This is a genomic window from Pseudomonadota bacterium (assembly GCA_039033415.1).
Lineage (GTDB): Bacteria > Pseudomonadota > Gammaproteobacteria > Xanthomonadales > SZUA-38 > JANQOZ01.
This window is the reverse complement of sequence record JBCCCR010000032.1, coordinates 1-84386: the sequence shown is the minus strand read 5'-3', so window position 1 is coordinate 84386 and position 84386 is coordinate 1. Positions and strand designations below refer to the sequence as shown.

70 protein-coding genes and 1 tRNA gene are annotated in these 84386 nt (G+C 62.2%); 42 read left to right on the top strand and 29 right to left on the bottom strand.

All coding sequences use genetic code 11. The annotated features are described in order from the left end of the window. Positions 1 to 654 precede the first annotated feature (654 nt). Positions 655 to 1260, bottom strand: coding sequence for an N-acetylmuramoyl-L-alanine amidase (locus AAF358_22170; GenBank protein MEM7708276.1), 606 nt, complete (start codon positions 1258 to 1260; stop codon positions 655 to 657). Positions 1261 to 1338: 78 nt separating this feature from the next. Between AAF358_22170 and AAF358_22165 the strand changes: the two genes are divergently transcribed. The 5 genes from AAF358_22165 (at position 1339) to AAF358_22145 (ending at position 6008) form a co-directional block, all read left to right on the top strand. Beyond that, entirely contained in the window at positions 1339 to 2376 is a 1038-nt protein-coding gene (locus AAF358_22165) for a rhodanese-related sulfurtransferase (GenBank protein ID MEM7708275.1), read from the top strand. Beyond that, positions 2373 to 2882: a YqiA/YcfP family alpha/beta fold hydrolase gene (locus AAF358_22160; GenBank protein MEM7708274.1), complete on the top strand. Its 510-nt coding sequence runs from the start codon at positions 2373 to 2375 to the stop codon at positions 2880 to 2882. The genes AAF358_22165 and AAF358_22160 overlap by 4 nt, the downstream gene beginning before the upstream one ends. Then, the gene (locus AAF358_22155) at positions 2879 to 3502 is read left to right on the top strand and encodes a DJ-1/PfpI family protein (GenBank protein MEM7708273.1); all 624 of its coding nucleotides are present in this window, start codon (positions 2879 to 2881) and stop codon (positions 3500 to 3502) included. The genes AAF358_22160 and AAF358_22155 overlap by 4 nt, the downstream gene beginning before the upstream one ends. After that, a complete protein-coding gene (locus AAF358_22150; GenBank protein ID MEM7708272.1) occupies positions 3499 to 5016 on the top strand; it encodes a BCCT family transporter in 1518 nt (505 codons plus the stop codon). Before AAF358_22155 ends, AAF358_22150 begins: the two co-directional genes overlap by 4 nt. A 299-nt stretch (positions 5017 to 5315) precedes the next feature. Then, positions 5316 to 6008, top strand: coding sequence for a hypothetical protein (locus AAF358_22145; GenBank protein MEM7708271.1), 693 nt, complete (start codon positions 5316 to 5318; stop codon positions 6006 to 6008). Positions 6009 to 6050: 42 nt separating this feature from the next. On the opposite strand, the gene AAF358_22140 is transcribed toward AAF358_22145, so the two are convergent. The 6 genes from AAF358_22140 to AAF358_22115 form a co-directional block, all read right to left on the bottom strand. Then, positions 6051 to 7493: a DNA polymerase Y family protein gene (locus AAF358_22140; protein ID MEM7708270.1), complete on the bottom strand. Its 1443-nt coding sequence runs from the start codon at positions 7491 to 7493 to the stop codon at positions 6051 to 6053. Between the two features lie 4 nt (positions 7494 to 7497). Next, positions 7498 to 8121, bottom strand: a complete 624-nt coding sequence (gene imuA, locus AAF358_22135) for a translesion DNA synthesis-associated protein ImuA (GenBank protein ID MEM7708269.1) — start codon at positions 8119 to 8121, stop codon at positions 7498 to 7500. 164 nt (positions 8122 to 8285) lie between these two features. Further along, positions 8286 to 8909, bottom strand: coding sequence for a transcriptional repressor LexA (gene lexA, locus AAF358_22130; GenBank protein ID MEM7708268.1), 624 nt, complete (start codon positions 8907 to 8909; stop codon positions 8286 to 8288). Between the two features lie 174 nt (positions 8910 to 9083). Next, a complete protein-coding gene (locus tag AAF358_22125) occupies positions 9084 to 11144 on the bottom strand; it encodes a DUF3488 and transglutaminase-like domain-containing protein (GenBank protein ID MEM7708267.1) in 2061 nt (686 codons plus the stop codon). After that, entirely contained in the window at positions 11111 to 12085 is a 975-nt protein-coding gene (locus AAF358_22120; GenBank protein ID MEM7708266.1) for a DUF58 domain-containing protein, read from the bottom strand. Before AAF358_22120 ends, AAF358_22125 begins: the two co-directional genes overlap by 34 nt. After that, positions 12085 to 13056, bottom strand: a complete 972-nt coding sequence (locus AAF358_22115; protein MEM7708265.1) for a MoxR family ATPase — start codon at positions 13054 to 13056, stop codon at positions 12085 to 12087. Before AAF358_22115 ends, AAF358_22120 begins: the two co-directional genes overlap by 1 nt. Before the next feature lie 115 nt (positions 13057 to 13171). On the opposite strand from AAF358_22115, the gene AAF358_22110 reads away from it, so the two are divergent. From AAF358_22110 to AAF358_22040, 15 genes are all read left to right on the top strand, one after another. After that, positions 13172 to 15088 carry a glycosyltransferase family 39 protein gene (locus AAF358_22110; protein ID MEM7708264.1) on the top strand — a complete coding sequence of 639 codons (1917 nt, stop codon included), beginning with the start codon at positions 13172 to 13174 and terminating at the stop codon, positions 15086 to 15088. A gap of 24 nt (positions 15089 to 15112) precedes the next feature. Then, positions 15113 to 15616, top strand: a complete 504-nt coding sequence (locus AAF358_22105) for a YceD family protein (protein MEM7708263.1) — start codon at positions 15113 to 15115, stop codon at positions 15614 to 15616. 20 nt (positions 15617 to 15636) lie between these two features. Beyond that, positions 15637 to 15837 carry a 50S ribosomal protein L32 gene (gene rpmF / locus AAF358_22100; GenBank protein ID MEM7708262.1) on the top strand — a complete coding sequence of 67 codons (201 nt, stop codon included), beginning with the start codon at positions 15637 to 15639 and terminating at the stop codon, positions 15835 to 15837. Positions 15838 to 15914: 77 nt separating this feature from the next. After that, positions 15915 to 16922, top strand: a complete 1008-nt coding sequence (gene plsX, locus AAF358_22095; GenBank protein ID MEM7708261.1) for a phosphate acyltransferase PlsX — start codon at positions 15915 to 15917, stop codon at positions 16920 to 16922. A gap of 104 nt (positions 16923 to 17026) precedes the next feature. After that, positions 17027 to 18016 carry a beta-ketoacyl-ACP synthase III gene (locus tag AAF358_22090; GenBank protein MEM7708260.1) on the top strand — a complete coding sequence of 330 codons (990 nt, stop codon included), beginning with the start codon at positions 17027 to 17029 and terminating at the stop codon, positions 18014 to 18016. 108 nt (positions 18017 to 18124) lie between these two features. Further along, entirely contained in the window at positions 18125 to 19066 is a 942-nt protein-coding gene (gene fabD, locus AAF358_22085; protein ID MEM7708259.1) for an ACP S-malonyltransferase, read from the top strand. A gap of 2 nt (positions 19067 to 19068) precedes the next feature. Further along, positions 19069 to 19815 carry a 3-oxoacyl-ACP reductase FabG gene (gene fabG / locus AAF358_22080; protein ID MEM7708258.1) on the top strand — a complete coding sequence of 249 codons (747 nt, stop codon included), beginning with the start codon at positions 19069 to 19071 and terminating at the stop codon, positions 19813 to 19815. A 131-nt stretch (positions 19816 to 19946) separates the two neighbouring features. Then, positions 19947 to 20183, top strand: a complete 237-nt coding sequence (acpP, locus tag AAF358_22075; GenBank protein MEM7708257.1) for an acyl carrier protein — start codon at positions 19947 to 19949, stop codon at positions 20181 to 20183. A gap of 130 nt (positions 20184 to 20313) precedes the next feature. After that, entirely contained in the window at positions 20314 to 21552 is a 1239-nt protein-coding gene (fabF, locus tag AAF358_22070; GenBank protein MEM7708256.1) for a beta-ketoacyl-ACP synthase II, read from the top strand. After that, on the top strand, positions 21546 to 22916 hold the full coding sequence (locus AAF358_22065) for an aminodeoxychorismate synthase component I (protein MEM7708255.1): 1371 nt from the start codon (positions 21546 to 21548) through the stop codon (positions 22914 to 22916). Before fabF ends, AAF358_22065 begins: the two co-directional genes overlap by 7 nt. Positions 22917 to 22918: 2 nt before the next feature. Then, positions 22919 to 23761 carry an aminotransferase class IV gene (locus tag AAF358_22060; GenBank protein MEM7708254.1) on the top strand — a complete coding sequence of 281 codons (843 nt, stop codon included), beginning with the start codon at positions 22919 to 22921 and terminating at the stop codon, positions 23759 to 23761. Beyond that, the gene (gene mltG / locus AAF358_22055; GenBank protein MEM7708253.1) at positions 23761 to 24786 is read left to right on the top strand and encodes an endolytic transglycosylase MltG; all 1026 of its coding nucleotides are present in this window, start codon (positions 23761 to 23763) and stop codon (positions 24784 to 24786) included. The genes AAF358_22060 and mltG overlap by 1 nt, the downstream gene beginning before the upstream one ends. Before the next feature lie 123 nt (positions 24787 to 24909). Next, the gene (gene tmk, locus AAF358_22050) at positions 24910 to 25554 is read left to right on the top strand and encodes a dTMP kinase (protein ID MEM7708252.1); all 645 of its coding nucleotides are present in this window, start codon (positions 24910 to 24912) and stop codon (positions 25552 to 25554) included. After that, the gene (locus AAF358_22045; GenBank protein ID MEM7708251.1) at positions 25551 to 26501 is read left to right on the top strand and encodes a hypothetical protein; all 951 of its coding nucleotides are present in this window, start codon (positions 25551 to 25553) and stop codon (positions 26499 to 26501) included. Before tmk ends, AAF358_22045 begins: the two co-directional genes overlap by 4 nt. 23 nt (positions 26502 to 26524) lie before the next feature. Next, positions 26525 to 26866, top strand: coding sequence for a PilZ domain-containing protein (locus AAF358_22040; GenBank protein ID MEM7708250.1), 342 nt, complete (start codon positions 26525 to 26527; stop codon positions 26864 to 26866). A 26-nt stretch (positions 26867 to 26892) separates the two neighbouring features. On the opposite strand, the gene AAF358_22035 is transcribed toward AAF358_22040, so the two are convergent. Continuing rightward, positions 26893 to 28923: a 3-hydroxyacyl-CoA dehydrogenase NAD-binding domain-containing protein gene (locus tag AAF358_22035; protein MEM7708249.1), complete on the bottom strand. Its 2031-nt coding sequence runs from the start codon at positions 28921 to 28923 to the stop codon at positions 26893 to 26895. Between the two features lie 211 nt (positions 28924 to 29134). On the opposite strand from AAF358_22035, the gene AAF358_22030 reads away from it, so the two are divergent. From AAF358_22030 to AAF358_22020, 3 genes are all read left to right on the top strand, one after another. Next, complete coding sequence (locus tag AAF358_22030) at positions 29135 to 29602, top strand: hypothetical protein (protein ID MEM7708248.1); 468 nt, start codon at positions 29135 to 29137, stop codon at positions 29600 to 29602. Between the two features lie 37 nt (positions 29603 to 29639). After that, positions 29640 to 32213: an EAL domain-containing protein gene (locus AAF358_22025; GenBank protein MEM7708247.1), complete on the top strand. Its 2574-nt coding sequence runs from the start codon at positions 29640 to 29642 to the stop codon at positions 32211 to 32213. 149 nt (positions 32214 to 32362) lie between these two features. Continuing rightward, positions 32363 to 32890: an SRPBCC family protein gene (locus tag AAF358_22020; protein MEM7708246.1), complete on the top strand. Its 528-nt coding sequence runs from the start codon at positions 32363 to 32365 to the stop codon at positions 32888 to 32890. A 75-nt stretch (positions 32891 to 32965) separates the two neighbouring features. On the opposite strand, the gene acnA is transcribed toward AAF358_22020, so the two are convergent. The 5 genes from acnA to AAF358_21995 all read right to left on the bottom strand — a co-directional run bounded on the left by acnA (position 32966) and on the right by AAF358_21995 (position 38918). Continuing rightward, positions 32966 to 35656, bottom strand: a complete 2691-nt coding sequence (acnA, locus tag AAF358_22015; GenBank protein ID MEM7708245.1) for an aconitate hydratase AcnA — start codon at positions 35654 to 35656, stop codon at positions 32966 to 32968. 156 nt (positions 35657 to 35812) lie between these two features. Beyond that, positions 35813 to 36430, bottom strand: coding sequence for a DUF489 family protein (locus AAF358_22010; protein ID MEM7708244.1), 618 nt, complete (start codon positions 36428 to 36430; stop codon positions 35813 to 35815). A gap of 1 nt (position 36431) precedes the next feature. Beyond that, positions 36432 to 37550: a tRNA 2-thiouridine(34) synthase MnmA gene (gene mnmA / locus AAF358_22005; GenBank protein MEM7708243.1), complete on the bottom strand. Its 1119-nt coding sequence runs from the start codon at positions 37548 to 37550 to the stop codon at positions 36432 to 36434. Continuing rightward, positions 37547 to 37996, bottom strand: a complete 450-nt coding sequence (locus AAF358_22000) for an NUDIX hydrolase (protein ID MEM7708242.1) — start codon at positions 37994 to 37996, stop codon at positions 37547 to 37549. Before AAF358_22000 ends, mnmA begins: the two co-directional genes overlap by 4 nt. Before the next feature lie 25 nt (positions 37997 to 38021). Beyond that, positions 38022 to 38918, bottom strand: coding sequence for a LysR family transcriptional regulator (locus AAF358_21995; protein MEM7708241.1), 897 nt, complete (start codon positions 38916 to 38918; stop codon positions 38022 to 38024). 187 nt (positions 38919 to 39105) lie between these two features. Between AAF358_21995 and aceA the strand changes: the two genes are divergently transcribed. The 3 genes from aceA (at position 39106) to clpA (ending at position 43335) form a co-directional block, all read left to right on the top strand. After that, a complete protein-coding gene (aceA, locus tag AAF358_21990) occupies positions 39106 to 40407 on the top strand; it encodes an isocitrate lyase (protein ID MEM7708240.1) in 1302 nt (433 codons plus the stop codon). 317 nt (positions 40408 to 40724) lie between these two features. Further along, positions 40725 to 41045 carry an ATP-dependent Clp protease adapter ClpS gene (gene clpS, locus AAF358_21985; GenBank protein MEM7708239.1) on the top strand — a complete coding sequence of 107 codons (321 nt, stop codon included), beginning with the start codon at positions 40725 to 40727 and terminating at the stop codon, positions 41043 to 41045. Position 41046: 1 nt separating this feature from the next. Next, positions 41047 to 43335: an ATP-dependent Clp protease ATP-binding subunit ClpA gene (gene clpA, locus AAF358_21980; protein MEM7708238.1), complete on the top strand. Its 2289-nt coding sequence runs from the start codon at positions 41047 to 41049 to the stop codon at positions 43333 to 43335. 72 nt (positions 43336 to 43407) lie between these two features. Here the strand turns inward: clpA and infA are convergent, their stop codons facing one another. The 3 genes from infA to AAF358_21965 are packed head-to-tail and all read right to left on the bottom strand — an operon-like array spanning position 43408 to position 45516. Further along, the gene (infA, locus tag AAF358_21975) at positions 43408 to 43626 is read right to left on the bottom strand and encodes a translation initiation factor IF-1 (protein MEM7708237.1); all 219 of its coding nucleotides are present in this window, start codon (positions 43624 to 43626) and stop codon (positions 43408 to 43410) included. Between the two features lie 11 nt (positions 43627 to 43637). Beyond that, positions 43638 to 44351: a leucyl/phenylalanyl-tRNA--protein transferase gene (gene aat, locus AAF358_21970; protein ID MEM7708236.1), complete on the bottom strand. Its 714-nt coding sequence runs from the start codon at positions 44349 to 44351 to the stop codon at positions 43638 to 43640. 7 nt (positions 44352 to 44358) lie between these two features. Next, the gene (locus AAF358_21965) at positions 44359 to 45516 is read right to left on the bottom strand and encodes a GNAT family N-acetyltransferase (GenBank protein MEM7708235.1); all 1158 of its coding nucleotides are present in this window, start codon (positions 45514 to 45516) and stop codon (positions 44359 to 44361) included. Positions 45517 to 45705: 189 nt separating this feature from the next. Between AAF358_21965 and AAF358_21960 the strand changes: the two genes are divergently transcribed. The 3 genes from AAF358_21960 to serS all read left to right on the top strand — a co-directional run bounded on the left by AAF358_21960 (position 45706) and on the right by serS (position 50090). Then, entirely contained in the window at positions 45706 to 47970 is a 2265-nt protein-coding gene (locus AAF358_21960) for a DNA translocase FtsK 4TM domain-containing protein (GenBank protein MEM7708234.1), read from the top strand. A 4-nt stretch (positions 47971 to 47974) separates the two neighbouring features. Next, the gene (lolA, locus tag AAF358_21955; protein ID MEM7708233.1) at positions 47975 to 48685 is read left to right on the top strand and encodes an outer membrane lipoprotein chaperone LolA; all 711 of its coding nucleotides are present in this window, start codon (positions 47975 to 47977) and stop codon (positions 48683 to 48685) included. A 124-nt stretch (positions 48686 to 48809) separates the two neighbouring features. Beyond that, positions 48810 to 50090: a serine--tRNA ligase gene (gene serS / locus AAF358_21950; GenBank protein ID MEM7708232.1), complete on the top strand. Its 1281-nt coding sequence runs from the start codon at positions 48810 to 48812 to the stop codon at positions 50088 to 50090. Positions 50091 to 50192: 102 nt separating this feature from the next. Here the strand turns inward: serS and AAF358_21945 are convergent, their stop codons facing one another. Further along, on the bottom strand, positions 50193 to 50861 hold the full coding sequence (locus AAF358_21945) for a Bax inhibitor-1/YccA family protein (protein MEM7708231.1): 669 nt from the start codon (positions 50859 to 50861) through the stop codon (positions 50193 to 50195). A 129-nt stretch (positions 50862 to 50990) separates the two neighbouring features. Further along, positions 50991 to 51899, bottom strand: coding sequence for a LysR substrate-binding domain-containing protein (locus AAF358_21940; GenBank protein ID MEM7708230.1), 909 nt, complete (start codon positions 51897 to 51899; stop codon positions 50991 to 50993). A gap of 139 nt (positions 51900 to 52038) precedes the next feature. On the opposite strand from AAF358_21940, the gene AAF358_21935 reads away from it, so the two are divergent. Both AAF358_21935 and AAF358_21930 read left to right on the top strand, forming a co-directional pair. Continuing rightward, positions 52039 to 52941: a pirin family protein gene (locus AAF358_21935; protein MEM7708229.1), complete on the top strand. Its 903-nt coding sequence runs from the start codon at positions 52039 to 52041 to the stop codon at positions 52939 to 52941. 35 nt (positions 52942 to 52976) lie between these two features. Further along, positions 52977 to 55259 carry a serine/threonine-protein kinase gene (locus AAF358_21930; protein MEM7708228.1) on the top strand — a complete coding sequence of 761 codons (2283 nt, stop codon included), beginning with the start codon at positions 52977 to 52979 and terminating at the stop codon, positions 55257 to 55259. Between the two features lie 10 nt (positions 55260 to 55269). Here the strand turns inward: AAF358_21930 and AAF358_21925 are convergent. Further along, positions 55270 to 55359 (bottom strand) — tRNA-Ser (locus tag AAF358_21925). 531 nt (positions 55360 to 55890) lie between these two features. Here AAF358_21925 and uvrY point away from each other — a divergent pair. Further along, positions 55891 to 56535 (top strand): UvrY/SirA/GacA family response regulator transcription factor, encoded by a 645-nt coding sequence (uvrY, locus tag AAF358_21920; protein MEM7708227.1) that lies wholly within the window; start codon positions 55891 to 55893, stop codon positions 56533 to 56535. 61 nt (positions 56536 to 56596) lie between these two features. Here uvrY and AAF358_21915 read toward each other — a convergent pair whose 3' ends face one another. After that, positions 56597 to 59338, bottom strand: a complete 2742-nt coding sequence (locus AAF358_21915; protein MEM7708226.1) for an Rne/Rng family ribonuclease — start codon at positions 59336 to 59338, stop codon at positions 56597 to 56599. A gap of 286 nt (positions 59339 to 59624) precedes the next feature. On the opposite strand from AAF358_21915, the gene AAF358_21910 reads away from it, so the two are divergent. Next, the gene (locus tag AAF358_21910) at positions 59625 to 60572 is read left to right on the top strand and encodes an RluA family pseudouridine synthase (GenBank protein MEM7708225.1); all 948 of its coding nucleotides are present in this window, start codon (positions 59625 to 59627) and stop codon (positions 60570 to 60572) included. A gap of 25 nt (positions 60573 to 60597) precedes the next feature. Here AAF358_21910 and AAF358_21905 read toward each other — a convergent pair whose 3' ends face one another. Both AAF358_21905 and AAF358_21900 read right to left on the bottom strand, forming a co-directional pair. Beyond that, the gene (locus tag AAF358_21905) at positions 60598 to 62028 is read right to left on the bottom strand and encodes a CPBP family glutamic-type intramembrane protease (protein ID MEM7708224.1); all 1431 of its coding nucleotides are present in this window, start codon (positions 62026 to 62028) and stop codon (positions 60598 to 60600) included. Then, complete coding sequence (locus AAF358_21900; GenBank protein ID MEM7708223.1) at positions 62025 to 62363, bottom strand: 4a-hydroxytetrahydrobiopterin dehydratase; 339 nt, start codon at positions 62361 to 62363, stop codon at positions 62025 to 62027. Before AAF358_21900 ends, AAF358_21905 begins: the two co-directional genes overlap by 4 nt. Before the next feature lie 7 nt (positions 62364 to 62370). On the opposite strand from AAF358_21900, the gene AAF358_21895 reads away from it, so the two are divergent. Together AAF358_21895 and AAF358_21890 are read left to right on the top strand one after the other, a co-directional pair. After that, positions 62371 to 63495 carry an alpha/beta hydrolase-fold protein gene (locus AAF358_21895; GenBank protein MEM7708222.1) on the top strand — a complete coding sequence of 375 codons (1125 nt, stop codon included), beginning with the start codon at positions 62371 to 62373 and terminating at the stop codon, positions 63493 to 63495. After that, positions 63492 to 64070: a NifU family protein gene (locus tag AAF358_21890; GenBank protein ID MEM7708221.1), complete on the top strand. Its 579-nt coding sequence runs from the start codon at positions 63492 to 63494 to the stop codon at positions 64068 to 64070. The genes AAF358_21895 and AAF358_21890 overlap by 4 nt, the downstream gene beginning before the upstream one ends. Before the next feature lie 39 nt (positions 64071 to 64109). Here the strand turns inward: AAF358_21890 and AAF358_21885 are convergent, their stop codons facing one another. Then, positions 64110 to 64745, bottom strand: a complete 636-nt coding sequence (locus AAF358_21885; GenBank protein ID MEM7708220.1) for a c-type cytochrome — start codon at positions 64743 to 64745, stop codon at positions 64110 to 64112. A gap of 387 nt (positions 64746 to 65132) precedes the next feature. Here AAF358_21885 and AAF358_21880 point away from each other — a divergent pair, with 387 nt between their 5' ends. The 3 genes from AAF358_21880 to AAF358_21870 are packed head-to-tail and all read left to right on the top strand — an operon-like array spanning position 65133 to position 72593. Beyond that, the gene (locus AAF358_21880; protein ID MEM7708219.1) at positions 65133 to 66254 is read left to right on the top strand and encodes an efflux RND transporter periplasmic adaptor subunit; all 1122 of its coding nucleotides are present in this window, start codon (positions 65133 to 65135) and stop codon (positions 66252 to 66254) included. Positions 66255 to 66258: 4 nt separating this feature from the next. Beyond that, positions 66259 to 69510 carry an efflux RND transporter permease subunit gene (locus AAF358_21875; protein MEM7708218.1) on the top strand — a complete coding sequence of 1084 codons (3252 nt, stop codon included), beginning with the start codon at positions 66259 to 66261 and terminating at the stop codon, positions 69508 to 69510. A 41-nt stretch (positions 69511 to 69551) separates the two neighbouring features. Next, a complete protein-coding gene (locus AAF358_21870; GenBank protein ID MEM7708217.1) occupies positions 69552 to 72593 on the top strand; it encodes an efflux RND transporter permease subunit in 3042 nt (1013 codons plus the stop codon). A 45-nt stretch (positions 72594 to 72638) separates the two neighbouring features. Here the strand turns inward: AAF358_21870 and AAF358_21865 are convergent, their stop codons facing one another. The 6 genes from AAF358_21865 to AAF358_21840 are packed head-to-tail and all read right to left on the bottom strand — an operon-like array spanning position 72639 to position 79987. Next, positions 72639 to 75431: a DUF349 domain-containing protein gene (locus tag AAF358_21865; protein MEM7708216.1), complete on the bottom strand. Its 2793-nt coding sequence runs from the start codon at positions 75429 to 75431 to the stop codon at positions 72639 to 72641. Positions 75432 to 75439: 8 nt separating this feature from the next. Further along, entirely contained in the window at positions 75440 to 76441 is a 1002-nt protein-coding gene (gene dusB / locus AAF358_21860; GenBank protein ID MEM7708215.1) for a tRNA dihydrouridine synthase DusB, read from the bottom strand. Position 76442: 1 nt separating this feature from the next. Continuing rightward, complete coding sequence (locus tag AAF358_21855) at positions 76443 to 77666, bottom strand: TraB/GumN family protein (protein MEM7708214.1); 1224 nt, start codon at positions 77664 to 77666, stop codon at positions 76443 to 76445. Next, the gene (locus tag AAF358_21850; GenBank protein ID MEM7708213.1) at positions 77663 to 78520 is read right to left on the bottom strand and encodes a nitrilase-related carbon-nitrogen hydrolase; all 858 of its coding nucleotides are present in this window, start codon (positions 78518 to 78520) and stop codon (positions 77663 to 77665) included. Before AAF358_21850 ends, AAF358_21855 begins: the two co-directional genes overlap by 4 nt. Before the next feature lie 26 nt (positions 78521 to 78546). Next, positions 78547 to 79596: an agmatine deiminase family protein gene (locus AAF358_21845; GenBank protein MEM7708212.1), complete on the bottom strand. Its 1050-nt coding sequence runs from the start codon at positions 79594 to 79596 to the stop codon at positions 78547 to 78549. A 46-nt stretch (positions 79597 to 79642) separates the two neighbouring features. Beyond that, positions 79643 to 79987: a hypothetical protein gene (locus tag AAF358_21840; protein ID MEM7708211.1), complete on the bottom strand. Its 345-nt coding sequence runs from the start codon at positions 79985 to 79987 to the stop codon at positions 79643 to 79645. Between the two features lie 256 nt (positions 79988 to 80243). Here AAF358_21840 and AAF358_21835 point away from each other — a divergent pair, with 256 nt between their 5' ends. The 4 genes from AAF358_21835 to AAF358_21820 are packed head-to-tail and all read left to right on the top strand — an operon-like array spanning position 80244 to position 84239. Next, the gene (locus AAF358_21835) at positions 80244 to 80681 is read left to right on the top strand and encodes a hypothetical protein (GenBank protein ID MEM7708210.1); all 438 of its coding nucleotides are present in this window, start codon (positions 80244 to 80246) and stop codon (positions 80679 to 80681) included. After that, the gene (locus AAF358_21830) at positions 80678 to 81406 is read left to right on the top strand and encodes a hypothetical protein (GenBank protein MEM7708209.1); all 729 of its coding nucleotides are present in this window, start codon (positions 80678 to 80680) and stop codon (positions 81404 to 81406) included. Before AAF358_21835 ends, AAF358_21830 begins: the two co-directional genes overlap by 4 nt. After that, on the top strand, positions 81403 to 83007 hold the full coding sequence (locus tag AAF358_21825; GenBank protein ID MEM7708208.1) for a DUF1800 domain-containing protein: 1605 nt from the start codon (positions 81403 to 81405) through the stop codon (positions 83005 to 83007). Before AAF358_21830 ends, AAF358_21825 begins: the two co-directional genes overlap by 4 nt. A gap of 11 nt (positions 83008 to 83018) precedes the next feature. Next, a complete protein-coding gene (locus AAF358_21820; GenBank protein MEM7708207.1) occupies positions 83019 to 84239 on the top strand; it encodes a DUF1501 domain-containing protein in 1221 nt (406 codons plus the stop codon). The last annotated feature ends 147 nt before the right edge of the window (positions 84240 to 84386 follow it).

The following is an 84386-nucleotide window of genomic DNA, read 5'->3' as shown; positions in this document are numbered from 1 at the left end:
TCAGATCTGAATTTATGAACCAATTTCCGATCGAAAAGGTGGGTGGATCAGAGCACACGGAGTGGTGGGTGCCGGCGGAGCGATTGGAAGAGCTGAATCAAAACATCGTTGGAAAAATTGAGGTTATTCATGAGTTCGGCAGCTGACAAAAGGCTGCGGCTGCTCGGCCGCGCCCGCGGCTGAGCCTAGTCGTTAGATTTTCTGCTGAGTGAACTCGCCGCCGGATCTATCCTCCTACCTGCGTATACCAGTGTTGTTCTGGCCATCGTCATGTATTGCCGCAACAGCAGGATACTTTTTGGGATTTCTTGGAACTCCTTTCCGGTTGGCTTTTTTGCTGTATATCGTCAGCTTTTTCTGGTTGATTGCTGCACTATTGCCGACAACACGTCTGCTGGTAACGGGCCTCCAGAAACGACTCAAACGTGACTCTCATGCAAAGTACTATTTGATAGCGTCTTTAATCGGTCTAGTTTGCTATTTCATAGTCTTTGTGGCGATGTTGAACGGTTATGCCGTTTCAGTCTGACCGCCGATATCGGGCAAATAAGCCGAAATGGCCCTAGTGGGAGCAATAACTGCTGCCGGTATGGATTGTCCGCAATCGCTGTTCCGCAGCTAGCTGACTGACCAAGAGGGTCCCTCTCGGGGGGACTACAAGCGGGTTTCCGTCTCCGGTGTTGCCGCCTCGTCGCCGGTGTCGTCGGGATTCAATCGCTGAAGCCCGATGGCACTTAGCAGCTCCAGCCACGGAAACAGCGGACCGGGATCGCGCTTTCGATGCACCTGTCGCTGCGGTTGGTCGCTGGCACTGACCAGCCGTCGGTCGAGATCTTCATGGCCCGCAATCTGTTTGAGTGTGGGAACCTCATCCTCGAGCCAGCGAATCAGAGCCGCCAGCGCATCAACCTGCGGGCGCGGGTAGGGCTCATTCATCTTTTGCTGCTGGCTATGTAGCCAGTTCGGGTAGCGTCCGAGGTTGACCAGCTCCACGCCAATCGAATGTCGGTTGAGCCCGACCACGTGGTGAGCGACCCGATCAAGGGGAACGTACTGGGTCACGGCCCCGTCCCGATCGATATAAAAGTGGCCGGCGTTGCCCGTGCCGGATTTCGGATAGTGAATTCGTTCGGCAAACTGGCGAGCCGTCGCCAGATCGGGTAGCTCGGTGCAGTGCACCACGAGCAGCGTGATCTCAGCAGTTTCCCGGGCCTCCAGGCCGTCGATGTAGGGCAACCAGCGTTTGCGGATACGGTCCATCAGATGATCATACCGCGGCCCGGCGATGCTGGCCGGCCGTGGTAATATTTGCGCTCCTCGATTGTTCCTCTGTACCTCATGGCCGCCGTTACCGACGTCACCCAGGACACCGTCAGCGATACTGTCTGGCACGTTGCCGCGTTCTATCAGTTCCGGGCCGTTCCCGATCCCGAGAGCCTGGTGGAAAACCTGAAGGGGGTCACTGCCCGGTTGTCGCAGCAGGCCGCCGGTGTGGACGCCAGCACGCCAACGCTGGTCGGGACCATCCTGGTTGCCGGGGAGGGGGTCAATGGGACCATCGCCGGCAATCCTGATGCCCTGAGGGAAGTGTTCAGCACTCTGAGCAAGGCCGGCTTTGACGACCTGATTCGGCGCAATACCCGCGCAGACACCGCGCCGTTTCACCGAATGAAGGTGCGGCTGAAGAACGAGATTGTCTCCATGGGCCAACCAGGGCTGGACCTCGATCAGCGCGGGGAGTACGTCGAACCTGAACAGTGGGACGCGCTGATCGCTGACCCCACGGTGACGGTGATTGATACGCGCAACGACTACGAGACGTGTCTAGGCACCTTCGCCGGCGCGCAGGCCCCTGAGACCGGCTCCTTTCGCGATTTTCCCGCCTGGGTTGATGCGAATCTCGATTCGGGCAAGCAGTCCCGCGTCGCCATGTTCTGCACCGGCGGGATTCGCTGCGAAAAAGCCACGGCCTATCTCAAGGCGCAGGGTTTCGATGAGGTGTTTCACCTGCGGGGTGGCATTCTCAACTATCTCGAGCAAACGCCCCGCGACAGCAGCAGCTGGCAAGGCGAGTGTTTTGTCTTTGACGATCGGGTGACGGTGGACCACAACCTGGCGGCCGGGGGGCACACCCAGTGCTTCAATTGCCGTATGCCGTTGACGCCTGAGCAGCTGCAAGATCCCCGCTATGAGGAACATGTTTCCTGTCCCTATTGCTACGACCGGGTGGACGCCAGGCGGCGAGAAAGTCTGCTGGAACGAGCCCGCCAGATGTCGCTGGCCGAGCAGCGCGGCGAGCGTCATCTGGGGGCAGCGATGGGCGAAAATGCCGACACCAGCCAGGCGGCAAGCTGCTCGCCGGAGAACGACGCTTGAGCGACTCTTTGCTGGTGATGTCCCACGGCCTGGACAGCTCACCGCTGGCGCGCAAGATTCAGTGGCTGAAGCCGCTGGCCGAAGCCGCCGGCTGGCAGGTGCTGGCGCCGGACTATGGCGACGATGACCCGGCGGCTCGAATCGATCAGCTGGTGGCGGCGGTGCAGGAGGCTAAACCAAAGCGCTGTGTCTTGAGCGGCTCGAGTATGGGTGGGGTCGTGTCGGTGTTGGCATCGCAGCGCCTGTCGATCAGCGGTCTGTTTCTCATGGTGCCAGCGGTTCACTGGCCCGGCTACGAGACGCTGGACTATTCGGTCGAGGTACCGGTCATCGAGGTAGTACATGCCTGGCATGACGATGTGGTCCCGCTTGAACGGGTTCAGCGTTGGGCCGAGGCGCATCAGGCTCCGCTCCATATCCTCAACGACGGCCACCGGCTGGAAAACAGCCGCGCCAACCTGGAGCTGTTGTTTGGCCACTTCCTCGAGCGGCTGAAACAGTCATGACGCTGCCGGTGCTGGCCATTGCGGTTTTCGACGGTGTTGAGCTCCTTGATTTTGCGGGGCCGCTGGAGGTCTTCAGCGCCGCCACGGAGCTGGCAGGCGAGGCTCCCTGGCGGGTCCTCACCGTTTCACTGGGCGATCGGGAGGTGCGCTCGGCCCACGGACTGACGTTCCGGGCTGACTTGACCGCTGACGAGGCACCGGTGCTGCACGGCCTGCTGATCCCCGGTGGTGTCGGCGTTCGCCAGGTGATGAAAACCCCTGCGCAGATGAACTGGTTGATCGAGCGCGGTGAGCAGGCTGACATTTTGATGTCCGTTTGTACGGGCGCCTTTGCGCTTGGTGCCGCCGGTTTCCTGCAGGGTATTCGGGCCACAACCCACCAGCAGTACCTGGACGAGCTGAGGCAGCTGGCGCCTGCCTGCGACGTGGTAACCGGAGCGCGGCTGGTTCGATCGGGGCGAGTGCTGACCTCCGCCGGGGTCAGTGCGGGTTTGGATCTGGCCCTCGCCGTGGTGCGCGACCAGCTGGGTGATGAGCTGGCGGCCCGCGTGAGTGCTTACGTGGAATATCCTCCGACCGATGCGGTAGATCCCTCGGTTCAACCCGCGCCACCATCATGACCAGCGATTCCCGGGGAGCATCGCTGCAGCCGGTGCTCGCGGCCCTCACGGTGCTATCGATCGTTGCCGTGGGTTTTCTGCTGCTTGCCTATCCAACCCAGGTCGCGGACGCAATTGCGAACATGACCCAGCGCGTTGTCAGCCGCGCCGGTACCGGAGTGCTCTGGCTGTGCAGCGCCGCGCTATTGCTGTCTCTGGTCCTGATGGTGGGCCCCTGGGGTCGCCGTCGTCTTCCCGCCAACGGCTCCGGGCCCGAGTTCAGCTTGCCGGCATGGCTCTCCATGCTGTTTGCGGCGGGCATGGGCTCCGGTCTGGTGTTCTGGGGCCTGGCGGAGCCGCTCAGCCACTTCCAGTCGCCGCCGGTGCCTGGCGATAGTAATGGCAGTGCTGACGCCGGTCGTGCGCTGGCGCTCACCTACCTGCACTGGGGTTTTCACGCGTGGGCGGTTTACGCCGTTGCCGGGCTGGCTTTTGCCTGGCTGGCCGCCGCCGGCCCAGACGAGAACGATAAAACCAGCGCGGGCCTCAACCTGCTGCAGGGGTTGACGGGGTCATCGCGGGAGGGCGCGGCGGCGCAAATGGCTGGCGGAAGCTTTGACCTGATCGCGCTGGTGGCGGTGCTTTTCGGCGTAGCCGGCTCGTTGGCGAATGGGGTCGACCTGATGCAGGTGGGGCTGTCAGCGCAGGGCGTCCTCGCCCTGCCGGGATGGCTGCTGCTGGCGGTGCTCGGCATCGTGTCGCTGCTCTCCGCAGCCAGCGGGCTGCGCCGAGGCATTCGGCTGTTGAGCATGCTCAATATGGGGCTGGCGGTGGTGCTGCTTTGCTGGCTGTGGGTGGTCATCGACTGGTCGAGCGCGGGTTCCCTGTGGCTGGGGAGTATCGTGACCTACCTGCTCGAGCTGCCCGCATGGTCGATCAGGCTGATCTCGGCTGACGGTGACACGAGCTGGGCTGAGGGCTGGACGGTTGTGTATCTGCTTTGGTGGATCGCCTGGACCCCCTTTGTCGGGCTGTTTTTGGCCGGTATCAGCCGTGGCCGAACGGTGGCCGGCTATCTGGTTGGCGTGACGATGGTGCCGGTGCTGGTGTCTTTTGTCTGGTTCGGCGCTTTCGGGGCCGGGGGGCTGGTCGCCGAGCTTGCTGATCCCGGTGAGCTGACCGCGGGACTGGCCACACACTACACCGCCCCTCTGTTCCTTTGGTACGAGAAGCTGCCGGGCGGTGGCCTGCTGGCCTGGGGAAGCCTGCTGCTGCTGCTGATTTTTCTGGTCACCAGCGCCGACTCAGCCGCGTGGGTGATGAACCGATTAGGCAGCCAGCTCCTGCCGGGGCTGCGAGGGGTCTGGGGCGTACTCATGCTGTTGGTTGCCGCGGCGTTGGTGGTTCGTGGAGACGTGGACATCAACAAACAGGTGGCAATCGCCGGCGCGATCCCGTTTGCGCTGGTGCTGGCGCTGCAGATGGTTGCCCTCGTCCGGACGCTCATGTTTGGGCGGTCGAGCGCCCGCGACTGAGCCTCAATTGAGGCTTCGTGTATGATCTACGTCAGTTTTCGTGCATATGTGCACCTTACTTCCTGCCGCGGTTTGGTAGGCTGAAGAAAACCAAGTACAGTTGGAGTTGTGAGGCTGTTGTTCTAAATGTCATCGCGCGCCTATCCAATCATGCTCGGCGCCTCCCGCCGACCACGATGCCATAAGAGTTCGTGCACGAACCCCACCGTAGCGCCCGCAGGCATACTTCTCGGCCAGCCCCCTGGGGCTGCAGACCGCCAGCCAAAACCCTTGGATCGAGTAAACGGGGATACAGGGATATGACCTCTCAAAACACACCTATTGCTGCTGACCGTCGGTTCGGCGTTCCTTTGACCCATCTGCTGATGCTGGTGCTGGGCTTGCTCCTGCTGCCCCTCGCTGAGGCCCGGCCGCCGATCTTTGCCACGCCCGATCAGGCAGACCTGATCCGCGCTGCGCGATCTTTGCAGGACGGCTTCGAGCGCGACGCGATGCAGAAATTTAAGAAGGCGGCACGCTACGGCAACAAGCAGGCTCAGAAGAACGTGGCCCTCATGTACATCAAAGGTCTGGGGGTCGAGCAGGACTGGGCGCGAGCCTACGCCTGGCTGAAGCTTGCCTCGACCCATGGTGATGGGCGGATCGTGAGCGCCCGCGACGAGGTGCTGGGTGCCCTGCGGGAAGACGAGCAGGCGCTGGCCAACAGCTACTATGAAGAGCTCAACGAAGAGTTTGGGGACCTCCAGGCGCTGGAACGGCGAGAGCTTTGGGTTCGCCGGCAGAAGCGGGAGGTTACCGGATCGAGGTTGGGCAAGGTCGGCGCGCTCCGGGTACAGGTGACCGATGCCACCGGCTATAACTGGGAGCTCTCCGGCCCCGAGTATTTTGGGGTGCTCGAAGATTATCTGGTGACTTTCCGCCAGAACATGGGCGAAGTGGAGCTGAAAGACTTCAAGGTGCTGGAAGAGGACGTCGCGGCTGACACCAACTGATTGATCGGTCGTCGCGTTATTGGAGAGTGCCGGCCTGGGCGATTAGCTAAACAGCCCGTGCTTGAACCAGGCTTTGGAGCGGCAGTCCTGATAGACCCAGAGCTGCTGCCCCAGACGCTGTTCCACCACATAGTAATCGCGCCGGATATCCGCGCCGTCCCACCATCCCGATTCGATCCGTTCAGGCCCCTCCAGGATTTCGCCCGGGCAGCCCGTCAGGGGCTGCGGCTGCTCCAAGATCCACACCGGTCGTGCGTTCAGGGGGCAGATGCCAGCAGCGCCGGCTTCGTTGACCGGCCAGGGTCGGCTGGCTTTTTCGGGTCGGTAATCGGCCCACTGGCTCAGGCCATGAACGGACTCCTCCCCCAGCCGGCTTCGAAGCCGCTCGAGCAGCCGGGACAATTCGTTGAGGGGTTGGGTCTGATCAAAGAGATCGCTGGCTGCCGGCGCGTGATCAAAAAGCTTAGGGACGCGCAGCGTGAGCTGGCGCACCGGGGCTTTTAGCTGAAGCTGATGGAGCCGCTCCTGGCTCAGCGACAGCAGCCGCTGGGCATCTCGCTCAAGCTCCAGTAGACCAAACGATAGCCAGCGGGTTTCACCGTGACTGTGCTGAAGCCCCAGCTCAAAGGCGGCCAGCGCCTGGTCGCGGGCACGCAGAAAAGTCTCCAGCTCGGACAGCAGTCGGCGCAGCGCAAACACCAGCGCGCCCGCGTCGTGTACTTCGCTGGCGAGTTCCAGTGTCGATTCAAACTGCTGCGGTGGCTGGTAGGCGGTTAAACGCTCCGCCGCTCTGCCCTGAATCTGATCCAGGTGGTCCAGGAGCGGCTGCCCGTAACGCCGCAGTAGCCCGTCGCGTGGCATGGCCAGCAGTTCACCCAGCTCGCTGACCCCCAGGCTTGCCAGCCCGGACTGGACGTCGTCGGTGAGCTCCAGGTAGGGGAGGGGTAACCGCCGCAGGACGCCCGGCATCGGGTCGAGGCTCTGGACCAGCCGGTAGCTCCCGGCCCGGGCCAGTATCCGGCTGGCCACAGGGGTTGGGGCGGCGGCCAGGCCCGCGGCGAAGCCGGTTTCCCGCACGCCCTGCTTGATCACCTGCCGCCAGTCTTCGCCGAGCAGCCGCAGGCTGCCGCTGAGTTCCAGCAGCACCATGTCGGGCGCCTGCAGGCAGACCCGGCTGCTCAGCTGGCAGGCCCAGCTAGCCACCTGCAGCAGGCTTTGGCGCTCGGCTGGCAGCTGTCGGGGGAGGGCGCGGAGCTGCGGCAGCAGGGCGTAAGCGGCGGCCAGCGCCTGACCCTGATGGATGCCTTTTTCCGCGAGCATGGCCGGGAAGCCACAGATCCAGCGCTGGCTGCCGCGCTGATCGACCACCGCAATCAGGTCATGCTGGTGAACGAGCTCCTCGGGGGGCAGGCTGCGCAGCACGGCGTCCAGCGCCAGCTGCTTCAGATGGATACACAGCCACAGGCCTGGGTTGCCATCCGTCATGATCTCAGGGGGCGGTCAGCGTGCATTGAGGCTGCCCGCGGCTGCCCCGCTGCTTGATCACCGTGCTGCGCAGGCGCCGTCGCCCCAGCGGCTGCAGGCAAAGCCGCAGCGCGGCGGGTGAACGCTGTTGACGGGTATTCAGCGGTCGAAACAGGATGCCGGCACTGGCGCCGTGTTCTGCGGCCAGCTGCAGGCGACGCAGCTGGCGATCGCTGGGCTGCGCCACCCAGCCGATGACGGCGCCACAAACGCCGGCCCGCAGACACTGCTCCATGGCCCAGAGCGTGTCGTTTTCGCCGGCACACTGGATCACCAGCACCTGCTGCAGCTTCCAGCGCCACCGGTTCAGCGCAGCGGCCTGCAGGGAGTAGGGTGGATTGACCAGCGCCAGCCATTCGTTGTTTTGGGTCAAGGCGGCCAGCGAAGGCGCCAGCAGGCTGAATTCGCCGATGCCAAGGCAGGGCGCGAGAATCTCGGTCAGCTCTCCCCGGGGCCAGCCCTGGGGGAGCTGCTCAGCCAGCCGGGGGTGCTGACAGGGCAGGCTGCGGCGGGGGTGTCCGCCGGGGCGGGTCAAGCTGCGGAGTTTTTTTTTAAGCGCCGCCAGCTCCTCGGCGGTGTTCTTAGCCATGAGCTGGCGCCGTCCTTGGCTTCTTTCTAAAGGAGGTGCAGCGAGCCGGATTATGAGCTCGCCTGCTGGGTCTGTATCTGGGTCTGGGTGGGTTCGCGGCCCGAACTGCGGAGGGCAGAGGGTTCTGGCGGGCCACCATCGTCAACGTCAGCTTCGCGGTGCGCTCAGGAAGTAGCGCGAATCACGCCAACACTCAGGCCCTCAATAGCCAGCTCGTGTTTGCGTAGATCAATTTCGATGGGATCAAAGTCCGGGTTTTCCGCTTTCAGGACAACCTTCAGGCCACGCCGATAAAAGCGTTTGACCGTTACCTCGTCGTCAATCCGGGCCACCACAATCTGGCCGTTGCTGGCCTCCGGTGTGCGGTGTACGGCCAGCAGGTCGCCGTCGAGGATGCCGGCGTCGCGCATGCTCAACCCTTGGACCCGCAGCAGATAGTCCGGCGAGGGACGAAACAGCTGAGGATCAACAGCAAAGTGTTGCTCGATATTCTGGGCCGCCAGCACGGGCTGACCGGCGGCGACCCGGCCCACCAGCGGCAGCTTGAGCCCGCTGCTGGTCAGGCTGGACTGCATCTCCGCCAGCTGGATGCCTCGCGATACGCCGCTTTTGAGCTGGATAACATTCTTTCTTTCCAGCGCCCGGAGATGGGCTTCAGCAGCGTTGGGCGATTTGAAACCAAAATGCCGGGCAATTTCCGCTCGGGTCGGCGGATAGCCTTTACGCTGCTGAACGGCAGCGATAAAGTCCAGGATCTCCTGCTGGCGTTTTGTCAGTTTCTGAGCCACTGTTTATTTATACAGTATCCCAGCTGGCAACGCAAAAACTTCTCTTCTTCTGGCCCGACACTCTCATCGCTGCCCGGCAACGGCGCTCAGCGTCCGCCCCAGCAGCGGTCTACACAAAAAACCAATGCTCGAAACTTGGGCTCGAAACTTGGCCCGATACCAGGCCTGGGAATCTCAGGCGGCGGAGCTGCTCCGGCGACCGCGAACGCGGAAACTGCGCACGGCGCGCCGCAGCAGGGTGAGGCCCGCATCGTCGCCCGCTCGGGTGTAGCGCTGCTGGATATAAAGGCGCGTAATCCGACGGATATCTTCGGCAACTTCCCCGTAAACCGCGGCCGCCCGTTCCGCAAAATCTTCCGGCCCTTCCGCAGCGGAGCGCGGGACCCCACGACGCGACAGCTTGCGGCAGAAGCGGGCGTAAGCGCGCGAAGCGGGGTCGAGCCCGCCGATCCATTGCACCCGAAGCAGCAGCCACATAACCACGGTTGTCACCGTGATGATGATCCCGGTCAGCAGCAGGATGGCCGTGCTGCTGGACAGCTCGTCGATACCCACCGGCTGCAGCAGCGCTTTCTGTCTCGCTTGATCAAACTTCAGCACCCAGTCGGTCCACACCCTATGCACGGTGTCGAGCTGATTGCGTAGCTCCCGCACCCAGGGATAGTCCCAGACGCCACGCCGCTGCCCGGCCAGCGCCGCCAGCGCGCCGCGATCCACTCGCTCGGGCGCCACCGCGGCGGTCGGATCTACCCGCACCCAGCCTTCACCCTCCAGCCAAACCTCGGACCAGGCGTGTGCGTCCGATTGGCGAACCAGGAGGTACTCCGGGTCGCCCATGTATTCGCCCCCCTGATAGCCGGTCACGACCCGGGCCGGGATACCCGCGGCGCGCATCAGGAACGTAAAGGCAGACGAGTAGTACTCGCAGTAACCTTCTCGGGTTTCGAAAAGAAAATCGTCGACGGTATGAAAGCCCAGCGGCGGCGGCGTAAAGGAGTAGCGGTAGTTTTCCTGCCGAAAAGTCTGCAGCACGTGGGTCACCAGCGCGCGGCTGTCTTCTCCGAATTGCGCTCTTAGATCCTCGGCCAGCGCGCGGGTCCGCGGGTTGCGATCGTCGGGCAGCTGCAGTCCCCGGTCCGTTAGCCTGCCGTCGGTGCGGGTATTCTTTTGGTAGCCCGTATCGCTGGTCATGTCGTACTGAAAAGTGCGCGTGACCGGCCGGGTTCGATGCAGCGTGTAGTCCACCTCCAGCCCCATAAAGCCGCGTGGCGGGCTGACCGGGGTGTCCAGCGCAAACAGCCACAGCTGCTGCGTCGGTTCCAGCGTGACCGAGTAGCGAAGCGGCTGATCGACTTCACCCAGAATCTTGCCGATGCGGCGGGGCTGGGGATCTTTGCCATCATCCTGGATACAGGGCGCTTCGCGGCACCAGGCGGCGCCGTCGAAGTGCCACAGCACCGGGCCGCGCCAGTAAAGACGCCCCTGGCTAGGCCTCGCGTCCCCGGCAAAGTCCACCCGAAACGCCGGCGAATCGTCGATAAACAGGTCCCGGATACTGCCAGGCTCCATGTGGTCGGAAATGCCCGTCTTGCCGTACAGCGCATCTTCCGGCACACCCCAGAGCGGTGTCCCCAGGCGGGGGAACAGCGCAAACAGCGCGAGCATGAGCGGTAGACCCTGCAGGAGCATCCAGCCGGCGCGCCGCAGCACGTCGGGTGCGCCGTGCCAGTCTCGAACGGGTGTGCGCACATCCCGGGCCGGCTGCGCTTCGTTCACAATCAGCGTGGCGGTGATGATGACCGCAACGGCCAGCAGATAGACCGCCAGATAGATCGACTGATCAAACAGAAACTGCGTGATGACAATAAAGTAGGCCAGCGAGATCAGCAGGAACACATCGCGGCTGCGAAAAGTCTCCGACAGCTTCAGCGCCAGCATGGTGCACAGCAGGGCCACGCCGGCCTGACGACCGAGAATCGTGCCATAGCTGCTCCACACCCCGGCGATGCACAGCAGCGTCAGGACCAGCCTGAGCCAGCTTGGCAGGGGGCGGCGCTTCCAGCGGAAGTGTGATGCACGCTCCATGACTGCCAGCAAAAACAGCAGCGGCATCCACAGCGGCAGCCGCGGCAGATGCGGCAGCACCGCCAGCGCCATCGAGCCCACCAGCCAGCAGAAGGTGAGCCAATCGGGCGCCGGCCTTAAGCGGGATACTCGGCCAAAGCTCGCAGACATTGGTGTCGGTGGCTGGCGCCACGATCAGGGCCCAGCCGCTGGCCAGGCAGGATGAGTTCATAGGCGAGCTGCTGGGCTTCCGCTACCACAATCCAGCGCGCCAGCCGGGACAGGCGCTGCTCGGTGCTGAGGCCGTGGAGCTCGTTGAAGTCTAGATGCAGCTGCTCGCTGCGGTGGTCGCTAAAGGTTTTCGTGACCATTTGGTTGGAACGGGCGACCACCTTCCAGGCGATGCTGCGGGAGGGGTCGCCGGCCTGGTAGTCGCGCAAGCCCGACCACTCCTCGTCGCCGCTGCGTTCGGGTTGTCCGGTGCCGCGATTGCTGCCCAACGGCAGCTCTGGTGCGTCGACCTCCAAGGCCGGGTAGACAAGGCAGCGAGCCCTGGGGTTCAGGTAGGTCCAGGCGTAGAACAGGCCGACGGGAAAGGTGGTGTAGAGCCGGGAGCGAGGCATGTCGAGCCAGCCGCGCTCGGGAGCCGGCGCGGTGATGCCCAGGTCCGCTCGCCCCTGTGGGGCAACCTGGTTAAAGGTGGCTTCCTCGTCAGCGCGGGCCCAGATCATGGGTCTCGGGGTGCTGCTCGGGTTCATGACGGTGACCACAAACTCGGCCGTTTCGCCGGCGAACACCGGTGCCGCGTGAACTTTTAGCACCTCCATGCCCGACAGGTTTCGAACCGTGTATAGCGGTGTCAGGAGCCCGAGGGCCGACAGCAGGAACGTAAACAGCAGCGCCATGTTGTTGTTGTAGTTCAGCGCACCGAGCAGCAGCACCAGCAGCACCAGACCAAAAAACAGCCCGAAGCGGGTCGGCACGATGTAAATCTGGCGCCGATTGATTTCCCACGGCAGCTTTTGTTCGGCGGGTCGCCCTCCGAACTTCTGCATAAACCGGTAAACAACGTCGAAAAAATCGCGGCGCCTTTTGCTGTCGGCAGCAGACATCAGGGAATAGGCACCTGCACGAGCACCTGCTGCGCCAGCGCCTCCTGGTCCGCGGAAGCCTCCGCGCCCAGCCTCAGGCGATGCGCGGCGACCGCCACAAAAACCGCCTGGACGTCTTCGGGAATCAGATGATCACGCTGCTCCAGCAGCGCCCAGGCCCGCGCGGACGCGAGGATCGCCAGCGCGCCCCGCGGCGACAGGCCGGTTTGCACCCCGGGAAACGCTCGGGTGGCGCCGACCAGCGCCTGCAGATAGTCCAGCAATGCCGGCGAGCTGTGAATCTCCTTGGCCTGCTTCTGCAGTATCTGGAGGTCTTTTAGCGGCAGGCACACCTGGGCATCTCGCAGCAGCAGCTGGCGATCCTTTTCCTCCAGGAGTCGACGCTCCGCCTCGGGGGCTGGGTAGCCCATATGGAGCCGCATCAGAAATCGATCGAGCTGCGAATCGGGGAGGGCGAAGGTGCCCGCCAGGTCCACCGGGTTTTGGGTGGCGATGACAAAAAACGGCGCCGGCAGATCGCGGGTTTCCCCCTCGATCGTAACCTGGCGTTCCGCCATGGCCTCAAGTAGTGCGCTTTGAGTTTTGGGCGTGGCGCGATTGATTTCGTCCGCCAGGACCAGCTGCGAAAAGATCGGCCCAGGGTGAAAGTCGAAGGCTTCACGCTCGCGGCTATAAACCGTAATGCCGAGAATATCCGCCGGCAGCATGTCGCTGGTGAACTGAATGCGCTGATAGTCGAGGCCGGTGGAAGCGGCGAGCGCCTGCGCCAGCGTCGTTTTGCCCATGCCGGGTACATCTTCCAGCAGGAGATGGCCGTTGGCGATCAAGCAGGTAAACGCCAGCTTGATCACCGGTTCTTTGCCGACCACAATGGCGCCGACCTGGTCGAGGGCGGTCGCCAGTTCGCCGTGCGACTGGGTCAGGCTGACGACGCGGGCCGAGCCGCTGGATTCTTGAACCTGTTCAGGCATGCCGTTTCCTCCTTGCTGACATGAGTTTCGTGGACGCGATGTACGTTGACATAAAAAGAGTGCGCCAAACGTGATTATCGGCCCAACCCCGATCTTTCCTTAAATGAGCGCTGCCATGCCACCCGCGGCAGCCCCGCAGGCGACGACGGGCCGCTTTCACGAGGGTGCTGGATCCTGGTTCTGGTGGGCGCTGCTGGGCCTTTTGGCATTGTCGTTGGCCCGAATCCACGTGTCTAGCGCCCTACCGCTGTTTGGCGACGAGGCGTTCTATTGGCTGGAAGGCCGGTACCTTGCGTGGGCCTACAGCGATCTGCCGCCGCTCACCGCGTGGCTGACCCGGGCCGGCAGCGAGCTTTTTGGCATGAGCTATCTGGGCGTTCGGGGCCTGTCTCTATTGTGCTGGCTGGCCGTGCCGGTCCTGGTGACCGCACTGGCCCGTACTGGCGGCGCCAGCGCGCCAGCCGCACTCGTTGCCGGCTGCCTGTCCTGCGCGCTGCCGGTTCACGGCCTGGTGGCGCCGTTTGCGCTCCCCGAAGCGCCGCTGAATCTGGTGTGGCTGCTGTCCGCCTGGCTGGCGTCCCGCATCGTCACCGGAGCCAACCGCCCCGGCTGGTGGCTGTGCCTCGGGCTGTGTCTGGCGCTCGGCGTGCTGACCCACTACCGCATCGCGCCGCTGCTGCTCGGCATGGCTGGCCTGTTTCTGCTGCATCGCGAGGCTCGCAGCCGGTTGCGCAGCCCTTGGCCTTGGCTCGCCGCGATGCTGCCGCTGGCGGCGCTGTGGCCGCAGTGGGACTTCAATCGCACCCAGGATTTTGCGGCTCTCAGCTTCCAGCTGGTGGAGCGCCACCCGTGGGCGCCGCAGCTGGCAGGCCTCAAGCTGCCGCTGATCGACCTTCTGCTTCTGACGCCCGTCTTAGGCTGGCTGCTGCTGAGCGCCACCGCGCGGCAATGGGGAGCGCGAAGCGGCGGCTTTGCCGCCGTGCTGCTGTGGCTCGGGGCGTTTCCGATCGTCTTCTACTGGCTGGCCTCTCCGCTGGTCGACACCGAGCGCGTCAGCTTTCACTGGTCGCTGGCCGGCTGGCTGACCCTCTGCGCTGGCCTGCCGGCGGTGCTTGAGCCCCTGTTTCGGCGAGGGCGTCCAGGTGTCTCGGTGGCGGTGATCCTGCTGGCGGTGGTGCCCGGGCTGGCGTTGTCCAGCGGGATGCTCAGCTACTGGCGGTCCGCGGCCCAGCGCACGGATCAACGTCCCGTCTCCGCGGACGTGTTGCCTGACAATCTAATCGGGTGGCCTCAGTTTGCCGAGCGTCTGGGTGAGCTTCGCCGCGATCGTGGCGTCCGGCGACTTCTCGCCGATAACTTCATGCTCGCGGCCGAGCTGACCTACGAGCTTGGCGAACCGATTGAGAGCCTGGATCATCCGCTCAACCACAAACATGGCCGTGCGGTGCAGCTGGCGATTTGGGGTCTCGACCATCGCGAACCCATCTCGGAACCGGCTCTCGTTGCGGTTGAGGTCACCGCGCTGGACCTGGTAGAGCGGACGCGATGGGTAAAAGCACTCTGCGAACAGCTCGGCAGTGCACGTATCGTTGATGAGATCGTCTTGTTTGGCGGACGCAAGCGGGTGCTGGTCTGGCAGACAACGCCGGGTGTAGAAGCGGCCATGGCGTCGTCAGCCGGCTGCGACCAGCCGGCGTTCTGGTACATCGACGCTCCGACACCCGATTCTCGCCACATCGGCGTGGTTCAGGTGCAGGGCTGGGCGCTGGAAACGTCGCAGGGCGTGCGCGCGGTGGACCTGTTGCTCGACGGCGAGCGGGTGTCGACGACGGAGTTTGGCCTGCCTCGGCCGGGCGTCGGGGAGTTTTTTGACGCGACCGACGCCCCGGATCACCCGCTGACCGGATTTACCGGGACGATCGCCATCACGCCCGAAAATGCGGGCCGTCGGCAGCTTCAGCTGCAAATTCACGAACGGGATGGCGGCGTGCGGGTATCGGACCCTCGCTGGCTGGAGCTTGCGACACGCTAAGCTTGCCGATATCATTCGCCGGTTATGTCGCGCGATTTTCCAAGCCACGTCGATCCCTGGCGATTGGTCAGCAGCGGACAGGGTTTCAGCGGCACGTGGCCCCTCAATCGATTCGAGCGGCTCGCGCCCATGCTGGCACCACCGCTGGACGGTGAGGTGAGCTTCACGTTGAAGTTCGGACGCGACACCAACGGACTGCCGGTGGTGGACGTTGCGGCTTCCGCAACGTTGCCGCTGCGATGTCAGCGGACGCTTGAGCGTTTTTTGCATCCGCTGGAGCAGCGCAGCCGCCTGGGGCTGGTGCGCGATGAGGCGGATGACGTCACGCTGCCGGAGGACTATGAGCCCCTGGTGGTCAGTGAGGGACAGGTGGCGCTCACGGACATTGTGGAAGATGAGTTGATCCTGGCCGTGCCGCTGATCCCGGCGTCAGCCGGAGAGAGTGTTGACGCGGGTTTTGGCCCCGCGGTGGAAGAATCGGAAAACCCGTTTGCCAAGCTGGGTGAGCTTGGCCTTGGCAAGCGCTAAAAAAAGCTGGAGAAAAAGCAATGGCTGTTCAAAAAAGCAGACGGACCCCCTCGACGCGAGGCGCACGCCGCGGGCACGACAAGCTGTCGGCGCCGGCGCTGTCGATCGACCCGACCACGGGTGAGACTCACCTGCGGCATCACATCACCGCCGACGGCTACTATCGCGGCCGCAAGGTGGTGGACACCGCGCCGGAAATCGACGAAGACGAGCTGGACTAAGCGGGCATCTAGCTGCCTAGTTGAGCGCCGCGGCCACCCTGGATCATGACGATGAGCAGGCCAGGGATCCCGAGCTTGTGAACCGCGCGGTGGTCGCCGTTGACGCCGCTGGCGGCGATCACGGCAGCGAAGTCACTCTCGGCGCCTGTGCCGAGGCGCTGGCGTCCGACAGTCTGCTGTACCTGCAGGTGGTCGGCGACCAGGACACGCTTGACCCGTGGCATCAGGCGCTGCCCGAGGCTGACGCAGAGCGCGTGGCCGTTGTGGTGGCCGCTGAATCCGTCGCCATGGACGAATCTGTTGGCGACGCCCTGCGGCGCAAAACCCGTTCCACCATGGGCCGTGCCCTCGAGCTGGTATTCGAAGGGAGTGCTGACGCCTGCGTCAGTGCCGGCAATACCGGCGCGCTCATGGCGCTGGCCCGTTCGATTCTCAAGACTTTGCCTGGCGTCGAGCGTCCGGCTATCTGCGCTTCACTGCCATCCCGGCGCGGGCTCACCACGGTGCTCGATCTCGGCGCCAACGCGTCGGTCAGCGCAGATCATCTCTACCAATTTGCGCACATGGGGACCGCAGTGTCTCGGGCCACCGGCGATCAGGAAACGCCTCGCGTCGGGCTGCTGAACATCGGCACCGAATCCATCAAAGGCAACGATACCGTTCGACGCGCCCACCAGCTGCTAAGCGACTCAGCGCTTGAATATTGTGGTTTTGCTGAAGGCCACGACATTTTCCTGGGGGAGCTGGACGTGGTGGTCTGTGACGGCTTCACGGGCAACGTGGCGCTGAAGTGCAGCGAGGGTATCTCGCAGCTTTTGATGGAAGAGCTGCGGACGCTGGGTCGCGGCGGTGTCGCCGGCAAAGCCGCTGCCACGGCCGCGCGGCCGGCTTTCGCCATGATGCGCAAAAAGTTTGACCCCCGACACTACAACGGGGCCTCGCTGCTCGGCCTGACGGGCGTGGTCGTGAAAAGTCACGGTGCCGCGGATGTCGTGGGTTTTGGCAATGCGATTGCCACCGCGGCGGCGGAGGCGCGCGCCGGCCTCGCTGAGCGTATCGGCGCCGAGGTTGTGCAGCTCCTTTAACAGAGTATGGCTGGTCGCGCGCCGCGAGCGGTGAACGCCCGACCGACACGGTGTCAGTGTCGGGTTACGGTTGACTATTCCCCCCCCAAACTTCAGGATTCGCTATCGATTGCGAGGGCGTAACTCTGCGTTATTCAACAATAATAGGAACGGGCAGCGCGCTTCCGGAGAAAGTGCTGACCAACGCGGACCTGGAGCGGCTGGTCGACACTAGCGACGAGTGGATCCAGACGCGAACGGGCATTCGCGAACGTCGGATCGTTGCTGAGGGACAGACAACCTGCGACCTGTCTGAGGAAGCGGCCAAGCGCGCCCTGGAAGCCGCCGGCGTCAAGGCCGAAGAGCTCGACGCGATCATTGTCGGAACCACCACGCCGGATCTGGTGTTTCCAAGCACGGCCTGTCTCCTCCAGGATCGAATCGGTGCCCACGGCTGCTGCGCTTTTGACGTCAACGCCGCCTGCTCCGGCTTTCTTTATGCCCTGGGGGTCGCCGATAAGTTTATTCGCAGCGGCGACTCGTCGAAGGTGCTAGTGGTCGGGGCCGAAACGCTGTCCCGCATGGTCGACTGGACGGAGCGCACCACGTGCGTGCTGTTTGGCGACGGCGCGGGAGCCGTGGTGCTCGCCGCTGACGATAAGCCGGGCATCATGTCGACGCACCTGCACGCCAATGGCGCGCACAAGGAACTGCTTAACGTTGAGGTTGGCGTCTCGCGAGGCTTCAAGCCCGAGCCTCAGGGTGGGTTGGCTATCCGCATGAAAGGCAGCGAGGTCTTCAAGGTTGCGGTCAACACGTTGGGCAACATCGTTGACGAAACGCTGGCTGCCAACGACATGACGCGCAGCGACGTCGACTGGTTGATTCCTCACCAGGCGAACCTGCGCATCATCAAAGCGACGGCGAAAAAGCTGGCGCTGCCGATGGATCGGGTGATCGTCACCGTCGATCGTCACGGCAACACGTCAGCAGGCTCCGTTCCGCTGGCCCTGGACGAAGCCGTCCGGTCAGGAAAAATTGCGCGGGGCGAAGTGCTGCTGCTGGAGGCGTTCGGCGGCGGCTTCACCTGGGGATCAGCGCTGATTCGATACTGATCCGCTTCGCAGGTCCAGGTTCACGGCGAGCGCTCGTGGGCCCCACCGTCCCGTCGCATTCGCCGAGCCCGAACACCGGGCTTAGACAGAACAATAACGAGCAAGGATATGTCAGGAAATTCAGTTGCGTTTGTCTTCCCCGGCCAGGGGTCTCAGTCGGTGGGCATGCTCAGCGAGCTGGCGGCCGACTTCCCCAGCGTCAAAGAGACTTTCGCCGAAGCGTCGGACCGACTGGGCGTTGACCTGTGGGAGATGACGCAGCAGGGCCCGGAAGAGGCGCTAAACCGCACCGAAAACACCCAGCCTGCCATGCTGGTCGCCGGGATTGCGACCTGGCGGGTATGGCGGGAAAACGGCGGGCCGTTGCCGTCGATCATGGCGGGCCATAGCCTCGGCGAGTACACGGCCCTGGTCGCCAGCGGTGCGCTGGATCTGGTTGACGGCGCCTGGCTCGTCGCCGAGCGCGGCCGATTGATGCAGCAGGCGGCGCCACCCGGCTCGGGCGCCATGGCGGCGCTCCTGGGTCTCAACGCTGAACGGGTTGAGGCGGTGTGTCAGCTAGCGGCGGAGGGCGAGATTGTTGCGCCGGCCAATCTGAACGGGCCCTCGCAGACGGTGATAGCGGGCTCGGTCGACGCGGTTGACCGCGCGGTGCGCATGGCGCGGGAGGCGGGCGCGAAGCGCGCAGCGATCCTGCCGGTGAGCGTGCCCTGTCACTGTGATCTTGTGAAGCCGGCAGCGGAGGAGCTGGGCAAGCGCCTGGAACAGGTCAACCTTCGCCAGCCCCAGGTGCCGGTGCTGCAAAATGCCGACGTGGCGATCTTCCAGGAACCCGAACAGATCCGCGAGTCGCTGGTGCGCCAGCTCTATCAGCCAGTGCGCTGGGTGGAGACCATCGAGTTTCTGGTGGAGTCGGGCACAACGCGGATCGTCGAGTGCGGGCCGGGTAAGGTGCTGTCGGGCCTGACCCGCCGTATCAACCGCGAGGTGACCCAAACGGCGTTGATCGACATGCCGTCGATCCACGCAGAGCTGAGCGAACTGGAGTAGCTATGGAACTTGCCGGAAAACTCGCGCTGGTCACCGGCGCAACCCGCGGGATCGGCGCGGCGATTGCCGCTGAACTCGTGGCGGCCGGAGCAAGCGTTACCGGAACGGCCACCAGTGAGGCGGGCGCTGCGGCGATCGACGAGGCGCTGAAGGCCGCGGGCGGAGCCGAGGGCGCAGAACACGCAGGGCGGGTGCTCGACGTTACGAGCGCTGACGGAATCGCTGAGCTGCTGGCGTCACTGCCGGCGCCGCCGGCGGTGCTGGTCAATAACGCCGGTATCACCCGCGACCAGCTGCTGCTGCGAATGAATGACGATGACTGGGATCAGATCATGGATACCAATCTCAAGTCGGTCTTCCGCATGAGCAAAGCCTGCATGCGCGGGATGATGAAAGCCCGCTACGGCCGGATTATCAACATCGCTTCCGTCATCGGCGTGGTCGGAAACCCGGGCCAGGCGAACTATGCGGCGGCCAAGGCGGGAATGATCGGTTTTACCAAGTCATTGGCCAAAGAGGTGGGCTCACGCGGCATTACCGCCAATACGGTTGCGCCCGGATTTATCGACACAGACATGACGCGGGCGCTGCCGGAAGCGCAGCGCGAAACGCTGCTGGGACAGATTCCCCTCAAGCGCCTAGGCGAGGGTGAAGATATCGCCGCAGCGGTGCGGTTCCTGGCGTCGCCCGCCGCCGGATACATCACCGGCGAGACGCTACACGTGAATGGCGGCATGTACATGGCGTAACCCTGGTAAATAACCGGTTTGCCAGGCCATATTCATACAAACGTTTCAAAGGAAATCAGGGCCTTGAAACAGTGGATCAGCGCATACACTTTCACTACAATGTGCGCGCATTTCAGGAGGAACACACTCAAATGAGTAGCATTGAAGAGCGGGTCAAGAAAATTGTGGTCGAGCAGTTGGGCGTTAAAGAAGACGAAGTCACGCCCAGCGCGTCCTTTGTCGACGATCTTGGCGCCGATTCTCTGGACACGGTTGAGCTGGTGATGGCGCTGGAAGAGGAGTTCGAGTGCGAAATCCCCGACGAGCAGGCGGAGAAGATCACCAGCGTGCAGCAGGCCATCGACTACATCTCACAAAACGTCGGCTAACGTCAGCTGTCAATGAGCGTACGGGAAGCTGCGCACCACCCGGTGTGCAGCTTCTGTCGTTATGGCGCTGTAAAAACAGACGCGGCTTGGCACCGCTGGGTGACAGGCCGACGATCCGAGGGCAAAGCTAATGGGTAAACGCAGAGTTGTGGTGACGGGACTGGGTATCAAGTCCCCGGTCGGAAACGATATCGCAAGCGCCTGGGATAGCGTGCTGAACGGCCGTAGCGGCATTGGTCCGGTGACAAACTTTGACGCCAGCGCCTTTGCTACACGCATCGCCGGTGAGGTTCGCGATTTTGAGATCGGGGACTACCTGTCGCCGAAAGACGCCCGCAAGATGGACCCGTTTATCCACTATGGGATCGCGGCATCGGTTGACGCGATGAACGACGCCGGGCTTGAACTCGAAAACGAGGATCTCACCCGGATCGGCGTGTCGGTCGCCGCCGGCATCGGCGGCATCGCCACGATCCAGAAAACCTCGATCCAGTACAGCAGTTCGGGGCCGCGACGTATCTCGCCGTTTTTTGTGCCCTCCACCATCATCAACATGGTGTCGGGCCATATATCGATCATGCACGGCCTCAAAGGCCCCAATCTCGCAACCGTCACCGCCTGTACTACGGGCACGCACAACATCGGGCTCGCCCAGCGCCTGATCGCTTATGGCGACTGTGACGTGATGGTTGCGGGCGGGACCGAATATGCCACCTGTGACGTGGCGATGGGCGGCTTTGCCTCAGCTAAGGCGATGTCGACTCGTAACGACGACCCCCAAGGCGCGAGTCGGCCGTGGGACGAGGAGCGTGACGGGTTTGTGCTGTCGGATGGCGCCGGCGTGATGGTCCTGGAGTCGCTGGAGCACGCCGAGGCGCGCGGCGCCGAGATCTATGCTGAACTCGTGGGCTTCGGGATGTCCGGAGACGCGTTTCACATGACCTCACCGCCGGAAGGCGGGGAGGGTGCGGCTCAGTGTATGGCCGCTGCTTTGGCTGATGCCGGTCTGAACGGAGACGAAATCAGCTACGTCAACGCCCACGGGACCTCCACGCCGGTGGGCGATCTGGCAGAGTGCAAGGCGATCAAAAGCACCTTTGGCGAGCACGCCTACAAGATTCCTGTCAGCTCCACTAAGTCGATGACCGGTCACCTGCTGGGGGCCGCTGGCGGCGTTGAGGCGATTTTCTCCGTGCTCAGCCTGCGCGATCAGGTGGTCCCCGCAACGATCAACCTCGACAAGCCGGGAGAGGGCTGTGATCTTGACTTTGTGCCTGGCGACTCACGGCAGGCTGAGGTGGGACACGTTCTTTCCAACTCGTTTGGCTTCGGCGGCACCAACGGCACGCTGGTATTTAAGAAATTCTGACCTGTTGCACCCAACTTGAGGGGCGGCGGGACTTTCTGGAGCTACACGAGGCCGCTCCCGACCGCTATCCGTTCCTGCTGGAGAGTGTCGCCAGCGGTACGCCCGATGCGCGCTACGACATGCTCTTTCTGGCCGGCGGCGGTTCGCTCGCCCTGCCGGCGACCGCCAGCGGCAGCGATGCCGCGCGATTTCTGAGCTGGCTGGATCAATGGACCCGGCGATCGATCGAGCAACAACAGCAAGTCCTTGGCGACGAGCGGCCGCACGATCTGCCGTTCCTGGGGGGGTGGTTTCTCCACCTCGGCTACGAGGTGGGGCGGGGCATCGAGTCGGTTCTCGAGGCGTTGCCCGACGCACGAACCGGGTTTCCGCAGGCGTTGGCCGTCCGGTGTCCCGCGGCGTTGGTCTTTGATCACCATGAGCAGCAGACCTACGCGGTCGCTGAAACCCCGTTCCTGCTGGCTCGCCTGGAGGCGGACTACCGGGCCCCGGCGCCGGTGCCGCATGACCCTGATCCAACCTGTGCCCTTCGCGAGGCGGACGCAGCGCCATTTCTGAGCGCCGTTGAACGCGTCAAGTCCTACATCCTTGCCGGCGACGTTTTTCAGGCCAACATCTCCCGCGCCTGGGAGGGGCCGTGCGGCAGCACGCCCTCGTCGCTTTATCGACAGCTTCGTAAGACCAACCCAGCACCGTTTGCCGGCCTGGCGGTTTGGGGCGATTCCGCGATTGTCAGCTCATCACCAGAGCGGTTGGTTCGAATTGACGGACTGGACGTACAGACGCGCCCGATCGCCGGTACCTTTCCACGCGCTGCTGAGCCGCGGGCGGACGAGGAGCTGAAGCGCCAGCTTCTTGCGCATCCCAAGGAGCAGGCGGAACACGTGATGCTGATCGACCTGGAGCGGAACGATCTCGGTCGGGTGTGCCAGCCTGGCAGCATCAACGTGGAGCAGTTTATGACCACGGAGACCTATGCCCGAGTTCACCATCTCGTTTCGGCGGTGCATGGTCGCCTGCGTCCTGAGGTTTCGCCCGTCGACGTGATCCGCGCGGTCTTTCCCGGCGGCACCATCACCGGCTGTCCGAAGGTGCGTTGCATGGAAATCATCGGCGAGCTGGAAGGGGTAGGGCGCGGCCCCTACACTGGTTCCATGGGTTACCTGTGCCGCAGCGGCCATATGGACGTGAATATTCTGATTCGTTCGTTCCACGTGAGCGATCAGCGCCTGTCGCTTCGCGCCGGTGCCGGCATCGTCGCGGACTCCCAGCCGACCCGCGAGCTGGAAGAGACCCGCCACAAAGCCAGCGGGCTGCTGGCATCACTGAAGCCCACGTCCGCCAACCAAAGCTGTGCCGGCTGACCATGGGTGAGCTGGTCGTTGAACCCGCCGCGCTGATCGATGGTAATCCGGCAGACAGCCTGCCGCTCAACGATCGCGGGCTGCTCTATGGCGACGGCCTGTTTGAAACCACAGCCTTTCGCGATGGCCGGTGTGCGCTTTGGCCCTGGCATATGGAACGGCTCGAGCGCGGCGCTGAGCGGTTAAGGATCGAGCTGCCTTCCCGGGCACTGCTGCTCGACGAGTGTCGAACGCTGGCGGCCCAAAACGATTGTGTGCTGCGCCTGACCGTGACGCGAGGCAGCAGCCTGCGGCCCGGCTATGCCCCCAGCGGGCTGGAGCAGCCACGGCGTCTGCTGGTGCGTTTGCCGATGCCTGCACCCCGGGGTGGTCTGCGGGTTGGCATTTGCGAAGAGCGGCTGCCGAGCCCCGGGCCGGCGGCGGGTCTCAAACATCTTTCGCGCCTGGATCAGGTGTTGCTCGCTCAGGAAGTAGCGGAGTGCTGCTGGGACGAAGGGCTGGTTTTCGACCCGCAGGGACAACTCTGCGAGGGATTGCAGAGTAACGTGCTGGTGCTGCCGGACGAGCATGCGCAGTGGTTGACGCCAACGGTTGGGGCCGGCGTAGAAGGCGCATGCCGAGCCGCGTTGCTGAGCCATGGCCTTGCGCGGGTCGCGAAGCTGGGCCTGAGCGATCTGGAGCATTGCGCGGCGCTAGCGCTTTGTAACGCGGTGCGTGGTGTTGAGCCGATCACCGAACTGGTCGGGATCAACACGTTGACCGGCGAGGCAGCGCGGCTACTGTCAGAGCGTTTGACCTCAGCGCTGGAGCGGCAGGAAACGCGAGGGGCGTTGGCGAGCTCCTGATGAAGACGCTCCTAAAAATGGTTGGCGTGGTGATGGCCATTAGTGGGGTCCTGGCGCTGGGTGCCGGGCTGTGGGCGTACCGGAGCTATCAGTCGTTCCTCGACGATCCGTTGCCCAACAGCCAACCGGTGCCTTTCACGATAACGTCCGGCCAGGGGTTTGCTGCGATCATCAAAGACCTGGAGGGCGAGGGCTTGATCCAGGATCCCTGGCATTGGTGGGTGCTGGGCCGACGCAGCGCCCTGGCCAGCCGCATCCAGGCGGGTGAGTATCAGCTGTCGCCGGGCCTCAGGCCCAACGAGCTGCTGACGCTGCTTGCCGAGGGCAGGGTGGTTCAGCACGCTCTGACGATTGTGGAGGGCTGGCGTTTCAGCGATCTGGCGGCGGCGGTCGACCGGCATCCTGCGCTGGACCACACGCTGCTGGAGCTGCCGGCGACAGAAATCGCCCGCCGGATCGATCCGGAGCTCGAGCATCTGGAGGGCTGGTTCCTTCCGGAAACTTACTACTTTCCCCGCAACACCACCGATGTGTCGCTCTATCAGCGGGCCTATGCGGCGATGCAGCAGGCGCTGGCAGAGGCCTGGGAGCGTCGGGACCCGGAAGCGGCGTTGACGGCACCCGAGGAGATGCTGATTCTGGCATCGATTGTTGAGAAGGAGACGGGGCTGGCGAGCGAACGGGCTCAGATCGCTGGCGTGTTTTTGCGGCGACTAGAGCTCCGTATGCGGCTGCAGACCGATCCGACGGTGATTTACGGCTTGGGTGACGCGTTCGACGGCAACCTGCGGCGCCGCGACCTGCGCAGCGATACGCCCTACAACACCTACACGCGCTTTGGCCTGCCGCCGACCCCGATTGCTCTGCCGGGCCGGGCGGCGCTCGACGCGGTGGCGCAGCCCGAGGCGGGGAAGGCGCTTTATTTTGTGGCCCGAGGAGACGGCAGCCATCAGTTCTCTGAAACGCTGGAGGCGCACAACCAAGCGGTTCAGGAATATCAAATAAATCCGATTAAAAACAAATAAATAAGACAGTTATTTAATGCATATTGTCAGTATCAATTTCCCGCCTCAGGTCAGCGTTTGCCTTAAGGCCAACGCCGCGTTGCCTCGGGTTGCCGCCGGATCGCTGATTTTGGGATGCCGTCGATGAGTGCCCCGCCGCGCGGTCGCTTTATTACCCTGGAGGGCGGTGAGGGGGCCGGCAAAAGCACGAACCTGAGGGTCATCGAAAAGCTTCTCAAAAGCCGCGCGGTGCCTTTTGTCAGCACCCGGGAACCGGGAGGTACGGAGCTGGCCGAAGCGCTGCGCAGCCTGCTGCTGAATCCCGCTTCTGAGATTGCGCCCCTGTCCGAGCTGCTAATGGTATTTGCCGCCCGCTTTGATCACGTGGAGAACGTCATTGTCCCGGCGTTGCGGGAGGGTACCTGGGTGATCTGCGATCGCTTTGTCGACGCATCCTTTGCGTACCAGGGCGGCGGACGGGAGCTGCCGTGGTCAAAGATCGAAACGCTGGAACGCTGGCTGCCGCGCCTGGCCCGCCCGGATCTGGTCTTGCTCCTCGACGTTGCACCGGGCCGAGGCCTGACCCGGGCAACCCGAAACCGCACTGCGGATCGTTTCGAGCGGGAACGCGCCGCGTTTTATCAGCGCGTCCGTAAGGCCTACCTTCGGCGGGCGCGGGGCAACAGCCGCTATCGGGTGATCAACGCCGGCAGGAGTCGGCGCGCCGTGGCGGCGGACGTCTCTGCGGCTGTCAACGGCATCCTGGACCGGTTCGGGGGCGCCCAATGACGAACCCAGCCAGTCCAGACTCCGCGAGGGAAGCTGCGCATGGTCTTGAAGCGATGCCGTGGCTCGAGCCCTCGCTGGCCTACCTCAAAAACCTCGCCGCTCAGGATCGGCTACCTCACGCGCTGCTGCTGTCGGGCGATCGGCTCACGGTGGAGCTGGCGCTGGCGCTGGCGCAGCATCTGCTATGTCGGACGGACGCGCAGGCGCGTAGCTGGGTGCAGGCGGGAAGTCATCCGGACCTCGTTGTGCTGAAGCCCGAGTCCAAGAGCGGTCAGATTCTGATCGACCAAACCCGCGCTCTGGCGCGCAACGCAACGCTGACCGCCACCGGGCAGCGGGTTTTTGTGATTCACCCGGCTGACGCTATGAATACCGCTGCCGCCAACTCGCTGCTGAAAACACTCGAGGAGCCGCCGCCTGACACGGTGCTGATTCTGTGCACCGCCCGGCGCAGCGCGCTGGCGGCCACCATTCTCTCCCGGTGTCAAACGGTGCTGGTTCCCGCACCCGATCCCGCGGAACTGGAGCACTACCTTTGCGAGACGGTGGAAGCGCTCGGGGCCGACCAGGCCAAGCGCATTGTGGCGCTGGCCAACGGTCGCGTTGATGACGCGCTCTCTCTGGCGCTCCGAGAGGAGCTGCCCGACGGCGACGGTATCGCTGACGATCTCGATGCGCTTCGCAGCGGCAAGACGCCGGTATCGGACCTGGCCGCAGGCTGGCTTGGTGGTGAAGTCACCGAGCTGAAACTGCGGCAGCTTGCGCACTACGCTCGAGATCAATTGGCGGGCTTGGTGCATGCGCCGGCGGCGGCCGAGGATGATTTGACAAGCCTTTGGCGGCTGTATGATGCTACCAACCGTTGTCGAGCGATGCTAAAAACCAGCGCTCGAGCAGAACTACAGCTGGAGGCGTTGCTGCTGACGTGGCGTGACTCGGCGGCCTAAGGGGATAGGTAATGGCAGGTGGTATGCCGCGACAGGGAATCCTGTCGCTTTCGATCAAGGATAAGACGGCGCTCTATCAATCGTTTATGCCGTACGTCAAAAACGGCGGGCTGTTTGTGCCCACCAACAAGAAGTACGCGCTGGGTGACGAGGTGTTCATCCTCCTCACGCTGATGGAAGACGAGGACCGTATTCCCGTGGCCGGCAAGGTGATCTGGGTGACGCCACCGGGGTCCCAGGGCAACCGGGTTGCCGGGATCGGCGTTCAGTTCAACGAAGGCAACGACGGCGAAATCGCCAAATCCAAAATCGAGAATATCCTGGCCGGCATGGTCAACGCCGACCGGCCTACCCACACGATGTAGTCGGGGCGGTCAGGCCGCCCGAAACATCAGGCGATGGTGTCCCACCCGGCGTCGGGTGCAAAGCGATCGCCGTAGCGCGACTGGAGCGCTTCGAGCTTCTGCTTAAGCACGTCGGCTCCCGTATCCTGAATGTATTGCCAGGGGCCGCCACGAAACGGCGCAAAGCCGGTCCCGAAGATGATGCCGGCATCCAGCATTTCCGGGCTGTCCACCACCTTCTCCCTCAGGCACGTTACCGCCATATTCAGAAACGGCATGATCATGCGGTCGGTCATATCGGCCGGCGCTGTATATCCCTCCGGCACGTCGGGCTTGACCGGCTTGCCTTCCGGATAGCGGTAGAACCCCTCACCGTCTTTCCGGCCTCGCTTGCCTGAAGACACCATGTCTTCCAATCCCTCCGGGATCGTCAGCCCGAGGTTTTCGGACAAGACGTCAGCCACGGACGCCGCAACGTCCAGCCCCACCTGATCGACCAGTTCGATCGGGCCCATGGGCATACCAAAGTCTTTGGCGGCTTTATCGATGAGCTTGCCGGGCACACCTTCGGAGACCATCGTGACCGCCTCCAGCATGTAGGGCATCAGTATCCGATTGACCAGAAAGCCTGGCGTGCTGGTCACGGTCACCGCCAGCTTGTCGATGCCGCGAGCGTGCGCGCGACATCGCTGTTCCACGGCGGGATCCATGGCGGGGTGCGCAACAATTTCCAGCAGGGGCATTTTGGCGACCGGATTGAAGTAGTGCAGCCCGATCAGCCGGCTGGGGTCTTTTAAGCCCTCGGCCAGCTGCTGTAGCGGAATCGAAGATGTATTGGTCGCCACCACCGCGCCATCTTTCATGCGTGGCTCAACGTCTGCAAACAGGGCTTGTTTGGCCTCCAGGTTTTCGAAAATAGCCTCGAGCACAACGTCGGCCTCAGCCACGCCGGTACCTTCGATATCCATATTCAGCCGTGCTTCCGCGTCGGCAACCCGCTCCGGTTTTTTGAGCTTTTTCTCGAACAGCTTGCGGGCGCGAACCAGGGCTGGTTCGACAAACTTCTCCTCGCGATCCTGCAGCGTGACGTTGAGTCCACGCAGCGCACACCAGGCGGCGATATCGCCGCCCATTACACCTGCACCGATGACGTGGACATGTTCGATCGGCGCCACGTCTTCCTGCGCGATTTCGCGCATTGCCTCGCGGAGAGAAAACACCCGCGTCAGATTCCGCGCGGTGTCGGTTCGCGCCATTTTGACCATCGAGCGCGCTTCAGCGCGCATCATGGCGCGAGGGTTGCCGCCAAACTTGCGCCACAGTTCGATGATCGCAAAGGGGGCAGGGTAGTGTTTCGGGTTGGCTTTGGCGCGGGTCTTGTCGCGGATCACTTTGGCCAACGCCTGCCGAGCCGGCCAGAGGTTCAGTGCGCGCAGCTGCGGCGGCGCGCGGCGAGGCTTGGGTTTGGCCAGCAGCATTTTTTCCGCAGCTGCCAGGAGGCCTTCTGGTGAGGCGAGTTTATCGATCAGGCCCTTTTGCCTAGCGACGGACGCGCGGAGCGCACGACCGGTCAGCATCATGTCCATCGCGTCCGGAGCACCGATGAGCGCTGGCAGCCGGACCGTTCCACCCCAGCCGGGGTGAATGCCGAGCTGGACCTCCGGCAGTCCGATGCGGCTGTCTTCAGTCGCGATGCGATAGTCACAGGCCAGCGCCAGTTCGGTGCCGCCGCCCATACAGAAGCCGCCGATGGCTGCCAGCGTTGGGCAGGGCAGTGCGGCGAGCTCATCGAACACCTGCTGGCCGTAACGAATGGTCTCAAGCTCTCGCCCTTCGGCCGCCACCTGCTCGAATTCGCTCACGTCGGCGCCGGCGATGAAGCCGCTGTCTTTGCCTGAGGCGATGAGGAGCCCTGGCGGTGGGTCGATCTGGACCCGTTCAATCAGGCTTCCCAGCTCGCGCATCACGGCGCGAGAAAAAGTGTTGGCGTTGGCGTCGGCAACGTCCATCACCAGGTGAACAATGCCGCTGTCGGCGACTGAGTGACGCCAGTGTCTTAGGCGCAGGCCTTCAAACATGAGGACTCCGAATCGGGTGGCTGAAAAGGGCTTCGCTTGCGTTAACACAATTATTCCATGGCCAGGGGTATTGTGCCTACCGGAACTGCGCGTTCCGGCATCGATCCAAAGCTTACAAACAGTCTAAATAGTGCGTGTAGTGCATTGAAAATAATAGTTTTGGGGTCTAGACTCGACTTTCTGTCAGGCGCACGCCTTAGCCGGGAAAACGATGGGACAAGATTTTTACGACCAGCTGATTGAACGCGAGGAAAACGTCATCGCGCTGCATTGCGTGGACGTTGACGCGGCGCTGGTCCAGTTTCGCGTGATGTGCCGTGCCAGCGGGCGCTCGGTTTACCACTGGGGCCCGAACCAGGGGCTGGTGAGCATGAAGGCTTCGGACATTAGCGTGCCGGGTAGCCGCCAGCTCAGCGACGCCCTGCGCTACGTTCTCAAGAGCATGCATTACGGCGTGTACGTGTTTTCAGACTTCCAAGGCCATCTGCAGCACCGGAGCGTGGAGCACCTGCGGGGTGTTGCGGCATCTCGCGATGGCTATCAGCGCAAAATCATTCTGCTTGGGCAGGACATCCGCTTACCGGGCTTGCTGTCTGACACCATCTACCACGTGTTTGAGCAGCAGCAGCAAAACCAGCTCAAGCCCAGGCTGCGAGACGGCCGCTGGGTGGTCGCATGACGCGGGCGCACACAATGATGGAGCCGGTCGCGGCGTGGTGAGCGGCGGCGTCCTTATTCTCTCGCCGCGGCGGGATGATCGCCGGGTGCTCTTCGAGGTGCTGGACAAGGCTGAAGTCGAGGCGATCTATACGGCTAAGAACGTCGGTCAAGCGCTCGAGTTTGTCGCGCAGATGGCGCTCGGCATGATCATCGTCGATCTATCGATTGTTCCGTCTGAGGTGTCGAACCTGCTGTCCCGTTTTCGAGCCGCCTGTCCCGGGGGGCGCGTGCTGGGCGTGCTGCCGCCGGTGGGCGAACGCTGTGATCCGCGCTGGGAGCGCCTGCTGGCGGCCACCGACGACGTGCTCCACGGTCCGGTCCAGGCGAGCGAGCTGAGCTATCGCCTGAGGCGCGTTAGTAAACCGCCAGCAGGGTTTGAGCGGTCTGGCGGTGGCCGAAGCGATCGCAAAGGCTTAACGCTGGTCGACGGCTTGGAGGAAGAGTTTCTCCTGGTCGACGCGGCCAACGATCAGATTTTGGAAGTCAATCAGGCGCTGCTCGACGTTTACGGCGGCACCCAGGACAGCTGGCGTCGCCGTAGCCTGGAGCACCTGAACCTCGACCTTTCGGCCGCGGAACGCAAAGAGCAGCGAGCCCTGCTGCGGCAGGAAGGCCGGGTAACGATCGACTGCTTCCGGACTCGCGCAGACGGTCAGCGTCAGGCCGTGGAAATGGTTCAGACGCTCAGCATTCACGACGGCCGTGCGGTCTATCTGACCCGCCTGCGTGACCGCAACCCCCGGCTCCGGCTGCTGGAGCGGCTTCGTTCCGTGGGTCGAATTTTCTCAGATCCCCAAGCCGGCGATTCTGCCGCCGCCATCGCTGACCTGGTGAGCGAGTGCCTCGGGCTGGATCTGTTCCTGGTGGTGGCCCGTCCGGAGGGAGAAGAAGACGGTGAACTGACCATCCTTGCCGCCTACGGCCGGGGTGAGCTCCACCATCAGCTGGCTGATCCTCAAGGCCACAAACCCTACGAGATTATCTTCGCGGGTAACTGGGTGCTGGCCGAAGACGACGCCCGAGGCAAGCTGGGCTTTGACGATTTTGTCAGCCAAAACGATATCGAAAGCTACGTTGGGCTACCGCTGCGGGCCAGCACCGGCACGGTCAGCGGTGCGCTGATTGCCGCGAGCCGGCGGGTGATCGACGACTGGTCGTCCGCCCTTGACGTGTTAAAGGTGGTGGCCTCACACCTCGCCCAGTCTTATGAGCTGCGCTCGATGCGGGATCAGCGGGATGTCCTGGGGCTGCACGATGCGCTCACGCGCCTGCCGAACCGATCGCTGTTCAGCGACCGGCTGGGACACGCGCTTCGCGAGGCCGGTCGAACCGGTGAGCTTTTCTCGATTCTGTTTGTCGATTTGGACCGCTTTAAAACGATCAACGACAGCCTCGGCCACGACATCGGCGACCAGGTCCTGCACGCGGTGGCCGAGCGGCTGCAGGGTGCGGTGCGCGGCAGCGACACGGTATCGCGGTATGCGGGCGATGAATTCACCATCATTTTGCGCCACATCGTCCACAAGGACGACGTCCTGCGCATCGCCCGGAAAATCAACGGCATCCTGGCCGAGCCGCTGCAGCTGGAGTCAACCCAGGAACTCCAGCTGACGGCCAGTATCGGCATCAGCTTCTACCCTGATGACGGCGTGGACGCGGAGACGCTGATCAAGTGTGCGGATGTTGCGATGTACAGCGCCAAGGGCCTTGGCCGCAACAATGCCCAGGCCTACGTGGACCAGCCGACTGAGTCCCATCAGCAGAAGCTCGTCCTGGAGTCGAAGCTACGTCAGGCGGAAAGCAACAACGAGCTGCGCGTGTTCTTCCAGCCGCAGATGTCTGCCTCTACCGAAGACATTGTGGGTATGGAAGCCCTGATACGCTGGGAACATCCCGACCTGGGACTGATCAGCCCGGGTTTTTTCATTCCGCTGGCGGAGGAGACCGGCCTGATTGTGCCGATCGGCGAATGGCTGCTGGCGGAAGCCACCAAAGTCACCCGGCGCTGGCAAGATCGATTCGACCTGCCGCTGACGCTGGGGGTTAACCTGTCGCCCCTGCAGCTGCGTCAGCCAAACCTGATTGAGGTGGTCGAAAAGGCGCTGAAGGATTCCGACCTTCATCCGGGTTTTCTCGATCTCGAGGTGACCGAGAGCCTCAGCATCAAAAGTATTTCCGGCTTAACCGAAAGGCTCCAGGCGTTGCGCGACATAGGCTGCCGCATTTCGATCGATGATTTCGGCACCGGCCAATCGTCGCTGGACTACCTGAAGCGTTTCCCAGCCGATCGCATCAAGATTGACCAATCATTTGTCCGCAACATCGGCGTTGATCCGGACGACGAGGCAATCGTGAAGGCCACCATCTCCATGGCGCACCAGCTCAACATGGAGGTGGTTGCCGAAGGTGTCGAAGAAGAGGATCACCTCGAGTTCCTGACCGAACACGGCTGCGACGAACTGCAGGGCTTTCTGTTCTGTCGACCGCTCCCGGCCGACAGCTTTTCTACGATGCTCATGGAGCGAGAGGCGCTCACCGCGAGTCGCCGGTCCATTTCGAGCGACAGCTGAAGTGAACGCCTGCCGCAACGCCCGCCGCTGAGCGTTGCGGGAAAATTGCTCCTGAATTCCGCACGAACCTGACCAACGCCATTTGCCAGAGGCTTGACGAGGGCGCTAACGTGATCTGCGGGTGAGGTGTATAACGAGGAGGACACGCTGTGAAATTCATAAAAATTCTTTTGATCAGCCTGGTCACGCTCGCCGTCTTGCTGGGCGTCACCGGACTGTTTCTGCCGGACTCGGCGCACGTTGAACGGTCCGTTTCGATCAACGCGCCGGCCAGCAAGGTGTTTCCGCTGGTTAACAACATGAAACGCTTCAACGAATGGTCGCCCTGGGTCGGACTGGATCCCGACGCGAGCTACGAGTACAGCGGTCCAGACGCCGGGCCGGGGGCCATGATGAGCTGGGCCAGCGAAGACCCGTCGGTCGGAAATGGGTCGATGAAGATCACGGCCAGCAGCCCGGAGCGGGTCGAAACCTACCTGGATTTTGGGAATCAGGGAGATGCTAACGCCTACGTCACGCTGGTGGAAAACGGTGACATAACGGTGGTCACCTGGGGCTTCGACACGGAGTTTCGTGGCGACATCATTCAGCGCTATTTTGGCTTGGCGATGGACGCCCTGGTGGGTGGAAGCTACGAAGAGGGTCTGGCCAAACTCAAGACCGTCGCCGAATCCTGAGCGCGACAGCCGCCCGCTCGGGCGGCGGCTTCGATGCTGATCGCTCGCGGCCCGGCTTGACGACAGGCCGTTTTCTTAGGCGGCCTGCGCCGGTCGCGGCTGACTGGCGAGCTGGCGCAGCACAAAGTGCAAAATGCCGCCGTGTCGGTAGTACTCCACCTCTTTGGGCGTATCCAGGCGAACTCTTGCCTGGAAGGTGGTGACCTTGCCGTCATCCGCGGTTGCGGTGACGGTGACCTCCTTGGCCTCGCCGTCATCCAGACCGGTGATGTCGAAGGTCTCATGGCCCGTCAGACCAAGCGCTTCGATGCTGTCACCCGCCATGAAATTTAGGGGCAGCACGCCCATGCCGACCAGGTTGGATCGGTGGATGCGCTCGAAGCTCTCGCAGATGACCGCCTTGACGCCGAGCAGCAGCGTGCCTTTGGCCGCCCAATCGCGCGATGAGCCGGTGCCATACTCTTTGCCAGCCAGCACTACCAGCGGCGTCTTCTCTTCGGCGTACTGCATGGCGGCGTCGTAGATGCTGGTGACCTCACCGCTGGGAATGTGGGTGGTGAAGCCACCTTCAGTTCCAGGCGCGAGCTGGTTACGCAGCCGGACGTTGGCGAAGGTACCGCGCATCATGACCTGGTGGTTGCCCCGGCGAGACCCATACGAATTAAAGTCCACCGGATTGACTCCCTGTTCGACGAGGTAGCGTCCGGCTGGACTGTCAGGTTTGATGGCTCCGGCCGGCGAGATGTGGTCGGTGGTGATGCTGTCGCCCAGCTTGGCCAGGCAGCGGGCACCGTGGATGTCGCTGATGGCGCCCACAGCCATGGTCATGCCCTCAAAATAGGGTGGGTTCTGGATGTAGGTGGAGTCATCCTGCCAGTCGAAGCGACTGCCCTGCGGGGCACTGACGGAGTTCCACTCGCTGCTGCCGGCAAACACGCTCGCGTAACTCTCGCTGAACATGCTGGCGGTGACGTGCTCGGAAACAACGCTGGAGATCTCCAGCGCGCTTGGCCAGATGTCTTTGAGAAAGACGTCGTTACCGTCCTGGTCCTGCCCCAGGGCTTCTGAGGTGATATCGATGCCGAGGTTGCCCGCCAGCGCGTAGGCCACCACCAGCGGGGGTGAGGCGAGGTAATTGGTTCGGACGTCAGCGTGCACGCGCCCCTCAAAGTTTCGGTTGCCTGACAGCACCGACGACACCACCAGCTCATGACCCCGCACGGCGTCACCGATCGCCGGCGGCAGCGGGCCGGAGTTTCCGATGCAGGTGGTGCAGCCGTAGCCGACCACATAAAACCCGAGGGCCTCAAGGTCGTCGAGCAGTCCGGCGGACTTCAGATAGTCGGTCACCACCTGCGAACCGGGTGCCAGTGAGGTTTTCACCCAGGACTTGACCTTGAGGCCTCGCTTGACGGCATTGCGGGCGAGCAGCCCCGCGCCGAGCATCACGGCGGGATTAGACGTGTTGGTGCAGGAAGTGATGGCGGCGATGACCACCGCGCCATCCTCCAGCTCAAACTCGGCACCCTCGTTGTTGACCGGGACACCTTTGGCGCTGTCGCGCCCGCCCATGTTCTTTAAGGACTCTTGAAAGCTCGCCTTGGCGTCGGTCAAGAGAATGCGGTCCTGCGGCCGCTTTGGCCCGGCAAGGCTCGGAACCACGGTTGCCATATCGAGCGTCAGCGTATCGGTGTAGGTTGCCGGCGTGTCGCCAGGCTCGCGGAACATCCCCTGCGCTCGGGCGTACGCTTCCACTAGAGCCACCTGCTGCTCGTCACGACCGGAGAGGCGAAGGTAGCGAAGCGCTTCGCTGTCGATCGGAAAGATACCGCAGGTGGCGCCATATTCCGGCGCCATGTTGGCGATGGTTGCCCGGTCCGCCAGCGGCAGCTGATCCAGGCCCTCACCAAAAAACTCGACAAACTTGCCGACCACACCGCGTTCGCGGAGCATTTGGACGATCGTCAGGACCAGGTCAGTGGCTGTCGACCCCTCGGGCAGCGCGCCGGTGAGCTCAAAACCGATCACCTGCGGGATGAGCATGGAAATGGGCTGTCCGAGCATCGCTGCTTCCGCCTCGATGCCGCCGACGCCCCAGCCGAGCACACCGATGCCGTTGATCATGGTGGTGTGGCTGTCGGTACCCACCACCGTATCGGGATAGGCCAGCCACTCCCCGTCTTCGTTTTGGCGCCCAAAAATCACCCGCGCCAGGTACTCCAGATTGACCTGGTGCACGATGCCGGTGGCGGGAGGAACGACGGCAAAATTCTCAAACGCGGTCTGGCCCCACTTCAAGAACGCATAGCGCTCCGCGTTGCGCTGAAACTCGATGCGCGAATTCAGATCCAAGGCATTGGGCTTACCGAAGGCATCGACCTGCACCGAGTGATCGATGACCAGCTCGGCCGGGGACAGAGGGTTGATCTGGTCCGGCTGCCCGCCAAGGGACTCCACCGCGTCGCGCATCGCTGCGAGGTCAACGACCGCAGGCACGCCCGTAAAGTCCTGCAGCACCACCCTGGAAGGCGTAAACGCAATCTCGGTTGAGGGGTCAGCCGTGGGCTCCCAGCGGCACAGGGCTTCGATGTCGGCGCGGTTGATGTCGACACCGTCCTCGTGGCGCAGCAGGTTTTCCAGCAGGATCTTCAGGCTGAAGGGGAGGCGTGACAAGTCGTATTGCTCGCCCAGTTTTTTCAGGCTTGGGTAAACGTACTCCCGATCACCGACGGTGACGGTTGAACGAACGGAGAAAGAGTCTTTCATGCCGTGCTGCTCCTGCTTGGTGTCGGGACGATAAGGCGAAAAATTATCGCCTAACCATCATTAAAGTTATAGGTCGAACCTGCCGCCCGGGGGATCGACGTGCAGGCCTCAGCGGCTCGGGCCGATTGCGGCGCTCGATGCGCCGGGGACGGCCGCTCAGATCTCGCCGAGCAGCTGCCGGCTTAAGTGGAGCACGCTGCGACCACGAAAGATCAGCTGCCAGCGCGAGCCGCCGAGCTGACGCCACAGGACGGCCGAGCGGATTCCGCACAGCAGCGTGGCGCGCACGCAGTTGACGTAACGCTCCTGCTGGAGCAGCACCGGGTTGCCGCGCACGACCACTCTGGGCTTGAGCGGTGTGATGGTTCGGACGTAGAGCTGCGCCAGTCGGTCGAAGTGCCGCTCCTGGTCGAACGATTCATCCTGTCGGTGGACGCTGATCGCCTGAAGGCCGTCGCTCAGATTCTCCCCCAGCTCTTCGTCGTCGAGGACCCGTCCACCGAGTTGCATCAGGGACACAACCGCGTGCAGGACGTTTGGGTTGCGGCGTCCGCTGAAGTTGGCGCGCAACTTGTGCAGTCCGAGCTCCAGCCCGCTGAGGTCACCGTAAACGGCCTCGACATTCTCAGCGTCGAAGCGGTAGAGGCTCTCGATGCTGGTTTCCAGCGCGAGCTCGTCGGTATGCCCGCGGTCGGCAAAATCGTGCGCCAGTTCACTGGCCTGAAACACGCCCGCCAGCGCAATGACGCGATTGCGAAGGGGGCTCTGGGACACCTCAGGCGGCCTCGCGCGCGGCGCTCTGGTAGCCTTCAATCACGCCACCGCCGAGACACTGTTCGCCCGAGTAGAACACCACCGACTGGCCGGGCGTGACGGCCAGCTGCGGTTCTTCGAATTCGACCGTCGCAACGCCTGCCGAGATGCAAACCTGGCAGGCTTGATCAGCCTGGCGGTAGCGAATCTTTGCGGTGCAATGAAAGGCCTCGCCCGGAGGCGCCCCCGCAACAAAGCTGAGCTGACCCGCGGTCAAACGACTGCTGAAGAGCCAGGGATGATCGTGCCCCTGGCCAACCAGTAGGACGTTGGACTCCAGGTCTTTGTCGAGCACATACCATGGCTGACCGCTTGAGCCCGACGTTCCGCCGATGCCGAGGCCCTGACGCTGGCCGAGGGTGTAATACATCAGCCCATCATGGCGCCCCAGCAGCTCGCCCTCAGCGCTGCGGATTTCGCCGGGCTGATGAGGCAGGTAGGTCTCGAGAAACGTCTTAAAGTCTCGCTCGCCGATAAAACAGATGCCTGTACTGTCTTTCTTGCCGGCGACGGGCAGCTCCAGCGACCGGGCCAGCGCGCGGACGGCGGGCTTTTCCATTTCGCCGATCGGGAACAGCGTGCGCGAGAGCTGCGCCTGGCCAAGCGTATAAAGAAAGTAGCTCTGGTCTTTGTTGTGATCGAGGCCCCGCAGCAGCTGCCAGGATCCGTCCTGCTGCCGGTTGCGGGCGTAGTGGCCGGTGGCGATGCGCGTCCCGCCCAGATCCTCGGCGTGCTCGAGAAACGTTTTGAACTTAATTTCCCGGTTGCACAAAATATCGGGGTTGGGCGTGCGGCCGGCGGCGTATTCGGCCAGAAAGTGTTCGAACACGTGATCCCAGTACTCGCTGGAAAAATTCCGCGTGTAAAGCTTCACGCCGAGCTTGTCGCAGATCGCCTGGGCGTCGGCCGCGTCCGCCTCCGCCGGGCAGGTGCCCAGCCGGTCGTCCTCCTCCCAGTTTTTCATGAACATCGCCGCAATTCGATGGCCGCGGTCCTTTAAAACCGATAACGACGTGGCGGAGTCAACGCCACCGGACAGCCCGACGATAACCCGGTCGTTCCTTTGGCTGCTGTCATTCATCCTTCGATCCAGTGTAATAACCTTAAGGAGCCATGGGGCTCGGTCGCGTAGTCGTCCAGGCTCTGGGTGATCACCGGGCTGCGCAGCGGAAGCGCTTGTGCGTCCAACTCCGCCTGCGTAAGCCAACGAATTCGCTCGATACCGTCGTCCAGCCTTGCTGTCGGGTCGTGACTGCGCAGCGCCGCGGCAAAGGTAAAACGCAGAAAGCAGCGGCCGCTGGACGAATCCTGCCACTGATATATGCCGACGAGGCTGCCGGGTTCAACCCCGCAGCCGGTTTCCTCCAGGGTTTCCCGCCGGGCGGCCTGCAGCAGCGATTCGCCGGCTTCCAGGTGCCCGCTCGGCTGGTTGATCACCAGCTCGCCGCGGACGCGCTCCTCGACAAACAGAAAACGACCGTCGTTTTCCACGATTGTCGCGACAGTGGTATGAGGCTTAAAAATCACCGCGCAAGGATACCCACGGTCAGGCTTAAGCGGTAGCGTCTTCGCCCGATTTTGGTGCGCTGAAGCCCTGCTGGCGAACCAGCTCGACAAAGCGCCGGGCCTGCGGCGTAAAGAATCGTCCGCGCTTCATCACCAGGCCATAGTTGCGGGGTGGGAAGTAGCGACTCATGTCGGCGACAAAAAGCTTCTCATCACCGCGTAGGCAGACTTCGGTGACCACGGAGATTCCCATGCCGAGTTCGACATAACGCTTGATGACCTCCCAGCCACCCACCTCGAGCGCCACGTGATAAGGCACCTCATGCTGCTGAAACGATAGGTCCACGATGCGCCAGGTCGACAGCCTCTTGGGCGGCAGGATCAGGCCGTAGGGTGACAGGTCTGCAAGGCGGATGGTTTTTTTGCGGGACAGCGGATGGCCCAGCGGCGTGATCAGCTTCGGTTGATACTCGGCGATGGGCTCATAACGAATGTCGGGCGGCACATCCAGCATGGACCCCACCGCAAAATCGACCTCCTCATTTCGAATCATGGTCAGACCGTCTTTGCCCGTCACGTTGTGCAGCTGGACGTGGATGCCGGGATGCTCCTCCCGATAGCTGGAAACGAGGTGGGGCAAGACGTACAGAATGGTGGACTCACCCGAGGCGATGTCGATCGTGCCGGTTTCCAGACGCCCAAGCGCGGCCTGGAAGCTTTCGCCAAGAGAGCCGATGCCATCAACCAGGGGTCGTGCCAGCCCATAAAGCGTGGTTCCCTCGGGGGTGAGGCGGATCTTCGGGCCGTGGCGTTCGAACAGCTGCGCGCCCATGCGCTCCTCGAGGGCGCGAATCTGTAGGCTCACGGACGGTTGGCTCAGAAAGAGCTCTTCGGCGGCTCTGGACATGCTCCCGTTTCTCGCCGCGCAGCAAAAAGCCCGCAGCGGTTTTAGCAGGTCTCCCTTATAGAAATATCGTGAAGATTTTGTGACGGCCGATTCGGTCGGATTTTTAATGAGTTACGTCCTAGCATTAGGTTTTTTAATACTTAATATTGATACATTTAAGTTGATAAATAATCAAGGCGGGCTAGATTTGTCGCATCGACCAATCGTTGAAAGGACCGCAATGATGGACCAAAGCACCGAAACCGCCCCAGAGAAAACCCTCGATCAACAGTGGAGCGAAGATCCGCGGTGGAGCGGCGTGTCGCGCCCGTATACTGGCGCTGACGTCGTTCGCCTGCGCGGCACCGTCTCCATCGATTACACCCTGGCAACGCTCGGCGCCAGCAAGCTGTGGCGATACCTGAACACAGAAGACTTTGTTAACGCCCTCGGTGCGCTGACCGGCAACCAGGCCATGCAGCAGATCAAAGCCGGCCTCAAGGCAATCTACCTGTCCGGCTGGCAGGTTGCGGCTGACGCCAACAACGCTGGCCAGATGTATCCGGATCAGTCGCTGTATCCAGCGGATTCGGTGCCGTCGGTGATTAAGAAAATCAACAATACGCTCCTGCGCGCCGACCAGCTTCACTGCGCGGAAGGTGACACCAGCGTCGACTGGTTGCAGCCGATTGTCGCGGACGCCGAGGCCGGGTTTGGTGGGGTCCTGAATGCTTTCGAACTGATGAAAGGCATGATCGAAGCGGGAGCCGCCGGGGTTCATTTTGAAGATCAGCTGGCGTCAGCCAAAAAGTGTGGGCACATGGGTGGCAAGGTGCTGGTGCCCACCAAAGAGGCGGTCGACAAGCTGGTCGCGGCGCGTCTCGCGTCCGACGTGATGGGTGTGCCGACGTTGATTGTTGCCCGCACCGACGCATTGGCGGCCGGCCTGCTGACAAACGATATCGACGAGCGAGACCATCAGTTCCTCACCGGCGACCGCACGCCTGAGGGCTTTCACGTCACCAACAACGGCATCGACCAGGCGGTCGCGCGTGGGCTGGCGTATGCCCCCTACGCCGATCTGCTTTGGTGTGAAACCGGCAAGCCCGACCTTGAGCAGGCGCGGACCTTTGCCGAAGCCATTCATCGCGAGTTCCCCGGAAAGATGCTTGCTTACAACTGCTCGCCGTCGTTCAACTGGCGCAAGCATCTGGACGACGACACCATCGCGCGGTTCCAGCGGGAGCTTGCGGCCATGGGCTACAAGTTCCAGTTCATCACGCTAGCCGGATTCCATGCGCTCAACCACTCGATGTTTGACCTGGCCCGCGGCTATCGGGCGCGGCAGATGTCGGCCTACGTTGAGCTCCAGGAGCGAGAATTCGGCGACGAGACCAACGGCTACACCGCCACCAAACACCAGCGTGAGGTCGGCACCGGCTATTTCGACGCCATCACGCAGGTCATCAGCGGCGGCAAATCGTCCCTGACCGCCTTGAGTGGTTCCACCGAGGAAGAGCAGTTTCAGGACGACAAAGTCGCCTAAAGGCCTTCAAACGAAGCCGCCGGCCGATTAATTCGGTCGGCGGGTCGCCTGGCGGGCCCCGCCGGCAGGCGCCAACCCATTCTTGCCAATCCTCAGCGCGTGGCCGCTCCAGCAGGTGCGGCATAGCGCCTATTTCCCTTGACGCACAGCTGATGCGCACCACTTGTCGGCCAGGGTGCTGGGCCCGCCGGAATCCCCCTGTCAACGGTTGAAAACTGGCCAGTTCGGGCTTAAGTTGAACGAACGGGTGGGGCCTTGAGTCCAACCTCGGAAACGCGCCATTCTCAGGCGTCATACGGTTCATTCGGAAAAAGTCAGTGAGCGAGTCAGACCAGGAATCCCAAGGCACCATTCTCGATCAGGAAGAAGCCAAGCCCAAGGTGCGCAAGCCGCCCCTGTTCAAGGTTTTCCTGCTGAACGATGACTACACGCCGATGGAGTTTGTCGTAGAAGTGCTGGAGCGATTCTTCTCGATGAGCAAAGAAAAAGCCACGCAAATCATGCTGCAGGTTCACTACCGCGGCAAAGGCGTTTGCGGCGTCTACACACGTGAAATTGCAGAATCAAAGGTGGACCTGGTCAACGACCATGCCCGATCCAATCAGCACCCGCTGATGTGTTCAATGGAGGAAGTGTAAATTGTTCAGTAAAGACCTGGAACAGACGATCAGCCAAAGCTACAAGCGGGCGCGCGCCCAGCGGCATGAGTTCATGACCGTGGAGCACCTGTTCCTGGCGCTGCTGGACAACGCCTCGGCCAGTCACGTCCTGGTCACCTGTGGCGCCCAGCCGGACGTGCTGCGTCAGGAGCTGCAGGACATTATCGAGCAGACGGTGCCCGTGCTGCCCGGCAACGATGAGCGCGACACCCAGCCGACCGTCGGCTTCCAGCGCGTGCTGCAGCGTGCGGTTTACCACGTCCAGTCGTCCGGCAAAAAGGAGGTGACCGGTGCGAACGTGCTGGTGGCCATTTTTGGGGAGAAAGACTCCCACGCGGTATATTTTCTGCACAAGCAGGACGTGACCCGGCTCGACGTCGTCAACTACATCGCCCACGGCATCTCGAAGCTGGCGGAAAACTCTCCCGAGCAGCCGGCGTCGGAGTCTGAAACCCAGGAAGCCGTGGCCGAGGGTCAAAAATCCAACCCCCTGGAAAGCTTCGCCACCAATCTCAACGACCTGGCGATGGCCGGGAAAATCGATCCCCTGATTGGGCGTCATTCCGAGGTCGAACGCATTATCCAGATCCTGTGCCGACGGCGTAAAAACAATCCGCTCCTGGTTGGGGAGGCCGGTGTGGGCAAAACGGCGCTGGCCGAAGGCCTGGCCCGTCGGATCGTCGAGGAGGACGTACCCGAGGTTCTGGCCGACGCGACCATTTACGCACTGGATCTGGGCTCACTGATCGCCGGCACCAAATATCGCGGCGATTTTGAGAAGCGCCTCAAAGGTGTGATCAATCAGCTCAAGAAAGAGCCTGGCGCGGTCCTTTTTATTGATGAAATTCACACGATTATCGGCGCCGGTGCAGCTTCCGGTGGCGTCATGGATGCCTCCAACCTGATCAAGCCCGTGCTCGCATCTGGCGATCTTCGGTGTATCGGTTCCACCACCTTCCAGGAATTCCGCGGCGTTTTTGAGAAGGATCGGGCGCTCGCTCGACGCTTCCAGAAAATCGACGTGCCGGAGCCGACCGTGGAAGAGACGCTGGAGATCCTGACGGGGCTGAAAGAGCGCTTCGAGGAATACCACCAGATCGAATACACGCCGGCGGCGCTGGAAGCGGCGGCCAACCTGGCTTCACGCCATATCAATGATCGGTTCCTGCCGGACAAGGCGATCGACGTGATCGACGAGGCCGGTGCCCGGCAGCGGCTGCTGCCGGAAGACGAGCGCCGTAAGAGGCTGACCGAAGAGGATATCGAATACGTGGTCGCCAAGATGGCGCGGATCCCGCCCAAGCAGGTTTCCAGCTCTGATCGGGACGTCCTCAAAACGCTGGAACGCGACCTTCAGATGGTGGTCTTCGGGCAAAACGAAGCGATCACCTCCCTGGTTGCGGCCATCAAGATGTCGCGCTCGGGCCTGGGCGAGGCCGACAAGCCGATCGGCTCGTTCCTGATGGCGGGTCCTACGGGTGTCGGCAAGACCGAGGTCACCCGGCAGCTGGCGCTGATCATGGGCGTCGAGCTCGTGCGCTTCGACATGTCGGAGTACATGGAGGCCCATACCGTGTCGCGGCTGGTGGGCGCACCTCCGGGGTACGTGGGCTTCGATCAGGGCGGTCTACTGACGGAGGCGGTCACCAAAACCCCACACTGCGTGCTGCTGCTCGACGAGGTCGAGAAGGCGCACCCCGACGTGTTCAACCTGCTGCTTCAGGTGATGGATCACGGCACGCTGACCGATACCAACGGCAGGCAGGCGGACTTCCGCAACGTGATTCTGGTGATGACCACCAACGCGGGCGCGGCGCAAGCCAGTCGCCGGACCATCGGTTTTCAAAGTCAGGACCACTCGACCGACGCGATGGAGGCCATCCGGCGGATGTTTACACCGGAGTTCCGCAATCGCCTGGACGCGATTGTTCAGTTCAACTCGCTGGACTTTGACACAATTCTGCGGGTCGTCGACAAGTTCCTGATCGAGCTAGAGATGCTGCTTCAGGAGAGCGAGGTCAGCGTCACCGTGAGCCCGGAGGCTCGCCAGTGGCTGGCCGAGCACGGCTTTGATCCGGTGATGGGCGCAAGGCCCATGAAGCGGGTCATCCAGGAGCAGGTCAAGGCCAAGCTGGCCGATGAGCTGCTGTTTGGCAAGCTGGCTGACGGCGGCAGCGTGAGCCTCGACGTCGTCAACGACGAGCTCAAGGTGACGGTTCGGGAGAAGGAGCTGCTGCTCGAGCAAACGCCCGCACCGGCCGACGACTGACGGCCTGCTGCTTTAGGTCTTTCAGGGCGGACGAGTCGGAGCGACTCGTCCGTCGCGGCGAAGCTGCCGCGCTTATCTCATACGGTAGGTAATACGACCCTTACTCAGGTCGTAAGGCGTCATTTCCACCTTGACCCGATCGCCGGTCAGAATCCGGATGTAGTGCTTGCGCATCCGTCCGGAAATGTGAGCTGTGACCACGTGGCCGTTATCCAGCTCAACGCGAAACATGGTGTTGGGCAGGGTTTCCTGGACGGTCCCTTCCAACTCGATAACATCTTCTTTAGCCATAAATCCTTGTGTCAGGAAAAAAACGGCGCCCATTGTATCGGTCGGGCCATGGCTTGCCAATCGCCGGTATGACCCTCAAGCGCGGTGAGTGCGGCGATTCGCTCGCAGAACTCAAGGCGAGGCAGGTTGTACGCACCCAGCGTCAGGAGGTGGGCCGACTCGACCTGGCAGTCCAGGAGTCCAAAATTGTGCTGCGCCAGGAACTGACACAGACTGATCAGCGCAACCTTGGAACCGTCGCGGCGACGGCGAAACATGCTCTCCCCAAAAAATGCTCGACCGATGGCGATACCGTAAATGCCACCCACTAGTTCACCGTCACGCCAGACCTCGAGACTGTGGGCGTGACCGAGCTGGTGCATGCGCCGGTACGCTTGCTTCATTTCCCGGGTGATCCAGGTGCCTGCCTGGCCAGGTCTGGGAGCTGCACAGGCATCTACCACCTCGTTGAAGCTGCGGTCCAGCGTAATCCGCCAGGGCTGGCGCAGCGTGCGGGCCATGCGACGGGAAACGTGAACGTTACTGGGTTCGATGACCAGCCGGGGGTCGGGGCTCCACCAAAGGATTGGCTCAGACGGGCTGTACCAGGGGAAAATGCCGAGCCGATAGGCCTCGAGCAGCGTGGCCGGATGAAGATCTGCGCCGGCGGCCAGCAGGCCGTTGGGCTCCATGAACGCCTCATCGACCGGCGGGAACGGTTGACCCGGCGCCAGCCACGGGATCATGAGCCTATCACCCCTGATCCTGACGGAAGGCGCTGTGCTCCGCGATGGCTGCTCCTCGCTGATCCTGGTGGATCTTCTCGACCTTGAGGCTGCGCTCTACCGCATCGCGAAGGCCCGGGTGCGTGAGTTCGTGGAAACTGAGGGTCTGAACCGGCTCAAAGCCTCTCGCGACCTTGTGCAGTCCCTGCGCGCCCGGGTTAAAAACTCTTAGCCCCTGTTCGATACAGAATTCGATCCCCTGGTAGTAGCAGGTCTCAAAGTGCAGGCCCGGCGACTCGCTAAAGCAGCCCCAATAGCGGCCATAGAGCGTGTGGTGGTCATGAATCAGCCAGGCACCGGCCTGGTATTCGCCGTCCAGCCGCCCCAGCACCAGCAGCACCTGCACGCCGAAATCCTCGCCGAGCTGGCGAAAAATGTCTTCGGTCAGCAAAGGCCAGTTGCCCTTGCGGTGGAAGGTTTCCTGGTAGAGGCTGGTGATAAAGCGCCAGTGCCAGTCTTCCGCCTGATCGCCGGTGATCAGTTCAAAGGTCCATCCGGCGCTGGCCAGCTTGCGCCGCTCCTGCCGGATGTTCTTTCGCTTCTTGTGGGTGAGCGCAGCGAGGAAGGCGTCAAAGTCCTCGTAGCCGCGGTTTTGCCAGTGGTACTGCCAGTCGCAGCGTTCAAGAAAGCCGGCCTTGCGCAGGACCTTCGCGTCATCGGGCTCAACAAAATTGACGTGAATGGAGCTCAACCCCTGAAGCTGACAGATTTCGCGCAGCGCCGCCGGCAAGGCCTCGTGGGCCTGGGACCCGGGCTTGGCCATCAGCCTGGGGCCGGTGACCGGCGTCAGCGGCGAGCCTGATAAAAGCTTGGGGTAGTAAGGCAGGCCCGCGCGCTGCGCGGCGTCCGCCCAGGCCCAGTCGAAAACAAATTCACCGTAGGAATGGGTCTTGAGGTAGAGAGGCACGGCGCCCTCCAGCTCGCCAGCACGTTCAGCCACCAGGTGACAAGGCGACCAGCCGGACTCAGCGTCGACGGCGCCACCGGCTTCCAGGGCGGCCAGGTATTCATAGCGGACAAACGGGTTGGCGCCGGCAAGCCGGTTCCAGGCGTCTGCGGGAACTTCGCTGATCGCCGACAGCTGGCGAATGTTCAGGCCGGGAAGATCTGGCGTGCTAATAATCAAAGGTCCTTTTTTCTATGCCGCGTGGCTCGGCGCTGCCCATCCCGGCAACGCCCCGCTAACGGCTCGGTGGCGCGTGTGTCAACGTTGGTTGCGCACCCTCAACTGGTACAATTGGAGGTTAATTGACTGCTTGTCGTTATTTTGCCAAAAGCCACCGAAACACCGAAGTCCAACGGTCTCGCCCAGCACCTGGTCCTGCGGCTGCGGGAAAGCGCGTTTATCGTGATGGCGCCGCTGGCGATCTACCTGCTGATCGCGCTGCTGACCTATGACTCACGCGATCCTGGCTGGTCCAACAGCGCGGCGTCCGACAACGTTCGCAACAGCGGTGGTGTCGTCGGCGCATGGCTGGCGGATATCGGGCTGCTGCTTTTTGGCTACCTGGCCTTTCTGTTCCCGGTCATGCTGGCCTGGTGGGGCTGGCTGATTCTCCGCGGTGCGCGCGAGGCCAGCACCGAACGGGCAGAGCTGTGGATCAGACTGGCCGGCTTCGGCCTGATTGTGGCTTCCGGCTCCGCCCTTGCTCACCTGCATTTTTCGACGAGCCACCCCATGGTCTCCGCTGGCGGTGGCGGTATCGTCGGCGCAACGCTTGGTCAGACGCTGTTCAGCATCGCCGGCGCGCTCGGTTCCACGCTCGTATGCCTCGCCCTGTTTCTGGCGGGGGTCACGCTGTTTACGGGCCTTTCCTGGCTGCGGCTGACCGATCGGGTGGGCGCCTCAACGCTGAAGCTGCTGGAGTGGATCAAGTCACGACCGGAGGCGATCAGCGAGTGGCGCGAAGGGCGCCGCGCGCGCCGCAGCCGCATCGAGGTGCGAAAAGCCGATACCGCCAAACGGCGACGCCAGGCGCCACGGAAGATCAGCGCCGCGCCGGACAAGGTCGAAAAGAGCAGCCGCGCAAAGAAAGAAAAGCAGATGCCGCTGTTTACCGATATTCCGAGCGGAGAGCTGCCGCCGTTGCACCTGCTCGACGAGCCCACGGAGCAGGTCAAAGGTTATTCGCCCGAGGCCCTGGAGGCGCTGGCCCGGCAGGTGGAGCTCAAGCTGGCCGACTTCAGGATCGAGGCCCAGGTCGTGGAGGTTTTCCCAGGACCCGTGATCACCCGGTTCGAGCTGATGCCAGCGCCGGGAATCAAGGGGAGCCAGATCAGCAACCTCGCCAAAGATATTGCGCGCGGCCTGTCGGTGATCAGCGTCAGAGTGGTTGACGTGATACCGGGCAAGTCGGTGATTGGCCTGGAGATTCCCAACGCCAATCGTCAAATGGTTTTTCTGTCGGAGATCCTCCGTTCCAAGGCCTACGACGACGCCAATTCGCCTATGACGCTCGCGCTGGGCAAAGACATCAGCGGCAAACCGGCGGTGGCAAACCTCGCCCGGATGCCACACCTTTTGGTGGCCGGCACCACGGGATCGGGTAAGTCGGTGGCCATAAACGCGATGATCCTGAGCCTGCTGTACAAGTCGTCGCCCGAGCAGGTCCGGCTGCTGATGATCGACCCCAAGATGCTGGAGCTGTCGGTTTATGAGGGTATCCCGCACCTCCTGGCGCCGGTGGTCACCGATATGAAGGAAGCCTCCAACGGTCTGCGGTGGTGCGTCGCCGAAATGGAACGCCGGTATAAGCTCATGTCGGCCCTGGGCGTCAGAAATCTGGCCGGTTTCAACAAGAAAGTGCGCGATGCCCGCAAGGCCGGCAAGCCCATCGAGGATCCGCTGTTTGAGCCCGATCCACTCGCGCCGTCCGAGGGGCCCGAGGAGCTGGCCACGCTGCCGTTTATTGTGGTGATCATCGACGAGTTTGCCGACATGATGATGATTGTCGGCAAGAAAGTCGAAGAGCTGATCGCCCGCCTGGCGCAGAAAGCCCGGGCCTCGGGAATTCACCTAGTGCTGGCAACCCAGCGCCCCTCCGTCGATGTCATTACCGGGCTCATCAAAGCGAACATTCCGACGCGGATCGCGTTTCAGGTCTCAAGCCGGGTCGATTCACGAACCATTCTTGATCAGCAGGGCGCGGAGCAGCTGCTCGGCCACGGCGACATGCTGTTTCTGCCGCCAGGAACCGCGGCGGTCGAGCGCATCCACGGCGCCTTCGTGGACGACCACGAGGTGCATTCGGTGGTCAAATATCTGTGTTCCCACGGGGAACCCAGCTACATGAATGATGTTCTAAATGATGCACAGACCACCGTCGACGGTCAGAGCATCGGCGCTACGGGGCTTCCGGAAGCCAATCCGGACGATCAGACCGACGAGCTCTACGACAAGGCGGTGTTTGTGGTGACCGAGTCTCGCCGAGCGTCGATTTCGAACGTGCAGCGGCGGCTGAGGATCGGCTACAACCGAGCGGCCCGCCTGATCGAAGAGATGGAAGCGGCCGGCATCGTCAGCCCGCCGGAGCACAACGGCAACCGGGAAGTGCTGGCGCCACCACCACCCAAGGACTGAGGGTATGAGCACAAGCAGGGCTAATGCGGGAAGACAAAGGGCAGGGCTGCGTGCAGTCGCGGCCGGCCTCGCGCTGGTGCTGGCATTCCTGGTTCCCAGCGCGCACAGCGAAGACACGGCGGCCTCGGCGCTAATAAAGCGTTTCAGCACGGGCTTGACCAGCTACCAGGCGGATTTCATTCAGGAGGTTGTCGACGATCGGGGACGCATGCTGGAGCGGTCCTGGGGCCAGATGGCGCTCGCGACACCGGCGCAGCTGCGCTGGCACTACCTCGGCGAGTTTGAGCAGCTGATCGTGGCTGATGGGCGTCAGGTCTGGAATCACGATGTTGACCTGGAACAGGTCACGGTCAAAGACCAGGCGCAGGCGGTGGACGACTCGCCGCTGTATCTGCTGATGGCGCCCGACCAGATGGAGGAGCTCTATCGGGTAACGCTCGCTGACACGGTCAGCACGTCAGCGCCGGCGGGCCTCAAGCGAATCCGCTTGACGCCGCGGGAGCCACGAGCGGATTTCGACTGGATCGATCTGGGTTTTAGCGACAATCAGCTGGCGCTGCTCATGATTCAAGACGCCTTCGGGCAGCAGACCCTCATTCAGTTTTCGGAGCCGGTGAGAAATCCGGCGCTGGACGAGACGCTCTTTCAGTTCACGCCGCCCGAGGGTGTGGACGTGCTATCCGCCGAAGAATTCAGCCTGGAAGACCCGCAGTAGGCAATCGGACGCGGCCTCCCACGAGGCCCGCTACGCCGCTGTGAGCGCGATTGCTCCTCCACGCTACTGGTTTTATCCAGCGGCTTTCCGGACAATAGCGGCCTTTTCTGCCCGGACCTGACCGATGCTCGACCCACAGCTACTCCGCAACGATCTCGACAACGTCGCTGAGCGCCTCCAGGCGCGCGGCGCTGATTTTGACCGAGCGGTTTTCAGCGAGCTTGAGACCCGCCGTAAACAGCTGCAGCTCGACACGGAACGGCTGCAGGGAGAGCGCAAGACGCTGTCCAAGGCGATCGGGCAGGCGAAAGCGCAGGGTGGCGATGCCAGCGAGGCTCTGGCGCAGGTTGCAGACGTCGGTAAACAGCTGGAGCAGACGGCTGCCGCTTTTGAGTCGGTGGGCCAGGAGCTGGAGACGATTCTCCAGCAGCTGCCCAACCTGGCGCATGAGTCGGTGCCGGTAGGCAAAGACGAGGACGACAATCAGCTGGTACGAACCATCGGTGAGCCGACGACCTACGATTTTGAGGTGAAGGACCACGTGGATCTCGGCCAGGGGCTGGGTGGGCTTGATGCCGAGATGGGCGCACAGCTGTCGGGTTCCCGCTTTACGGTGCTCGGCGGCGGCGTTGCCCGACTGCACAGGGCACTGGCGCAGTTCATGCTCGACCTTCACGTCGGCGAATACGGTTACCGGGAAATCAACGTGCCGCTGCTGGTCCGAGCGGAAGCCATGTTTGGGACCGGCCAGCTCCCAAAGTTTGCCGATGATGCCTTTGCCACGGCGGACGAAACGCCGCACTACCTGATTCCTACCGCCGAGGTCACGCTGGCTAACCTCGTCGCGGACCGCATCACGGACGAGGCCGCGCTGCCGCTCCGGTTTGTGGCGCATACGCCGTGTTTCCGGCGCGAAGCGGGCTCTTACGGGCAGGACACGCGGGGGCTGATCAGGCAGCATCAGTTCGAAAAGGTCGAGCTCGTGCAGGCGGTAACGCCGGATCAGTCCTACGAGGCGCTGGAGGAGCTGACGGGGCACGCTGAGGAGGTGCTCAAGCGGCTCGAACTTCCCTACCGCGTCATGCTGTTGTGTACCGGCGACATGGGTTTTGGCGCCGCCAAGACCTATGACCTGGAGGTCTGGCTGCCGGGCCAGTCGGCTTACCGGGAGATCTCGTCATGTTCCAACTGCGAAGCGTTCCAGGCGCGGCGCATGAAATCGCGCTTTCGCCCCGCCGGCGGCAAGCCGCAGCCCCTGCATACCCTCAACGGATCGGGCCTGGCGGTGGGGCGGACGCTTGTCGCGGTGCTGGAGAATTACCAGCAGGCGGACGGGTCGATCCGCATTCCCGAGGCGCTCCGTGGCTACATGGGCGGCCTGGAGGCGCTGACGCCAGAATCATGAGCGGTGATCGCCGCGGGTGATGTGCGAGCCAGAGCGCAAAAAAAAACCGGGCAATGCCCGGTTTTTTCGTAACTTTAGGCGACGCTCTTAGCCGCCGAAACCTTAGTCTTCGCCGAGGGCGAAGCCCAGCAGATGGAGCAGGCTGGTGAACAGGTTGTAAATCGACACAAACAGCGTGATGGTGGCCATGATGTAGTTGGTTTCACCGCCGCGCACAATGGCCTGCGTCTGGTAAAGGATCAGACCGCTCATCAGCAGCACAAACATGGCTGAGACCGCCAGTGAGAGCGCCGGGATCTGGAAGAAGTAGGCCGCCAGACCCGCCAGGAACGCCACGATGATACCAATCATCAGAAACTGGCCCATGCCGCTGAAGTCTCGCTTGCTGGTTAGCGCAATGCCGGACATGGTCAGAAAGACCACCCCAGTACCGCCCATCGCCAGCATGACCAGCTCGCTGCCGTTGCTAAAGGCCTGCGTATAAATGTTGATGATCGGCCCTATGGTCAGCCCCATAAAACCGGTCAGCGCAAAGATCGACACCAGCCCCCAGGGGCTGTTGCGCAGCGCTGTGGTCAGAAACAGCAGTCCAAAATACCCGCCCAGCGTAATAAAAATGCCCAAGGGAGGCATGTTGACGCGCACGGCAACAAACGCCGTCACGGCGCTGAACAGCAGCGTCATGGACAGCAGTCTGTAGGTGTTTCGCAGTACCCGGTTCGTCGCAACTACCGACTGCGCCGAAGTTTGCACTGAATAGGGTTGTTCCATTAACGATCTCCAGCTTGTCTACAACAAAAAAGATATGGGGGCGGTCCGCTGAATTTACAGCGATTTGCCACAGTTCAAAATCATATCAGTTAATTTGACCCTCGGCGTGAAGGGCAGTTCCTGAAAATTTCACGTGGTCGCAGCAAATGGGGTGCCGGAAAAGCGCGTGGCCAGAAAATCGGCAAACAAGCGCACTTTGGCCGACAGGTTGCGGTGACGCGGATAGAGCACGGACAAGGTGATCGGACTGGGGCGATAGCCGGTCAGCAGCGCCTCGAGCTGCCCCTCATCGATCGCCGCCTGAACGATAAACGCGGGGAGCATGATAATACCCTGACCGGCGACCGCCGCGTCTTTCAGCGCCTCACCGTTGTTGGACCACATCACGCAGCCGATGTTGACCGACATCTCACCGTCAGGGCCCTGCACTCGCCACAGGTTGCCGGACTGCTGGTAGCCGTAGTGCAGGCAGCGATGTTCGCTCAGCTCCGATGGCGCCTCCGGACGGCCATGGTTCGCCACATAGCCGGGCGATGCGCAGATGATGAGGTCGGCCAGGGTGATTTCCCGCGTGACGAGGCTGGTGCTGACCAGGGGTTCACCGATCCGCACGCTCACGTCGAAGCCTTCTTCGATCGGGTCGACGTAGCGGTCGTTGAGCACCAGTTCCACCGTGACCTGAGGGTGCTCGGCCATAAACTCCGCGACCGCTTTGGCCAGGTGCATGGTGCCGAAGGTCATCGGCGCGTTGATACGCAGATTGCCGACCGGCGTGTCCTGCAGTTCGGCAGCGGACGCGATTGCCTCGTCGAGCTCGCTGATAATCTGTACACAGCGGTCGTAGAATTTGAGCCCGGCCTCCGTGGTCGAGACTTTTCGAGTGCTGCGGGTGAGTAGCTGCATGCCGAGCTGGTTTTCCAGCGCGATAACGTCCTTGTTGACCACCGAGCGCGAGCTGCCAAGCCCTCTGGCCGCCGCCGCAAAGCCGCCGGCCTCAACGACCTTTACAAAGGTTCGGATCGCTCGAAGCGTGTCCATCGCTATTGGCTTCCCATTGGCGGCCTGGCCATCCGGTTGGCCGTTTGGGTTGTCTCGCTGTGTACCATTTGCCAATCTTACACGCCTGCTGCGGATGACCGCAGCGAGGATCGCGTGCTGACAGGAAAGGAGAAGTGTCGTGAGTTTTCAGGAAGCAGGGCCGGCCGAATGCCGCAGTTCGGAGGGGTCGGTTGAGCTGACTATCAGACCCAAACTCAAAGATCTTGGAGAGTTTTCGGTGCGGCGCGTGTTGCCGGCCGCCCAGCGCCGGTCGGTGGGTCCGTTCGTGTTTTTTGATCACATGGGGCCTGCGGTATTTCCCCCCGGTCAGGGCATCGCCGTTCGACCCCATCCGCATATTGGCCTGGCGACGATCACCTACCTCTTCGAAGGGGAGATCATCCATCGCGATAGCCTCGGCTTCCTGCAGCCTATTCAGCCCGGTGCCGTCAATCTGATGACCGCAGGGCGGGGCATTGTCCACTCGGAGCGCGCTGGCGATGATTTGGCGACAACGTCGCGGCTTCACGGCATTCAGTCGTGGATGGCCCTGCCGGTAGAATTGGAAGAGATCGATCCAGCGTTCCAGCACTATCCGGCGGGCGAACTGCCCACGGTCGAGCAGGACGGAGTGAAGGTCACCGTCATCATGGGGTCAGCGCTGGGCGTCGAATCGCCCGTGCTGCAGCATTCACCCACGCTCTATCTGGAATGCCTGATGGCATCCGGATCCGCCATCGCTTTGCCCGAGGATGTCGCTGAACTGGCGTTCTACGTAGTGAGCGGTCATGTCACCGTCGATGGCCACACCTACGACGAAGGTGAGATGGGTGTTGCGTGTCCTGGGACTGCGCTGGGCCTCGCGGCGGTCGAGGAAACCCGGGTTATGGTGATCGGAGGGCGGGGCCTTGGTGCCCGCCACCTGTGGTGGAACTTTGTCAGCCATGACAAGCACCGAATTGAGCAGGCCAAAAAAGACTGGCGCGAGCAGCGGTTCGGTTCCGTTGATGGCGACAACGAGTTCATTCCACTCCCTGAGTAGCGCGACATAGCGGCGGACAGCGATGGATCTGAATCATGACTGAGATCGACCGTGAGGCGCTGGCGGTGTTCGAGCGTATTGCGCCCGCGCCGACCGATCAGCACGAGGCGTTGATCGAGGAAGCGTGCGGCGACAACACGCGTCTCGCGTCGGTGGTCAAAGACCTGCTCCGCGCTGACGCGGTCAGCGACCATATGCTGGGAAGGTCAGGTCCCTCAGCCCCGCTGCAAAGCGTTCCCGAGACGATTGGCGGTTTTCGGATTCTGAAGCCCTTGGGTCAGGGTGGGATGGGGCGCGTGTTCCTGGGCGAGCGAATCAACGCCCCGTTTCGTCAACTGGTTGCCATCAAGCTACTCAACACCTTTTGGCTGGAAACCGACATCGTTGCCCGCTTCGCCCGCGAACGGCAGATCCTGGCGGACCTGAACCATCCCAACATCGCCTCGTTGATCGACGGCGGGGAGACGGAGTCGGGTGAACCTTATGTGGTTCTGGAGTTTGTTGACGGCCTGCCCATCGATCAGTTTGTTGAGCAGCAGGGGTTGTCGCTCGATGAAACGCTGCGCCTTTTTCGAACGGTGTGCAGCGCGGTCCAGGCGGCCCATACGTCGCTGATCGTCCATCGAGACATCAAGCCTAGCAACGTGTTTGTGTCGCACGAGGGTGTGGTCAAACTGCTCGACTTCGGCATCGCCAAGCAGCTTGATGCGGGTGACGGCGATCCAAAGACGCAGACCGGGCTCCATGCGATGACGCCCAGCTACGCCAGCCCCGAACAGCTTCTGGGCAAACCGCTGTCGACCGTCAGCGACGTCTATTCGCTGGGTACACTGCTTTTTCGGCTGGTCAGTGGGGTGTTGCCTTACAAGGTTGACGGCTTGACGCCGGCCGCCGCCGCGCAGGTCGTATTTGAACGATCGGCGCCAGCTCCGAGTGCCGCATTCAGTCGCGAACGCATCCGGACCTGGTCCGCCGGGGCGCTCAAGGGAGACCTCGATCGGATTGTGACCAAAGCGCTACACGACGATCCTGCCAGGCGCTACGCGTCGGCCAATGATCTGGGTGACGACATTGAACGCTTTCGCAAAGGCAGACCTGTCGAAGCTCGGCCCGACGGTTTCGGCTACGTGGTCGGGAAGTTTGTGGGTCGGCATCGGGCGGCGAGTGGCCTGGTAGTGACGCTGCTCGCCGGGTTGGTTGCGGCTGTCGGCGTGAGTATCTCGCAGGCACAGCGGGCCGAAACGGAAAAGACGGCTGCGATTTTGGCTTACAACCGTTCCAGTGCTGCGTTTGACTTTATCAGTCGCACGCTCGGAGAGGGGCAGCGGCAAGACGGCAGAGAAACCACGGTGCTGCAAGCGATCGATCGGGTGGCCTCGCAGGTGGATGAAGCGTTTGACGACCCGTATACCGAGGCGGCAACTCGAGCGGCGCTTGGGCGCGTTTACGACGCCATGGGTAAGCCGGCGAGCACGGTCGGACAGCTCGAGCGCGCTCGCGGGCTGATCGACGAGAGCCGGTTCGAGTTTGTCGATCTGTCTTACGACGTCGACTGGCTGCTCGCCTGGAACTATTTCCTAGCGGGCCGGCATGCCGAAGCTGTGGAAATCGGTCAGCCGCTGATTGCGGATGCGGACTTTATGCAGTCGGACTCGGCCCGCTATTTCAATGTTGTCACGGCCACCATCGCCTCCATGGCAGAACTGGGTGACCTCGACGGCGCTAGGGCGTTGCTGAGCGAGTACCTCAAAAACGATATCGAAGACGATGTTCGTCGACAGCTGCTGAATACCCTGGGTCTACTGGAACTGGGCATCGGCGATTTCGACGCGGTCCGAATCAGCCAGAGTGAGGGGCTCGCGCTGGCCAGGGCGGCAGATTCAAGGCATCACGTTGATATCTTTGAGTACAACCTGGCGGTAGCCGACAGTTTCGACGGCCGTTACGACGAAGCCCGGGTGACACTAACGGCGCTGTTGGCACGCTATGCGAGCTACGAGGTAATCGACAGCATCAACACCGCAAACGCCCAGGCCAGTCTCGGATTCATCTATCTGCAGCAGGACCAACCGGAAACCGCGTTCCCGCTGTTGGAAGCGGCTTACAACACCTTTCATGAGGAGCTACCCGAAGAGTGGCGAACTCACGCCACCCAGGTTGCGTGGGGCCTGTCGATGCTCGATACCGCTCCCGATGAGGGAAGCGATCACGTCAAGCAGGGCATGTCTGAGCTTCGCAAGCGAACCGAGCCACGTAACCCGTGGCGGAAAGCTTTGGAGCAGTTGGTGGTTGGAATTGCGGAGGCTAATCAGCGCTAGGGATCAAGAGTGGCGGAGGAGGAGGGATTCGAACCCCCGAGAGGCTTTCACCTCTGCTGGTTTTCAAGACCAGTGCATTCAACCGCTCTGCCACTCCTCCGCGCAGGCGCCGAATGATACAAAATCCTGAGGCTGGTGTCCCGCCCTTTGGGGTAATTCTTAGGCTGTTTCGCACCGTTGAAGGTATTGTGCACGCTGCTTGATCGCGGAGGGATTGATTCGCAAACGAAGTATCGTTTGCTCACCCCTACGGGGCGCCTGCGCTGCGCTCAGGCGTCCAAGTTGCTAGCGCAACTTAGTGATTCGCAAACGAAGTATCGTTTGCTCACCCCTGCGGGGCGCCTGCGCTGCGCTTCGGCGTCCAAACTTCCTTGCGGAAGTTTGTCGAACCCCCGAGAGGCTTTCACCTCTGCTGGTTTTCAAGACCAGTGCATTCAACCGCTCTGCCACTCCTCCGCACAGGCGCCGAGTGATACAAAATCCTGAGCCCGGTGTCCCGCCTTGTCGCTGAAATCTTAGAAGGCGAATGCCGTCTTCTGACCTGCCTGGGTAAGGTGGATTGCAAAGGGATTGATTCCTCGCTCCCATTCCGCGTTCTGAGATAAGATGCTGTTCGAATTGGAGGCGAGCTGTGATACGACTGTTACTGGTAGACGACCACGATCTCGTGCGCACCGGCGTTGCTCATATTATTGAGAAACAGGCCGGCATGGAGATTGTCGGAGAGGCAGGAACCGGCGAAGAAGCGCTCCGCCTGGTGCGCGAGCACAAGCCTGACGTGGTGCTGATGGACGTCAATATGCCAGGCTTGGGTGGTCTTGAAGCGACCCGACGCATCGCCCGATCGTCTCCAGAATGCAAAGTCATCATTCTTACCGTGCATTCCGAAGCGCCGTTTCCGACGCATCTCCTCGACGCTGGAGCTTCCGGATACCTGAGCAAGGGGTGCGCGGCCGAGGAACTCGTCAACGCCATCCGGTCGGTCCATCGCGACACCCGATACATCGGCAAAGACATTGCGCAGCGTCTGGCGCTGTCGCTGCTGCCGGGGGCCGACAAGTCGCCGTTCGACGACCTGTCCAGCCGGGAAATGGAGGTCATGATGATGCTCATCCAGGGGATCGAGGTGAGCGGGATCGCTGAGTCGCTGGCGCTAAGTCCAAAAACGGTCAGCACCTACAAGTATCGGATCTACGAGAAGCTCACCGTTAAGAATGACGTCGAGCTGACCCATCTGGCGATTCGCCACGGTATCTTAGAAAACAGCAGCGTTTGAAAACCGCGGCGCCTGTCGGCGCCGGCAGCCAAGCCCGACCGCGATGGCCGGGCAGAACTCTCTAATCTCCGCTTGGCCCGCTGTCTTTGCTCGGGCTGCCGTCTCCCTTGGACGGGGTAGCTGGCTTTGGCGTGGCAGGGCCAGAGGTAGATGCCGCTGGCTGAGTAGGGGCCGGCGTCGGCGTGGGAGCTGGCGGGCTGGCGTTTGCCGCGGGTGGCTTGGGCGTTGTTGCCGCGCCAGCACCATTGCTGGGTGCCTGGGCAGACTGCGCGGGTGCCGCAGGCTTCGGAGCGCTTTTGGCAGTGTCCGGCTTGCTGGCGTTGTCGATCCCTGACGGCGGCCTTTCAGCGGGCTTAGCCGCAGCAGCCGGTGCCGCTTTGCTGGGTGCCGACGACGCTTCGCTCCTGGAGGCGGGCGGCTGGCTCGAGCTTGGGGCGGGGGTTGGCTTGGGCTGAGGGCTCTCAGTGCCGGCACCGGCCTTGCCGCCGGTCGGCGAACCGCTGCTGGAGGCCTTCGGCTGCTCCGGTGCTTTTGCCTCGCGGTTTGGCGCTGTGTCGGGCGCCGATGCCTTAGCGGATGCCGGTGAGGTGGCATCGCTGCCTTTCGGCGGCGCGGACTGTGGCGCATTGGGCGTTGCTGTGCTGGCCTGGTTGTCAGACGCAGCTGGCGGCTTTTGCTGCGGCTTATTTGGGTTGCCCCCCTGACGTTGTCCTTTGCTCTGGGTTTCTGTTCCTGAGGTTTGACCCTGTGCCTGGTTAGCGTTTTGCGAATTGCCGCTGGCTGCCTCGTCGCGCTTCTGGCCACCCTTGCCGCGACGGTTGCGTCCGCCGCGCCGACCCCGTCTGCGGGAACGCGGGTTACCGGTGGATTCACCCTCAGCCTGTTTGCCTTGTCGGTTGTCCTGCTTGGGGCCGGTGTTCTTTCGGTTGTCGCCCCCGGCATCGGCTGCTTTGTCCTGCGGCTTGCGGCCAGCCTTTTTCTTGCTGCCGGTTTTCTTGCGCTGTCCGCCGCGTCGATCGTTGCCTCGGTCTCGCTTCGGACCGCGAGCCTGGGCACCCTGGCTGCCCTTGCCGCTACTGCGGGTTTTCTTTTTGGCCGGCTTCGGCTCGGGCTCTGCTTCGGCGCTTCCGCCGCCAAAGAGTCCGCCCAACCATGCGAGAAAACCTTTGCTCTCAGCCGGCTCCGGTTTTGCTGCCGGTATGGGAGCCGGCGCCGGCGGCGGCACGCTTACCACCGCCGGCTGCTCGGATTTGAGGCCTTCGGGGGTATTGCTGGCGACAATCTCGGGCTCGGGCGCGTTCGCCATCTCGTAGCTGGCTTCTCCGTCGAGCCGAAGATCCTGGCGCCGGATTCGCCGAATCTCGAAGTTGGGTGTATCCACATGCGGGGCGTTGATCACCAGAATTGGCACACGATGCCGTGCTTCGATCTGGGACACGGCGTGACGCTTTTCGTTGAGCAGGAAATTGCCCACGTCGTTGGGCACCACCGCAATCACCTCACCGGTGAACTCTTTCATCGCCTCTTCTTCGACCAGCCGCAGCACCGAGAGCGCCAGGGATTCGATGCTCCGGATAAAGCCGTGGCCGTGGCATCGGGGACACACGTTCTGGCTCGATTCGCCCAGGGAGGGTCGCAAGCGCTGCCGAGACATCTCCAGGAGCCCGAAACGGGAGATTCGGCCGATCTGGGTACGGGCGCGATCGGTCTTCAGCGCCTCTCGCAGCCGGTCTTCCACCGCCCGCTGGTTGCGGTTCTCCATCATGTCGATGAAGTCGATGACCACCAGGCCACCGAGGTCGCGGATGCGCAGCTGACGACCGATTTCGTCCGCCGCTTCGAGATTGGTGTTGAGCGCGGTTTCCTCGATGTCGCTGCCTTTGGTGGCGCGGGCCGAGTTGATGTCGATGGAGATCAGGGCCTCGGTATGGTCGACGACAATCGACCCGCCAGAGTGCAGATTGACGTCGCGGGCGAACGCGGACTCGATCTGGCTTTCGATCTGATAACGCGAAAACAGCGGCGTGCCGCTGTCGTAAAGCTTCAGCTTTCGCAGGTTGTGGGGCATGACCTGCTGCATAAACTCCCGCGCGTCGTTGTAGACGGGCTCGGCGTCGATCAGGATCTCGCCAATGTCGCTGCGCAGATAGTCGCGGAGTGCCCGGATGATCAGCTGGCTCTCCTGGTAAATCAGGAACGGCGCCTTGCGCTCATCGGCGGCTGTGGTGATTGCGGTCCACAGCTGGCGCAGGTACTCGAAATCCCAGCGCAACTCCTCCGCTTCGCGCCCGACGCCTGCCGTACGCACAATCAATCCCATGGAGCTGGGAACGTCGAGCTCTTTCAGCGCGTCTTTGATCGCCTGCCGGTCTTCGCCCTCGATACGCCGGGAGACGCCCCCAGCTTTTGGATTGGTGGGCATCAGCACCAGATAGCGACCGGCGAGGCTGATGTAGGTCGTCAGGGCGGCACCCTTGTTGCCGCGCTCTTCCTTCTCAACCTGGACCACCAGCTCCTGGCCTTCGCTGATCAGGTCTTTGATGCTGCCGCGAGAGTCGGCACCGTTTTTGTAAAACGCTGGGCAGATTTCCTTGAGGGGGAGAAAGCCGTGGCGGTCGGCGCCGTAGTCGACAAAACACGCTTCCAGGCTGGGCTCAACGCGCGTCACCCGGGCTTTGTAGATATTGGCTTTTTTCTGTTCGCGAGAGTTGACTTCGATGTCGAGGTCGTAGAGCGTCTGACCATCGACGATTGCCACGCGCAGCTCTTCCGGCTGCGTCGCGTTAATCAGCATTCTTTTCATTATATTGTCCTTGGATGCGCGCCAGCGAAACGCTGTCGTTCCACGACAGCGATGCCTGGGTCCCCCTTCTCAGGCTCCCGAAGGCCGGAAGCGCGCAGTGTTCACGTTCTGCGCAACTGGCGCAGACAGCTGGCGTTATCGCCGGTGGGCGCCGCGCCTGACTGCCGGAGGGACGTTTCGGGCTTAGAATCAGGCGGTCGCCTTGACCCGGCTGGCGCATCAAAACAGCGCGCGGCCGGGATAAGCGGAGTAATATAACAACCTTGTTACAGTCCAGCAATCTCCCATGAAACCGCCCCTGGATTTCTCGCGCGTACAACAACTTACCGTCGATTCCGGTCACAGTGACCAGCGCCTGGATAACTTCCTGTCTCGTCTGCTGAAGCGCGCTCCAAAATCGCTGATTTACCGAATCATCCGCCGTGGCGAGGTGCGCATCAACGGCGGTCGTGCCAAGCCCACCAGCCGGCTGCGCGCTGGCGACGTGATTCGCGTGCCGCCGGTGCGGCTTCCCTCGGAGGGGCCGGTGCCGATCAACCCTGAAAGGGTGTCGCAGGTCGGCACCTGGGTCGTGCACGAGAGCCCAGACTTCCTCGCGCTCAACAAACCCTCAGGGATCGCCGTTCATGCTGGCAGCGGGCTTAGCTGGGGCGTCATCGACCTGCTGCGGCGCTGGCGGCCCGACGAGTTTCTCGAGCTGGTTCACCGCCTCGACCGCGGCACCAGCGGGTGTCTGCTGCTGGCGAGGAACCGCGAATCGTTAGTTCGGGCTGGCGGATGGTTCGCCGGCGACGCCGTCCGCAAAACCTACCTCGCTCTGCTCGATGGGCGGCTGCCAAAGCCCAACGTGACCTGCAGCGAGCCGTTGTCCCGGGTTGCTGCGGGTGACGGGCGGCGCGAGGTTCGCGTGGATCCAGCCGGCAAGCCTGCCGTCAGTCACTTTGTCGAGCTGGCGTCCAGCGAGTCACAAACGCTGGTAAGTGTCCGGATCGATACGGGCCGAACCCACCAAATTCGGGTTCACGCGGGGACGTTGGGTGCACCCGTAGCCGGAGACAACAAATATGGAGCTAGCGCCGCGCCAAAGTCCGGGCGACTGCTGCTGCATTGCCATCGACTGGATGTCGTCGAGGCAGCTCTCGGAATCTGCTCGCCGCCGCCAGAGGATTTCTGTGCGGCTGTCGACAAGCGCTGGGCGGCGTCGAAGCTCGCCGGTTGGCGCGAACTGATTTGATCACAACAGGACCTAAGCGCCCTGATCATGACCAAAAACCCGGACCGGCGCTCGCTGAATACAGCATGGGCGTCGGCGCCATCGCCAAGAGCACAATTCCGGCTGCACCGTGGAGCGCCATCGGGGTGAGCAGCTGTTGATGCCGGCTGTAGTGCAAAAGGCAGCCCAGGGCCAGCACCCAGGTCATGAGCATCAGCTCCAGATTGGGCAGGTGGCTTAAGCCGAAAATTAGCGCTGCAACGGCGATCGCTGCGGCCGAGCCGGCGCCGGCGAGCAGGCTCAGTGGATACAGCACCGTGCAGAGTACCCACTGCTGAACCGCGGCCCAGCACAGGTAGGTCGCCCAGCGCCCAGGGTCGAGACGCCAGCTATCGGTTCGATCGTCGGTTAACACCAGCCATGCCAGCAGCAGCGCCATCAGTACCGCCAGCCGGCGGAGGTCAGCCAGGCTACCGGTTGGTCGGGGCGTGGGAAGACGCCGAGACAAAACGTCGCGGGCGGCGGGCTGATACCGAATCGAAACGCAAAGGACCAGAGCAATGAGACAAGCAGCAACGCCCGCGAGCTGCCACTGCGCCTGACTGAAGCCCCACCAAAGGCTGACCGCGAGGAGCAGCAATGCTGCGGCAGCCCGCCAGCGTGATTGCATCATGGCGCCTAACAAAATGACGGCAACCGTCAGGTAGGTCGGCCAGCCCGGCAGCCATCGAGCGGGCGGCTCGCTCCGCTGCCATTGCCTGGGGTCTACCCGGATCTGGTCTAGGGCTCGGCGAAGCGCTGACGGTGACCAATCTGCCCAGCTTTGGCCGTGTGCGGTGAGAGATCCAGGGTTTGCAGCCGCTGGGTTTTCGATCATTTGCAGATTCGTGGAGACTGCGGTGCCCGTGGTTGGCGTCGGCGCTAGATGCACCTCAATCAGCGTTAGGTCGGCGGGACGGTCGGTGGGATGCACCCGCAGCGTTGCGACGCTCGCCGTACCCTGACCCCAGGCCGACTGGCGGCCGTCTATCGTCCAATGAAGGTCTCGAAGGTCCAGGTCAACAAGCAGCTGGTTGGGTTCTACCGTGACCGCCTCACTTCGCGCGGCCGGGCCGTCGAGCGTGGCCCGATGGAAGAGTCTTAGATTTACCGTTTGGCTGACCGCCATCACCACGCGTAAGCGGCTCAGGTTTTCGGCAGGAAGCGTTCGCCCGCGAAAATTGAGTGGAACGTAGGTGGTTGAGCTGGCCTGCTGAAGCCTTAGCCCCGATTCGCCAAACGTCCAGGCCTCGACGCCGACGGGGCGTTGGCCGATGAGGTTGGCGGGTTCGTTGAGGTGCCAGCGGTAGCCCTGCTGCAACAGGGTCTGCGTGAGTGAAGTCTCCGCCGCCAGCGCCTCCTGGCGTGCCGGCTGGACAGCCAAGACGAACCAGAACGGCGTTGCCAGCAGCAGGAGCCAGGCTACAGCTTTGCTCAAGGACCGAGCAGTCGATTGACCTTGGCGGCGCAGATAAAGTCGTTTTCTGACAGCCCGCCGATCGCGTGGGTGATGTAGGAAACCGTGCAGCTGTCATAGCTGACCGCCAGGTCCGGGTGGTGGTCTTCGGTGTGCGCAATAAAAGCCAGGGCGTTCACAAACGCCATCGTTTGGTAGTAGTTGTCAAAGCGGTAACGGCGCTCGATCGCGCCTTCCGGCGTGAGTGTCCATCCACTAATCTGCGGGAGCAACTCAGCGGTTTGGTCCGGATCCAGCGGTTGGGTGCCGCCCTCGCAGGGGGCGCACGTCTTGGTCGTGAGATCTGACTGGGTCATGCGCTGATTGTACCAGCGCATTGACGGGCTACTTAAGCTTTCTCACAATGCCGACGAAGGCCAGGGCGCCTCCGGCGGCCGGCGCGACGGTACTATTTCTTTTATGACAAACCCACACCACAACCGGTTTTACGACATGGCCCCGCGGATTGTTCGACTCGAGCATCGATCGGAGGTGCTGGCCGGTAACCCCTGGAACGATCCGGTGGCCCGGCAGGTCCAGGTCTACCTGCCGCCGGGCTACGAGCAGGGTGACCAGGCCTATCCGGTGATCTGGTACTTGGCCGCTTACACCAACAGCGGTGCGTCGTGTGGCAATTGGCGCGGCTTTGAGGAGGGGGTTTTTCAACGCGTCGAACGCCTGATTACCAGCGAAGCCATGGGGCCCGTGATTGTGGCCGCTCCGGATTGTTTTACCGCGTTGGGCGGAAACCAGTATCTCGACAGTCCGGCGCTCGGCAACTACGCCAGCTATCTCCACCGCGAGCTGGTGCCTTTGATCGACCGCCAGTTCCGGACGCTGCCCGGCCGAGAGCATCGGGCTGTCCTGGGAAAGTCTTCCGGCGGCTACGGTGCGCTCAACAGCGTCATGCAGTTCCCGCAGTACTGGGGCGCCATGGCGTCTCATGCCGGCGACATGGGTTTTGAGTGGGTCTACAAACCGGAGTTTCCCGCCTGCGCGCTGCGGCTCAGCAAGGCGGGCAGCGTCGACCGATTCATTCAACAGTTCTGGGCGAGCGAGAAGCGGGGCGCCGCCGAATTCTCAACGTTGATGTGCCTCTGCCTGGCCGCTTCCTATGATCCCGATCTAGAGAACCCGCGGCAGCTTAGGCTGCCGTTTGATCTCGAGACGCTTGAACTCGATCCGAAACGCTGGCAGCGATGGAAAGAACATGATCCGCTGGAAATGCTCGAGAGTTATCTCCATCCCTTGAAATCTTTACGAGCCATCCACGTCGATTGCGGTGATATGGACGAATATCAGATTCAGTTCGGCAACCGCCGCTACCACAAAGCGCTGCAGCGCCTGGGCGTGCCGCACCACTACGAAGAGTTCCAGGGGACCCACCGGCGACTGGACCATCGACTCGATATCTCCCTGCCGGTGCTTTATGAGGCTATCAAGGCATGATCGACGTTCAGGCGTCTGCCCAGGAATACTTTCGTAAACTCATCGCTCAGCAGGATATCGAAGGCCTGGCGCTGAGGCTGATGGTCAGCCAGCCCGGCACCCCCGCGGCCTCCTGTGAGCTGAGCTTCTGTGAGCCCGCGGATGCGCAGGCCAGCGATCAGCGCGTTCCGCTTGAAGGGTTTGATCTGTATATCGAATCCGCATCGATACCGTTTCTCGACGCGGCCGAAATGGCGTTTGAAAAGGACGCAACGGGCGGCGAGCTCGTGGTCAAAGCACCCAACCTGAGAGGTTCCGAGCCGGACGATGACGCGGCGGTGAAAGACCGCATCGAATACCTGCTCGCGGCCGAGGTTAATCCGTCGCTGGCGTCCCACGGGGGGCAGGTTTCCCTGGTGTCAGTAACCGACGACGGTGTCGCGACGCTGCTGTTTGGCGGTGGGTGTCACGGCTGCGGCATGGTCAACGTCACGCTAAAGGAAGGCGTTGAGAAAACGCTGAAAAAGCACATTCCGGAAATCACCGAAGTCCGGGACGCCACCGATCATTCGACGGGCGAGAATCCGTACTACTGAGTGTCTGCCGGGCGAGGACCGCCCGGCGAGGCATCGCGATTACTCGATTTTCAGGTCGATCAAGCCGGGTTTCGCGGCGTAATAGGCCGCCAGATCCCGCATATCTTCCAGACTCAGGTTGGTCGCAAAGCCAGCCATGATGGCGTTGACCCTGGCGCCGGACTTATAGTCCTGAAGCGCTTTCACCAGGTAGTCCCCATACTGGCCCGCCAGCCGAGGATACTGCGGGTCGATGCCGTTGCCGTCAGCACCGTGGCAGGCAATACACAGCTGAATCTTGCCTTCGCCTGCGGCCGCGTCCCCTTTGGGAAAATACTCAGGCTTCGGTTCGCTGCCCTCGAGCGAAACAAAATAGGCAGCGATGTCTTGGATGTCTAAGTCACTCATGCTGCCGGCCTGGGCGAGCATGGTGGGGTGGTTCCGCTGCTCATCGCGGTAGGCTTTGAGCGCCGCGACGATGTATTGGTAGTTTTGCCCCCCGATCTTCGGTACGTGATAAGTCGGATAAGCGTTGTTGTAGCCTGGAATGCCGTGGCACCCGGTACAGGTATAGGCCTTGACCGCACCCCGCGCAGGGTCGCCCTGCTGGGTGTTGTCCTGAGCCCACAGGCTACTGCTGGCGGACACGACGACCAGCGTCAGCCCGGCCAGAAATCTGGCGGCATTTGATTTCAATGTGTGAGTCCCTGCTTCAATCAGCTTGCTAACGTTGACGGGCCGGCGCCTGCCGAACCGCGGCGTAGTATACCGTCGCACGCTGCTCCGGCAAAGGTGGCGAAATCCGCCATTCTCCCGGTGCTTTCGCCGCTGCATCACCGTTTCAACAGCTTTTTGACAGCCGGTTTGCCAGTATCCGCGGCCTCGCCGAGGTTGGCACTTTTTGTGCTTAGAAAATTCAGGCTGTTGTCACTTTGGGCTGGTGCCATGACTTACGAGCTATATCGGGGACAGGAGTGCTGGCGTTATAGTGAACTACAACACCCATATGGCAGAAAAATGCCGTATCCGGCTCAAATCTGGGGACTAAATACCGATAATTCGGTTGAGATAAGGAAAAAGTCGATGAAAGTTTGGTGGAAAGCCGCAGGGGCGGCAATGTTGATCTTGGGTTTGGTTGCCTGCGGCGGTGCGTCGGAAGAGGGTCAAGCTAACGCCGATGAATCGTCTGACGAAAAAGAAGAGCTGGCGGTGCCTGTTGAGGTCGCCTCAGTCGGCACCGGTCGTGTGTTTGCGGCCTATAACGGTACGACGCTGCTGGAAGCGGACCGTGAAGCGGACGTCGTCGCAAAAACCCCCGGCGTGGTGCTGAAGCTGCTGGTTGAAGAGGGGGACCAGGTGGTCCCGGGCCAGGTCGTTGCGGAACTCGATCGTGAGCGCCTCGACCTCGAGGTGGCGCGCGCCGAGGCGACGCTTGCTCGCCTTGAGAACGATTTTCGTCGGTCGAGTGAGCTGAAAGAAAAGAAATTGATCAGCGCCGAGGCCTTTGAGCGTTCACGCTTTGACTTTGAAACCGAAAAAGCCTCTTACGAGATGCAAAAGCTCGAACTGAGCTACACCAAGGTGCGGTCTCCGATCGGCGGTGTGGTTTCCGAGCGGATGGTGAAGATTGGCAACCTGGTTAATCTCCACGACCCGTTGTTCCGGGTTCATAACTTTGACCCGCTGCTGGCGGTGATTTACGTACCGGAGCGTGAGCTTTCGGCGCTGAGTACTGGTCAGCCAGTCGAACTACAGGTTGATGCGCTGGCCGAGGAAACCTTCGAGGGTGAGCTTGCCCGAATCAGTCCGGTAGTGGACCCACAAACGGGTACGTTTAAAGTCACCATCGAGATGCCCCAGCCCGATCCTCGCCTGAAGCCCGGTATGTTCGGCCGCGTCAGCGTCGTTTACGACGAACACGATGAGGCCATCACCATTCCGCAGGACGCGCTGGTTGTGGAAGACAAGGAGCGCTACGTCTATCGCGTCGTCGGCCAGCGGGCCGAGCGCGTTGACGTGCAGGTCGGCTATACCACTGACGGTGTGGTGGAGATTCTTCAGGGGCTTGAGCCGGGTGAGCAGGTGGTCACCGCAGGCAAAGGCAGTATCGCGGACGAAACGTTGCTAGACGTCATCAACCTGCCAGATCCTGACAGCGCGTCGGTACTTGCCGAGCGAATCGCCGAAACCGAAACCAACGGCTAAACCCATGAGTCTGATCCGTGTATCCACGCGTCGTCGCGTCACCGTGGCGATGTTCTCGGTGCTGTTGCTTGTGTTCGGCGTCATTGCGCTGTCCGAGCTTAAGGTCAACCTGCTGCCGGAGCTGTCGTACCCGTCGCTGACCGTCCGCACGGAGTTTATCGGCGCGGCCCCGGAAGAAATCGAAAAGCTGGTTACGCAACCGGTGGAAGAGCAGGTGGGCGTGGTGAAGGGCGTTAAGAACGTTCGTTCCGTGTCCCGCACCGGACAGGCGGACGTGATGCTCGAGTTTGCTTGGGGCACCGACATGGATCTCGCCAGCCTGGACGTGCGGGAGAAGCTGGAGGTGCTTCAGCTGCCGCTGTCCGCCGATCGGCCCGTTCTGCTGCGGTTTAATCCCTCGACCGATCCGGTGCTGCGGCTCGCCTTCTATTCAGAAAAGGCCGAAGGCTTTGACGAAAACCTGCTGAAACAGGTGCGGCGTTTCGCTGATGAGGAGCTCAAGAAACGCCTGGAGCCGATCGAGGGCGTGGCGGCCGTAAAAATCAGCGGCGGCCTCGAGGACGAAATTCAAATCCAGATCGACCAGCGGCGCCTCGCGCAGCTCAATCTGTCGGGCAGCGACGTTGTCAACCGGCTGCGGGAGGAGAACGTCAACGTGTCGGGCGGACGGCTGGAGCAGGGCACCGAACGCTACCTGGTCCGCACGGTCAACCAGTTTCAAACCGTAGACGAAATTCGCGATCTCGTGGTTTCACCGGCCGGCGGCCGGCCCGTTTACCTCCGCGACGTTGCTCAGATCCAGGAGGGCTACAAGGAACGCCAGGCGATCATTCGCACCAACGGGCGCGAATCTGTGGAAATTGCTGTTTACAAAGAGGGTGATGCCAACACGGTAAAAGTGGCTGAGGCGGTGATCGCCCGGCTTGAGCAGCTTAAAGAGACCCTGCCCGAAGACCTCCAGCTGGTGACCGTAGACGACCAGTCGGTTTTTATCCGCCAGTCCATCTCCGACGTGACTCAGGCGGCCCTGTTTGGCGGCCTGCTGGCGGTGCTGATCATTTATTTCTTCCTGGGAGACGCGTGGCCAACGCTGGTGATCTCGGCTTCGATTCCGCTGTCGATCATCACCACCTTTTTCCTGATGAACATGGCTGACCTGTCGCTGAACATTATGTCGCTCGGCGGTATCGCGCTGGCAATTGGACTACTGGTAGACAACGCCATTGTGGTTCTGGAGAACATCAGCCGCCATCGCCGACGGGGTGTCAGCGTGCTCGATGCGTCGGTCAACGGCACCCAGGAAGTATCCGGTGCGGTATTCGCCTCGACCCTGACCACCGTCGCCGTTTTCCTGCCTTTGATTTTTGTAGAGGGCATCGCCGGGCAGCTGTTCAAAGACCAGGCGCTGACCGTCACTTTTGCACTGCTGGTTTCCCTCGCCGTTGCGATGACCGTTATCCCGATGCTGTCATCGCTGCGTGGTGAGTCGCCGCTCAGTTTTCCGGAGGAGGAACATCCTTCGTCAGAACCTCGGACACGGGCGGGGCGGGGCATGCGTGCGAGCCGAACCTTCGTTTTCTCGTGGCTCCCGACGATGGTGCTAAGCGGCTGCGTCATTGCTGGAAGGGCAGTGGGCTTTGCCTTGGGCTGGGTCCTGCAGTGGCCCGCGAAACTGGTGATGGCGCTGTTTAACCTGCTCGCCCGCTGGTACCGCGCCATCCTGCCGTGGTCGCTCAACCATCGCTGGGTCATTCTGCTGGTCGCCACCGTAGCGATGGCGTTGACCGTCGCCCAGGTGCCGAGGCTGGGCGCTGAACTGATCCCGCAGTTGGTCCAAGGACAGTTTGAGCTAACCGTCAAACTCAGCCCCGGGACGCCGCTCAAACGCAGCGACGAGGTGGTGCGTTTGGTGCAGACCGCGGCCCGAGACATCGATGCTATCGACGAGGTGCACGCTGTGTCCGGTACCGGAAATCGCATCGACGCAAACCCGACCGAGTCTGGGGAGAACATCGGTGAGGTGCTCGTAGTGATGAAGCGCGGTACCGGGCCGAGCGATGAGGCCCAGGCGATCGAGCGGCTGCGCGCGACGGTCAGCTCGCTGCCGGGTGTCCAGGCTGAATTTTCCCGTCCGGCCCTGTTCAGCTTCTCGACGCCCCTGGAAATCGAAGTGCTCGGCTTCGAACTCAACCGGTTGAAAGAGGGCGGCGCGTTGATCAAGGCGGCGCTTGGCACCTCAGATCGATTCGCGGATGTGCGGTCCAGCCTGGAACAGGGCCACCCGGAGATCCAGATCCTGTTTGATCAGGAGCGGGTCGCAGCCCTCGGCCTGACCAACCGACAGGTGTCCGATCAGGTTGTGCAGAAGATCCGCGGCGAGGTGGCGACCCGTTACAGTTTCCGCGACCGCAAGATCGACGTGCTGGTGCGGGCCCGCGAGGACGACCGAAGCTCGGTTGACGACGTGCGGGATCTGATCGTGAATCCAGCGAGCGCCAGGCCCGTCACCCTGGGATCGGTCGCTGAGGTGGTGGCCACGGAGGGTCCTGCGGAGATCCATCGAGTCGACCAGGAGCGTGCAGCACTCATCTCGGCCAACCTGAGTTACGGCAGTTTGAAAGAGGGCGTGGAGGAAGCTCAAGCCCTGCTGGATCAGCTGAAGCTGCCGTACGGCGTGAAGTACCGGGTTGCCGGGCAAAGTGAGGAGATGGACGCGTCGTTCAAGTCATTGGCGTTTGCTCTGGGGCTGGCCGTGTTCCTGGTGTATCTGGTGATGGCATCGCAGTTCGAGTCGCTCATCCACCCGCTGGTCATTCTCTTTTCCATTCCACTGGCGGCGGTGGGTGCGGTGGCGGCGCTGACGCTCACCGGCACCTCGCTGAGCGTGATCGTATTTATTGGACTGATCATGTTGGCTGGGATTGTGGTGAATAACGCCATTGTGCTGATCGATCTGATCAACCAGCTGCGCGCTGCGGGCACCAGTAAACGAGATGCGATTATCGAGGCTGGTCACTCGCGGCTGCGGCCGATTGTGATGACCACCCTGACCACAACGCTGGGCTTGGTGCCGCTCGTTCTGGGGGTCGGCGAGGGGGCCGAGATGCGTGCGCCCATGGCGATCACGGTGATCGGCGGGCTGCTGGTGTCCACACTGCTGACGCTGGTGGTTGTGCCGGTCATGTACGACCTGCTGGATCGGAAGCGAAGCTTTGCGGCGCTAGAGCCGATCCGACCGGTGGAGGAGGGGGCGTGACCCCAGCGCAGTTTTGTATCGGCCGTCCGGTGGCGACGGCCATGATCTTTCTCTCTCTGCTGGTGCTAGGCGGGCTGTCTGCTCGCCTTCTGCCCCTGGAGATGCTGCCGTCGATTGATGCGCCGTTTCTGTTTATTGACATGCGTTATCCGGGGTCGACGCCACGTGAGACCGAACGGCTGATCACGCGGCCGGCGGAAGAGGCATTGGCGACCCTAAAAGGCGTTAAGTTCATCAACAGCAACTCAACGCCAGAGGGCTCGCAGGTTTTCATGGCGTTTGACTGGGGCAAAGACACCACCGTACAGGCGGTAGAAGCCCGAGAGCGCTTGGACGCAATCCGGGATGAGCTGCCGGCCGATCTGAGGCGCATCAACGTCTTCAAATTCAATACGTCCGATGAGGCGATGCTGACGCTGCGGATATCCAGCCAGCGAGATCTTTCCGAGTCGTATGAAATGCTGACGCGGAATCTCGTCAGGCCCATCGAGCGGCTTGAGGGTGTGGCTCGGGTCGAACTACAGGGTGTCGAACCGCGCGAGATCCGGATTGAGCTCTCAGCCGACCGGGTCGACGCAATGGGAATCAACCTGGGCGAGCTCAGTACGCGTCTGGAGGCAGCCAATTTTGCCGCCTCGGCGGGTCTCATCAGCGATGGCGGACAGCGTCTCCGAGTCAATCCTGTTGGCGAGTTTCGCAGTATCGATGAAATTCGTAACTTGGTTATCAACAGCAGAGGAACGCGGCTCGGCGACATTGCCAGTATCAGCTTTGAGCCCATGGAGCGGACCTACGAGCGTCACCTCGACCAGAACTACGCCATCGGCCTTGAGATTCACCGCGAGCGCGGGGCCAATCTTGTGGCGACCGCAGAACGAATTTTGGCGCAGGTTGCCGAGTCCGGAACGAGTGAAGAAATGCAGGGTATTGAGCTCTTTTTTCTCGAAAACCAGGCTGAAGGTGTCTTAAGCAGTCTTCAGGACCTTCTCAGTGCCGGACTCCTCGGTGCCTTGCTCTCAATGGTGGTCCTTTACCTGTTCTTGCGCAACGTTGTGACCACGCTGCTGGTTGCTCTAGCGGTTCCTATTTCGATTACCGTGGCGCTTGGGGCGATGTTCCTGGCTGGGTTTACGCTCAACATTCTTTCCATGATGGGCCTGATGCTCGCGGTAGGAATGTTGGTGGATAACGCGGTGGTTGTGAGTGAGGCGATTTTCACTGAGCGTGAGAAGACCCCAGACGATCCGGTTGGATCGGCGGAGCGAGGCGTGTCATCGGTCGGGCTGGCAGTACTTGCCGGAACACTGACTTCAATGGCGGTGTTTCTGCCAAATCTTTTTGGCGAGATGTCCGAGATCAAGATATTTCTACAGCATGTGGCGTTTGCGATCTGTCTGTCGCTGCTCATGTCGCTGGTGATAGCCCAGACCCTGATTCCACTGGTGACAACCCGAGTCAAGGCGCCGGCGGAGCGGAGGAGAAACTGGATCGATCGGCTGAAGGAACACTACGCCAGATTCCTGGGTTGGACGCTGGGTCACCGCTGGCCGGCATGGGGCGCCATCTTTCTAATTTTGTTTTCCGTGGCCAGTCCGATCAGCGTCGTCAAAACGGATATGTTCCCCAGTGAAGAAGATCGCGATCTGTTCCTGCGCTACAACCTGGATCAGCGGTATCCCCTCGACAAGGTTCGGCCCGCGGTCGACCTGATCGAAGACTACCTCTACGCGAATCAAGAGCGCTTCGAGATCGACAAGGTTTACACCTACTTCTCCGAAGACGGTGAGGCCCAGTCATCGATCCTGCTGAAGGACGTCGACAGCGCCAAGCTCTCGTCGGAAAAGATTAAGGAGATGATCCGCGAGGACCTGCCCAAGATTGCGATCGGTAAACCGAGCTTCGATCAGCAGCGTTCTGCCGGTGCTGAGGGTGTGTCTCTGTCGATTACCGGCGAGTCCAGCGAACGGCTGGCGGAGCTGGCTGACGGTGTAGTTTTTGCGCTGAGCCAGATCCGAGGCTTGGAGGATGTAAAAACCGATCTGGGTGCCGGAGATCGGGAGGTGTCGGTGACCGTGGACCGGGACAAAGCCGCACGCTACGGAATTAGCGCCCAAACGGTAGCACAGGCCATCGCGGTTGCGTTGCGCGGCACGCAGCTCTCCGATTACCGCGGGCCTGATGGAGAGGTGCCGGTCACACTGCGTTTTGCCGAATCCGACACGCAGACTGTGGACCATATCCAGTCACTAAAGCTGACGGCGAGTAACGGTCAGGAAGTGCCTTTGAGCGCGCTCGTGCGGATGGCGGTTCGTTCGGGCCCTCGCAATATCAATCGACAAGATCGAGAGACAGGGCTGGGCATCACCGCTACGTTAAACAACAAAACGATGGATCAAGCTCGTGACGATATCAAGCAGGTGATGGATCAGCTGCAGCTTCCCGCGGGTTATGGCTGGAAGTTTGGCCGAGGATTCCAGTTCAACGACGACACGGCCAACAAGATGGTCATCAACATTCTGCTTGCGATCCTGTTCATTTATATCATCATGGCGGCGCTGTTTGAGTCGGTGCTGCACCCGCTTTCGATTGTTTCCGGGATCATTTTTTCTGTTGTTGGGGTCTACTGGTTTTTCCTGCTGACCCAGACCACCTTTTCGCTGATGGCGCTAATTGGCATCCTGGTGTTAATTGGTGTTGTGGTGAACAACGGCATTGTGTTGGTCGACCATATCAACCAATTGCGCCGCGGCGGCATGCTCCGCAGCGACGCCGTAGTTCAAGGTGGGCGAGATCGGTTGCGCCCTATCCTGATGACCGTCGGCACGACGGTGCTGGGTCTACTGCCGCTTTGTTTTGGAACGACACAGATCGGTGGCGGGGGCCCTGCCTATTTCCCCATGGCGCGGGCGATTGTCGGCGGTCTGGTGTTCTCGACGGTCATCAGCCTGTGCGTGCTACCGACCATCTACGTGACGCTGGATGATCTCGGTCTTTGGGCCAAGCGCCGCTGGCAGGCGGCGAGTCGGGTTCGGCGTTTTGGTGGTCGCCGTAAGCGAGTGACCGGGCAGGGCGAAGCGGCTTAGGACGTTTCGCCGCGAGTCGCTGGCCCGAGCCCGGGGACTCGCGCTCTAGGGACGCTGCGAGTCTAGTTCGACCAGCGCCGCCAGCAGGCGTTTGCGGGTCTGGTCGGACGCGTCGCCAGGCGGGAGCGGTCCGTTGCCAAGCCATAGCGCTTCAAGCTCGTCAGCTTCCTCCCTCAGCGTCTGCCGCGCTTCTCCCGTCATTCGCTCAGCGAGCCGCTTGACCTGGTAGCTCATCCGCTCTTCATGAAACGGCTCAGGCGTGTCCGTCCCCGCCAGGAACTCGGCGCGAATGCAAAGCGCCTGAAGCTGTTTCAGACGCTCCTCGAGCGCCTCCGGGCTCAGCGCTTGGAGCGAGGTTCCGAGCTGCGCTAAGCGTTGGGTGAGCCCGGGTGCATGCCCCAAGTCGAGCTCGCCGGCCGCGACGGTCGGCGCTTCAGTGACACCGCTCAGGACAGCCTGTTCCGCCTCGTGGCACTGCTGCTCCAGGTCGCGCAGCACCTGACGCTGACGCGACGCGAGCTGCGTTTGATGCTGTCGATGGCCTTGCTCAGCTTTTTCGATCAGCTCGGAGAACTGCTGCTGAAGCTTGCGATCGTCACCGCCGGCTTCGCGCCAGCGTTGGTGAAGCTGATCGCGCGCGGCGCTAAATCCTTCTGAGGACGGTTCGAGCTGTTTTGCCTCATTCAACAGTTCCTGGAGCTGAGCGCGGCTCGCCTTACGTTCCGCCTGGGCCTGCTGACGCTGCTCGTCCAGCCGGCCGAAGATCTGGTCGGCGGCTGTGCGGTATTCTTTCCAGAGCTTCTGGTCGAGACCGCGGCGCAGGCGCCCTGCGGCCTTCCAGCGCTGCTGGGCGGCTTTGGCAGCCTCGACCGCTTTCGCGGTGTCGGGTTCCTCGATAAGCGCCGTCACTTCTTCAATGATTTTCCGCTTGCGTCGTTCCACGATCTCGTACTGGCCCTTGAGCGCCTCATCGAGCCGGTCGGCCTCGCTGCGTAGCCGCTGGGCAAGCCCCGCCCGATAGCGGTGGGGCACCTCAGACAACCGTCGAAGCGAACCGCGGGCCTGTCCTACCGCGCGGGAGATTTCGTCCCAGTTGTCCCCGCTCGGCGTAATGCCCGCCAGGCTTTCGCAGAGTTCGTTGAGCTCGTCGAGATGTTTGTTCTGCACCTCTGCGCGCTTTTCGAAGAATTGCCGGGCAGGCTCGAAGGCTGCCTCGCACGCCGCCTGAAACTCCCGGAAGAGTTTTGGGCTCACCGGCCGATTGGGTGGGTCGCCCGCGAGTCGTTCGCTGGCGTCCAGCTCTTTCCAGCGCCCGCGAAGTTCCTTTACGCGGGCCGCAACGGCGTCCGGGTGCATGCCGGAGCCGGGAATGGCGGCGGCATGTTCCACGAGTCGCTGTCGCACCTCGTCGTTAGACCAGCGCTGCCATTGCCGCATTTCCTGCAGCTTGCCGCGCAGCTGAGTCAGGCGGCCGGACTCCGGATGCTGTTTACCGGCGTTATTGAGATGCTGCTGGGCACGCTGAAGTGCCACTGCGGCCTGCTTGACGTCGCCGCTGTCCAGCTCCTTTTCCAAGGTCTCCAGCTGAACCGCAAATGCTTCGCCGGCCTGCTGGCGCCGGGCCGCGGCTTCGGCCTGCCGGGTGGAGTGCGCGTCTAACGCGGCGTCAAATCGTTGTTTGAGCTCTTGGTTGACCGGTGACAGCGGGGTAGAGGCCGCGCGCTGCCACCGACTGCGCAGGTCGGTGACAAAATCCGCCTTTCCGCCGCGCCGCCCCGGCCGCTCAGCGGTTTCGCAGAGCTTAACCAGCGCCGGATCAGGACGGGCCTCGGCCAAGAGCTCCTGTCGCCTGTCGGTCAGCAGATCCAGCTGTTCACTGAGCTGCTCACGCAGCTCCGGGGCTTCAGCCTGCAATTTTTCATCGAGGTCCGGGAAGCTGCGGAGAAGGGCTTTCACAGGCTCCAGCTCGCGACCTTTGATCACCTGCTGAGATCGGGTAGTAAACGCCTTGAGCTCCGCCCGAAGCGGCGCGAGGGGATCTTCTTTTGGATCACTCAGCGTGGCTTCGGCAATCGTTGCGGCGCTTTCGAAACGCGCCAGCAGCTCTTTGGGTAGCTTGGTGTCGCGGCTCAGGCCCTGAAATGACTGCTTGATTCGATTGAGTTCGGCCGCGCGGTTCTCTCGGGATTCCTCACCGACAGCCAGATGTTCGAGAGACTGACACAGGGCGACGGCTCGGTCGGTCACGATCTCCGTATCGCCGGCGGCGACACGGAGCGCCTCGAGGCGGTCGGTCACGCTGCGGTAGAGCTTCTTGTCCCTTTTTCTGACGCCGTCAGCGATGCGCCGGAGGGTCGATTCGCTGGTGACCCGGCCGGCGGCCCGCATACGCAGCGTCGGGTCCGGGTCACTGATTGCCAGATCGCCGAGCAGGCCCTCGCGCGTGAGGCGTTCCTGGGCCGCTCCGCGCAGCAGGGTCGACTGAGCTTTCCTGGCGAGCTGCTCGATCATCTGATCGTCGTCGAGCTGCTTCAGGATCTCTAGCTGCACGCTGGCGCTGTCACCTTCTGGCAACGTCTCCAGCTGATGTCTGACCTGACGCCAGGCATAGCCGCTGACCGCGGGCGCGCTGTCCATGCTGGCGATCGCAAAAAGGGTATCGAGATGAGTTACGCGACGGCTGGCGGCGAGGCGGACGTCTGGATCAGCGTCGCTGCGAGCGATCTGCGACAGCTCGTTGACCAAGCGAGGATCCTCTGACCGCGCCACCTCGCGCGCGCGAATCGCTGGGTCTTTATGTTGCCAGCGAGGTTTGAACAGCAGTGTTTTGAGACCCATGAATAAGCTCAGGCCGCGTCGGCCATCGTTGGTTGATGGTTTTCGAACCACTGACGGATGCGTTCGCGTTGGGCGACGCCTTCGGTCAGCGGCATCAGAGTCTGCCGAAGTTCCGTTCCTCCGGCAATCCGTTGCAGGTACCAGCCGATATGTTTACGCCCGATCCTGGGGCCGAGGACCGGTCCGTAAAAATCTTCCAGCGCCGCGAGGTGATGGACCAGGGTTTGGCCCAGCTCGTCTGGCTGAGGCCCGGGGAGAAGTTCACCGCTGTCCAGGAAGCGCTGAACCTGAGTGAACAGCCAGGGATTCCCCTGGGCCGCTCGGCCGATCATGACGCCGTCGGCATCCGTCATCCTCAGCACGCGCGCCGCGTCCTCCGGCGTTTGGATGTCGCCGTTCGCGATCACCGGTATGGACACCCTCGCTTTCACCTGGCGGATGGTGCCGTACTCAGCTTCGCCGCGAAAGCGGTCAGCGCGCGTTCGGCCGTGGATGACCAGCGCCTGAATGCCGCAATCTTCAGCCATACCAGCAATTTCCAGGGCGTTACGTGTTTGAGGGCAGGGTCCGGTTCGGATCTTGAGCGTCACCGGAATGGTGACGGCACCCACCACGGCTGTGAGGATCTTCTGAACCAGCTCCGGGTCGGTCAGCAGCGCAGATCCCGCCAGCTTGTTGCAAACCTTCTTGGCCGGGCACCCCATATTGATATCCACCAGCTGCGCGCCGAGTTCTTCACACGCGCGGGCAGCGTCAGCGAGCATCGCCGGCTCGGCTCCGGCGATCTGAATGGACCGGACTTCTTCATCCTCATCCATCCGGATGCGCTGACTCGATTTTCGGGTATGCCACAGGCGCTGATCGGCGTGGAGCATTTCTGAGGTAGTCAAAGCCGCTCCGTGCTGTCGGCATAGACGTCGGAAAGGCTGGTCGCTGATGCCGGCCATCGGTGCTAAGAGAACGCGGCCACGCAGCCTGTACGGCCCGAGCTTGAGTGGCGCTTGGGCCATGTCAGCTAAGGGCTCCAAAGATTCGGAAGCCACCGATCCACGTTCCCAGCATGGAGCCAAGGTTGGAGAACACAAAAACCAGGAGGACTCGCGAAACCCGATTTCGCCACCAGCCCGAAGGTGTGGTGACGTCGTCGCGTAGGGCAGAAAAGTCGGCCACCCTCGGCCGCCTGAGGTAGGCCTCCACGGAAGCCGTCACCATGCCTGCGGCAATCGTAGGATTGAGCGAGGTGAGGGGGGCTGCGACGAACCCCGAGGCCACCGTGAGCGGATGGGCTCGCGCCGCTGCGGCTCCTAAGGCTGCCAAGGTTCCATTGATCAAAACCCAAAATACCACCAGCGACCAGCCAAGCTCAGGGCTGCGGTAAAACCCGATCGCAAAGCCGGTCAAGATCACCGCGGTGATCAACCAGGGCAGAGCCTTGATCCACTGACCGCGCCGCGGAAGCTCGTTGAGCCGGGACAGGACTTCCGTAGGCTCGGCGTCCGCGCGCTCGAGTGCTCCGGCCAGCCCTTTCAGGTGGCCAGCGCCGATAACAACCAGCACCTTGCGGACACCTTTTTCGGCGCTTTGCTGCCGCAGCGCGGCCGCCATGTAGTGATCCCGTTCCTCGATCAGTGCTCGGTAAAGCGGTTCGGAATTCTCAGCGAACTCAGCGAACGTGTTCTCGAGCATGTCGCCTTCTTTGAGTCGCTCGATATCTTGCTCAGAGATTTCTTCCCGCGTGACCAGGCTGGTGATCAGGCCGCCGAGGATGCCAAACTTGTCAAAAAAGCCGACCGCGCCCATCACCCGTTTCAGGGTTATCCCGATGTCCCGGTCGACCAGCAGGTGGGGCAGCCCAAGCGTGGTGGCCTCCTCGAGCGCCTGCTTCATCTCCGCGCCGGGTTCAATCCCAAATTGGTCCGCGAGTCGACGCTGATAGGCGCCCAGCGCGAGGTTGGCCGCCACCAGCCCGGCTTTCCCCTGGCGGATAATCTTGAAAAGGTCGGTCTTCTGCCACGAGTCGGGCTTGGTCAGCGCGTCATACCGACTCTGGCACAGCTCCACGGCGATGGCGTCAAACACTTGCTGCTGCGCTAAGGCCTTAACGGCCTCGACGGAGCGCTTCGAGACGTGTGCGGTACCCAGCAGCGTGTATTCAACGTCACCGCTGATCACAACCGCCAACGGCTGGTCAGCCAGCTCCGGAGACACGGCGGGTGTGGTGGTTTCGGTGCTCATCCTGCGGTCCGCTGGAGTATGGGGGAGTAGCGGTCGATCCGCCGGTCACGAAAGAAGGGCCACACTCGTCTTACGGCGTCTCGCCGCTGCCAATCGACGGTGGCCAAAACGGTTTCCGGCTGGTCGTGGCTAGCGCGGGCCAGCACCTCACCCTGGGGGCCGGCAACAAACGAGGCACCCCAGAACCGTTGACCGGGCATTTCACCGGCCGGCTCCTGGCCAATCCGATTACAGGCGAGTAACGGCAGTCCGTTGGCAATGGCGTGGCCGCGCTGCACCGTTTGCCACGCATCGTGCTGCCGCGCCTGTTCATCACCATCATCTGCGTTGTCCCAGCCGATTGCCGTTGGGTAAAGCAACAGATCGGCACCATCGAGCGCGAGAATCCTGGCTGCCTCGGGAAACCACTGGTCCCAACACACCAAAACGCCGAGTCGCCCGACGCTGGTCTCGATGCAGGTGAGCTCGCCGTCGCCCGGCGTGAAGTAGTACTTCTCGTGGTAACCCGGATCATCGGGAATGTGCTGCTTTCGATAACAGCCAGCAACCTGGCCATCGGTATCGGTCACCACTGCGGTATTAAAATACAGCCCCGGCTCGCGGCGTTCGAACGTCGAGCCGACGATCACCAGGCCATGGCGGGCCGACTGCTCGCCCAGCCAGTCGCTGTAAGGACCGGGCAGGGGCTCAGCGAGCTCAAAGTTCGCCAGGCTGTGGGTTTGGCAGAAATAGTGATGGAGGTGCAGTTCCGGCAGCAGCGCGAGCGTGGCACCAGCCTCCGCCGCTTCGGCCAGCGCGCGCTCGGCAGCGACGCGAGCCTGCTCCTGGCCGGCGCCTGCTCCGAGCTGAAGCAGCGCCACCTTGAGTGTATTGCGGGTGATCAATGCCTGAGTGCGCCAAGGGGTAGATTCATGGTGGCGCAGTGCACGGCGCCCCCTTGGGTAATCAAAACCCGACAATCGATGCCGACGACCTCAAAGCCTGGAAATGCGGTGCTGATCACTCGGGCCGCCTGCTGATCATGTTCGTCGTCACCATAGGTGGGCATCAGCACAGCGTTGTTCAACACCAGGAAATTGGCGTAGGTGGCCGGACAGCGATAGCGCCCAGTGCCAACCGGCGACGGCATCGGCAGTTCGAGAAGTCGATAGGGTTTGCCCGAGAGCGTCCGGAACGTCTCCAGCTGGGCCCGCATCGACTGCATAAAGGGATAATGAGGGTCAGACGGAAGCTGGCAGCCCTGATAGATGATCGTGTTGTCCGGGGCGAACCGGGCGAGCATGTCGATATGACTGTCCGTGTCGTCGCCGAGCAGCTCGCCATGGTCCAGCCACAGTACGCGCTCTGCACCCAGGTGCAGCCCGAGGTTGGCGGCGATTCTCCGCTTGCTGAAATCGGTATCTCGGCTGCGCCAGCAGCGGGTGGTCGTCATGACGGTGCCCATGCCGTCGGAATCGATGGCTCCGCCCTCCATGACGTATGGGTAGTTTTGGAAGGGCAGCTTGTTGAACTGAGGTTCAGCCCACAGACGTGACGCCAGTGATGCGTCGAGCGGGTGATGGCTGCGCCCGCCCCAGCCGTCGAACACGAAGTTAGCCCAGGCCGGCCGCCCGAGATCGTCAAACAGCGTCAGAGGTGCTGTATCCCGCAACCAGGTGTCGTCGTATTCCGTAGCCACCACAATGACGGGGTGTTTGCCGCCCGGATCGGACCAGCAGTCTTCCGTGAGCAGGTCTTCGCCACGGATACACAGCACAACGGGCTGATAGCGGCGAATGGCAGCGATCAGCTCGCGGTAGGTTCGCTGCGCGTAGCGGAGCACCGGTGTCCAGTCCGACCCTTCGTAGGGCCAGGCGAGAAGCGTTGCATCCTGAGGCTCCCATTCGGCCGGCAGCCGCCATCGGGCTTCGACTGTGGGCTGATTCAGCATCCGTATTCCGTCCCTGACGCGGTTGCCGCGGCAACCGACCCACTAGTCAATTCTGCGGCGGCGCAGATTCGCTTTGGGTGGCGCGATTGATGACCGCGTGAATGACCCGCTGATACTCGAAGTAGACGGTGAAATTGTCGTAGACCCAGCGAGCGATGGGCGGGTCTCCGACCGCGCCATACCGATTGGCTGGCTCGCCGAATTTTTGAACCACCTCATCCATGGTCAGGCCGTTGACCGGCACGCTCATATGGGCGGTCTTGGCCATCCGGTCGATGAGCAGGACGTCCTTGCGGACCGGATCTTGTGCGCCGGCACCGGCCGCGGCAAGCAAAAGCGCGCACCCGCTGACGAGCGCCGACAGGCGGCCCATTCGTTGGTTTTTTATCATGACAGCCTCCCCAAAAGACGTGGGTAATCGTCGGAAATTCTAGCAAATTGCCGCCTCCATGGCTGCACACGGTTCACATTTGAGGTTTCGATCGCGGCTTTGGAGCGGGGTTTGGTTTAGGCTGGATTCAATGCAGCACGACTTCCCGCGCCATTTCGTCCGCCGAGACGCCATGGATCCGGCGTCACGAGTACGATTCGTGTCAACCATCTGGGGCGCTGCTGCGTTGAACCACCGAAACCACGGGAGTGAGCCGATGCGAAGCCTGATTCTTTTCCTTGTTCTGCTGGTCGCCACGACCGTGCAGGCAGCTCCGGCGCTCCAAACCGGCCTGAATGGCACCTGGTGGAATCCGGAGCAAGACGGGCAAGGTTTTGTAATTCATCTCATCCCCGACAGCAACCAGGCATTTGTCGCCTGGTTTACGTTCGCCCCCGAGGGTGGCTCTCAGCTCTGGCTCACCGGATCGGGCACCCTCGATCAACAGCCCATCTCGCTGGAGCTCACGTTGACCCGGGGCGGTGCGCTTAACTCACCGGATACAGCGCCGGTCAACGAAAGCTGGGGCACCGCCGAGCTGAGTTTCAGCAGCTGTACAACCGGGCAGTTCGCGTACACGGGAACCAGCAGCGGGACCATTTCGCTGGAGCGCCTAACGCCGGTGGTTGAATGCAGTGAGGGAGCAGGCCAATGATGCGCGTGCGACTCGTCGGCTGGCTTTTGCTTCCCGTGCTGCTGATCGCGGCGGCGCCAATGGCTGCGGCGGCAACGTTCGAGGTGTCTGTCCTCAACAACCGGTTTGTTCCGGAGGTCGTGGAAGCGCGCGCCGGCGACACGCTCCTGTTCCGCGTTGTCGAAGGCAGCCACCGAATCGCGGCGGAGGCAAGCACCGAAATCAGCGGGCTGCCCAGCGAACGGCTCACCCCTGGCGACCAGCTCGAGCTCGCTGTAATCGATCCGCCGGGCGAGTATTTCTTTTTTAGCGACGCGGAAGCAGGCATGCGCGGCGGGCTGCAGATTCTCGACGAGTCACCGCCGTTTGCGATCGACAACCGCATTTCTGCGGGCTGGTTCAATCCCGCTGCGGCCGGCCAGGGGCTGCTGTTTGAATACGTACCCGCCACAAACGTCTTGGTGGCGTACTGGTTCACCTTCGACTTCACCAGCGGCGAGCAGCTCTGGCTGGTCGGCAGCGGCACGCCCAGCGAGGGCCGCGCGACGCTGGAGATGCTGAGCGCGACCGGTGGGGTGATGAACGCCCCCGATTCGGTCGATAAGCCGGTTTGGGGGGAGCTGACGGTCGATTTTTCGAGCTGCGAGCGGGCCACCGCATGGTTTAACGCCACCAACGCGCAGCAGTCGGGCCAGATCCCCCTCGATCGCCTGTATCTGACCAGCCTTTGTGAGCAGAGCCAATGAACATGATGAACCGAGCCATGGGCACCCGTGAGGTGGCCTTTGACGGCCAGCGGATCGCAGCGGTCATCGCTGCCAGCCGTATCGATCACCACCTGCAGCAATGGCGCACCGCGCAGGCCAAGCGCCAGGGGCCGCGACGAAAAGCGATCGGCGACAGCGTTCAGCAAAGTCTGGTTCACCTGCTGAACCGAACCTCTTTTGGTATCGCTGGGCCCGATCTGGAGTTTGCGCTTGAGCTCGGGTTCGAAGGCTACCTGGACTATCAGCTCAACGCCGAGCAGATCGACAACACGTTCCTTGAGGACCTGCTGGTCGACCTGTTTCCGAGCCTGGCGATGAGCTACGCGGAGATCTTTGAACGCCTGGAGGACGACAACTTTGATCCGGTGTCTGAGCTGATTGTCGCCACGATCGCCCAACAACTGTTCAGCCCCCGGCAGCTTTTTGAAGTTATGGTCGAGTTTTGGACCAATCATTTCAACGTGTTCATTCTCGACGGCCCGGTTCAGTACCTCAAAACTGTCGACGATCGGGAAAACGTCAGGCCTTTCGCGCTGGGCCGCTTCGAGGACCTGCTCCGAGCGAATGCCCGCAGCCCGGCGATGCTCTATTACCTGGACAATTTCTCCAACACTCGCTTTGGGCCCAACGAAAACTACGCCCGGGAGCTGATGGAGCTGCACACGCTGGGTGTCGACGGCGGCTATACCGAAACCGACGTGATCGAAGTTGCTCGTTGTTTCACCGGTTGGACGATCGACGCCCGCACGGAAGAGGTGTTCGTCTTCAGTGAAGGAAACCACGATGTCGGCAGCAAGCGTGTGCTGGGCGTCGATATTCCTGCCGGCGGCGGGATCGAGGACGGCGAACAGGTGCTGGATTTGCTGCTGGCCGACCCCTCGACCGCACAGTTTCTGGCCAGCAAGCTTTGCCGGCGCTTCGTTGCGGACGATCCACCGGTTTCTCTGGTGAGTCGGGTCGCTGACACTTTTGCGACGAGCGGTGGCGACATGGTCCCGGTGCTGAGAACCCTCATCCTCTCGGACGAATTCCGGGCTAGCGAAAACCAGAAGTTTCGGCGTCCGACAGAGCTTGTCGGTGGGATGGTTCGCAGCCTGCAGCCCGTTGAGGGCAGCGATTATTTCTCGGTGATCTTCCGTCAGCTCGAGAATCTGGGGCAGATTCCGTTCTTTGCCGCGGAGCCGACCGGCTACGGCGACCAGGAAGGCGACTGGCTTAACACCAACGCTTTGCTCAGTCGGTGGAACCTTGGTTATTCCGTCGCCTTTGGCGAGGTTCCGGCGAGTACACGCGTTGATGGTGGCGTGCGAGATGGTGGCCGCGAACCTGTCATGGCAGATTTTTTTGCAATCAGCATGCTGGACCTTCTCGGCAGCGCCCGAACGCCGGCGGAGATTGTGGATCGGGTACTTGAGCAGTTCCTCCACCGGCAGGTTGGTCCCGCCGATCGTGCGGCGCTCATCGCGCTGGCTGCCGGTGGGCAGTCGGCGACGGTGCCGCTGAGCCTGAGTAAGGCCGTGGCTTCCGCCAGAGCCGTTCTCGCCAGCTCGCTGGCGTCCCGCTACTTTCAGAATCGCTGAGGAGCACGAGCATGCGTAGAAGACAATTCTTGTCATTAGCAGGGCTGGCGGGCATACCGGCGCTAGGGCCTCAGCTGGTTTTCGGCTCTACGGCGGAGAAGGCGGCCACCGGCCGAGACCTGCTGATCGTGATTTTTCAGCGTGGTGCGGCTGACGGGCTGAATCTGGTGGTTCCGTACACCGAAGGGCCGTATTTCGACGCGCGACCAACGCTGGCCATCGGTGAGCCTGGGACCGCGGGCGGCGCGCTGGATCTGGATGGGTTTTTTGGGTTTCACCCCCAGCTCAGTCCGCTGCTGCCGCTCTATGAGTCCGGCGCGCTCGGGGTGGTCCATGCTGCGGGATCGCCGGGCGACTCGCGATCGCACTTCGACGCGCAGGACTTTATGGAAAAAGGGGTGCTGGAGAAAAACGTCGTGGCAGACGGCTGGCTCAACCGTTATCTCGCGGAGGTCAGCGGCGGCACTGCCGAGACTTTTAGCGCCGTAGGCTTTGGCAACGCGCTGCCGCTGTCGCTTCGCGGGCCGCTGCCCAGCGTGGGGGTCAAACAGTTGGATGACTATGCGCTCGCCGCGCCTGAGGAATGGCTGCCCGCGATTCGCGAGAACATCACCGCCATGTTCGACCAGCAGCAGTCGCTGGATCTCGTCGCGGAGAGCATTCTGGGATCGGTCGACCTGCTCGCAGCCGCCGACCCACTGACCATTCCGACCGAAAACGGCGCGCAGTATCCTGACGACACGTTCGGCGTGCAGATGTCACAGCTGGCGAAGCTGATCAAGGCGGATCTAGGGCTCGAAATGGCGGCCGTTGATATCAACGGCTGGGACCATCACGACCGCCAGGTGGATGAGCTGGGACCGCTGGCCACGAGTCTTGCGCAGGGTATGGCGGCCTTTCATGCGGATATGGGAGACGCCATGAGCGGCATCACGGTCATCACGATGACCGAGTTTGGCCGCCGCCTGGCGGAGAATGCCTCCGAGGGGACCGATCACGGGCATGGCTCGGTGATGTTTGCCATGGGCGGCGGTGTCAACGGCGGTCAGGTCATCGCCGACTGGCCCGGGCTGCAGCCGCAAAACCTGGATCGTGGTGATCTGGACGTCACAACTGATTTTCGTACGGTGCTCAGCGACATGCTGATCAACCGGGCCGGCAGCACTACCGTCAATCAAATCTTCCCAGATTTTGACGGGCCGCAGTCGGTCGGACTGTTTCGCTCCCTCTAGTGTCCTGTTTGAAAAGTTCGTTGTATTTCAGCGCGTGTCCACAAGGCCCTGGGGTCAGTGGTCCGCGCGGCGTGGCTGTCACTTCAGCGAGCGTGTCAGGCGTCAGGCCAAGGCGATTCGTCGGGGTCATAGCCCTAGCTATGGCCG

Coding starts and splice junctions, on each gene's coding strand:
- AAF358_22170 (MEM7708276.1), bottom strand. CDS start 1,260: ATGGACCGTATCCGCAAACGCTGGTTGCCCTACATCGACGGCCTGGAG.
- AAF358_22165 (MEM7708275.1), top strand. CDS start 1,339: ATGGCCGCCGTTACCGACGTCACCCAGGACACCGTCAGCGATACTGTC.
- AAF358_22155 (MEM7708273.1), top strand. CDS start 2,879: ATGACGCTGCCGGTGCTGGCCATTGCGGTTTTCGACGGTGTTGAGCTC.
- AAF358_22150 (MEM7708272.1), top strand. CDS start 3,499: ATGACCAGCGATTCCCGGGGAGCATCGCTGCAGCCGGTGCTCGCGGCC.
- AAF358_22145 (MEM7708271.1), top strand. CDS start 5,316: ATGACCTCTCAAAACACACCTATTGCTGCTGACCGTCGGTTCGGCGTT.
- AAF358_22140 (MEM7708270.1), bottom strand. CDS start 7,493: ATGACGGATGGCAACCCAGGCCTGTGGCTGTGTATCCATCTGAAGCAG.
- imuA (MEM7708269.1), bottom strand. CDS start 8,121: ATGGCTAAGAACACCGCCGAGGAGCTGGCGGCGCTTAAAAAAAAACTC.
- AAF358_22125 (MEM7708267.1), bottom strand. CDS start 11,144: ATGTCTGCGAGCTTTGGCCGAGTATCCCGCTTAAGGCCGGCGCCCGAT.
- AAF358_22120 (MEM7708266.1), bottom strand. CDS start 12,085: ATGTCTGCTGCCGACAGCAAAAGGCGCCGCGATTTTTTCGACGTTGTT.
- AAF358_22115 (MEM7708265.1), bottom strand. CDS start 13,056: ATGCCTGAACAGGTTCAAGAATCCAGCGGCTCGGCCCGCGTCGTCAGC.
- AAF358_22110 (MEM7708264.1), top strand. CDS start 13,172: ATGCCACCCGCGGCAGCCCCGCAGGCGACGACGGGCCGCTTTCACGAG.
- AAF358_22105 (MEM7708263.1), top strand. CDS start 15,113: ATGTCGCGCGATTTTCCAAGCCACGTCGATCCCTGGCGATTGGTCAGC.
- rpmF (MEM7708262.1), top strand. CDS start 15,637: ATGGCTGTTCAAAAAAGCAGACGGACCCCCTCGACGCGAGGCGCACGC.
- fabD (MEM7708259.1), top strand. CDS start 18,125: ATGTCAGGAAATTCAGTTGCGTTTGTCTTCCCCGGCCAGGGGTCTCAG.
- fabG (MEM7708258.1), top strand. CDS start 19,069: ATGGAACTTGCCGGAAAACTCGCGCTGGTCACCGGCGCAACCCGCGGG.
- acpP (MEM7708257.1), top strand. CDS start 19,947: ATGAGTAGCATTGAAGAGCGGGTCAAGAAAATTGTGGTCGAGCAGTTG.
- fabF (MEM7708256.1), top strand. CDS start 20,314: ATGGGTAAACGCAGAGTTGTGGTGACGGGACTGGGTATCAAGTCCCCG.
- AAF358_22060 (MEM7708254.1), top strand. CDS start 22,919: ATGGGTGAGCTGGTCGTTGAACCCGCCGCGCTGATCGATGGTAATCCG.
- mltG (MEM7708253.1), top strand. CDS start 23,761: ATGAAGACGCTCCTAAAAATGGTTGGCGTGGTGATGGCCATTAGTGGG.
- tmk (MEM7708252.1), top strand. CDS start 24,910: ATGAGTGCCCCGCCGCGCGGTCGCTTTATTACCCTGGAGGGCGGTGAG.
- AAF358_22045 (MEM7708251.1), top strand. CDS start 25,551: ATGACGAACCCAGCCAGTCCAGACTCCGCGAGGGAAGCTGCGCATGGT.
- AAF358_22040 (MEM7708250.1), top strand. CDS start 26,525: ATGCCGCGACAGGGAATCCTGTCGCTTTCGATCAAGGATAAGACGGCG.
- AAF358_22035 (MEM7708249.1), bottom strand. CDS start 28,923: ATGTTTGAAGGCCTGCGCCTAAGACACTGGCGTCACTCAGTCGCCGAC.
- AAF358_22030 (MEM7708248.1), top strand. CDS start 29,135: ATGGGACAAGATTTTTACGACCAGCTGATTGAACGCGAGGAAAACGTC.
- acnA (MEM7708245.1), bottom strand. CDS start 35,656: ATGAAAGACTCTTTCTCCGTTCGTTCAACCGTCACCGTCGGTGATCGG.
- mnmA (MEM7708243.1), bottom strand. CDS start 37,550: ATGAATGACAGCAGCCAAAGGAACGACCGGGTTATCGTCGGGCTGTCC.
- aceA (MEM7708240.1), top strand. CDS start 39,106: ATGGACCAAAGCACCGAAACCGCCCCAGAGAAAACCCTCGATCAACAG.
- infA (MEM7708237.1), bottom strand. CDS start 43,626: ATGGCTAAAGAAGATGTTATCGAGTTGGAAGGGACCGTCCAGGAAACC.
- aat (MEM7708236.1), bottom strand. CDS start 44,351: ATGATCCCGTGGCTGGCGCCGGGTCAACCGTTCCCGCCGGTCGATGAG.
- lolA (MEM7708233.1), top strand. CDS start 47,975: ATGAGCACAAGCAGGGCTAATGCGGGAAGACAAAGGGCAGGGCTGCGT.
- serS (MEM7708232.1), top strand. CDS start 48,810: ATGCTCGACCCACAGCTACTCCGCAACGATCTCGACAACGTCGCTGAG.
- AAF358_21945 (MEM7708231.1), bottom strand. CDS start 50,861: ATGGAACAACCCTATTCAGTGCAAACTTCGGCGCAGTCGGTAGTTGCG.
- AAF358_21940 (MEM7708230.1), bottom strand. CDS start 51,899: ATGGACACGCTTCGAGCGATCCGAACCTTTGTAAAGGTCGTTGAGGCC.
- AAF358_21930 (MEM7708228.1), top strand. CDS start 52,977: ATGACTGAGATCGACCGTGAGGCGCTGGCGGTGTTCGAGCGTATTGCG.
- AAF358_21915 (MEM7708226.1), bottom strand. CDS start 59,338: ATGAAAAGAATGCTGATTAACGCGACGCAGCCGGAAGAGCTGCGCGTG.
- AAF358_21910 (MEM7708225.1), top strand. CDS start 59,625: ATGAAACCGCCCCTGGATTTCTCGCGCGTACAACAACTTACCGTCGAT.
- AAF358_21900 (MEM7708223.1), bottom strand. CDS start 62,363: ATGACCCAGTCAGATCTCACGACCAAGACGTGCGCCCCCTGCGAGGGC.
- AAF358_21890 (MEM7708221.1), top strand. CDS start 63,492: ATGATCGACGTTCAGGCGTCTGCCCAGGAATACTTTCGTAAACTCATC.
- AAF358_21880 (MEM7708219.1), top strand. CDS start 65,133: ATGAAAGTTTGGTGGAAAGCCGCAGGGGCGGCAATGTTGATCTTGGGT.
- AAF358_21875 (MEM7708218.1), top strand. CDS start 66,259: ATGAGTCTGATCCGTGTATCCACGCGTCGTCGCGTCACCGTGGCGATG.
- AAF358_21870 (MEM7708217.1), top strand. CDS start 69,552: ATGATCTTTCTCTCTCTGCTGGTGCTAGGCGGGCTGTCTGCTCGCCTT.
- AAF358_21865 (MEM7708216.1), bottom strand. CDS start 75,431: ATGGGTCTCAAAACACTGCTGTTCAAACCTCGCTGGCAACATAAAGAC.
- dusB (MEM7708215.1), bottom strand. CDS start 76,441: ATGGCCCAAGCGCCACTCAAGCTCGGGCCGTACAGGCTGCGTGGCCGC.
- AAF358_21855 (MEM7708214.1), bottom strand. CDS start 77,666: ATGAGCACCGAAACCACCACACCCGCCGTGTCTCCGGAGCTGGCTGAC.
- AAF358_21845 (MEM7708212.1), bottom strand. CDS start 79,596: ATGCTGAATCAGCCCACAGTCGAAGCCCGATGGCGGCTGCCGGCCGAA.
- AAF358_21840 (MEM7708211.1), bottom strand. CDS start 79,987: ATGATAAAAAACCAACGAATGGGCCGCCTGTCGGCGCTCGTCAGCGGG.
- AAF358_21835 (MEM7708210.1), top strand. CDS start 80,244: ATGCGAAGCCTGATTCTTTTCCTTGTTCTGCTGGTCGCCACGACCGTG.
- AAF358_21830 (MEM7708209.1), top strand. CDS start 80,678: ATGATGCGCGTGCGACTCGTCGGCTGGCTTTTGCTTCCCGTGCTGCTG.
- AAF358_21825 (MEM7708208.1), top strand. CDS start 81,403: ATGAACATGATGAACCGAGCCATGGGCACCCGTGAGGTGGCCTTTGAC.
- AAF358_21820 (MEM7708207.1), top strand. CDS start 83,019: ATGCGTAGAAGACAATTCTTGTCATTAGCAGGGCTGGCGGGCATACCG.